The sequence below is a fragment of the Amycolatopsis sp. NPDC004079 genome (assembly GCF_040610415.1).
GTDB classification, from domain to species: domain Bacteria; phylum Actinomycetota; class Actinomycetes; order Mycobacteriales; family Pseudonocardiaceae; genus Amycolatopsis; species Amycolatopsis halotolerans.
The window spans coordinates 1-109,837 of the sequence record NZ_JBEXMH010000024.1 but is presented as its reverse complement, the minus strand read 5'-3'; the positions used below and the strand labels follow the sequence as shown (position 1 = coordinate 109,837).

Annotated in this window: 118 protein-coding genes and 2 pseudogenes (1 of these 120 cut by a window edge); 69 read left to right on the top strand and 51 right to left on the bottom strand. The window is 68.7% G+C overall.

All coding sequences use genetic code 11. The annotated features are described in order from the left end of the window. The 5 genes in view from ABZX37_RS24670 to ABZX37_RS24650 are tightly spaced (at most 59 nt apart) and all read left to right on the top strand, a layout consistent with a single transcriptional unit that may run on beyond the window. Positions 1–1,049 carry the 3' portion of an FAD-dependent oxidoreductase gene (locus ABZX37_RS24670; RefSeq protein WP_354743214.1) on the top strand. Its footprint begins 154 nt before the window's first position, so the window shows 1,049 of its 1,203 coding nt (coding positions 155–1,203); the start codon falls outside the window, past its left edge; its stop codon occupies positions 1,047–1,049. A 1-nt stretch (position 1,050) separates the two neighbouring features. After that, on the top strand, positions 1,051–1,671 hold the full coding sequence (locus ABZX37_RS24665; protein WP_354743212.1) for a TetR family transcriptional regulator: 621 nt from the start codon (positions 1,051–1,053) through the stop codon (positions 1,669–1,671). 42 nt (positions 1,672–1,713) lie between these two features. Then, entirely contained in the window at positions 1,714–2,442 is a 729-nt protein-coding gene (locus ABZX37_RS24660) for a class I SAM-dependent methyltransferase (RefSeq protein ID WP_354743210.1), read from the top strand. A 59-nt stretch (positions 2,443–2,501) separates the two neighbouring features. Continuing rightward, positions 2,502–2,897, top strand: coding sequence for a VOC family protein (locus tag ABZX37_RS24655; protein WP_354743208.1), 396 nt, complete (start codon positions 2,502–2,504; stop codon positions 2,895–2,897). 26 nt (positions 2,898–2,923) lie between these two features. Beyond that, positions 2,924–3,634, top strand: a complete 711-nt coding sequence (locus ABZX37_RS24650; protein ID WP_354743206.1) for a nucleotidyltransferase domain-containing protein — start codon at positions 2,924–2,926, stop codon at positions 3,632–3,634. A 386-nt stretch (positions 3,635–4,020) separates the two neighbouring features. On the opposite strand, the gene ABZX37_RS24645 is transcribed toward ABZX37_RS24650, so the two are convergent. Then, positions 4,021–4,737 (bottom strand): CDP-alcohol phosphatidyltransferase family protein, encoded by a 717-nt coding sequence (locus tag ABZX37_RS24645; RefSeq protein WP_354743204.1) that lies wholly within the window; start codon positions 4,735–4,737, stop codon positions 4,021–4,023. Between the two features lie 33 nt (positions 4,738–4,770). Between ABZX37_RS24645 and ABZX37_RS24640 the strand changes: the two genes are divergently transcribed. The 3 genes from ABZX37_RS24640 to ABZX37_RS24630 are packed head-to-tail and all read left to right on the top strand — an operon-like array spanning position 4,771 to position 6,889. Beyond that, positions 4,771–5,745 (top strand): zinc-binding alcohol dehydrogenase, encoded by a 975-nt coding sequence (locus tag ABZX37_RS24640; RefSeq protein WP_354743202.1) that lies wholly within the window; start codon positions 4,771–4,773, stop codon positions 5,743–5,745. An 11-nt stretch (positions 5,746–5,756) separates the two neighbouring features. Next, entirely contained in the window at positions 5,757–6,155 is a 399-nt protein-coding gene (locus ABZX37_RS24635; RefSeq protein WP_354743200.1) for a 6-carboxytetrahydropterin synthase, read from the top strand. Next, on the top strand, positions 6,152–6,889 hold the full coding sequence (locus ABZX37_RS24630) for a class I SAM-dependent methyltransferase (RefSeq protein ID WP_354743198.1): 738 nt from the start codon (positions 6,152–6,154) through the stop codon (positions 6,887–6,889). Before ABZX37_RS24635 ends, ABZX37_RS24630 begins: the two co-directional genes overlap by 4 nt. Here the strand turns inward: ABZX37_RS24630 and ABZX37_RS24625 are convergent. The 5 genes from ABZX37_RS24625 to ABZX37_RS24605 all read right to left on the bottom strand — a co-directional run bounded on the left by ABZX37_RS24625 (position 6,872) and on the right by ABZX37_RS24605 (position 11,015). Continuing rightward, on the bottom strand, positions 6,872–7,837 hold the full coding sequence (locus tag ABZX37_RS24625; protein ID WP_354743196.1) for an ATP-dependent DNA ligase: 966 nt from the start codon (positions 7,835–7,837) through the stop codon (positions 6,872–6,874). The two genes, ABZX37_RS24630 and ABZX37_RS24625, sit on opposite strands and share 18 nt — an antisense overlap. A 77-nt stretch (positions 7,838–7,914) precedes the next feature. Then, positions 7,915–8,694 (bottom strand): oxygenase MpaB family protein, encoded by a 780-nt coding sequence (locus tag ABZX37_RS24620; RefSeq protein WP_354743194.1) that lies wholly within the window; start codon positions 8,692–8,694, stop codon positions 7,915–7,917. Between the two features lie 42 nt (positions 8,695–8,736). Next, on the bottom strand, positions 8,737–9,780 hold the full coding sequence (locus ABZX37_RS24615) for a cytochrome P450 (RefSeq protein WP_354743192.1): 1,044 nt from the start codon (positions 9,778–9,780) through the stop codon (positions 8,737–8,739). 78 nt (positions 9,781–9,858) lie between these two features. Beyond that, positions 9,859–9,936, bottom strand: coding sequence for a tryptorubin family RiPP precursor (locus ABZX37_RS24610; RefSeq protein ID WP_350539724.1), 78 nt, complete (start codon positions 9,934–9,936; stop codon positions 9,859–9,861). A gap of 203 nt (positions 9,937–10,139) precedes the next feature. Next, positions 10,140–11,015 carry a LysR family transcriptional regulator gene (locus ABZX37_RS24605; protein ID WP_354743190.1) on the bottom strand — a complete coding sequence of 292 codons (876 nt, stop codon included), beginning with the start codon at positions 11,013–11,015 and terminating at the stop codon, positions 10,140–10,142. A gap of 70 nt (positions 11,016–11,085) precedes the next feature. On the opposite strand from ABZX37_RS24605, the gene ABZX37_RS24600 reads away from it, so the two are divergent. Beyond that, a complete protein-coding gene (locus ABZX37_RS24600; protein WP_354743188.1) occupies positions 11,086–12,228 on the top strand; it encodes an FAD-dependent oxidoreductase in 1,143 nt (380 codons plus the stop codon). Position 12,229: 1 nt separating this feature from the next. On the opposite strand, the gene ABZX37_RS24595 is transcribed toward ABZX37_RS24600, so the two are convergent. After that, on the bottom strand, positions 12,230–12,634 hold the full coding sequence (locus ABZX37_RS24595; protein ID WP_354743186.1) for a nitroreductase family deazaflavin-dependent oxidoreductase: 405 nt from the start codon (positions 12,632–12,634) through the stop codon (positions 12,230–12,232). 86 nt (positions 12,635–12,720) lie between these two features. On the opposite strand from ABZX37_RS24595, the gene ABZX37_RS24590 reads away from it, so the two are divergent. Continuing rightward, positions 12,721–13,170 (top strand): MarR family winged helix-turn-helix transcriptional regulator, encoded by a 450-nt coding sequence (locus tag ABZX37_RS24590; RefSeq protein WP_354743184.1) that lies wholly within the window; start codon positions 12,721–12,723, stop codon positions 13,168–13,170. Between the two features lie 26 nt (positions 13,171–13,196). On the opposite strand, the gene ABZX37_RS24585 is transcribed toward ABZX37_RS24590, so the two are convergent. Next, positions 13,197–13,868: a GNAT family N-acetyltransferase gene (locus tag ABZX37_RS24585; RefSeq protein ID WP_354743182.1), complete on the bottom strand. Its 672-nt coding sequence runs from the start codon at positions 13,866–13,868 to the stop codon at positions 13,197–13,199. Positions 13,869–13,983: 115 nt separating this feature from the next. Here ABZX37_RS24585 and ABZX37_RS24580 point away from each other — a divergent pair, with 115 nt between their 5' ends. Continuing rightward, complete coding sequence (locus ABZX37_RS24580; RefSeq protein ID WP_354743180.1) at positions 13,984–14,832, top strand: PaaX family transcriptional regulator C-terminal domain-containing protein; 849 nt, start codon at positions 13,984–13,986, stop codon at positions 14,830–14,832. On the opposite strand, the gene ABZX37_RS24575 is transcribed toward ABZX37_RS24580, so the two are convergent. Then, on the bottom strand, positions 14,811–15,203 hold the full coding sequence (locus ABZX37_RS24575; RefSeq protein WP_354743178.1) for a RidA family protein: 393 nt from the start codon (positions 15,201–15,203) through the stop codon (positions 14,811–14,813). The two genes, ABZX37_RS24580 and ABZX37_RS24575, sit on opposite strands and share 22 nt — an antisense overlap. A 67-nt stretch (positions 15,204–15,270) precedes the next feature. Here ABZX37_RS24575 and ABZX37_RS24570 point away from each other — a divergent pair, with 67 nt between their 5' ends. Next, a complete protein-coding gene (locus ABZX37_RS24570) occupies positions 15,271–17,622 on the top strand; it encodes a bifunctional salicylyl-CoA 5-hydroxylase/oxidoreductase (protein ID WP_354743177.1) in 2,352 nt (783 codons plus the stop codon). Further along, a complete protein-coding gene (locus ABZX37_RS24565) occupies positions 17,619–18,764 on the top strand; it encodes an acyl-CoA dehydrogenase family protein (protein WP_354743176.1) in 1,146 nt (381 codons plus the stop codon). The genes ABZX37_RS24570 and ABZX37_RS24565 overlap by 4 nt, the downstream gene beginning before the upstream one ends. Positions 18,765–18,861: 97 nt before the next feature. On the opposite strand, the gene ABZX37_RS24560 is transcribed toward ABZX37_RS24565, so the two are convergent. Then, positions 18,862–19,542: a DUF2306 domain-containing protein gene (locus tag ABZX37_RS24560; RefSeq protein ID WP_354743175.1), complete on the bottom strand. Its 681-nt coding sequence runs from the start codon at positions 19,540–19,542 to the stop codon at positions 18,862–18,864. Between the two features lie 335 nt (positions 19,543–19,877). Between ABZX37_RS24560 and ABZX37_RS24555 the strand changes: the two genes are divergently transcribed. Next, on the top strand, positions 19,878–21,095 hold the full coding sequence (locus ABZX37_RS24555) for a family 16 glycosylhydrolase (RefSeq protein ID WP_354743173.1): 1,218 nt from the start codon (positions 19,878–19,880) through the stop codon (positions 21,093–21,095). Positions 21,096–21,383: 288 nt separating this feature from the next. Here the strand turns inward: ABZX37_RS24555 and ABZX37_RS24550 are convergent, their stop codons facing one another. After that, positions 21,384–22,061, bottom strand: a complete 678-nt coding sequence (locus ABZX37_RS24550; protein WP_354743250.1) for a GntR family transcriptional regulator — start codon at positions 22,059–22,061, stop codon at positions 21,384–21,386. A 148-nt stretch (positions 22,062–22,209) separates the two neighbouring features. Here ABZX37_RS24550 and ABZX37_RS24545 point away from each other — a divergent pair, with 148 nt between their 5' ends. The 5 genes from ABZX37_RS24545 to ABZX37_RS24525 are packed head-to-tail and all read left to right on the top strand — an operon-like array spanning position 22,210 to position 26,485. Then, positions 22,210–23,469: an MFS transporter gene (locus ABZX37_RS24545; protein WP_354743171.1), complete on the top strand. Its 1,260-nt coding sequence runs from the start codon at positions 22,210–22,212 to the stop codon at positions 23,467–23,469. After that, the gene (locus ABZX37_RS24540; RefSeq protein WP_354743169.1) at positions 23,466–24,260 is read left to right on the top strand and encodes a putative hydro-lyase; all 795 of its coding nucleotides are present in this window, start codon (positions 23,466–23,468) and stop codon (positions 24,258–24,260) included. Before ABZX37_RS24545 ends, ABZX37_RS24540 begins: the two co-directional genes overlap by 4 nt. 1 nt (position 24,261) lies before the next feature. After that, positions 24,262–25,011 carry a 5-oxoprolinase subunit PxpA gene (locus ABZX37_RS24535; RefSeq protein ID WP_354743167.1) on the top strand — a complete coding sequence of 250 codons (750 nt, stop codon included), beginning with the start codon at positions 24,262–24,264 and terminating at the stop codon, positions 25,009–25,011. Continuing rightward, positions 25,008–25,613 (top strand): allophanate hydrolase subunit 1, encoded by a 606-nt coding sequence (locus tag ABZX37_RS24530; RefSeq protein ID WP_354743165.1) that lies wholly within the window; start codon positions 25,008–25,010, stop codon positions 25,611–25,613. The genes ABZX37_RS24535 and ABZX37_RS24530 overlap by 4 nt, the downstream gene beginning before the upstream one ends. Then, positions 25,610–26,485 (top strand): biotin-dependent carboxyltransferase family protein, encoded by an 876-nt coding sequence (locus ABZX37_RS24525; protein ID WP_354743163.1) that lies wholly within the window; start codon positions 25,610–25,612, stop codon positions 26,483–26,485. Before ABZX37_RS24530 ends, ABZX37_RS24525 begins: the two co-directional genes overlap by 4 nt. On the opposite strand, the gene ABZX37_RS24520 is transcribed toward ABZX37_RS24525, so the two are convergent. The 6 genes from ABZX37_RS24520 to ABZX37_RS24495 all read right to left on the bottom strand — a co-directional run bounded on the left by ABZX37_RS24520 (position 26,454) and on the right by ABZX37_RS24495 (position 31,144). Further along, positions 26,454–27,080, bottom strand: a complete 627-nt coding sequence (locus ABZX37_RS24520; protein WP_354743161.1) for an alpha-ketoglutarate-dependent dioxygenase AlkB — start codon at positions 27,078–27,080, stop codon at positions 26,454–26,456. The genes ABZX37_RS24525 and ABZX37_RS24520 overlap by 32 nt on opposite strands. A 173-nt stretch (positions 27,081–27,253) precedes the next feature. Further along, a complete protein-coding gene (locus tag ABZX37_RS24515; RefSeq protein WP_354743159.1) occupies positions 27,254–28,309 on the bottom strand; it encodes an alcohol dehydrogenase catalytic domain-containing protein in 1,056 nt (351 codons plus the stop codon). A 282-nt stretch (positions 28,310–28,591) separates the two neighbouring features. Beyond that, positions 28,592–28,942, bottom strand: coding sequence for a transcriptional regulator (locus tag ABZX37_RS24510; RefSeq protein WP_116201118.1), 351 nt, complete (start codon positions 28,940–28,942; stop codon positions 28,592–28,594). A gap of 72 nt (positions 28,943–29,014) precedes the next feature. Further along, entirely contained in the window at positions 29,015–29,833 is an 819-nt protein-coding gene (locus ABZX37_RS24505) for an LLM class flavin-dependent oxidoreductase (RefSeq protein WP_354743157.1), read from the bottom strand. Positions 29,834–29,916: 83 nt separating this feature from the next. Then, positions 29,917–30,600 (bottom strand): metal-dependent transcriptional regulator, encoded by a 684-nt coding sequence (locus ABZX37_RS24500; RefSeq protein ID WP_101437417.1) that lies wholly within the window; start codon positions 30,598–30,600, stop codon positions 29,917–29,919. Between the two features lie 103 nt (positions 30,601–30,703). Continuing rightward, positions 30,704–31,144 (bottom strand): GNAT family N-acetyltransferase, encoded by a 441-nt coding sequence (locus ABZX37_RS24495; RefSeq protein ID WP_354743155.1) that lies wholly within the window; start codon positions 31,142–31,144, stop codon positions 30,704–30,706. 57 nt (positions 31,145–31,201) lie between these two features. Here ABZX37_RS24495 and ABZX37_RS24490 point away from each other — a divergent pair, with 57 nt between their 5' ends. Then, positions 31,202–31,516: a hypothetical protein gene (locus ABZX37_RS24490; RefSeq protein WP_354743153.1), complete on the top strand. Its 315-nt coding sequence runs from the start codon at positions 31,202–31,204 to the stop codon at positions 31,514–31,516. A gap of 7 nt (positions 31,517–31,523) precedes the next feature. On the opposite strand, the gene ABZX37_RS24485 is transcribed toward ABZX37_RS24490, so the two are convergent. Continuing rightward, the gene (locus ABZX37_RS24485) at positions 31,524–33,101 is read right to left on the bottom strand and encodes an amidohydrolase (protein ID WP_354743151.1); all 1,578 of its coding nucleotides are present in this window, start codon (positions 33,099–33,101) and stop codon (positions 31,524–31,526) included. A gap of 47 nt (positions 33,102–33,148) precedes the next feature. On the opposite strand from ABZX37_RS24485, the gene ABZX37_RS24480 reads away from it, so the two are divergent. From ABZX37_RS24480 to ABZX37_RS24460, 5 genes are all read left to right on the top strand, one after another. Further along, a complete protein-coding gene (locus tag ABZX37_RS24480) occupies positions 33,149–33,892 on the top strand; it encodes an enoyl-CoA hydratase/isomerase family protein (protein WP_354743149.1) in 744 nt (247 codons plus the stop codon). Beyond that, positions 33,889–35,424, top strand: coding sequence for an ATP-dependent acyl-CoA ligase (locus tag ABZX37_RS24475; protein WP_354743147.1), 1,536 nt, complete (start codon positions 33,889–33,891; stop codon positions 35,422–35,424). The genes ABZX37_RS24480 and ABZX37_RS24475 overlap by 4 nt, the downstream gene beginning before the upstream one ends. Next, positions 35,421–36,068 carry a TetR/AcrR family transcriptional regulator gene (locus ABZX37_RS24470; RefSeq protein WP_354743145.1) on the top strand — a complete coding sequence of 216 codons (648 nt, stop codon included), beginning with the start codon at positions 35,421–35,423 and terminating at the stop codon, positions 36,066–36,068. The genes ABZX37_RS24475 and ABZX37_RS24470 overlap by 4 nt, the downstream gene beginning before the upstream one ends. A gap of 46 nt (positions 36,069–36,114) precedes the next feature. Next, entirely contained in the window at positions 36,115–36,441 is a 327-nt protein-coding gene (locus ABZX37_RS24465; RefSeq protein ID WP_037810987.1) for a hypothetical protein, read from the top strand. Positions 36,442–36,570: 129 nt separating this feature from the next. Further along, positions 36,571–37,260: a 4'-phosphopantetheinyl transferase superfamily protein gene (locus ABZX37_RS24460; RefSeq protein ID WP_354743142.1), complete on the top strand. Its 690-nt coding sequence runs from the start codon at positions 36,571–36,573 to the stop codon at positions 37,258–37,260. 40 nt (positions 37,261–37,300) lie between these two features. Here the strand turns inward: ABZX37_RS24460 and ABZX37_RS24455 are convergent, their stop codons facing one another. Both ABZX37_RS24455 and mihF read right to left on the bottom strand, forming a co-directional pair. Continuing rightward, positions 37,301–38,467 (bottom strand): isochorismate synthase, encoded by a 1,167-nt coding sequence (locus ABZX37_RS24455; RefSeq protein ID WP_354743140.1) that lies wholly within the window; start codon positions 38,465–38,467, stop codon positions 37,301–37,303. 94 nt (positions 38,468–38,561) lie between these two features. Beyond that, positions 38,562–38,873, bottom strand: a complete 312-nt coding sequence (gene mihF, locus ABZX37_RS24450) for an integration host factor, actinobacterial type (protein WP_020664542.1) — start codon at positions 38,871–38,873, stop codon at positions 38,562–38,564. 462 nt (positions 38,874–39,335) lie between these two features. On the opposite strand from mihF, the gene ABZX37_RS24445 reads away from it, so the two are divergent. The 5 genes from ABZX37_RS24445 (at position 39,336) to ABZX37_RS24425 (ending at position 44,653) form a co-directional block, all read left to right on the top strand. After that, positions 39,336–40,964 carry a long-chain fatty acid--CoA ligase gene (locus ABZX37_RS24445; RefSeq protein WP_354743138.1) on the top strand — a complete coding sequence of 543 codons (1,629 nt, stop codon included), beginning with the start codon at positions 39,336–39,338 and terminating at the stop codon, positions 40,962–40,964. Between the two features lie 99 nt (positions 40,965–41,063). Continuing rightward, on the top strand, positions 41,064–42,368 hold the full coding sequence (locus ABZX37_RS24440) for a sugar ABC transporter substrate-binding protein (RefSeq protein ID WP_354743136.1): 1,305 nt from the start codon (positions 41,064–41,066) through the stop codon (positions 42,366–42,368). Then, positions 42,365–43,276 (top strand): sugar ABC transporter permease, encoded by a 912-nt coding sequence (locus ABZX37_RS24435; RefSeq protein WP_354743134.1) that lies wholly within the window; start codon positions 42,365–42,367, stop codon positions 43,274–43,276. The genes ABZX37_RS24440 and ABZX37_RS24435 overlap by 4 nt, the downstream gene beginning before the upstream one ends. Further along, complete coding sequence (locus ABZX37_RS24430) at positions 43,273–44,091, top strand: carbohydrate ABC transporter permease (protein WP_354743132.1); 819 nt, start codon at positions 43,273–43,275, stop codon at positions 44,089–44,091. The genes ABZX37_RS24435 and ABZX37_RS24430 overlap by 4 nt, the downstream gene beginning before the upstream one ends. A 91-nt stretch (positions 44,092–44,182) precedes the next feature. Then, entirely contained in the window at positions 44,183–44,653 is a 471-nt protein-coding gene (locus ABZX37_RS24425) for a DUF4190 domain-containing protein (protein WP_354743130.1), read from the top strand. Here the strand turns inward: ABZX37_RS24425 and ABZX37_RS24420 are convergent. Further along, entirely contained in the window at positions 44,644–45,102 is a 459-nt protein-coding gene (locus ABZX37_RS24420) for a MarR family transcriptional regulator (RefSeq protein WP_354743128.1), read from the bottom strand. The two genes, ABZX37_RS24425 and ABZX37_RS24420, sit on opposite strands and share 10 nt — an antisense overlap. Before the next feature lie 51 nt (positions 45,103–45,153). Here ABZX37_RS24420 and ABZX37_RS24415 point away from each other — a divergent pair, with 51 nt between their 5' ends. The 7 genes from ABZX37_RS24415 (at position 45,154) to ABZX37_RS24385 (ending at position 51,533) form a co-directional block, all read left to right on the top strand. Continuing rightward, complete coding sequence (locus ABZX37_RS24415) at positions 45,154–45,447, top strand: DUF1330 domain-containing protein (RefSeq protein WP_354743248.1); 294 nt, start codon at positions 45,154–45,156, stop codon at positions 45,445–45,447. A gap of 233 nt (positions 45,448–45,680) precedes the next feature. Next, complete coding sequence (locus tag ABZX37_RS24410) at positions 45,681–47,396, top strand: TIGR03767 family metallophosphoesterase (RefSeq protein ID WP_354743126.1); 1,716 nt, start codon at positions 45,681–45,683, stop codon at positions 47,394–47,396. 52 nt (positions 47,397–47,448) lie between these two features. Next, on the top strand, positions 47,449–47,850 hold the full coding sequence (locus ABZX37_RS24405; RefSeq protein ID WP_354743124.1) for a PaaI family thioesterase: 402 nt from the start codon (positions 47,449–47,451) through the stop codon (positions 47,848–47,850). A gap of 74 nt (positions 47,851–47,924) precedes the next feature. Then, positions 47,925–49,184, top strand: a complete 1,260-nt coding sequence (locus ABZX37_RS24400; protein WP_354743122.1) for a peptidase C39 family protein — start codon at positions 47,925–47,927, stop codon at positions 49,182–49,184. 44 nt (positions 49,185–49,228) lie between these two features. Beyond that, entirely contained in the window at positions 49,229–49,735 is a 507-nt protein-coding gene (locus ABZX37_RS24395) for a DinB family protein (protein WP_354743120.1), read from the top strand. Positions 49,736–49,812: 77 nt separating this feature from the next. Then, entirely contained in the window at positions 49,813–50,910 is a 1,098-nt protein-coding gene (locus ABZX37_RS24390; protein ID WP_354743118.1) for an S-(hydroxymethyl)mycothiol dehydrogenase, read from the top strand. 65 nt (positions 50,911–50,975) lie between these two features. Then, positions 50,976–51,533, top strand: a complete 558-nt coding sequence (locus ABZX37_RS24385) for a gamma-glutamylcyclotransferase (protein WP_354743116.1) — start codon at positions 50,976–50,978, stop codon at positions 51,531–51,533. A gap of 27 nt (positions 51,534–51,560) precedes the next feature. Here ABZX37_RS24385 and ABZX37_RS24380 read toward each other — a convergent pair whose 3' ends face one another. Together ABZX37_RS24380 and ABZX37_RS24375 are read right to left on the bottom strand one after the other, a co-directional pair. Then, the gene (locus tag ABZX37_RS24380) at positions 51,561–52,292 is read right to left on the bottom strand and encodes a class I SAM-dependent methyltransferase (protein ID WP_354743114.1); all 732 of its coding nucleotides are present in this window, start codon (positions 52,290–52,292) and stop codon (positions 51,561–51,563) included. Between the two features lie 28 nt (positions 52,293–52,320). Continuing rightward, on the bottom strand, positions 52,321–53,931 hold the full coding sequence (locus ABZX37_RS24375; protein WP_354743112.1) for an FAD-binding oxidoreductase: 1,611 nt from the start codon (positions 53,929–53,931) through the stop codon (positions 52,321–52,323). 16 nt (positions 53,932–53,947) lie between these two features. Between ABZX37_RS24375 and ABZX37_RS24370 the strand changes: the two genes are divergently transcribed. From ABZX37_RS24370 to ABZX37_RS24350, 5 genes are all read left to right on the top strand, one after another. Then, on the top strand, positions 53,948–54,592 hold the full coding sequence (locus ABZX37_RS24370; RefSeq protein WP_354743110.1) for a TetR/AcrR family transcriptional regulator: 645 nt from the start codon (positions 53,948–53,950) through the stop codon (positions 54,590–54,592). Next, positions 54,589–56,124, top strand: a complete 1,536-nt coding sequence (locus tag ABZX37_RS24365; protein WP_354743108.1) for a glycerol-3-phosphate dehydrogenase/oxidase — start codon at positions 54,589–54,591, stop codon at positions 56,122–56,124. The genes ABZX37_RS24370 and ABZX37_RS24365 overlap by 4 nt, the downstream gene beginning before the upstream one ends. A 65-nt stretch (positions 56,125–56,189) precedes the next feature. Further along, complete coding sequence (locus ABZX37_RS24360) at positions 56,190–56,432, top strand: helix-turn-helix transcriptional regulator (RefSeq protein WP_344281179.1); 243 nt, start codon at positions 56,190–56,192, stop codon at positions 56,430–56,432. A gap of 2 nt (positions 56,433–56,434) precedes the next feature. Next, the gene (locus ABZX37_RS24355) at positions 56,435–57,334 is read left to right on the top strand and encodes an ATP-binding cassette domain-containing protein (RefSeq protein WP_354743246.1); all 900 of its coding nucleotides are present in this window, start codon (positions 56,435–56,437) and stop codon (positions 57,332–57,334) included. Continuing rightward, entirely contained in the window at positions 57,331–58,509 is a 1,179-nt protein-coding gene (locus tag ABZX37_RS24350) for an ABC transporter permease (protein WP_354743106.1), read from the top strand. The genes ABZX37_RS24355 and ABZX37_RS24350 overlap by 4 nt, the downstream gene beginning before the upstream one ends. On the opposite strand, the gene ABZX37_RS24345 is transcribed toward ABZX37_RS24350, so the two are convergent. Next, positions 58,506–58,700 (bottom strand): hypothetical protein, encoded by a 195-nt coding sequence (locus ABZX37_RS24345; protein ID WP_354743104.1) that lies wholly within the window; start codon positions 58,698–58,700, stop codon positions 58,506–58,508. The two genes, ABZX37_RS24350 and ABZX37_RS24345, sit on opposite strands and share 4 nt — an antisense overlap. 236 nt (positions 58,701–58,936) lie before the next feature. Here ABZX37_RS24345 and ABZX37_RS24340 point away from each other — a divergent pair. Beyond that, positions 58,937–59,210: pseudogene (locus tag ABZX37_RS24340) on the top strand (EthD domain-containing protein). A 6-nt stretch (positions 59,211–59,216) separates the two neighbouring features. Here the strand turns inward: ABZX37_RS24340 and ABZX37_RS24335 are convergent. Next, complete coding sequence (locus ABZX37_RS24335; protein WP_354743102.1) at positions 59,217–59,843, bottom strand: class I SAM-dependent methyltransferase; 627 nt, start codon at positions 59,841–59,843, stop codon at positions 59,217–59,219. Between the two features lie 37 nt (positions 59,844–59,880). Between ABZX37_RS24335 and ABZX37_RS24330 the strand changes: the two genes are divergently transcribed. After that, entirely contained in the window at positions 59,881–60,258 is a 378-nt protein-coding gene (locus ABZX37_RS24330; protein WP_354743100.1) for a MerR family transcriptional regulator, read from the top strand. Between the two features lie 46 nt (positions 60,259–60,304). Here the strand turns inward: ABZX37_RS24330 and ABZX37_RS24325 are convergent, their stop codons facing one another. From ABZX37_RS24325 to ABZX37_RS24310, 4 genes are all read right to left on the bottom strand, one after another. Next, a complete protein-coding gene (locus ABZX37_RS24325) occupies positions 60,305–61,663 on the bottom strand; it encodes a deoxyribodipyrimidine photo-lyase (RefSeq protein WP_354743098.1) in 1,359 nt (452 codons plus the stop codon). 63 nt (positions 61,664–61,726) lie between these two features. After that, positions 61,727–63,043 (bottom strand): citrate synthase, encoded by a 1,317-nt coding sequence (locus ABZX37_RS24320; protein ID WP_354743096.1) that lies wholly within the window; start codon positions 63,041–63,043, stop codon positions 61,727–61,729. A gap of 190 nt (positions 63,044–63,233) precedes the next feature. Further along, positions 63,234–64,175: a carbohydrate kinase gene (locus tag ABZX37_RS24315; protein WP_354743094.1), complete on the bottom strand. Its 942-nt coding sequence runs from the start codon at positions 64,173–64,175 to the stop codon at positions 63,234–63,236. Positions 64,176–64,441: 266 nt separating this feature from the next. Beyond that, positions 64,442–65,029: a TetR/AcrR family transcriptional regulator gene (locus ABZX37_RS24310; protein ID WP_354743092.1), complete on the bottom strand. Its 588-nt coding sequence runs from the start codon at positions 65,027–65,029 to the stop codon at positions 64,442–64,444. 104 nt (positions 65,030–65,133) lie between these two features. Here ABZX37_RS24310 and ABZX37_RS24305 point away from each other — a divergent pair, with 104 nt between their 5' ends. Next, positions 65,134–66,279: an acyl-CoA dehydrogenase family protein gene (locus ABZX37_RS24305; protein WP_354743090.1), complete on the top strand. Its 1,146-nt coding sequence runs from the start codon at positions 65,134–65,136 to the stop codon at positions 66,277–66,279. Here the strand turns inward: ABZX37_RS24305 and ABZX37_RS24300 are convergent. Next, the gene (locus ABZX37_RS24300; protein WP_354743088.1) at positions 66,276–66,638 is read right to left on the bottom strand and encodes a helix-turn-helix domain-containing protein; all 363 of its coding nucleotides are present in this window, start codon (positions 66,636–66,638) and stop codon (positions 66,276–66,278) included. The two genes, ABZX37_RS24305 and ABZX37_RS24300, sit on opposite strands and share 4 nt — an antisense overlap. Before the next feature lie 67 nt (positions 66,639–66,705). Between ABZX37_RS24300 and ABZX37_RS24295 the strand changes: the two genes are divergently transcribed. Next, positions 66,706–67,530 carry an NmrA family NAD(P)-binding protein gene (locus tag ABZX37_RS24295; protein WP_354743087.1) on the top strand — a complete coding sequence of 275 codons (825 nt, stop codon included), beginning with the start codon at positions 66,706–66,708 and terminating at the stop codon, positions 67,528–67,530. Between the two features lie 5 nt (positions 67,531–67,535). Then, entirely contained in the window at positions 67,536–68,111 is a 576-nt protein-coding gene (locus ABZX37_RS24290) for a Uma2 family endonuclease (RefSeq protein WP_354743085.1), read from the top strand. A 31-nt stretch (positions 68,112–68,142) separates the two neighbouring features. Here the strand turns inward: ABZX37_RS24290 and ABZX37_RS24285 are convergent, their stop codons facing one another. From ABZX37_RS24285 to ABZX37_RS24275, 3 genes are read right to left on the bottom strand one after another with little or no spacing between them, the layout of a single operon-like run. Then, the gene (locus tag ABZX37_RS24285; protein WP_354743083.1) at positions 68,143–69,363 is read right to left on the bottom strand and encodes an amidohydrolase; all 1,221 of its coding nucleotides are present in this window, start codon (positions 69,361–69,363) and stop codon (positions 68,143–68,145) included. A 20-nt stretch (positions 69,364–69,383) separates the two neighbouring features. Beyond that, positions 69,384–69,887 (bottom strand): GNAT family N-acetyltransferase, encoded by a 504-nt coding sequence (locus ABZX37_RS24280; RefSeq protein ID WP_354743081.1) that lies wholly within the window; start codon positions 69,885–69,887, stop codon positions 69,384–69,386. Next, positions 69,854–70,759, bottom strand: coding sequence for an aldose 1-epimerase family protein (locus ABZX37_RS24275; RefSeq protein WP_354743079.1), 906 nt, complete (start codon positions 70,757–70,759; stop codon positions 69,854–69,856). Before ABZX37_RS24275 ends, ABZX37_RS24280 begins: the two co-directional genes overlap by 34 nt. Before the next feature lie 104 nt (positions 70,760–70,863). Here ABZX37_RS24275 and ABZX37_RS24270 point away from each other — a divergent pair, with 104 nt between their 5' ends. From ABZX37_RS24270 to ABZX37_RS24255, 4 genes are read left to right on the top strand one after another with little or no spacing between them, the layout of a single operon-like run. Next, entirely contained in the window at positions 70,864–71,439 is a 576-nt protein-coding gene (locus ABZX37_RS24270) for a TetR/AcrR family transcriptional regulator (protein ID WP_354743077.1), read from the top strand. After that, positions 71,439–72,254: an MBL fold metallo-hydrolase gene (locus tag ABZX37_RS24265; protein ID WP_354743075.1), complete on the top strand. Its 816-nt coding sequence runs from the start codon at positions 71,439–71,441 to the stop codon at positions 72,252–72,254. Before ABZX37_RS24270 ends, ABZX37_RS24265 begins: the two co-directional genes overlap by 1 nt. After that, positions 72,251–73,099: an MBL fold metallo-hydrolase gene (locus ABZX37_RS24260; protein WP_354743074.1), complete on the top strand. Its 849-nt coding sequence runs from the start codon at positions 72,251–72,253 to the stop codon at positions 73,097–73,099. Before ABZX37_RS24265 ends, ABZX37_RS24260 begins: the two co-directional genes overlap by 4 nt. 8 nt (positions 73,100–73,107) lie before the next feature. Continuing rightward, the gene (locus ABZX37_RS24255) at positions 73,108–73,860 is read left to right on the top strand and encodes an MBL fold metallo-hydrolase (RefSeq protein WP_354743072.1); all 753 of its coding nucleotides are present in this window, start codon (positions 73,108–73,110) and stop codon (positions 73,858–73,860) included. On the opposite strand, the gene ABZX37_RS24250 is transcribed toward ABZX37_RS24255, so the two are convergent. Beyond that, positions 73,847–74,572 carry an SDR family oxidoreductase gene (locus ABZX37_RS24250; protein WP_354743070.1) on the bottom strand — a complete coding sequence of 242 codons (726 nt, stop codon included), beginning with the start codon at positions 74,570–74,572 and terminating at the stop codon, positions 73,847–73,849. The genes ABZX37_RS24255 and ABZX37_RS24250 overlap by 14 nt on opposite strands. Before the next feature lie 86 nt (positions 74,573–74,658). Here ABZX37_RS24250 and ABZX37_RS24245 point away from each other — a divergent pair, with 86 nt between their 5' ends. After that, complete coding sequence (locus ABZX37_RS24245; RefSeq protein WP_354743068.1) at positions 74,659–75,222, top strand: TetR family transcriptional regulator; 564 nt, start codon at positions 74,659–74,661, stop codon at positions 75,220–75,222. On the opposite strand, the gene ABZX37_RS24240 is transcribed toward ABZX37_RS24245, so the two are convergent. Continuing rightward, on the bottom strand, positions 75,223–76,659 hold the full coding sequence (locus tag ABZX37_RS24240) for an amino acid permease (protein WP_354743066.1): 1,437 nt from the start codon (positions 76,657–76,659) through the stop codon (positions 75,223–75,225). A 9-nt stretch (positions 76,660–76,668) separates the two neighbouring features. After that, positions 76,669–77,811, bottom strand: a complete 1,143-nt coding sequence (locus ABZX37_RS24235) for an aminotransferase class V-fold PLP-dependent enzyme (protein WP_354743064.1) — start codon at positions 77,809–77,811, stop codon at positions 76,669–76,671. Positions 77,812–78,068: 257 nt separating this feature from the next. Here ABZX37_RS24235 and ABZX37_RS24230 point away from each other — a divergent pair, with 257 nt between their 5' ends. Next, a complete protein-coding gene (locus ABZX37_RS24230; RefSeq protein ID WP_354743062.1) occupies positions 78,069–78,857 on the top strand; it encodes a cyclase family protein in 789 nt (262 codons plus the stop codon). Then, complete coding sequence (locus ABZX37_RS24225; protein WP_354743060.1) at positions 78,854–80,482, top strand: thiamine pyrophosphate-binding protein; 1,629 nt, start codon at positions 78,854–78,856, stop codon at positions 80,480–80,482. The genes ABZX37_RS24230 and ABZX37_RS24225 overlap by 4 nt, the downstream gene beginning before the upstream one ends. Here the strand turns inward: ABZX37_RS24225 and ABZX37_RS24220 are convergent. The 4 genes from ABZX37_RS24220 to pdxH form a co-directional block, all read right to left on the bottom strand. Next, complete coding sequence (locus ABZX37_RS24220) at positions 80,442–81,815, bottom strand: APC family permease (RefSeq protein WP_354743058.1); 1,374 nt, start codon at positions 81,813–81,815, stop codon at positions 80,442–80,444. The genes ABZX37_RS24225 and ABZX37_RS24220 overlap by 41 nt on opposite strands. Before the next feature lie 46 nt (positions 81,816–81,861). Next, complete coding sequence (locus ABZX37_RS24215; RefSeq protein ID WP_354743056.1) at positions 81,862–82,425, bottom strand: DUF3558 family protein; 564 nt, start codon at positions 82,423–82,425, stop codon at positions 81,862–81,864. Between the two features lie 92 nt (positions 82,426–82,517). Beyond that, the gene (locus ABZX37_RS24210; protein ID WP_354743054.1) at positions 82,518–83,813 is read right to left on the bottom strand and encodes an MFS transporter; all 1,296 of its coding nucleotides are present in this window, start codon (positions 83,811–83,813) and stop codon (positions 82,518–82,520) included. Positions 83,814–84,353: 540 nt separating this feature from the next. Then, positions 84,354–85,019 (bottom strand): pyridoxamine 5'-phosphate oxidase, encoded by a 666-nt coding sequence (gene pdxH / locus ABZX37_RS24205; protein ID WP_354743052.1) that lies wholly within the window; start codon positions 85,017–85,019, stop codon positions 84,354–84,356. A 247-nt stretch (positions 85,020–85,266) separates the two neighbouring features. On the opposite strand from pdxH, the gene ABZX37_RS24200 reads away from it, so the two are divergent. Further along, the gene (locus ABZX37_RS24200; RefSeq protein ID WP_354743050.1) at positions 85,267–86,943 is read left to right on the top strand and encodes a hypothetical protein; all 1,677 of its coding nucleotides are present in this window, start codon (positions 85,267–85,269) and stop codon (positions 86,941–86,943) included. Here ABZX37_RS24200 and ABZX37_RS24195 read toward each other — a convergent pair. The 6 genes from ABZX37_RS24195 to ABZX37_RS24170 are packed head-to-tail and all read right to left on the bottom strand — an operon-like array spanning position 86,908 to position 91,349. Continuing rightward, on the bottom strand, positions 86,908–87,636 hold the full coding sequence (locus ABZX37_RS24195) for an urease accessory protein UreD (protein ID WP_354743048.1): 729 nt from the start codon (positions 87,634–87,636) through the stop codon (positions 86,908–86,910). The genes ABZX37_RS24200 and ABZX37_RS24195 overlap by 36 nt on opposite strands. After that, positions 87,633–88,334 carry an urease accessory protein UreG gene (ureG, locus tag ABZX37_RS24190; RefSeq protein WP_354743046.1) on the bottom strand — a complete coding sequence of 234 codons (702 nt, stop codon included), beginning with the start codon at positions 88,332–88,334 and terminating at the stop codon, positions 87,633–87,635. Before ureG ends, ABZX37_RS24195 begins: the two co-directional genes overlap by 4 nt. Beyond that, on the bottom strand, positions 88,324–89,010 hold the full coding sequence (locus ABZX37_RS24185) for an urease accessory UreF family protein (protein ID WP_354743044.1): 687 nt from the start codon (positions 89,008–89,010) through the stop codon (positions 88,324–88,326). The genes ureG and ABZX37_RS24185 overlap by 11 nt, the downstream gene beginning before the upstream one ends. Beyond that, entirely contained in the window at positions 89,010–90,731 is a 1,722-nt protein-coding gene (locus tag ABZX37_RS24180; protein WP_354743042.1) for an urease subunit alpha, read from the bottom strand. Before ABZX37_RS24180 ends, ABZX37_RS24185 begins: the two co-directional genes overlap by 1 nt. After that, positions 90,731–91,036 carry an urease subunit beta gene (locus tag ABZX37_RS24175; protein WP_116203367.1) on the bottom strand — a complete coding sequence of 102 codons (306 nt, stop codon included), beginning with the start codon at positions 91,034–91,036 and terminating at the stop codon, positions 90,731–90,733. The genes ABZX37_RS24180 and ABZX37_RS24175 overlap by 1 nt, the downstream gene beginning before the upstream one ends. A 10-nt stretch (positions 91,037–91,046) precedes the next feature. After that, on the bottom strand, positions 91,047–91,349 hold the full coding sequence (locus ABZX37_RS24170; protein ID WP_354743041.1) for an urease subunit gamma: 303 nt from the start codon (positions 91,347–91,349) through the stop codon (positions 91,047–91,049). Between the two features lie 152 nt (positions 91,350–91,501). Here ABZX37_RS24170 and ABZX37_RS24165 point away from each other — a divergent pair, with 152 nt between their 5' ends. The 3 genes from ABZX37_RS24165 to ABZX37_RS24155 all read left to right on the top strand — a co-directional run bounded on the left by ABZX37_RS24165 (position 91,502) and on the right by ABZX37_RS24155 (position 94,310). After that, positions 91,502–91,996, top strand: coding sequence for a hypothetical protein (locus tag ABZX37_RS24165; protein ID WP_354743039.1), 495 nt, complete (start codon positions 91,502–91,504; stop codon positions 91,994–91,996). Next, positions 91,993–92,541, top strand: coding sequence for a DUF3558 family protein (locus ABZX37_RS24160; RefSeq protein WP_354743037.1), 549 nt, complete (start codon positions 91,993–91,995; stop codon positions 92,539–92,541). Before ABZX37_RS24165 ends, ABZX37_RS24160 begins: the two co-directional genes overlap by 4 nt. 629 nt (positions 92,542–93,170) lie before the next feature. After that, positions 93,171–94,310 (top strand): citrate synthase 2, encoded by a 1,140-nt coding sequence (locus ABZX37_RS24155; protein ID WP_354743035.1) that lies wholly within the window; start codon positions 93,171–93,173, stop codon positions 94,308–94,310. Positions 94,311–94,408: 98 nt separating this feature from the next. On the opposite strand, the gene ABZX37_RS24150 is transcribed toward ABZX37_RS24155, so the two are convergent. Together ABZX37_RS24150 and ABZX37_RS24145 are read right to left on the bottom strand one after the other, a co-directional pair. Further along, the gene (locus tag ABZX37_RS24150) at positions 94,409–94,981 is read right to left on the bottom strand and encodes a TetR/AcrR family transcriptional regulator (RefSeq protein ID WP_354743244.1); all 573 of its coding nucleotides are present in this window, start codon (positions 94,979–94,981) and stop codon (positions 94,409–94,411) included. A gap of 14 nt (positions 94,982–94,995) precedes the next feature. After that, positions 94,996–96,702 (bottom strand): SDR family oxidoreductase, encoded by a 1,707-nt coding sequence (locus ABZX37_RS24145; protein WP_354743242.1) that lies wholly within the window; start codon positions 96,700–96,702, stop codon positions 94,996–94,998. 152 nt (positions 96,703–96,854) lie between these two features. Between ABZX37_RS24145 and ABZX37_RS24140 the strand changes: the two genes are divergently transcribed. The 7 genes from ABZX37_RS24140 to sepH all read left to right on the top strand — a co-directional run bounded on the left by ABZX37_RS24140 (position 96,855) and on the right by sepH (position 104,377). After that, positions 96,855–97,694 (top strand): ABC transporter ATP-binding protein, encoded by an 840-nt coding sequence (locus ABZX37_RS24140; RefSeq protein ID WP_354743034.1) that lies wholly within the window; start codon positions 96,855–96,857, stop codon positions 97,692–97,694. Continuing rightward, complete coding sequence (locus ABZX37_RS24135) at positions 97,691–98,506, top strand: ABC transporter permease (RefSeq protein ID WP_354743033.1); 816 nt, start codon at positions 97,691–97,693, stop codon at positions 98,504–98,506. The genes ABZX37_RS24140 and ABZX37_RS24135 overlap by 4 nt, the downstream gene beginning before the upstream one ends. Before the next feature lie 44 nt (positions 98,507–98,550). Beyond that, the gene (locus ABZX37_RS24130; RefSeq protein ID WP_354743240.1) at positions 98,551–99,672 is read left to right on the top strand and encodes a sensor histidine kinase; all 1,122 of its coding nucleotides are present in this window, start codon (positions 98,551–98,553) and stop codon (positions 99,670–99,672) included. Further along, positions 99,669–100,292 carry a response regulator transcription factor gene (locus ABZX37_RS24125; protein WP_344288366.1) on the top strand — a complete coding sequence of 208 codons (624 nt, stop codon included), beginning with the start codon at positions 99,669–99,671 and terminating at the stop codon, positions 100,290–100,292. Before ABZX37_RS24130 ends, ABZX37_RS24125 begins: the two co-directional genes overlap by 4 nt. Before the next feature lie 23 nt (positions 100,293–100,315). Next, entirely contained in the window at positions 100,316–101,662 is a 1,347-nt protein-coding gene (locus ABZX37_RS24120) for a serine hydrolase domain-containing protein (RefSeq protein ID WP_354743031.1), read from the top strand. A 504-nt stretch (positions 101,663–102,166) separates the two neighbouring features. Further along, positions 102,167–103,291: a phosphoserine transaminase gene (gene serC / locus ABZX37_RS24115; RefSeq protein ID WP_354743029.1), complete on the top strand. Its 1,125-nt coding sequence runs from the start codon at positions 102,167–102,169 to the stop codon at positions 103,289–103,291. A gap of 249 nt (positions 103,292–103,540) precedes the next feature. Then, positions 103,541–104,377, top strand: a complete 837-nt coding sequence (sepH, locus tag ABZX37_RS24110) for a septation protein SepH (RefSeq protein ID WP_354743027.1) — start codon at positions 103,541–103,543, stop codon at positions 104,375–104,377. Between the two features lie 163 nt (positions 104,378–104,540). Here the strand turns inward: sepH and ABZX37_RS24105 are convergent, their stop codons facing one another. Genes ABZX37_RS24105 through ABZX37_RS24095 form a run of 3 tightly spaced genes read right to left on the bottom strand, consistent with a single transcriptional unit; the run spans position 104,541 to position 106,356 of the window. After that, positions 104,541–104,894, bottom strand: coding sequence for an MmcQ/YjbR family DNA-binding protein (locus ABZX37_RS24105; RefSeq protein WP_354743025.1), 354 nt, complete (start codon positions 104,892–104,894; stop codon positions 104,541–104,543). 18 nt (positions 104,895–104,912) lie between these two features. After that, on the bottom strand, positions 104,913–105,503 hold the full coding sequence (locus tag ABZX37_RS24100; RefSeq protein WP_354743023.1) for a DUF2537 domain-containing protein: 591 nt from the start codon (positions 105,501–105,503) through the stop codon (positions 104,913–104,915). 31 nt (positions 105,504–105,534) lie between these two features. Beyond that, positions 105,535–106,356, bottom strand: coding sequence for an RNA methyltransferase (locus ABZX37_RS24095; RefSeq protein ID WP_354743021.1), 822 nt, complete (start codon positions 106,354–106,356; stop codon positions 105,535–105,537). A 217-nt stretch (positions 106,357–106,573) separates the two neighbouring features. Here ABZX37_RS24095 and ABZX37_RS24090 point away from each other — a divergent pair, with 217 nt between their 5' ends. The 4 genes and pseudogenes from ABZX37_RS24090 to ABZX37_RS24075 form a co-directional block, all read left to right on the top strand. After that, positions 106,574–108,070 carry a glutamate-cysteine ligase family protein gene (locus tag ABZX37_RS24090; RefSeq protein WP_354743019.1) on the top strand — a complete coding sequence of 499 codons (1,497 nt, stop codon included), beginning with the start codon at positions 106,574–106,576 and terminating at the stop codon, positions 108,068–108,070. Between the two features lie 51 nt (positions 108,071–108,121). Further along, positions 108,122–108,724 (top strand): TetR/AcrR family transcriptional regulator, encoded by a 603-nt coding sequence (locus tag ABZX37_RS24085; protein ID WP_354743017.1) that lies wholly within the window; start codon positions 108,122–108,124, stop codon positions 108,722–108,724. Positions 108,725–108,802: 78 nt separating this feature from the next. Continuing rightward, on the top strand, positions 108,803–109,477 hold the full coding sequence (locus ABZX37_RS24080) for a biliverdin-producing heme oxygenase (protein ID WP_354743015.1): 675 nt from the start codon (positions 108,803–108,805) through the stop codon (positions 109,475–109,477). Positions 109,478–109,592: 115 nt separating this feature from the next. Continuing rightward, positions 109,593–109,837 (top strand): annotated as a pseudogene (locus ABZX37_RS24075) (superoxide dismutase); the annotation flags it as partial.

Below are 109,837 nucleotides of genomic sequence, written 5' to 3'. Positions count from 1 at the left end.
ACGGACCCGTTGCGGTGGAACCGTTTCTCAGCGCGGACGACCTGCGCGAGCTCGGCGTCGAACTCCAGTTGGGCACACCCGCGACCGGACTCGACCCGATCGCCCGGGAGATCCACACCGGCGACACGACAGTCCCCTACGACGCAGCCGTGATCGCTACCGGAGCCACTGCCCGGGTTCTTCCGGACACCGAGGAGATCTCCGGCATCTACTCGCTACGCACTGCGGACGACGCGGTTGCTATTCGATCCGCATTGGACAGTGGTGCTAGGACAGTCGTGATCGGTGCCGGTTTCATCGGTTCGGAAGTCGCTTCAGCCGCTCGCAAACGCGGCCTTCCCGTGTCCGTTGTGGAAGCTCTCGACACTCCTTTGGTGCGCGCGATCGGCCCCGAAGTCGGCGAGATCTGCGCGGACCTGCATCGCACGGCAGGCACCGACCTCCGGCTTGGCACCAGGGTGACCGGCTTTACTTCGCAAGATGGCGCGGTAACCGGCGTGCAGCTGTCCACCGGCGAAACTCTCCCGGCAGACCTCGTCGTCGCGGGAATCGGCGCGGCACCGGCCACCGGCTGGCTGCGCGACAGCGGACTCCTCCTGCACGACCGCGACGGCGGCGTCATCTGCGACGGCACCCTCGCCGCCGCGCACGGCGTCTACGCGGCCGGCGACGTCGCGCACGTGGCGAACGCGCTGTTCGACGGCGAGCTGATGCGCCTGGAGCACTGGACGAACGCGGCCGAGCAGGGTGCGGCCGCGGCTCGGCACGCGCTGGACCCCGCGAGCGCGCGGGTGTTCAGCGCCGTGCCGTACTTCTGGTCCGATTGGTACTCGCACCGCATCCAGTTCGTCGGGACGCCGCGGGCGGACGAGGTCGTCGTCGCCGTCCCGGCCGAGCACGGCTTCACCGCGCTGTACCGGCGCGGCGACCGGCTCGTCGGCGCGTTCACCGTCGACCGGCCGCGCGACATCATGAAGTACCGCAAGCGGATCGCCGCGCGGGCGCCGTGGTCCGAGGCAGTCGCCTTCGCGTTGGAAACGGCCGCCTAGAATGACGGCTATGAGCCTTCCGGTGCCCACTGGCGGCCAGTACCGGCAGCCCATCATCACCGCCGCCATCGAACTCACCGCGAAATCCGGCTGGTCAGCGGTCACCATGGCGCGGCTGGCCGACCTGGTCGGGGTGAGCAGGCAGACCGTCTACAACGAGATCGGCTCGAAAACCGCGCTCGCCGAGTCGATGATCTCGCACGAGCTCCGCCGGTTCCTCGCCGTCGTGAGCACCGCGTTCGACCGGCATCCGGACGACCTGGTCGAGGCGATCTACGACGCCGTCCGCGCGGTCCTCGAACTGGCCGACGACAACATCCTCCTGCGCGCCATCGCCTCCGCGACGCACGGCACCGACAACGAATTCCTGCCACTGCTGACCACCCGCGCCGGCACCCTGCTCACCGAAGCGAAAGCCGTCCTGCGCGGCCGGGTCCGCAGCTACGCGCCGCCGCTCGACGACGGCCAGCTCACCGTGGTCATGGACCTCGTCGTCCGCACCGTGCTGAGCCACGTGATGCAGCCGTCGGGCACACCCGCCGAGACCGCAGACGGCCTGGCCTGGGTCGCCACTCGCGTGCTCGGTACCGCCCCGTCAGCGTCGATGCGCACCCGCTCGTAAACGAGATGCGCGTTTCGGGGCGCGCGTGCCAGCGTGGCGCGCGTGAACCGCGAACGACTTTCCGCACTCGCCCACACCCGGCGCCCCATCGCGTCCCCGATCAGCGACGACGAGGTCCAACGCCTGCTAGACCGCAGCATCCCGCACGAGAACGCGGTTGTTTTGGACCTAGGCTGCGGCGGTGCCGAATGGCTCATCCGCGCCCTCGCCGCGTACCCGAAACTCCGCGCGGTCGGCGTCGACACCTCGGAATTCGCCCTCTCGCGCGCCCGCGCCACCGCAACCGAACGGGGCGTCGCCGACCGCCTGACCCTCCACCAGCAGTCAGCCGCCGAATTCCCCGCCGCGGCCGAATTCGACACCGTCCTCTGCATCGGCTCGACCCACGCCTTCGGCGGAGTGACGGACACCCTCGCCGCGCTGCGAGCCCACGTCCGCCCCAGCGGCCGCGCCCTGATCGGCGACGCCTACTGGGAATCCGAACCAACGCCCGCCGCCGTCGAAATCTTCGGCGACCTGCCCGACCTGCCGGAACTTCTCGACCAGGTGATTGCCGCGGGCTGGACGCCGACCCACGGCCACACCAGCACGCGCGGCGAACTGGACGCCTACGAATGGTCGTGGACCGGCAGCCTCACCGAATGGGCGCTGGACCACCCGGAAGACCCTGACCAGGCCGAAGCCCTCGCCGCCGCGGCGACACATCGAGACGAGTGGCTCCGGGATTACCGGCACTCGTTCGGCTTCGCCTGCGTCGTGCTGCGCGCTTGACAAAACTTCTTGTCAATGCCACGTTCGGACCTGACCCCAACCTGCGAAAGGGCAGTCCGATGACCGACCTGGTGCCGTTCCTGATGTTCCAGAAGCGCGACGCCGCCGAGGCGATGGCCTTCTACACCTCGCTGTTCCCCGGCGACTCCGTGCTGTCCGAGGAGCGCTACGCCGCCGGCGGCCCCGGCCCGGAGGGAACGATCGTGATGGCCGAGTTCACCGTCGCCGGGCAGCGCGTGCGGTGCAGCGACAGCTTCGTCCAGCACGCCTTCGACTTCACGCCGTCGACCTCGCTGTTCGTCACCGTCGACTCGGCCGACGAACTCAAGCGGATCTACGAGACCCTCGGCGAAGGCGGCGGAACGCTGATGCCGCTCGACGACTACGGCTTCGGCCCGTTCGCGTGGGTCAACGACCGGTGGGGCGTGTCGTGGCAGTTGAGCGCCAAAGGCTGAGGCGCTGACGGAAGGGGGACCGCGCGTTGGACCCGCGGAGAAGTGAGCCAGTCGCCGCCGCCAGCGAGCTTGCCAACCGGTTGTTCGCGGACGCACGGGTCGTGGTCGTCGGCGGCAGCGCGCTGACCGACCGGCGCACGCCGACGTCCGATCTCGACCTCGTGGTGATCACCGAGCCCCGCGACGCCCCGTACCGGCATTCGTTTCGCTGGGAAAACTGGCCGGTGGAAGCGCTGGTGCACGACGAACAGACCTTGCGGGCCTACTGCGCCGACAATCTGGCACGCCGCTGGCCCGGAATCCCCCGGCTCATCGCCGACGGAGTGCTCGTGGCCGATCGCGACGGCCTCGGCTCCCGGCTGCAGGCCGAGATGCGAAAACGGCTGACCGCCGGCCCCGCCGCCGCGACGTCGGGCGAGCTCGACGCTCAGCGGTACGAACTCACCGACCTGCTCGACGACCTGACCGGAGCCGACGACCCGGCCGAGATCGCCTTCATCGCCGCTCGAGTGCTGACAAAGACCGCGCAACTGGCCTTGCTGGCCGAACAGCACTGGCAGGGCAGCGGCAAATGGCTGTGGCGCGAACTCCACGACCACGACCCCCAGCTGGCCGAACAACTGGCCGCCGCCGCGCCCGATGCGCCACGGCTCGGCGCTGTCGCCCGCACGGTGCTCGACCGCGCGGGCGGACCGCTGTGGGACAGCTATCGCGTCACCGACCCCCGCCGCCCCTGACCGGAGGAGCCAGCAAGATCCCCGTACGGTTTCTTTTTGCGATCGCTAATCACCAGAGATCCGCAGCTCGAGCGCAATTCTCCACACTATTGACTCACCGACAAATACCCCGAAAAGGAATGCGCGCCGGTTAACCACGGACGGGTTAAGCGGAGGTATTCGGGCACCGCTAGAGTGGACTTTGGGAGGTTGGCGATCAGCCGGAGGGGGGCCGATACCGCATCCCGGGGCCAGTCGTTCTACCTGCGGTAGTCTGCTGAGACAGAGCTGCGCGGGGCGAACGGCTGGCCCTTTTCGCGGTGCTGCGGAAACAAGAGCCACGACAGTGCGAGAAGCACGGTTTCCGATACGTAAACCCCGGCCGTGGAGAATCGCGGCAGTGGAATTCAGACGACACGGTTCCGGTACAGCCACCACACATCGCGACCGAAAGACCAGCTCAACGTCGCCACCGCGATTCCCGCCAAAACCACCGGCGCGAGTCCGGCCGCGGCGGCGGTCAGGGCGATTCCTTGCAAGGCCGCGACTGCCTTTCGGGCCCGGCTCGGGCGCAGCGGCGCTCGGAGCCACGGCCACAGGCGGGCTGCCCCGACGAAGGCGTATCGCATCAGGCCGATTGCCAGGACCCACGGGCCGACCGTCGTGGCGGCCAGGACGCTCAGCACCAGGATCAGGAAAGCGTCCGCCTCCATGTCGAAGCGGGCGCCCAGCGCGGAGACGGTTCCGGTGCGGCGGGCGACGTAGCCGTCTAGTGCGTCCAGGGCCAGGGCGACCGCTGCGATGGGGACGATCAGGGCCAGCGGCGGGTGCCCGCCCAGGCGGTCGGCGACCAAGGCCGTCACGGTGCCGATCAGGGCCGCTCGGGCGAGGGTCACCTGGTCGGCGGGGCCCAGCCGGTAGACGCGGATCCGCCAGGCACCCTGGGTGAGCAGTACTAACAGGCCGAGGAGGTAGGCGACGCCGACTGCCCAGCCGGCCAGGCCCAGGCCGGTCGTGACGGTCAGCAACGTCAGCAGCGCGAGTTGCGCCAGCAGCGCGGGGGCCTGCTGGACGACAGTTGAACCCAGCTCGGCCGGGGTTCGTGTACAGGTGGAGACAGCCATTTCGCCTCGATCCGGCAGCAACGGAGGACAACCTTGACACGGGCGGTGCGGGCTTTCTGGTTCACTTCGGCCGCGGGCGGGGAGGTCCGATCAGCGGAGGTGGCTGCTCCACAAGCCGACGAAGTGCTGGTCCGAACGCGATTTTCGGCGTTGAGCCGCGGCACGGAAAGTCTCGTATTGCGCGGCGGCGTGCCCGCGAGCCAGCAGGACATCATGCGCGCGCCGTATCAGGAGGGCGACTTTCCGTGGCCGGTCAAGTACGGCTACCTGAACGTCGGCGAGGTCCTTTCCGGACCGCCTGAGCTCACCGGCCGCACGGTGTTCTGCCTCTACCCGCATCAGACCGAGTACGTCGTGCCCGCGGCGGCGGTCACGGTGGTGCCGGACGACGTCCCCGCGGCGCGGGCGGTGCTCGCCGGGACGGTCGAGACCGCGGTCAACGCGCTCTGGGACGCGGCCCCGCTGGTCGGCGACCGGATCGCGGTGGTCGGGGCGGGGATGGTCGGCTGCAGTGTCGCACGGCTGCTGTCCCGGTTTCCCGGCGTCGACGTCCAGCTCGTCGACCCCGACCCGGACCGCGCTGAGGTCGCGGACGCGTTCGGCATCCGTTACGCCACCCCGGAAACCGCGACCGGCGACCTCGACCTCGTGGTGCACGCCAGCGCGACCGACGCCGGACTCGCGCGTTCGCTGGAACTGCTCGGCCACGAGGGCACGGTGATCGAGCTGAGCTGGTACGGCGACCGTCAGGTGTCGGTGCCGCTCGGCGAGAACTTCCATTCGCGGCGGCTCACCGTGCGCGGCAGCCAGGTCGGCACCGTCTCCCCTGCTCGCGCGGCGCGGCGCGGGTACGGCGATCGGATGGCGCTGGCGTTGCGGCTGCTCGCGGACCCGGCATTCGACGTCCTCGTCACCGGCGAATCCGCCTTCGCCGAACTGCCGGACGTCGCGGCGCGACTGGCGGACGGAACTCTGCGCGGACTGGCTCACCGGATCACCTACCCCTGAAGGAGAACGCGTTGTTCAGTGTCACCGTGCGCGATCACATCATGGTCGCCCACAGTTTCCGCGGCGAGGTTTTCGGCCCGGCGCAACGTTTGCACGGCGCGACATTCGTGGTCGACGCGACGTTCCGGCGGTCCGAATTGGACTCGGACAACATCGTCGTCGACATCGGGCTCGCCACGCAGCGGCTGGGCGAGGTGCTCGCCGACCTGAACTACCGGAACCTCGACGACGAACCCGATTTCGCGGGCGTCAACACGTCGACGGAATACCTCGCCAAGGTGATCGCCGACCGGCTCGCGGACCGGATCCACGCCGGGGAACTCGGCGAGAACGCGCGCGGGCTGGCGCAGATTTCGGTGACGCTGCACGAATCCCACGCCGCTTCGGCCGGATACGAGCGTTCGTTGTGACCACAGTGGACTCTTCCGGTTACGCGCCGGAATGGCTGACGCTCAGAGAACCCGCCGACACCGCGGCCCGGGCGGCCGACCTGGTCGCGTTGCTCCCGCCCAGTCCGGCGGTCATCCGGGATCTCGGCTGCGGGACCGGAGCGATGGGACGCTGGTTGAGCGGTCGTCTTCCGAAGCCGCAGCGGTGGATCCTGCACGACCAGGACCCGCAGTTGCTGGAGATCGCTGCGCGCAGCCTTCCCCCGGGGATCAGCGTCGAGACGGAACGAGCTGACGTGACCCGACTGGACATCAGCGGCACTTCTTTAGTGACGGCTTCCGCGTTGCTGGATCTCCTTACCAAGGAGGAGATTCAGCGATTGGTGAAGTCCTGTGTAGACGCTCAATGTCCAGCATTGCTCACGTTGTCCGTGACAGGATCAGCTCACCTCGCGCCCTCGGGCGCGGCAGACGAAGCAGTCAACGAGGCCTTCAACAACCACCAACGCCGAGACGGAAAACTGGGCCCGGAAGCCGTCGCCTTCGCCGCGGCGGAGTTCCAGCGGAACGGTTGGACAGTCCACACCAGACCGTCACCGTGGCGGCTCGGGCCGGAACACCGCGAACTCATCGACACCTGGTATCGCGGATTCGTTGCCGCGGCACGAGAACAAGATGCGACGCTGGCAGTGCCCGAAGACCGGCAAATCACCGAGGTCACCGTGCACCACCAGGATCTACTCGCTCTCCCCTGACTCCCGTCGCGCCCGGGCCCGGCGTTTGCCCTCGTGCATCGCCGCGACCCGGGCGACCGGGATCGTATGCCCCTCGGCCACGAGATCCGCCGGAAGCTCCTGCGGCTCCGGCAATTCCTCCGCCCACGGGTCAGCGCTGCCCAGCAACCCCACCGCGGTCTTCACGGTGAAATCCGCCGGTTTGACGTTGTCCGCGTCCGCCCAGCGAACCGGGAACGACACCGGCGCGCCCGGCCGGATTCGCGGACTGTAAACGGCCGCCACGGTAGCCCCGCCCGCGCGGGTCGAATCGAGAAAAACCTTGCCGTGCCGGTCTTCCCGGATGAACGCGGTGGTCGCCAGCTGCGGATCGATCCGCTCCGCCCGCGCGCCGACCGCCCGGGTCGCGGCCGCGACGTCCTCAAAGGACAGACCGGGAACCAGCGGCACGAACACGTGCACGCCCTTGGACCCGCTGGTCTTCAACGCACCGGCGAGCCCGACGTCGGCCAAGGCCTGCCGCACCAGCCGGGCCGCCGCCACCGCGACGCTGAAGTCCGCGCCGTCGGGCGGGTCGAGGTCCATGATCAGATCGGTCTGGCCGACCGGCTCCACTCGCGTCAATGCGGGATGCAGCTCGACCGCGCGCTGATTGCCGAACCACAGCAGCGTCCGGCGGTCGTTGCACAGGCCGTAGGTGACTGTCCGTTGTGAACTCTCCGCCCACAGTTTCGCCCGCGGCACCCACTCCGGCGTGTACTTCGGCAGGTTCTTCTGCATGAACGCGTCCTGCCCGCGCAGCACCCGCATCACCGACAGCGGACGGTCGCGCAGCACCGGCAGCAACCGGCCCGAGACGGCGTCGAAGTAGTCGACGAGGTCGCGCTTCGTCACCCCGGCGTCGACGAACAGCTCCTGGTCGAGGTTGGTCAGGGAAACCCCTTCGCGCACCTCATCCGCTTTGCTCATGCTGCCTCCGCGGCAGGGATTACGTCGGCAGTGGCCATACGCCAACCCTTGCCGACCACCGCAATCCGGTCAACCACTTAGACGAGCGGTTTTCCTTTCCGCAGCCGCCGCCGGAAGTCGACGAGGCAAGCGTCGTACGGGAAACGCCGCACCCGCAACGGAAGCCGTTCGACCATTCGGCCGATCCCGCGCGTCAGCCGATCGAACCAGCGCTGATCCGCGGCCGACCACGGCAGCCGCATCTGCTCGCGGAACACCTCCGGCAGGAATCCGGTCGTCACGAAGCGGTGGAACCGTCCGAAGAGGAGAGACACCGGCCGCGGCAGGAATTCCAGATTCGCGATGGCCGTGAGGTACTCCCGCATCCGGTCGTCGATGTCCACTTGGGCCAGTCCGGCCGCCCAATACGCGGCGAAGTCGTCCGGCCAGTCCTCCGGACGCACCTGCAGCGTCGTGCCCAGCACCGCGGCCTCGGCGTACCACGATTCCGGCGCGGGCCGCCCGAGAAACGCACGATGCACGTCCTCCACGCCGTGACACAGGCAGGCGGCGACCCACAGCTGCAGCTCCCGGTCGAAAGCCCGGTACTGCACCGGACTCGCCTCGGTCGAGACCACCTGCGCGTGCACCGTGTTCACCGCGCGCCGGTACGCCGCCCGGTCAGCGTCCGTGCCCAGCACGGCGACCGCGAGGTAGGTGACCGTGGTGCGCGTGCGTTTCAGCGGATGCTTGAAGAGATTCCCCGAATCGACACGGCTTTCCAGCACGCCGTAGCCGACCTCCGGCCGGCCCAGCTGCATGATCACGTTCGCGCCGCCCGCGAGCAGGCTGACGCCGAGCATGCCGTCCTGGAGCATCCGTCCAGGGGAACGCCTCCGTTGACACGTTGTCAAGAGCTGTCAGGCACGCACGACCCGCACGTCCGACACCTCCAGCAAGCCGTCCAGGTGCACGCGGGCCCGCGTCTGCGCCGGATCGACGACGAGCCCGTCGCGCCGGACCAGGTCGAGCACGTGCGCCGCCAGCGGAAGCACCATGTGCCGTCCCCAGCAGCGTTCGTTGCTGTGCCCGAACGGGAGATAACCGGGGTGGTTCTCCGGGTCCAGCGCGGCCCAGCGGCTCGGCCGGAACTCGTCGGGCGCGTCCCACAGTTCAGGGTCGCGGTGGCTGAGCAGCGGCAGCAGCAGGACGTCGTCGCCCGGGCCGATCCGGGCGTCCACCTCGGCGAACTCCGGCGAACGCACCCGCAGGATGTTCCACGACGGCGGCAGGAGACGGAGCGCCTCGTTGAGCACGTATTCGGTCGGCACGTCGTCGTCGAGCGGCGAACTGAGCCACAAGGCGTTCGTGACCAGCGCGGCGACGGTGAAGCAGATCGGCCCGGCCACGCGCCGGTAGAGGTACATCGCGAAGCGGCGCTGCTCGAAGGTGTCCGCTTCCAGCACCATCCGCGCCAAAGCGGACAGCGCGACCTCGGGCGCGGGCCGTCCCCAGAGCGCGGCGCCGGTGGCGACCGCGGCCCAGGTGATCTTCGGCGTGAGCTCCAACCGGCGGTCGACGAGGACCCGGAACCGGCGCTGTTCGCGGCCGAAGACCAGGTCACGCAGGTAGTTGTGCGGCACGGTGGGCCAGGTTCCGGCGAGGCTGGCGGCACCGAGCGGCTTCTTGAGCGCGGCCCGCACGTCCGCGCCGACCGCCCGCATCAGCGCGGACGATTCCGGCCGCGTGACGACCCGGCCGCGCACCGGCTTGAACGTCGGCCGCTCCTCGGCGTTCGCCGGCCGGCTGCGCAGCAGCGCGTCCATCAACTCGGCCCCGGCGACGCCGACTGTGTCCGGTTCCAGCCGAAAGAAGGATTTCCCCCGATAACGGTCGAACAGTTCCTGAATCCGCGGCGCGAATACCACCTGCCGCACTTTGTTCCGTTCAGCGGGAATGGTCACCGAACAACTCCTCGTGAGCGGCGGTACCAACCGGTACCGGGAATTCCGGAACCGGCCGGTGCCGCCCTGATGAGACCGTCAGATCCAGCCGTACCAGGCGTAAGACTTCAGGCTCTTGCTCGGGAGGGCCTTGCGCACGAGACGAACAAGCTTCACGGAAATACCTCCGTCTTCTCGGAAAGTTCGACCGCACTCGCGGCCGCTGCCGACAGTACGGCGAATTCCCGGGAATGAGCGCCAAGACAACCTGAACGGCCCACTCCGGCGGATCTCTTCGGGAGTTCCGGCAGGTCGGTTCGGGAATTCCAGCCCGAATTTCTTGGCGAATACGCGGCGGCGTCGGTATCCTTCGCGACCCGCTAGAGCACCGACTGGGCGAACTCGATGAGCGCACGGGCCGCGGGCCCAGCCGGACCGTCGGACCGCCACGCCAACGCCAGTTGCCCCCGCAACTCCGGTCGCAGCCGCAGGGTGTGCAACTCCTCGGCGTAGTAGCGCGCCAGCGACAACGGGACCAGCGCCACCCCGAGACCGCGCATCCCGAGCTTGGCCAGCACGTTCGGGTCGCTCGCCTCGATCGTCACCCGCGAACGCAGCCCGGCCGCCGCGAAGCCGCGATCCAGCACACCGCGCATCCCGGTTCCCTTCGGCAGGCAAATCAACGACCGTTCGGCCAGTTCCGCCAAGGTGATCGAGGCACGGTCGGCGAACTCGTCCCGCAGCGAGGTGACAGCGACGAGTTCCTCGTCCAGCACGATCTGCGTGGTGAGCCCAGCGGGCACGACGTCGGCCAGGCCGATCACCGCGGCGTCCAGCCGTCCTTCGCGCAGCGCGTCGACCATCAGATCGGAATTCGCCTCACTGAGCGTGATTTCCACTCCGGGGTACCGCTCAGCGAACTCGGCCAGGAACTCCGGCAGCTCCACCGGCCCGAGGGAAGTCACCATCCCCATCGCCACCTGGCCGCGCACCAGACCCTCGTGCTCCGCGACCGTCTCGCGCACCGCCGCGACCGCCGCCAGCGCGGCCCGGGCGTGCGGCAAAGCGGCCTCGCCGACCCCGGTGAGCCGTACTGTGCGGCCGGACCGATCGAACAACGGCTGCCCCAGCTCGCGCTCCAGCCGCCGGATCTGCGCGCTGACCCCGGGCTGCGCGACGTGCATCCGCGCCGCCGCACGGGTGAAGTTCGCTTCCTCAGCGACCGCGACGAAGTACTCGAGCTGATGCAGTTCCATAACCAGTCATTCTAGCTGTCGGAACTAGTATCTCTTGGACTTATCGCCGAACTGTCAGCACGCTGAAGGCATGCAGACGTTCACCCCTGACCAGGCCGGTTACCGCGAAGAGATCGCCGGATTCCAGACCGGCATCACCTCCACCCCGCAACTGGTCGTCGCCGCCACCAGCGCGGACGACGTCGCCGCCGCGGTCCGGCTCGCGGCCGAACGCGACCTGCCGGTTTCCGTGCAGGCGACCGGACACGGCCTGCGCGCGCCGGCCGAGGGCGTGCTGATCTCGACGCGGCGGATGACCGGCGTGACCGTCGACCCGGACCGCGCCGTGGCGCGCGTCGAAGCCGGAACCACCTGGGGCAGCGTCATCACCGCCGCCGCGGAACACGGGCTCGCGCCGCTGAGCGGTTCGGCTCCGGGCGTCGGCGTGGTCGGCTACACCCTCGGCGGCGGCTTCGGTCTCCTCGGCCGGCACTTCGGCCTGGCCTCGGACCGCGTCCGCTCCGCCGAGATCGTCCGGCCCGACGGCACTCCCATGACCGGGCCGATCGACGCCGGGATCGTGACCGCGCTGGAGTTCGACCTCGTCCCGGTGACCACGCTGTACGGCGGCGGCCTGTACTTCGACACCGCCAAGATCCCGGACGTCCTGCGCACCTGGCGCGACTGGACCGCCGACCTGCCGGACACCGTCGGCACCTCGGTCGCGATGCTGCCGTACCCGGATCTGCCGATGGTGCCGGAACCGTTGCGGGGCAAGCACATCGCGCACATCCGCGTGGCCTATCTCGGTTCCGGCGGCGACGAACTCGTCGCGCCGCTGCGCGCGCTCGGGCCGCTGCGGGAAACGCTCACCACGATGCCGTTCACCGACTCCGGCAAGATCGCCGCGGAACCGCCGAACCCGCACTCGTACCTCGGTGACAACCGGGTGCTGCCGACGCTCCGGGACGACGTGCTGAGCACTGTGCTCGACCACGCCGGCCCGGGCGCACCCGTCCCGACCGTGCTGATCATCGACCTGCTCGGCGGCGCGTACCAGCGCTCGACAGCGCCGGACTTCACCGCCGATTCGCGCTATACCGTGCGCGCGCTGTCGGTGATCGAGCCGGACGCGGCGACCATTCAGGCCGCGCACGCCAAGCTGTTCGCTCCGCTGGACCCGATGTCGACCGGGCGGCTGCGGAGCTTCGTCTACGGACAGCCGCTGAGCTGAGTCAGCGTTCGAGAACGAAGACCGGGATCACGCGCTCGGTCTTCTTCTCGTAGTCCGCGAAGCCCTCGGCGTGCGCCACCATTCCGGCGTACAGCCGGTCGCGCTCGGCGCGGTCTTCCACGAGCTTCGCGGTCGCCGGGAACTTGTCGGTGCCGATCTCGACCGTGACGGACGGGTTGGCGACGAGGTTGTGGTACCAGTCCGGGTTGGTGTCCGCGCCGCCCTTGGACGCGACGACCACGATCCGGTCGCCGTCGGTGGTGTACACCAGCGGGCTGACCCGCTGTTTGCCGCTCTTCGCACCGGTGTGCGTGATCAGCACCATGTTCTTGCCCTCGAACATGCCGCCGACCTTGCCCGCGTTCGCGCGGAACTCGTCGATGATCTGTTGGTTCCAGTCCGACATCGGAGAACTCCCCTGTTGATGATGTAACAACAAACCTAGGATCGCGCGAATCGGGCTGTCAACACACGCGCAGGTACTGTCGCGACATGGTCACCGAGCCCGGCCCGACCCTGGACGACGGGGTCCGCGAACTGCTGCTTCTCATGCCCCGCATCGTCGGGCGCGCGAAGCGGACGCCGCCGCCTCCGGAACTCGACGACGTCGCGCTCGCGCCGCGGCATCTGTCGCTCCTGGCCTACCTGTTGTTCGACGGCCCGATGACGGTCAACGAACTCGCCGGGCGGCTCGAAATCGCGCCCACCACAGCGAGTCTGATGGTCGGCGACCTCTCGCGGCAAGGCGTCCTGGAGCGCACCGAGGACCCGGACGACCGGCGGCGCACCATCGTGAGCATCCACGAGGACAAGCGCCCGGCCGTCGACGCGTGGCTCGCGCGCGGCGCGAAGGCTTGGGAAGAGGCGTTGCGGCCGTTGAGTCCTGGCGAACGGGCCATGGTGATCAGGACGCTGAAGACGTTCGAGCAGTACGGCTCGTGAGTGGCTATCCCGGTTAGAACCGCCACTCACGAGGCGACTAGCCACCGCGCTTGCGGTCCCGCGCATTTCTTCGGCCACGCCGCGTCGTGCTGGTACCACCACGCCTCGCAGGCCCGCCCGTCCGGCAGCGTGTACCGCGGCGGCCCCGGCACCCGGCGCAATCCGGCGGCTTCCAGCGAACGGCCGCTCGCGACGTTGCCGACCTCCGCGCCCGCGCGCACCCGCGAAAGCCCGAGATGTTCGTGCGCCAGCACGAGACCGGCGGCGAACAGGTCGCGGCCGAACCCCTGCCCGCGATACTCCGGCGCGAGATAGCCGCCGGTTTCCGGGCCGCCGTCCTCGCCCGCGTGCACGCTCACGAGCCCGGCGCAGCGGCCGGCCGCGAGATCGATCGCGACGACGTCCACCGAATGCGGGTCCGGCGTGGTCCAGTCCGGTCCGGTGCCCGGGACGACGCGCAGCGCCTCGCCGCGCATCGGTTCGGCCACCACGGAGTCGGCCAGCCAGCCGAGCCAGCGCTGCGCGGCCGGATCGCTGCCGCCCGCGACCGCCGCCGCGTACTCCCACGCGGTGGGGGTGCGGAAAAGGAACCGGCCGAACGCGAAGGCGTGTCCCCGGCGGTCGCAGGTGCGTTTCGCCATCAGCCGTCCGCGGCGGGTCAGCCGGCTCACCAAAGGTGCATTGCTCACAAACGCCATCGCGCCGGAAATGCTACCCCTCGCCTCTTGAGCCGGTCCGCGGCCGATGCGCTCGAGAAACCTGTCTCCGCCGCTGTAGCCGGATTGGCGACCATCGGCACTGTATGGTGACCGGGTGACGGCCGTACCGGAAGCAGCCGATGCCGACGGCGGGCGCGCGGCCCAGCCCCGGCACCTCATTGTGTCGGTCTACGGCGTGCACCATCTGACCGGCGGCGAATGGCTTTCGGTCGCCTCGCTGATCGATCTGCTCGCCGCGGTCGGGGTCGACGAGCCCGCGGTGCGGTCGTCGATTTCCCGGCTCAAACGGCGCGGGGTACTCGAAGCCGTGCGCCGCGACGGATCCGCCGGGTACGAATTGTCCGGTACGGCACTGGATTTGCTCCGCGAGGGCGACGAACGGATCTTCCGCCGCGACCGCGCGAAGCTCGCCGACGGCTGGCTGCTCGCGGTGTTCTCGGTGCCGGAAGCCGAACGGCACAAGCGGCACGTGCTGCGCACTCAACTGTCCCGGCTGGGCTTCGGCACCGCTTCCTCAGGCGTCTGGATCGCGCCGGCGCACCTGTACGAGGCCACTGTCGGCACGCTGGAGCGCCTCGGGCTCGCCGAGTACGCCGACGTGTTCCGCGCCGAGCACCTCGCCTTCGGCGACCCGCGCGAGAAGGTGCGCGAGTGGTGGGACCTGGACCAACTGGACGAGCTGTACACAGCGTTCCTCGAAGAGCACGAACCCGCGCTGCGCCGGTGGCAGCGCCGCCGCAGCACGCCCGCGGACGAAGCGTTCGCCGATTACCTGCGCGTGCTCACCGGCTGGCGGCGGATGCCGTACCTAGACCCGTGCCTGCCCGCGGAATTGCTGCCCGAGGGCTGGTCCGGCATCCGCGCCGCGGAGGTGTTCTTCACGCTGCACGACCGGCTCGAGGAAGCCGCGCGCACGCACCTTCAGCGGTTGACCACCGCGTAGCCCTGCACTTCCACCAGCGCCTCGACGTCCCACAGCCGGTTCACGCCGATGCCCGCCATCGCCGGGTAATCCGCGCCCACCAGCCGCTTCCACACGCGGCCGATCTCGCGCGCGTTGGCCTTGTAGTCGTCCATGTCGACGATGTAGACGGTCAGGCTGCACAGGTCCGCGGGTTCGCCGCCGGCCGCGCGCAACGCGGTGAGCAGGTTGCCGAGTGCGCGCTCGAACTGCTCCACGACGCCTTCGCCGACGATCCGGTTGCCGGAGTCCAGCGCGGTCTGCCCGGCGAGGAACACCAGCCTGCCCTGCGCGGCCACCGCGTGCGAGAACCCCGACGGCTTGCCCAGCTCGGGGGGATTGATCCGCTCCATGCCGGGGAGCGTAACCCATCTATCGTCTTCTTGACGACCGTACTTCACACGACATACTCTGGGTCGCGTGCGGATTTCAGTAGTCGGCGGCGGGCCAGCGGGCCTCTACTTCGCCGTGCTCGCGAAACAACTCGGCCCGGATCACGAGATCACGGTCTGGGAGCGCAACGCGCCGGACGACACGTTCGGCTTCGGCGTCGTCTTCTCCGACGAGACGCTCGGCGGCATCGAGCACGCCGACTCGGCCGTGCACGAGGCGATGAGCCGGGAGTTCGCGCGCTGGGACGACATCGACGTGCACTACCGCGACACTGTGTCGACTTCGGGCGGGCACGGATTCGCCGCGATGAGCCGCAAACGGCTGCTCGCGATCCTGCAGCAGCGATGCCGGGAAATGGGCATTGATGTCCGATTCCGCAGTACCGCGCCGGATCCGGCCGAGCTGGCCGCTTCCTCCGATCTCGTGGTCGCCGCGGACGGCGTGAATTCCGCGGTGCGCACGGCGTTCGCCGATTCGTTCCGGCCGAGCGTCGAGACCCGGCAGTGCCGCTACATCTGGCTCGGCACCGACCTCGTCTTCGACGCGTTCAAGTTCTACGTGCTCGAAACTCCGCACGGCATCATGCAGGTCCACGGCTATCCGTACGGCCGCGACGGCAGCACGTTCATCCTGGAGATGCACGAAGACGTGTGGCAGCGGGCCTTCGGTCCGATCGCCGCCACCGGACTCGGACCGGGCGAGAGCGACGAGAAGTCGATCGAGCTGATCCGCGAACTGTGCGGCGACATTTTCGACGGGCATCAGTTGCTGGCCAACAACTCCAAGTGGGCCACCTTTGGCACGGTCCGCTGCGAAAGCTGGGTCCACGACAATGTCGTGCTGCTCGGCGATGCCGCGCACACCGCGCACTTCTCGATCGGTTCCGGCACGAAGCTCGCCATGGAGGACGCGCTCGCGCTCGCCGCGTGTCTGCATGAACAGCCAAGCGTTCCGGAAGCCCTTGCGGCATATGAAGAAGAGCGTCGGCCGGTCGTCAATTCTACGCAGCGGGCGGCGCAGGCGAGCCTGGAGTGGTTCGAGAATCTGGCGCAGTACACGCATCAGGAACCGGAGCAGTTCGCGTTCAACCTGCTTACCCGCAGCCGTCGCGTCACCTATGACAACCTGAAGCTGCGCGACAAGGAGTTCGCTGCCTCGCTGGATCAGTGGTTCGCCGATTCGCTCGGCGCTTCCGTCGCGCCGCCGATGTTCCAGCCGGTGCGGATCGGTTCGCTGGAATTGCCGAACCGGATCGTCGTGTCGCCGATGGACATGTACTCCTCGGTCGACGGCGTGCCCGGCGAATTCCACCTGGTGCACCTGGGAAGCAAGGCGCTCGGCGGGGCCGGGATGGTGATGACCGAGATGATCTGCGTGTCCGCCGAAGGCCGGATCACGCCGGGTTGTCCCGGGCTTTACACGTCCGAACAGGAAGCCGCGTGGAAGCGGATCGTCGAGTTCGTGCACCGCGAAACGCCGGCGAAGATCGGGTTGCAGCTGGGACATTCCGGTCGCAAGGGCTCCACGAAACTGATGTGGGACGGCATTGACGACCCGCTGCCGGAAGGCAACTGGGAAGTCTGCGCACCGTCCGCGCTGCCGTATTCGCTGAACAACCAGACGCCGCGCGAGCTGAGCGGCGCCGAACTGGGCGAGATCCGGGATCAATTCGTTGCTGCGGCCGAAGCCGCCGCGCGCGCCGGGTTCGACCTGTTGGAACTGCACTGCGCGCACGGCTATCTGCTCTCGTCCTTCCTGTCCCCGCTGACCAACCAGCGCACCGATTCCTACGGCGGCTCCCCGGAAAACCGGCTGCGCTTCCCACTGGAGGTCTTCGACGCCGTCCGCGCCGTGTGGCCGGCCGACCGTCCGCTGACCGTCCGGATCTCCGCCACCGACTGGTTCGAGGGCGGCAACGATTCCGACGAAGCCGTAGCCATCGCGCAGGCGTTCGCCGAACACGGCGCGGCCGCGATCGACGTGTCGACCGGTCAGGTGGTCAGCGAAGAGCAGCCGAAGTTCGGCCGCAGCTACCAAACGCCATACGCCGACCGAATCCGCAACGAGGTCGGCCGTCGCTACGGCACCGCGGTGATCGCCGTCGGCGCGATTTCCTCTTACGACGACGTGAACTCGCTCATCCTCGCGGGACGCGCCGACCTGTGCGCACTCGGCCGCACCCACCTGTTCAATCCACAATGGACCTTGCACGCGGCGGCCGCGCAGGAGTACCCGGTGGCGTGGCCGAAACAGTGGGCAGCGGGCAAACGCCCACCGCAAACCGGCCGCACCGACGGACCAGAGCCGCGGCTCGACCTGGTCCGCACCGGCGGCCGCCAAACCGCCCATGCCCGCTGGCGACCAGAGGACGTCCGATGAACGCCTTCGCTTTCACTCCGGAACAGACCGCCTACGCCGCTTCCGTCCGGAAGATCGCCGCCGAACAGCTAGTCGAGCTGGCCGCCGCCAGTGCCGAAGGCGCGGTGAACCGACCGTTGCTGAAGGCAATGGGATCGCACGGCCTGCTCGCCCGGCTGTTCCCCGGTGTCGAAAGTGGACAGCCGACCCGGCAAGCCGCTGCCACCGATCTGTGTCTGCTGCGGGAAGCCCTCGCCACGCAAAGCACCGAAGCCGAGACCGCCTTGGCGTTGCAGGGCTTGGGCAGCTACCCGGTACTCCAGTCCGGTTTGGACGAACAGGTCCAGCGCTGGCTCCCCGCTGTCGCCGCCGGTGACGCCGTCGCCGCCTTCGCGCTGACCGAACCGGACGCCGGATCCGACGCCGCCGCCCTGCAACTGGCCGCCGAACCAGACGGTGACGGCTGGCGGCTCACCGGCACGAAGATGTGGATCTCGAACGCGCCCGAAGCCGACTTCTACACGGTCTTCGCCCGCACCACTCCCGACGCCGGTTCACGCGGCGTCAGCGCTTTCGTCGTCCCCGGCGACCGCACCGGACTCAGTGGCGAGCACCTGGATTTGGTGAGCCCGCACCCGATCGGCACTGTGGTCTTCGACGGCGTCCGGGTAAATCGCGACGAACTGCTTGGCGAGGAAAACCGCGGATTCGCCGTAGCAATGCGCACTTTGGACCTGTTCCGCCCTAGCGTCGGTGCCTTCGCCGTCGGCATGGCCCAAGCCGCTCTCGACGCGACAGTGGAGTACACAGCTTCGCGGGAAGCATTCGGCGGCCCGTTGGTGAAGCAGCAAACTGTGGCGCACACGCTGGCCGAAATGGCGACACGAACGGAAGCTGGCCGTCTGCTGGTCTACGCCGCCGCAGCGGCTTACGACGCGGGCGAGCAGGACCTGGCCGGTCGCGCGGCAATGGCGAAGTTGTTCGCGACCGAGACCGCGCAATACGTCGTGGATCAAGCGGTGCAATTGCACGGCGCACGAGCGTTGCGGCGAGGGCATTTGCTGGAGCATTTGTATCGAGAGGTTCGAGCGCCGCGCATTTACGAAGGCGCGTCGGAGATCCAGCGGACGATCATCGCGCGGTCCCTGCAGCGGCGCGGATGAGCCGTCATTCGGTGTACCCCTCGCACCGAATGCATCCGCGCCGCCTGCTGGTGTTCTAACAAGCAGGCGGCGCGGAGATCAAACTATTCAGCCAGGGCTAAACACTCGCGCGGCGCTTCGGTTTCCGGTCGAGCCACAACTGCGCCGCGATCAGCGCGACGGTCCAGCTCACCCACGCCCCGAGCGCGGCGATCGACTGCCCGAACGCGATCTCGCTGCCGCCGAACGTCGTGGCGATCTGCGGTTCCAGGAAGATCGCCGCGATCGGGCCGATGAGCCGGTTGAGAATGATCGACATCGTCAGCGCGAAACTGCGGACCATCCAGCGCCGGTGATCGCCGAACCGGCGTTCGCGAGCGGCGCGGTAGCCCGCCCAGGTCGTACCGAGCCACAGCACCGCGAGCAGCACGTCACTGGCCCGCGTCACCGGCCCGAACGGGGTCGCCGCGCCGATCGTCAGCGCCAGCAGCCCGGACGGCAGCACTCCCGCGAACACGTACGCGCGGCCGGACCAGCGGTGCAGCACCGGGTACTTCCGCCGGATCAATGGCCAGACCTGCAGCAACGCGGTGACCATCGCGATCGACCCGAACACCACGTGCCCCACCAGGAACAAGTAGTGCGCGGGGAACGTCGACGGGACTCGCGACCGCGCCGGATCGAAGGCCAGATACGGCGGCAGTGAATAAGCCAGGAACGCGACCACCACAAGCCCCAGCGGCCCCAACGGTGTCGCCCATGATCTCTGCCACCAGTGCTTCTTCGGCTCGACCCGCACCGTTCGCTCCGCTGCGGACGTGGTCCGCGGTGGTCGAAGATCCGTCCCCGCCGTCATGTCGGCCTCTCTCCGTCGTCCGTTCTCGGCTGGCACTTCCGAACGTAGGACGGGTACCCCGGACGAACCATGGTGCCGACTGGCGTCAGTGCGGTGGGGGCAGCCTTACCCTCGGTCAGGTGACCCTCGAACTGTCCGCGAGGGCACCCTTCGCGCACTCCGATTCACCGGCCATTGCCGCAGAGGTCCAGACCAGGCATACTCTTCCTACTTTGTTGCCCGCCACAACAAAGCACTCCCTCGTTCAAGGTTCCTCCCCGAAACCGAGGTGACCACGCATGCCCAGATTCCTCAGACGCGTCCCCGCCGCTTTCGCCGCGGCCGCGCTCCTGGCGCTCGGCCTCCAAACCGCCCCAGCAGTCCTCGCCCCTCCCACCGCGGCAGCCGCCGAAAGCTTCACCGACGATTTCAACGGCCCGGCCGGAGCCGCCGCCGACGCGTCGAAATGGACCTACGAAACCGGCGACAACAACGGAAACAACCACGAACGCCAGTGGTACACCGCCGGTGCCGCCAACGGCGCCCTCGACGGCCAAGGCCACCTGGTCATCACCGCCAAACGCGAAAACTCCGGCCACACCTGCTGGTACGGCACCTGCCAGTACACCTCGGCCCGCCTCAACACCGCCGGCAAATTCAGCCAGGCGTACGGGCACGTCGAAACCCGGATGAAGATCCCGCGCGGCCAAGGCATGTGGCCCGCCTTCTGGATGCTGGGCGGCGGAAACTGGCCGGGCGACGGCGAAATCGACGTCATGGAGAACATCGGCCGCGAACCGAACACCGTGCACGGCACCATCCACGGCCCCGGCTACTCCGGCGCGGGCGGCATCGGCGCGGCCTACAACGGCCCTGTCTTCGCCGACGATTTCCACACCTACGCGGTCGATTGGTCGCCGAACAAGATCGTCTGGTCGGTCGACGGCAACGCCTACCAGACCCGCACCCCGGCCGATCTGAACGGCAACCGCTGGGTCTTCGACCATCCCTTCTACCTGATCCTGAACCTCGCCGTCGGCGGCGACTGGCCAGGAGATCCGGACGGGAACACGCAATTCCCGCAGCAGCTGGTCGTCGACTACGTACACGTGAACACGAGCAGCGACGGCGGGTCCAGCGGCCGGATCATCGGCATCGGCGGCAAGTGCGTCGACGTCCCCTGGGCCAATCCGGCGAACTTCACCCAGCTGCAGATCACCGACTGCAACGGAAACGCCGCGCAGAACTGGACCATCGGCGGCGACGGGACCATTCGCGCGCTCGGCAAGTGCATGGACGTCAAGTACTCCGGCACCGACGACGGCACGCCGGTCCAGATGTACGACTGCAACACCAGCAACGCGCAGCAGTGGGTCGTGACCGCGGCGCACGACATCGTCAACCCGCACGCGAACAAATGCCTCGACGCGGCGGGGGTCAGCTCGGCCAACGGCACGAAACTGCAGCTGTGGACGTGCACCGGGAACGTCAACCAGAAATGGTCGGTGAACCAGTAGCCGTCCACTGTGGACGAAGAGGGACGGCGGGCCGTGACCTCCCCCCGGTGGCCACGGTCCGCCGCGGAAACCGCGCGGGCCGGGCGGGAACCAAGGTCAACCGCCCGGCCGTGGGCCGTCCTCCGCGCGTCGGCTGGGGGTCCCGACGCCCGGGGCGGCGCTCTCACGCGGCCCACTGCCGACCGTAGCCAGACCGCGCACGCCGTGGCGCCTTCCGCCTGACAGGAGGGGCCGAACGGCCATCCTCGCTGCCTTCCCGGGCAAACCGGCCGGTTTCGGCCGAACGTCTCAGCGGGTGCCGGCGAGCTCCGCGTAGGCCTCGACCAACTGCGCTTCCGCGTCGTCGAGGTAGCCGGCGAGCATCTCCGCCGTACGGATCCCGTCGCCGGTCGCGAGCACGTCCAGGATTTCGTGGTTCCGCGGCAGATACCGCTCGTGAAAGCGGCGCGGATCGGCCATCACGTGGAACACCAGCCGCAGCTCCGCGGCGAGCGCCTGCATCAGCTCGACGATGCGTTCGCTGCCGGTGAGCGCCGCCAGTTCCGCGTGGAAACGGATGTTCGCGGTGCCCAGGTCTTGCCACTGGGCCTGCTTCGCCGCACGATCGCCGTCCGCGACGGTGCTGGCGATCTTCGCGTACGCCGCCGGCTTCTCGGTCACGTCGCGGACCGCCGCGCATTCGATGATCTTGCGGACCCGGTAGATGTCGCGCACGTCCTCGACGCTCGGCACCCGCACGAACACCCCGCGGTTCAGCTCGTGCACCAGCAGCCGTTCGTGGGTCAGCAACCGGAAGGCCTCACGCAGCGTGTTGCGCGAGACCCCGAGCGCGCTGCCGATGTCCTGCTCCGAAAGCCGTACCCCGGGCAGGAAGTACCCCTCGGAAACACGCGTGCGCAGCACGCCGGCGACCCGCTCCGCGGTGCTCGTCCGGCCGAGCAGGCCGCGATCCGCTTCCAGGCCCATGGGCTCTCCGTCGGTGACCACGTCGCCCAGCGTAGCCAGCGGGCGGTGAACAATAAAATGAGGGACTTGTGGAATTGTTGAACGATCCGTACGGTAGCGGCCATGTGACTCGTGCCACCATGAGTTCGTCCCCCTTGTGAGGTGCCCCATGAACGTCAACGTCGCCGACGGCACCGCGAACGCGGCCCGCCCGTTCGGCTGGTATCGCTCGCTCGGCCACAAGGGCCGCCGCGCCTTCCTCGGCGCCTTCGGCGGCTACGGCCTCGATTCGTTCGACTACCAGACCCTGCCCTTCGGCCTGGCCGCAATCACCGCTTACTTCGGCATCACGTCCGGCGAAGCGGGCCTGCTCAGCACCGTCACGCTGGTCGTGTCGGCGATCGGCGGCGTCGGGGCCGGCGTGCTCGCCGACCGCATCGGCCGCGTCCGCACCCTGCAGCTGACCATCGCGATGTACACGATCTTCACGGTGCTGTGCGGATTCGCGCCCAACTTCGAAACGCTGCTGATCTTCCGCGGCCTGCAGGGACTCGGGTTCGGCGGCGAGTGGGCGGTCGGCGCCGCGCTGGTCGCCGAGTACTGCTCGGCCCAGTACCGCGGCCGCACGGTGGCGTTCGTGCAGAGCGCGTGGGCGGTGGGCTGGGGCCTGCTGGTGATCGTCTACACGGTGCTGTTCAGCGTGCTCGACCAGGACATCGCGTGGCGCGTGCTGTTCTGGGTCGGCGTCATTCCGGCGCTGCTCATGCTGTGGGTTCGGCGCAGTGTGGAGGACGCGCCGGAGGCAGCCGCACGGCGGGTTTCGGCCAAGGTCAAAGGCTCGCTAGCCGGGATTTTCCGGCCGAACCTCTTGCGTACCACGGTGTTCGCCGCGCTCCTCGCGACCGGCGTCCAGGGCGGCTACTACACGCTGTTCACCTGGATGCCGAAGTATCTGCAGAGCAGCCGCGGCCTGTCCGTGGTCAACACCGGCGGCTACTTCGCGCTGCTGATCCCGGGCGCGTTCATCGGCTACATCTGCGGCGGCTACCTCACCGACCTGCTCGGCCGGAAGAAGACGTTCCTGCTGTTCTCCGTCGTTTCCGCGCTGCTGATCGTGCTGTTCGTGCAGCTGCCCTACGGCGCGAACGGCCTGATGCTGCTGATCAGTTTCCCGCTCGGCTTCTCGACTTCAGCGATCTTCAGCGGCTTCGGCGCGTACCTCGCCGAGCTATACCCGACCGAGCTGCGCGCCACCGGACAGGGCTTCACCTACAACTTCGGCCGCGCGGTCGGTGCCGCTTTCCCAGCGGTGGTGGGCTTTCTCGGCGCGGGCGGCGCGATCGTGCTCGGCGCGGTCGGCTACGCGATCGCGGCGGTAGCGCTGCTCGGGCTGCCGGAAACGCGAGGCAAGGAATTGGTGGAGGTATGACCACTTCCTACGATCCGTCGACGCTCACTCCGGCCGAGGCCCGCGCGCTCTTTCGCACCGGCACCGAACGCCCGACCACCGGCTGGGCCGACGGTTTCGCACAAACCAACCTGATCGCGGTACCGGCGGACTGGGCCGACGACGTCCGCGAGTTCTGTGCCCGCAACCCGCGGCCGTGCCCGGTGCTCGACGTCAGCGAGCCTGGCGACCCGACCACGCGGCTCGCGCCCGGCGCGGACCTGCGCACCGACCTGCCGCGCTACCGCGTCTGGCACAACGGCGTGCTGACCAGCGAAATAACCGACGCCACCGGGGTGTGGCGCAGTGACCTGGTCGCGTTCTCCATCGGCTGCAGCTTCAGTTTCGAGACGTTGCTGCGCGCCGCGGGCATCCCGCTGCGGCACGCTGAGCAGGGCCGCAACGTCGCGATGTACGTGACGAACCGGCAGTGCGAACCGGCCGGACGGCTAAGCGGCCCAATGGTGGTGTCGATGCGGCAGATTCCGGAAACCCAGGTCGAAGACGCCGTGCGCATCACCGCCGCGATGCCCGCGGTGCACGGCGCTCCAGTGCACGTCGGCGACCCGGCCGAGCTGGGCATCGCCGATCCCGCCCGGCCGGATTTCGGCGATCCGGTCGACGCCGCACCCGGTGACGTGCCGGTGTTCTGGGCCTGCGGCGTCACCCCGCAGGCGGCGCTGATGGCGTCCCGGCCGCCGTTCGCCGTCACGCACGCCCCCGGGTACATGTTCTTGACCGACCGGCCCGATCGCGACTACCAGGTGGGATGACATGGACCTCAACAGCGACCTCGGCGAAGGCTTCGGCGCCTGGACCATGGGCGACGACGAAGCCATGCTCGACATCGTGACCAGCGCGAACATCGCGTGCGGCTTCCACGCGGGCGACGCGAGCGTGATGCGCCGGGTGTGCGAACGCGCGGCCGAACGCGGCGTCGCCATCGGCGCGCACGTCGGCTACCGCGATTTGGCCGGCTTCGGCCGTCGCGCGCTCGACATCGCGCCGGAAGACCTCGCAGACGAAGTGCTGTACCAAATCGGCGCTCTCGACGCCTTCGCGCGCGCGGCGCACAGCTGCGTGCGTTACGTGAAGGCGCACGGCGCGCTGTACAACACGGCAGCTGTCGATCCGGAGCAGGCAGCTGCGCTTGTCGAAGGCGTACGGCGGTATCACTCCGATCTAGCGCTGCTGTGTCCTCCGGACTCCGAAATGCTGCGCGCGGCTCAGGCTGCGGGCGTGCCTGCGTACGCAGAAGCGTTCGCTGACCGTGCGTACACGCCTGAAGGACGGCTGGTGTCGCGCAAGCTTCCAGGCGCGGTACTGCACGACGCCGACGAAGTCGCCGCGCGGGCGCTCACCATGGCGACCACCGGCGAAGTCGTCGACGTTGACGGCGGCAAGCTCACTTTGCGGGCAGATTCCCTTTGCGTGCACGGAGATACGCCCGGCGCGGTTTCGCTGGCTCGCCGGATTCGCGAGCTGCTCACCGAATCCGGCGTGGTGCTGAGGTCGTTCGTGTGAGCACTGTTTTGCGCTACGGCCGTTCCGCGCTGCTGGTGGAGGTCGACGACGTACTCGGGTTCCAGGCGGCCTGCGAAGCCGCTGAACCCGAGGGCGTCGTCGAGCTTGTTCCCGCCGCACGCACCCTGCTGGTCCGTTTCGACCCTGCCCGCACCGATTCCGCCGCGTTGACTCGTTCGCTCGCTTCGCTGTCCACAGTGGACGTCTCTTCGCGCTCGGCGGCCACCGTCACCCTGCCCGTGCGCTACGACGGCGCTGACCTGGCGGATGTCGCCGAAGCCACCGGCATGTCCGTTTCCGAAGTCGTGCAACGGCATTCGGCAGGCACCTACGTCGCGGCTTTCTGCGGCTTCGCTCCCGGTTTCGCCTACCTGACCGGCCTCGACCCGGCGTTGCACCTGCCGCGCCGGAGCACGCCGCGCACGCGCGTGCCCGCGGGTGCGGTGGCAATCGCTGGCGAGTACAGCGCGATCTACCCGCACCCGTCGCCGGGCGGCTGGCACCTGCTCGGCCACAGCGACGCGCAGGTGTGGAACGTCGACCGCGAGCAGCCGAACCTGCTGGTCCCAGGCACCCAAGTGCGGTTCGAGGCGATTCGGTGACCGGGAAAATCGAAATCCTCGCGCCCGGCCCGTTCGCGACCGTGCAAGACCTCGGACGGCCCGGGTACGCGGCAGTCGGCGTCGGCCGCTCCGGCGCGGCTGACCGGGGCTCGCTGAAACTGGCGAACCGGCTGGTCGGAAACCCCGAAACCCATGCGGCACTTGAGGTCACCCTCGGCGGCCTGCGGCTGCGGGTTTCCGAACACACGACCGTCGCGGTCACCGGCGCTCAGGTACCGATCCGCGCCGGTGGACGGGCCGCTGCCGTCGGCGCGCCGATCGTGCTGCGCCCCGGAGACGAACTCGAACTCGGCGTCCCTTCGCTGGGCCTGCGCAGCTACCTCGCGGTACGCGGCGGCCTGGACGTCCCGCCGGTGCTCGGCGCGCGAGCCACCGACACCCTGGGCAAACTCGGCCCGCCCGTCCTCGCGGCCGGAATGTCGCTGCCGGTCGGCTCCGTCGTGCATCACGCCCCGTACGTCGATCTCGCGCCGCTCCGCCAACTTGCCGCAGAACCCGTACTGCGCCTGGAACCCGGCCCGCGCCTGGACTGGTTCACCGCGTCCGCACTGTCCACTTTGCTCACTGGCACCTACACCGTGACCAGCGACCTCGACCGCGTCGGCGTCCGTTTGGACGGCCCCGCGCTCACCCGCGCCCGAGTCGGCGAACTGGCCCCGGAAGCCGCCGTCCCCGGCGCACTCCAGGTACCGCCTTCCGGAGTGCCGATCCTGTTCCTCGCCGACCACCCGGTGACCGGCGGCTACCCTGTCGCCGCCGTCGTCGACGAGGACGACCTGGACCTCGCCGCCCAGCTCCGACCGGGTCAACGGGTCCGGTTCACATCCCCGACACCCGCAGCGTCAGATTGAGCCGCCCGGTCAGGCCAAGATCGGGATCCGCCGTGCCGGGCAACGTTTTCGGCACCCCGTGGAACGCCAACCGAGCCGGGCCGCCGAATACGAACAGGTCGCCCGAACGCAGTTCGACATCGGTGTACGGCCGGTTTCGGTTCTCGGTGTTGCCGAAGCGGAACACGCACATGTCACCGAGGCTCAGCGAGACCACCGGCTCCGTCGAGCGCTCGTCCTTGTCCTGGTGCATGCCCATTTTCGCGGTGGCGTCGTAGTAGTTCACGAGCGCGACGTCGGGCTGGTAATCGTCCGCTGGCCGGTCGTAGGCGTCGGCGAGCGCGCGGCGGCCGAGGTCGGCCAGCCAGTCCGGGAACGGCTCCACCGGCGAACCGTCCTCGCGCAGCCGGTCGTAGCGGTACGGCAGCCACTGCCAGCCGAGACAGACCGTGCGCACCGACATCACCCCGCCGCTGGGCAGCCGGGTCGACCGGTAACCGCGCCAGCCGCGGCAGGTCGTGACGAGGTCGCGTTGTTCTTGCGCGGAAAGCCAATCCGGGACGTGCACCGCTCCCGGTGCGATTTCCCGGCGGGGACGCGGCAGCAGCTCCATCACGCCGCTCCGGGGCCGGTAGCCGCAGGAGTCACCCGGACGGGCGCTCCTGCGGCGGGTTCCCCTCGCCACTTGCCGCCAAGCTTCGGAGAATCGCACACCACCGCGGGACCCGCCAGGTTTTCGTCAGCTACAACTCGGACTCGCCACCCAGGGTGTTCGCCGGTCACCATTCGTCACCCGAACCCGACGACAGTCACCCCGGCCCGGGCAGGCACCGGATCACTCATCGCAGCGAGCGCGCCCGGCACTCCGTCCAGCCCGATCCGCGTGCCGATCAACCCGTCCAGGTCAATCCCGGACCGCTCCACCACTCCGAGCAGCTCCGGGTACTCGTAGGCCTGCAGCCCGTGGATCCCGACGATCTCCAGCTCTCCGCCGACCACCCGATGCATCGGAATCGGCGGTACCCCCTGGCTGGGCGGCATCAACCCGGCCTGGACGTGCCGTCCGCGCTTGCGCAAGCTGCCCACCGAAGCCGCACAGGTGACCGGGGAGCCGAGACAGTCCAGCGACACGTGCGTACCGCCTTCGGTGCGCTCGCGGACGTACGCAGCCAGCGCTTCTGGCCCGTCGAACGCACTGGCATCGACACTCAGCACGGCACCAGAACGCTCCGCCAACGCGCGCGCCTGCGGCGAGACGTCCACCGCCACCACCTTCGCGCCCGCAGCGGCCGCCAGGAGGACCGCGGAGATGCCTACGCCGCCACAGCCGTACACAGACACCCACTGCCCCGCGCGTACGCCGCCCTGGCGCAACACCGCACGGAAAGCCGTCCCGAAGCGGCAACCGAGCGCCGCAGCTGCCGCCGACGACATCGAGTCCGGCAACGCGACCAGGTTCGTCTGCGCGTGCTCGATGGCGACCAGTTCGGCGAACGAACCCCAGTGGGTCGCGCCGGGCTGGAACTCGTCGTCGCAGATCTGCTGGTCGCCCTTGGCACACTGCGCGCAAACGCCGCACGCGCACACGAACGGGACCGTCACCCGATCGCCCTTCGCCCAGCCCGTGACGCCCTTTCCCACCTCAACGATCCGCCCGGCGAGTTCGTGCCCGGCCACGTGCGGCAACCGGACGGCCTCGTCGTGGCCCTGCCAGGTGTGCCAGTCGCTGCGGCACACCCCGGTCGCTTCGACGGCGATGACGACCCCGCCGTCCGGGGTCACCGGATCCGGTACTTCCCGCACTTCCGGAAGCACGCCGAACTCTTCGATCACGACCGCACGCATGGTCCTGATCGTAGAAGCCGCCCGACGAGCCGCTGGCTTCAGCTCACCGGGCTTGCGTGCCCCCAATGTGGCATTGGGGGCATCTCACGCACCGAACGCCACATTGGGTGCATCTCACGCACCCAACGCCACATTGGGGCGCTCCCGGCCGGCAGGCACGGTCCGGCACCGTGGAGGTCCGTGAGGCGCAGCGCAGGACAGTCCGGGCGAACGCGGCGGGCGAGGAGTGCGCAAACGTCGGGATACGCCGGCGCGCTCGTCGTCCGCCGCGGCCGGGCGCGCTCAGGAGAGCTGCTGGCCCGGCTGATGGAACTGGCCGCGCGGACGCGGCGGGCCGAGCAGCCTGCGCAGCGACCCGTCCGGGACGCCGAGGATCTGCTCGAGATTTCGCAATGCCCGCAAGGATTCCGGGCGTTCCGGGCGGCAGCGTCCGGATTGCCAATGGCTCAATGTCGCGAGACTGACCGTGGTTCCCCTTCCCCGCAGCCGGTATCTGATGCGTTCGAGTCCGAGCCCGCGGGCCCGGATGGCCGCGCGCAGCGCTTCGGCGAACGGGCCGGTTTCGAGCAATTGCCCGAGATCTCGCCCTGTTGTACTCCCCCGGTCGATCGTCGGTGTTCGCTGACCGGTCATCGCACACGCTCCGAACCACGTCGCTGGGAAACCTCGGAGCGTAGGCCGGATAACGCATGATCGGAAGAGCTGTCACCCTTGTGCGGAGAGTGCCTGGGCAATCGCGGCGAACGGTTCCGCATAGCCGGAATTGACCGTGACACAGGAAATCCCCCACCGCTCTCGCCAGCGGAGAAGCATTTCCCCAGCGGCGTCGGGGTTTTCCGGCAGCACGGTGACAGCTTTCTCCTCGACCAGTTGCGGCACGTCAACCCCGGTGTAGCGGGCGAGCCGGGGCGAAGGCTTGTCCCCGATCGCGCTCAGGTTCACCGCCAATTCGACATCCCGGTCTCCCGCGAACGAGCGAAAAGTGTCCACAATGGAGTCAGCCTGTTCCTCGGTCGTGCGCGGTCCCCAGGAAAACGTCACGACGTCAGCGGTGCGCGCGGCGAGCGCGAGCATTTTGGGCCCGGAACCCGCGAGCAATAGCGGCGGCCGGTCGGGGCGCTGCGAAAGCACCTCAATGGTGTCCGCCAACCGGGCGATGCGTTCCCCCGGCGAAACGAACTCGCGCCCGAGCGTTTCCGCGTGCTTGCCCGCGCCGGGATGACCGATCCCCAGCCCCAGCAGGAAGCGGCCGCCAGTCGCCTGATGCAGTGAATCGGCCTGCCACGCGAGGTTCCGCGCGGCGCGGAACGGATCGGCGAGCACGAAGGTGCCGAGGGTGAGCTTGCCGGTGACCGCGGCGGCGGCCGGAACGAGCGTCAACGGGTCGAGCCCGCCGACCGGATCGGTCGCGAACATGACGTCGAACCCGAGGTCCTCGATCCGGCGAGCCTGCGCGGTCCAGGACGCCAGATCCGGCGCGTATCCGGTGACGATCCCGAAGCGGAAGGGCTTAGTAGTGGTCATGCCGCTTATCGTCGGCTCGGGGCGTTCGCGGCACATCCGTTCGGCGGCGACACTCGCGCGTACGCTCCCGAGCGCACGGTGCGTCAGCGCAGGGTCACCGACAACGCCTGCGCGATCTCCTTGCCGATGGCGTGCGTGGCGGCGTCCGGCGGCTGCCCGACCTTCACCACCATCGGCCCGCCGAACGGCTGCCGCTCGACCACCTCGATCCGCTCGCCGAGGCCGATCGCGTGCTCGGTGAGGTAGCGCAGCAGGTCCGGATCGGTGTCCCACACCCGGACGATCTCGCCGACCGCGCCGGGCGGCAGGTCGTCCAGAATGCGCATCGGAAGCTCCTCGACGCTGCCGTCCGGGGCCGGGATCGGATCGCCGTGCGGATCGCGCACGGGGTTGCCGAGCTTGGCCGCGATGCGCTCGACGAGCCGATCGGAGACAGCGTGCTCCAGCGCGTCGGCCTCGGCGTGGACCTCGTCCCAGGTGTAGCCGAGTTCGGAGACCAGGTACGTCTCGATCAGCCGGTGCCTGCGCAGCACCGACCGGGCGAGCTGGCGCCCCTCGGAGGTCAGCTCGATGCCGCGGTAGGGCACGTGTGCGACCAGGCCGAGCTGCGAAAGCTTCGTGACCATGCCCGACGCCGACGACGGGCTCACCTCAAGCCGCCCGGCCAGCGACGCGTTGGTGACCGCCTCGCCCCGTTCGACCAGCCCGTAGATCACCCGCACGTAGTCCTCGACCGACGACGACCTCCGGACGGAACCATCTCCCATGCCGCATACGATACGGGGCCCGGTCTCCCGAGGTCGGCCGGTCAGGGCCGTCAACGGGTGTCCGGCACGGCCGCCCGGCCGGTGGCGCCCGCCGCCAGCGGAGTCACGGCCGCCAGCGGTAGCGAACCCACCCCGGCACCGGCTCCGCGCCGAGCTGCGCGTAGAACGCCTCCGCCTTGGCGTTGCCCGCCTGCATGTCCCACTCGACCCGCCCCGTCGTGCGGGCGCGCAACGCGTCGAGCAGCTCTCGGCCGAGTCCGTGCCGACGGTGCTCCGGACGGATGAACAGGTCGTCGAGCCAGATCCCCGGGCGGCCCTCCCACGTGGAGAAATTCCAGCTGCAGAAGGCGAACCCGGCAACGAGGTCCGGGCGGCCCGGCGGCGTGCAGATCAGCACCCACGCCTTCGGCTCCGGCCCGAACAGGTGACCGCTCATCTCGGCGCGGTCGAGTTTGAGGTCGTGTTTGTCCTCGTAGACCGCGTGTTCCTCGATGAGGCCGCAGATCTCCTCGACGTCCTCGAAGACAGCGTCGCGAACGGGCATCGGGCGCCCCTTTCTGGTTCTGGCGGTTTTGTCGGTGGTCTCGGTTACCGTGCGGGAATGACAGCAGAGCGGTTCGAAGACCTGGTCGACGAGCTGCAACACTGCCCGGGGGTCGCGCCGCCCCGGATCGGCCGCGGCTTCGGCTCGCACGCGCTCAAGGTGCACGGACGGATTTTCGCGATGTTCGTCCGCGGCCGCCTCGTGGTGAAGCTGCCGAAGCCCCGGGTGGACGAGCTGGTGGACCGCGGCCACGGCGTGCGGTTCGACGCGAACAAAGGCATCCCGATGAAGGAGTGGTTTTCGATGGATCCGGAGGCTCCGCTGGAGTGGAGCACGATAGCCCGGGAGGCGATGGCGTTCGCAGCCAAGTGAAACAGCATCACGAGGCCTCGTAAAGAAGCTCGCCGCCCACCGCGGTGCCGAGCACCTTCGCGTCGTCCACAGTGGACAGTGGATCCGCGGACAGCACCACGAAATCCGCGAGCTTCCCCGGTTCCAGTGTGCCGAGGTAGCTCTCCGCGAAGGTGGCATAGGCAGAGCCGTACGTGTAGGCGCGCAGGGCCTCCGCCGGGGTCAGCGCCTCCTCGACCGAGAACGGTGCGCCGGTGGACGTCCGGCGGTGGACCATGTCGGCGAGGCCCAGCAGCGGGGCGCCGTCGACGACGGGGCGGTCTGAGCTGGCGGGCAGCACGCATCCGGCGTCCAGGACGCTGCGGAGGCGGTAGCACCACGGCACTCGCGATTCGCCGAGGGCCGCGCGCATGCCGTCGCCCAGTTCGTTCACGAACCGGCCCTGCGGGGACGCGATCAGGCCCAGCGAGGCCAGGCGGGTCAGCTCCGCGGGCGGGAGCACGGCGCAGTGTTCGATGCGGTGCCGGTGGTCGGCGCGCGGGGTGGCGGCGAGGGCGGCTTCGTAGGCGTCGAGGACCACGGTGACGGCCCGGTCGCCGATGGCGTGGGTCGCGATTTGCCAGCCGGCGTCGTGGGCTAGGCGGATGGTGCGCGTCAGCTCGTCCTCGGGCACCTGGAAGTAGCCGCGGTTGTCCGGTTCGCCGTCGAACGGCTCGTGCATCGCACAGGTGCGGCCGATCAGCGAGCCGTCGGCGAAGAGCTTCATCGGGCCGACGCGCAGCCACTCGTCGCCCAGTCCGGTGCGCAGGCCAAGGTCCAGGCCGAAGCCGACGCCGTCGGGCAGGTCGTGCAGGACGCTCGCGGCGACCATCACCGTGCTCCGCACTCGCAGAACGCCGCGTTCGCGCGCGAGCTGGTACGCGGCCAGCTCGGCCGGTGTCTCGCCGACCAGGCCGCCGCCGATTCCGGCTTCCTGGACGCTCGTGATGCCCTCGGACAGGTACTGCCGGCTCGCCCGGTCGAGGCCGCGGACCACCGATTCGAGCGGCTTCGGGTACGTCAGCGGACGCAGCAGCAACTGCGCCTGCTCGCGCAGCAGACCAGTCGGGAAGCCGTCTGCGGAGCGGACCACGTCGCCGCCGACGGGCACGTTCGCGAGGTCCAGCAGGTCCAGTACCGCGGAGTTCACCAGCGTCATGTGGCCGGACGTGTGCTTGAGCCGCACCAGCTTGCCGGGCGCGGCGCGATCCAGGCCGTGCCGATCGGGGTGTTCGCCGCCGGCGAGTTTGTTCTGGTCGTAGCCGCTGCCGATGACCCAGCTCCCGGCGGGCAACTCGGCCGCGCGCCGCGCCACGGCCGCGTACACCTCGTCGACGCTGCGGCAGTCGCTGAGCGGCACGTCGTCCAGGCCCATGCCGAACCAGGCCATGTGGTTGTGCGCGTCGTGGAACCCGGGCGCGACGAAACCCCCGCCGAGATCCACCCGGCGGCGGGCGGTCAGCTCGCGCGCGTCGTCGCCGAGCGCAACGATCCGGCCGTGCAGCACCGCCAGCGCGGTGTCGCCGGTGACCAGCCTGGCGTTCTCGTACACCGCGTCAACCTGCATGCCTTCGACACTATCGATCGATCGATCGAACGTCTAGGCTCCCTCCCATGAGCACCGTTGACCTGGCCGTCGAGGGCGGCATCGCGCAGATCCGGCTGAACCGGCCCGAGCGGCTGAACGCCGTCGCGCCCGTGCTGGTGGACGACTTCCTGACCGCGCTGGAGGAAGTCGCGCAGAGCGACGCCCGCGTCGTCCTGCTCTCCGGCAACGGCCGCGCCTTCTGCGCCGGGCACGACCTGAAGGAACCCACCCCCGCGGGTGACTCCCGGACGAGGCTGGAGCGGCTCCAGGACGTGACGCGACGGCTGCGTGCGCTGCGTCAGCCGGTGATCGCCGCCGTGCACGGGTACGCGATCGGCGCGGGCGCGGAGTTCGCGCTGGGCTGCGACCTGATCCTGGCCGCCGAGGACGCGGTGTTCGCGTTCCCGGAGGTGTCGCTGGGGCTGAGCGTCACCGGTGCCGCGTCGAGGCTGCTCCCGCTGCTGGTCGGGCCGGTCAAGGCCAAGGAACTGCTGCTGCTCGGCGACCGGTTCGACGGCCGTCGCGCGCACGACCTCGGCCTCGTCAACGCCGCTGTACCGGCGGACGAGCTGATGCCGCTGGCGCTCGGCTGGGCGGAGAAGGTCGCGCATCACCCGCCGGAGGCCGCCACGATGGCGAAGCGCGCGCTGGACGCCGGGATCGACCACGCCTTCGACTCCGCGCTGGAACTCGAGGTCACCCACGCCCTGATCACCGAGCACTCGGCCGCCGTCCGCGAGTCGACCGAAGCGTTCCGGAGCCGGGCGTGACGCCGCTGCAGAACGTCGACACCCTGGTCGCGCTGGTCACGCGCGCCGCGCAGCTCTGGCCGGAGCGCACCGCGTGGATCTTCGACAGCACCGGTACCCGGTTCACCTTCGCCGAGGTCGACGACCGCAGCGGACGCCTCGCGAAAGCACTCCAAGACCAAGGCGTCAAGGCAGGCGATCGCGTCGCGGTGATGCTCCGCAATGAGCCGGAATTCCCGCTCCTCTGGCTCGCGCTCGCCAAACTCGGCGCAGTTCTGGTCCCGGTGAACATCAACTACCGCGAATTCGACGGCGCGCACGTCCTGCGCCACTCCGGCGCGCGGCTCGCGGTAGCCGCTGAAGAGTTCGTGGAACTGCTGGAGAAAATCGCGCCGGAAACGGCCGTGGAACGCGTCCTCACGCCGGACGCGCTGCAGTCGGAAACGCGGTGCGAACCTGAATCGGTGGTAGCCGAACAGCCGGTGAACATCCAGTACACGTCCGGCACCACCGGTGCGCCGAAGGGCTGCGTGCTGCCGCACCGGTACTGGACCACGCTCGCGATCGGCCTCGCCACCGACTTCCCCGCCGTCGGCGAAGACGACGTTCTGCTTACCGCACAACCGTTCCACTACATTGATCCACAGTGGAACGTCGCACTCGCGCTCGCCGCCGGAGCGACGCTCGTCGTGCTGGACCGCTTCCATCCCTCCACGTTCTGGGCGAAGGTCCGCGAGCACGAGGTCACCTGGTTCTACTGCCTCGGCCTGATGCCGACGCTGCTGCTGCGCCAGCCGCCGCACCCGGACGACCGGAACCACCGCGTCCGCGCGATCAGCGCGTCGGCGATCCCGCCGGACCTGCACGCTCAGCTGGAAGAGCGCTGGGGCGTGCCGTGGTACGAGGCGTTCGGGATGACCGAGACCGGCGGCGACATCCGGGTCTCCGAGGCCGATCACGACGCCGCGGTCGGCACCGGCTGCATCGGGCGGCCGACCCGCGACCGCGAGGCGATGATCGCCGACGAGAATGGGAAACCGTTGCCACGCGGGGAAACCGGCGAGCTCCTGATCCGCGGCATCGGGCTGATGCACGGCTACCACGAGGACCCCGAAGCGACCGCGCGGGCCTTCGCCGGCGGCTGGTTCCACACCGGCGACCTGGCGCGGATGGACGCCGAGGGCCGCGTCTACTACCTCGGCCGCACCAAGGACATGATCCGCCGCAGCGGCGAGAACATCTCCGCCGACGAGGTCGAGCGCGCGCTGCTGCAGCATCCGAAAGTGCAGCTCGCGGCCGTGCTCGCGGTGCCGGACGAGCTCCGCGGCGAGGAGGTGAAGGCGTACGTCGTGTGCGGCGAGAACCGCCCGTCGCCCGAGGAGCTGGCGGAGTTCTGCGCGCGGCAGCTGGCGTACTTCAAGGTGCCGCGGTTCTGGACGTTCGCCAACGACCTGCCGCGCACGCCGTCGGAGCGCGTCGCGAAGGGCGAGCTGCGCAAGGTCGCCGACCTCCGTGCCGGGTCCTGGGACCGCAGCACCGGGGAGTGGCAGTGAGCAGCGCCGAGCGCGTACGGGCAGCGGCCGTGAAACTGTTCGCCACCAAGGGTTTCCACGGCACAGGCATTCGGGATCTGGCCCAGGAGGCCGAACTTTCTTCGGCGACGCTCTATCACTACATGGGCACCAAGGAAGATCTTCTTGTCGAGATCATGACGACCTCGCTGCGCCGCCTGATCGACGCGGTCGCGAAAGCCACCGCGGGCAGCGACGACCCGGTGGTCCGGATGCGCACGCTGGTCGCGCTGCACGTCCTCGCGCACGCCGCCCAGCCCGGCGAAACCCGGGTGGTGGACAACGAAGTCGACGCGCTGTCGGCTCCGGCGCGTGCCCGGGTCGTCGCACTGCGGGACGAATACGAGCAGTACTGGGCGAACGCGATCGAAGACGGCGCCGCGGCAAACGTGTTCCACACCGCACAACCGGCCGTGACCCGGCTCGCATTGCTGGAAATGTGCAGCGGCGTGGCCCGGTGGTATTCGCCGAAAGGCCCGCTCAAGCTCGAAGACCTGGCCGCGCACTACGCGGAACTGGGATTGCGGGTGCTCGGGCATCCGGTCGCGGTGCGTGCCCGCGACCTCCGACAATGCCTCGAAGTGGTCGCCCAGGTGTGGGACTTGCCTGTCCAAGAGGGCTTTTAGCGCCATACGCCTTGCTCAGACGGCGAACGTGGGGGACGCTCGAAGGGTGACTGAGCAAACGATCCAACTCGAACTGGACGACTCGGGTCTCTCGCCTGGCCTGCCCGCACCCTCAAACCCGCGCGATCAGGTCCAGGACGTCCCGTATCGGCCAGTCGAGTTTCGTGACGACGACCTGCCCAGCGCGCTCGAGCGCTGTGCAGTATGGCTGCGCCAAGCGCAGGAGTGGCTGGGAGAACCGCTCGACGTCCTCGCGATCCACCTAGACTACGACGAGCGACAGGGTTCGCCCTACTACGACGTGAAATTGCTGTGCAACGAGGAGGACCTAGCCGGGGTCCCGATCGCGATGCGCGACAAGAACAAGTCTTAGCACTCGTCATCTCCGCCGCGAAGGCCCTCTCGGACTCCGAGGGGGCCTTCGCCGCGTTCACGGGTAGGGGCATGACAAACCTCGGCGCACCCGGGCAAGATCGGAGGCGGACGAGGGAGGGTATTGCCGGTGACCGAAATCGTGGTGCGCTGGTCCGAACCGCTGCCCGCGGAGGACCGCTACCTGAAGCTGCTGGACGAACTGGAGCGCGGCCGCTACGACGCGTACCGGCTCGAAATCGACCAGCGCCGCTTCCTGACCGGCCGGGTGCTCGCGAAGACGCTCGTCGCGGAACGGCTCGGCGGCGCGACGGAGTCCGTGCGCTTCGACGCGACCTGCGACGACTGCGGCAAACCGCACGGCCGTCCGCGCGTGCCGGGTTCGGACCTCGTGCTGTCGATCTCGCATTCGGGCAATCTGATCGGTCTCGCGGTCGCTGACGGGGTGCCAGTCGGCCTCGACGTCGAAACCGCCAGCCGCAAGGCGGACGCCTCGCTCGTGGAGTACGCGCTGAGCCCGGCCGAGCGGGAAGCCGTCGCGGGCCTGTCGGACGAGGCGCGTTCGGCGGCGTTCTTCATCTACTGGACGCGCAAGGAAGCGGTGATGAAGGCCACCGGCAAGGGGCTGAAGATCCCGCTGCAGAGCATCACGTTCTCCCGCTACGACGCTCCCGCCGAGTTGGTGGCGTCCGGCGACGAAGCGCTCGACCCGGCGCGGACCCGGCTCGCCGACCTCAAGGCGGCCGACGGGCATCGGGCGGCGGTGGCGGCGTTGACCGCGGACAGCCTGAGCGTCACCGAGGAGCACTGGGTCCCGTGAGGGTCGTGGTGGCAATCCCGGTTCTCACCGGCATTGCCACTCACGAGGCGCTGTCGTCCAGCCCCATCGCGCCGAGCAGCGTGCGGAACTTCGCGATCGTCTCCCGGTACTCGGTGTCCGGATCCGACGCGGGCACGATGCCGCCGCCCGCGTAGAGCCGCATCGACTTCTCGGCCACCTCGGCGCACCGGATCGCGACGGCCCACTCCCCGTCGCCCGCCGCGTCCACCCAGCCGACCGCGCCCGCGTAGTACCCGCGGTCGAACGGCTCCAGCTCCTGCACCAGGTCGCGCGCGGCGACGGTCGGGGTGCCGCAGACCGCCGGCGTCGGATGCATCGCGGCGGCGAGGTCGAGGGCGGTCACCGAGCGGTCCGCCAGCTCGCCGGTGATGGACGTCCGCAGGTGCCAGATCGCGGGCGTGGAGACCAGCTCCGGACCGGCCGGGACGTCGAGTTTCCGGCAGAACGGCCGCAGCGACTCGACGACGTAGTCGATCACCAGGTCGTGCTCCTCGCGGTCCTTCGCGGACGCGAGGAGGGCTTCGCCGTTGGCCCGGTCGGTCTCCGGGTCCGCCGAACGCGGCATCGACCCGGCGTGCGGGTTCGTGAACACGGAGTCGCCGGTCCGGGAAAGCAGCAGCTCCGGGGTGGCCCCGACGAGAGTGCGGCCACCAGGCAGTTCGGCGGCGTAGGTGAAGTGGCGCGGGTTGCCGCGCGCGAGGTTGCGCACGATTCCCTCGACCGGGATCGGTGCGTCGAATTCCAGCTCGAGCGCGCGGGCGAGCACGGCTTTGCGCAGGTCACGGTCGCGCAGTGCGGCGACAGCTGCGCGCACGTTCTCGCGGTGGCCGTCCGCGGACGGAAGCCGCCGGGTGGCCGCGGGAGCGGGCAGGTCGGCGGCGGGCGGAGCGGGCGGGGTCTCGGCGTCGGACTGGGCGCGATGCACCGTCCGGGGCAGCACCAAGTGCCCCGGCGAGGAAGCGCCGGGTCCGGTGTCGAACGGCAGCACCCCGACGGCGAGCGGCACGCCGGAACGCTCCAGCTCAGCGGCTGCCGAGCGGGCGAGGCGGCGCGGGTCGGCGTCGGTGACGGTCCCGAGCGCACCGCGGGCGAGCAGGGCACGCCGGGCGGTCGCGAACAAGAAGTCGCCGCGCTGGTAGCGGACGGTGGTCTCGGCCGGGGTCGCCGGCGCGGTACTGGTCGTCACTCCACCAGCGTCTCAGGATCCGGGAGCGCCGCGGGGAAAGTGTCGCCGGTGCAACACCTTCGCGCACACCTTCCCCGCGGCCGCCGGATCAGCGTTACTTGAGCGCGTCGATCAGCGCTTCGCGCTGCCGTTCGCCCAGGCCAGCGGCCCGGCGGTCGGGGTCGATCCCCGCCTGCTCGAGCAGCGCGGCGACCTTGACCGCGCCCAGTCCGGGCACCGCCTTGAGAAGCTGCGTGACCTTCGTCTTGCCGACGGTCTTGTTCTCCTTGGCCCGCTTGAGCACCGACTCGATGCTCTCCTTGCCGGACTTGATCGAAGCGAGCAGCTCCGAACGCGCCTTACGAGCCTCTGCCGCCTTGGCGAGGGCCTCGGCGCGCTGCTCCGGAGTCAACGTGGGCAGAGCCAACGTAATGTCCTTTCCTCTCAGGTCTCCGCTTTCGCGGCCGACGGTCTCAGCCGATGCTTGCAGCTGCAAGCGCTGGCCAGCCGTCACTTACCACGGCCCCAGTAAACGCCACGTGCCCGCAGTACGCGCAACCGACACGCACTTATCACCCGTCGACGGGCACGGCGGACCTGCGCGAGGGGACCCCTCGCGACCTGTGAAAACGGCCTCGAAGGGCTCATTTCCACCCCCATTACCCCACCCGAACGGGAGTGTATTTCCACACAGTTAACACAACGCATTTTCTTGTCCCGCAACAGAAAGCGCGACAGAAGTGGATCATGAACGGCCGGGGCCGCCACCCGATGGCGGGAGAGGCCCGGCAAGCCGTTACCGAACTTGTTCGTGCCTGATCCGGCGGATGCGCATTAGAGTCGGGCGCACCCCCAGTTCACCGGCGAACCAGCACCACGGGAGTCACCCATGTTGAGCACGATGCAGGACGGACAGCTGTCGCTCGCGAAGCTGCTGCGCCACGGCACGAAGGTGCACGCGAAGAGCGAAGTCGTCACCTGGACCGGTTCAGAAGCCCGCCGGGAGACGTACGCGGAGCTCGGCAAGCACGCCGCCCGGCTGGCGAACGCGCTGCGCGGCCTCGGCGTCACCGGCGACCAGCGGGTCGGCACGTTCATGTGGAACAACGCCGAGCACCTCGCCGCCTACCTGGCAGTGCCCGCCATGGGCGCGGTGCTGCACACGCTGAACATCCGGCTGTTCCCCGAACAGCTGGTTTTCGTCGCGAACCACGCCGAGGACCACGTCGTCATCGTCGACGGCACGCTCGTTCCGCTGCTGGCGAGCAACCTGCCCGGGATGAAGACGGTCAAGCACGTGATCGTGGCCAACGGCGACGCGTCCGCGCTGACCGCGCCCGAGGGCGTCACCGTGCACTCCTACGACGAGCTCCTGGCCGGGCAGTCCGACGAGTTCGACTGGCCGGAGATCGACGAGCGGGCCGCGGCCGCGATGTGTTACACGTCCGGCACCACGGGTGACCCGAAGGGCGTCGTCTACTCGCACCGGTCGATCTGGCTGCACTCGATGCAGGTCTGCATGACCGACAGCATGCGGCTCGCCCAGGAAGACCTGGCGCTGGCGATCGTGCCGATGTTCCACGCGATGTCGTGGGGCCTGCCGTACGCGGCGATGATGGTCGGCGCCTCGCTGCTGATGCCGGACCGGTTCCTGCAGCCGGCCCCGATCGCGGCGCTGCTGGCCGCGGAGAAACCGACGTTCGCGGCCGCGGTGCCGACGATCTGGCAGGGCCTGCTCGCGCACCTGGACGCGAACCCGCAGGACATCAGCCACGTGCGCGAGGTGGTCGTCGGCGGATCGGCCGCGCCGCCGTCGCTGATGCACGCCTTCGAGGAGCGCTACGACGTGCCGATCCTGCACGCGTGGGGCATGACCGAGACGTCGCCGCTGGGCAGCGTCGCGCGTCCGCCCGCCAGCGCGACCGGCGAGGAGCGCTGGGCCTACCGCTACACCCAGGGCCGGTTCCCGGCGTCCGTGGCGGCCCGGCTGATCGGCGACGACGGCGAGGAACTGCCGTGGGACAACGAGGCGGTCGGCGAGCTGGAGGTCTCCGGTCCGTGGATCGCCGGCGCCTACCACGGCGGATCGGACATCGACCCGGAGAAGTTCCACGACGGCTGGCTGCGCACCGGCGACGTCGGCAAGATCAGCCCGGACGGCTTCCTGACCCTGACCGACCGCGCGAAGGACGTGATCAAGTCCGGCGGCGAGTGGATTTCGTCGGTGGATCTGGAGAACGCGGTGATGGGCCATCCGGCGGTAGCCGAGGCGGCGGTCGTCGGCATCCCGGACGAGAAGTGGGACGAACGCCCGCTGGTCGCCGTCGTGGTCAAGGAAGGCCAGCAGACCACCGCCGAAGAACTGCGCGAATACCTGTCGGACAAGGTCGCTAAGTGGCAGCTGCCGGAGAACTGGACGTTCGTGGCGGAGGTGCCCAAGACGAGCGTCGGCAAGTTCGACAAGAAGCGGCTGCGCGCGTCCTACTCCGAGGGAAAGCTCGACATCTCACACCTCTGAGCGGTAAATCTCCGGCGAGTTGTCGGCCTGGGAAGGACTTCGTGCGGGAATCTGTTGCACGCAAGGAGTCCTTCCCAGCACGTCGGAGGAGAACTGGGGATGCAGCAGCGAAGCAGGAGGGCGTTCCTGTCGTTGGCGGGAACGGCGGCGGTGGGAGCGGTCGCGGCGGCGTGCGGGTCGAATACCGGGCGGCCGGGGGATCCGCCGCCGTCCACGGCGATGTCGGCGGGTGCGTCGACCACGTCGCAGGCCCCGAAGGTCACGCTGCAGCAGTGGTACCACGCCTACGGCGAGGACGGCGTGCAGGAAGCCGTCAAGAACTACGCGGCCAGCTACTCGGGCGCGAAGGTCAACGTGGTGTGGAACCCCGGCGACTACGACTCGAAGATCGTCACCGCGCTGCAGAACAGCCCGGTGCCGGACGTCTTCGAGGCGCAGGTGAAGATCGACTGGGTCCGGCAGAACCAGGTGGTGTCGCTGGACGACATCATCGGACCGGTCAAGAACGACTTCAGCCCCGCCGTGCTCGCCGCGCAGACGGTGGAGGGCAAGGTCTACGGCATTCCGCAGGCCACCGACACGCAGGTGCTCTTCTACCGCAAGAGCATGCTGCAGGCCGCCGGCGTGCAGCCGCCGCAGTCCGTGGACGAGCTGATCGACGCCGCGAGCAAGCTGTCGAAGGACGGCGTGAAGGGCCTGTTCGCGGGCAATGACGGCGGCGTCGGCACGCTCACCGGGCCGCTGCTGTGGTCGGCCGGGCTCGACTATCTGAAGAACAACAACCGCGAGGTCGGCTTCGACGATCCGCGTTCGGCCGCCGCGTTCAGCAAGCTGCACACGCTGAACACCAACGGTTCCCTGCTGCTCGGCGCTCCCGCCGACTGGTCGGACCCGGGCGCGTTCGTCGACGGGCTCTGCGCGATGCAGTGGACCGGGCTGTGGAACGTCCCGAAGGTCCGCGACGCGCTCAACGACGACTTCGGCGTCCTGCCGTTCCCGAAGCTGGACGACAGCGGCAAGCCCTCAGTTCCGGTCGGCGCGTACGGCGCGATGGTCAACGCGAAGAGCGCGCACGTCAACGAGGCCAAGGCGTTCGTGAAGTGGCTGTGGATCGACCAGACCGACAGCCAGCTCGAATTCGCCACCCGCTACGGCTTCCACGTGCCCGCCCGGCAGAGCCTGATCGACAAAGCGCAGACGCTGCAAACCGGCCCGGCCGCGGACGTGGTGAAGTTCGTCAAGGAGAACAGCCACCTCATCGGCGGTCCAGTGTGGACACAGACCGCGAACACCGCGCTGTCGGACGCGGTCGCGAAGATCGCCAAGGAGGGCGCGGACCCGGTGGCGCAGACCAAGGCCGCGGTCACCGTCGCGCAGTCCGAGCTGAAACGCCTTTTCGGATGAAGCTGTCCCGGAAAGCCCGGGATACGCTGGCGTTCTGGGGGTTCGTGGGCCCGTTCCTGCTCGGACTGGCGATCTTCGCCTACGTGCCGATCGGGTGGAGCCTGTACCTGTCGTTCTTCGACGCGCGCAACACCGTCACCCCGAGCGTCTTCGTCGGCCTGGACAACTACGCGCACATGCTTTCCGACGGGCCGTTCGTCTCGAGCCTCGGCACGTTCAGCGTGTTCGCCGTCTTCATCGTTCCGCTGACGTTCGTGCTGTCGCTGGCGCTGGCGGTCGGCGTGAACCAGCTGAGGTTCGCGAAGGCGTTCTTCCGTTCGGTGTTCTTCCTGCCGTTCGCGTGTTCGTACGTGGTGGCGTCGCTGATCTGGAAGACGTCGCTGTTCTCCGGCGTCCGCTACGGCCTCGCGAACACCGTGCTCGGCGTCTTCGGCGTCGACCCGGTGGCGTGGACCGGCACCGTGCACCCGCCGCTGTACTGGATCGTGCTGGTGACCGCCCGGCTGTGGCTGCAGCTCGGCTTCTACATGATCCTGTTCCTCGCCGCGCTGCAACGGATTCCGCAGCATCTGTACGAGGCGGCGTGGCTCGACGGCGCGAAACCGGGCTGGCAGGTTTTCCGGCACATCACGCTGCCGCAGCTGCGCGCGACGTCGGTGGCCGTGCTGCTGCTGAACCTGATCAACGCCTATCAGGCGTTCGACGAGTTCTACAACATCATGGGCGATTCCCGGGGTTACCCGCCGTTCGCGCGGCCGCCGCTGGTGTACCTCTACTACACCTCCCTCGGCTCCGGCGGCCAGGATCTGGGCCGCGGCAGCGCGGGCGCGATCATCCTGGCGCTGCTGATCGCCGCCGTGACGCTCCTGCAGGGCAAGCTTTTCCGGTTCGATCGGAGCGCGTCATGATCCGCGCGGTGCTTCGCTGGACGGCGCTCGGCGTGTCCGCGATCCTGTTCCTGCTGCCGTTCTATCTGTTGCTGCGCAACGGTCTCGCGTCGCGCGCGGAGATCACCGCGCCGGACTGGACACTGTGGCCGAAGCAGATCCACTGGGAGAATTTCACGAAGCTGTTCGACCAGCAGGACGTGCCGTTCGCGCGCAGCATCCTGAACTCGGTCGTCGTCGCGGTCCTGCAAACCGTCGGCCTGCTGGCGGTCTGCTCGCTCGCCGGTTACGGACTGGCGCGGGTGCCGTACCGCTATTCGAAGCCGGTGTTCTACGCGGTGCTGGCGACACTGATGATCCCGACGTCGGTGACGTTCGTGCCGAGTTTCGTGGTCGTGTCGACGCTCGGCTGGCTCTCGGACTTCCGCGGCCTGGTGATCCCGGGCCTGTTCAGCGCGTTCAGCGTTTTCCTGTTCCGGCAGTACTTCCTGGACTTCCCGAAGGAACTGGAAGACGCCGGCCGCGTCGACGGCCTGTCCCGATGGGGCGTCTTCCGCAAGATCGTGGTGCCCAATTCGCGCGGCTTCTTCGCCGCGATCGCGGTGATCACCGTGATCGGCAGCTGGAACGCGTTCCTGTGGCCGCTGATCATCGCGCAGTCGCCGGACTCGTGGACGGTGCAGGTCGCGCTGTCCGGGCTGCTGACCGCGCAGAACCCGCAGCTGAACCTGCTGTTCCTGGCCGCGGTGCTGTCGATCGTGCCGATCGTGGCGCTCTTCGCGTTTCTCCAGCGCTATCTGGTACGCGGGGTCACCGAATCCGGGTTGAAAGGCTGAAAACCGTCACATCGACCGGCGACCGCGCGTAACGTTTCGCCGTTAGCCGCCGACGACTCACCGTCGCCACAGTCGTAGCAGGAGTGCACCCATGACGGACCCTTATCAGCAGCAGCCCTATCCCGGCCCAGACCCGGCGCAGGGGCATCCGTCCGCGCCCGTCCCGGCTCCCGGGTATCCGTCCGGGCCCACGCCCGCGCCGGGATACGGTCAGCCGCCGGTGCCTTATGGGGCGCCGATGTACGGGTCGCCTTATGCCGCTCCTTATCCGGGCGTTGTCCCGCTCAAGACCAGCGGGCTCGCGGTGGCCGGGATGGTCGTCGGGATCGTCGCGTTGATCTTCTTCTGGGTTCCGTTCTTCGACGTGGTCGCGGCGATCACGGCGATCGGCCTCTCCTGGGCGGGCATGGTGCAGGGCGGCAAGCCAGGGTGGACCGGACAGGGCATGGGCATCGCCGGACTGGTGTGCGGGATCCTGGCCGCGATCCCGGCGGTGATTTTCTTGATCTGGTTCTTCGTGTCGTTGTCCGCGGTGGGGGCCAGCTGCGCGTTCTACTGCTGAGGCCCTTCCCGGTCCTGGCGTTCGAGCTCGGCCAGGCGCGTCAACGCTGGAAGCGCCGCCACGAGAGTCTCCACCTCGTCGGCGGCGAGTTCGCCGATCAGCCGCGCGTACGCGTCGATGCCCGCCTGGTGCCGCGCCCGCACGTACGACGCGCCGGCCTCGGTCAGCCGCACCAGCGTGACCCGCTTGTCGGCCGCGTCGCCTTTCCGCTCGACCAGACCGGATTCCGCCATCGCCCGGACCAGGGCGGTCATCGCGGGCTGGGTGACGCCCTCGATCGCGGCCAGTTCGGTGATGCGCCGCGGGCCGCACCGGTGCAGGGTGGCCAGGGTCGCGGCGGACGTGATGCTGATCCCGCGCGGAAGGCGTCTCGCGGCCCTGGTGGCCAGCCCGTAGAGGACCGACCCGATCGCCGCGGAAGCGCCCTGAGTGTCGTCTTGACGGCTCATCCGTGAAGCATAGAGTATTTATATAAATGATCTATGCATCCGGAGGTTTCCATGGCCAAGGGTTACTGGGCCAGCATCTACCGCGTCATTTCCGACCCCGAGAAGCTGGCCGCCTACAACAAGCTGGCCGGTCCGGCCGTTCGAGCCGGAGGCGGGCGGCTCCTGTCCCGTGACGGCCGGGTCGCCACCCGCGAGGCCGGAATCGCGGAACGCGCCGTTCTGATCGAGTTCGACAGCTTCGAACAGGCCGTCGCGGCCTACGAGAGCGAGGCTTACCAGGAGGCACTGGCGGTCCTCGCCGACGGCGTCGAGCGCGACTTCCGCATCGTCGAAGGCATCGACTGACCGACAACGCCGCAACGGTCTCGGCACCGGATTCCGGGAGTCCGCAGGGGTGTCCGGTGCCGTGACCACCCCCTCCGTTCGGCGGTAGCACCCCCCTCCCCCGTGTGACAGAGTCACCCGCATTGTCACGGCAAATGTGAGAGACCTTCGCGTTCTGCTCTGGTCTCGTTCACCGGCCGGTCATGGACATCCGGGAGCGTGCTGGGGCACGGGCGAGAGGCGGGGAGCGGAACATGGCGGAACTGACCAGGCGGGCGTTCACCACGGCGGGCGTGGCCGGGGTGGGGTTGCTGCTGTGCACCCCGACGGCCAACGCACTGGACCGGGCCTTGAAGCGGACCAGCCAGCGGGCCGTCCGGACCGGCGGGACGACGCTGGACCAGGCCGCTTCCGGCGCGCCGACTGGATACTCGCGGCTTTCCGCCGGGCCCGGCTGGCCGGTCGCCGTGCGGGCGGATCTCGTCGAGGCCAAGGCCGGGCGCGACGATCGGCGGACCGCGCTCGGCGCGTTCGTGCAGTTCACTGACCTGCACATCACCGACACCGAATCGCCTGCCCGGTTCGAGTACCTGCATCCGTTCATCGGGTCCGCGCATCGGCCGCAGGAAACGCTCGGCACGGTCGCGACCAGTGCGCTCGTCAAGCGGGTCAACAGCTTGCGCGCGGGGCCGTTCACGGGGCGGCAGTTCGACTTCGTCATGACCACCGGCGACAACACCGACAACCACGAGCTGCTCGAGCTCGACTGGTTCCTCACGACGCTCAACGGCGGCGCGATCACACCCAATTCCGGCGACCCGAATCGCTACGAGGGTGTTCAGGCGTCGGGTAACCCGGAGTTCTGGAACCCGGGCACGAGGCTCGCCGACGACTACACCAAGAAGGGCTTTCCGCAGATCCCCGGGCTGCTCGAAGCCGGGATCTCGTCGTTCACCGCGCCTGGGTTGAACCTGCCGTGGTACTGCACGTTCGGCAATCACGACGACAGCGTCGTCGGCACGCTGCCGGAGGGCATTCCGGGCATCGAGGCCTGGTACACCGGCAAATACAAGGTCATCGGCAAGGACGAGAGCAGCGCGCGCAAGCTCGGCACCGCCATCCAGCAGGGCCAGAGTGTGCCGCTTGGCGAACTGTTCGGCGGCGGCACCGTTCGCGAGGTCACGCCGGATCCGCGGCGGCGGCCGTTCAGCACTTCGGAGTTCGTCAAGGCGCATCTCGCCGCGAAGAACACCGGGCCGGGGCCGGTCGGGCACGGCTTCACCGATGCCAACTCCGACGGGCGCAACGTCTACTACACGTTCCGGATCGCGCCTGGGGTCACCGGCATCAGCCTCGACACCACTACTCAGGGCGGGTTCGCCGACGGGTCGATCGGGCTCGCGCAATTCAACTGGGTCGAGTCGACGCTCAAGCGGAACAGCTCGACGTACTACGACTTCTTCGGCCGCAAGGTCACGCACTCCGTCACCGACGAGCTGTTCGTCCTCTTCAGCCACCACACCAGCGGCACCATGGGCAACCTCCTGCCCGACGCGCGCCACCTGCTGGACCCGCGGCTCAACGGCGACACGTTCGTCGCGATGCTGCAGCGCTTCCCGAACGTCGTGGCCTGGGTCAACGGGCACACGCACCTCAACAAGATCACCCCGCACGTCGGCAAAACCCCGGCGCAGAGCTTCTGGGAGATCAACACCGCCAGCCACATCGACTTCCCGCAGCACGCGCGGGTGATCGAGCTGGCCGACAACCACGACGGCACGCTCTCGGTGTTCACCACGCTCATCGAGGCCGACGCCCCGTACGCCGTGGACTACTCCGCCCGCACGCCCGACGCGCTCGCCTCGATGTACCGCGAGTTCTCCTACAACGACATCCACGCCAACCTCAGCCACGTCGGCGAGGCGGGCGACCGCAACACCGAACTGCTGCTGACCAACCCGCTCAGCTGATTACCCGCGAGGTAATCGACGCCACGCATCCGGCTGCGGTTGACTGCTCGGCATGACCGACGTCGAAGGCACGGAGCTGTTCCACAAGACGATGCCGTTCAGCGAACGGCTCGGCATCGAGGTGCTGGAGCACGGCCCGGACCTGGTCCGCAGCCGGATCGCGTGGGACGAATCGCTGTGCACGCTCGGCGGCGTGCTGCACGGCGGCGCCCTGATGGCGCTGGCCGATTCGACCGGGGCCGTCTGCGCGTTCCTCAATCTTCCCGAGGGCGCGCAGGGCACGACGACGCTGGAGTCGAAGACGAACTTCCTGCGCGGCGTCCGTTCGGGGTACGCCACCGCGTCGTCCAGACCACTGCACGCCGGGCGCCGGGTCGTGGTCGTCGAGACCGAAATCCATGACGACGACGGCAAGCTGGCCGCGAAAATCACCCAGACGCAAGCAGTGTTGTAGCGGCGGCTCTTTACTTACCCGCTCCGGAAGGCGAAAATCTTTGGCTACCACTGGGGTCTGGGGACGGAGCCGGAATGCGGGTTCGCGGATTGTGCACGTTACTGTCCATCGTCATGCTCACGGCTGGTGCGACCCAGGTCGCCGCCGCGGAACCGCGGCAGGCGCGTAACGACGAGGCCATCGACTACCACGAATGGTCGTCCGGCTCGTTCTTCGCGGGCCGGCTCGACGGGCTCGGCTTCGGCTACGGCGGCCTGCGGATCACGCATCCGGCGGGCAGCGTCGCACACACCGAACCCGGGCTCGGCACCACGCGCACCTACGACTACGGCACCTGGACGTCGCCGAAGTACCGGCAGGGCTTCGACGCGACGCAGCTGATCGCGTCGTGGAACGCGCGCACCCCGGCGAAGACGTGGCTGGAGGTGCAGGCGCGCGGCCGGACTTCGGCTGGAGCCGAAACCACCTGGTACACCATGGGCCGCTGGGCCAGCGGGGACGCCGACATCCACCGCACCAGCGTCGACGGGCAGAGCGACGCCAACGCCTCGGTCGACGTCGACACGCTCGCCACGAAGGCGGGCGTCACGCTGCGCTCGTACCAGCTGCGCGTGACGCTGTACCGCGAGCAGGGTTCGCCCACTACGCCGACGCTGTCCTCGCTCGGCGCGATGACCTCGAACGTTCCGGACCGGTTCGACGTGCAGACCACCAAACCCGGCCGGGCGCGCGGGATCGAGCTGAAGGTGCCGCCGTTCGCCCAGAACATCCACAAAGGACAGTTCCCGCAGTACGGCGGTGGCGGCGAGGCCTGGTGCAGCCCGACGTCGACCGAGATGGTCGCCGAGTACTGGGGCCGCAAGCCGTCCGCGCGGCAGATGGACTGGATCCCGGCGGACTACCAGGACCGTTCGGTCGTCTACGCCGCTCGCAACACCTTCGACTACGCGTACGACGGCACCGGCAACTGGCCGTTCAACACCGCGTACGCCGCTTCGCTCGGGTTGCGCGGGCACATCACGCGGCTGCACGACCTCAACGAACTCGAGGGCTACATCGCGCGCGGCATCCCGGTGATCACCTCGCAGTCGTTCCTGGCCAGCGAACTCGACGGCGCGGGCTACGGCACGGCCGGGCACCTGATGGTCGTCGTCGGCTTCACCCAGGCGGGCGATGTGATCGCGAACGACCCGGCGTCCAGCTCCGACGGCCGCGTGCGCACGGTGTACAAGCGCGACCAGTTCGAGAAGATCTGGCAGCGCACGAAACGGCACACCGACAGCGGCGCGGTGGCCGGCGGGCCGGGCGGCGTGGTTTACCTGATCACGCCGTAAAACGCGCTGGTCCGCCTTGCCGCTTCGGGGCTACATTCCCGTCCGTGAGCGAACCCTCGGACACTTTGACCGACCCGCGCGAGCTGCTGCTCGCCTACCTCGACTACTACCGGGCGACGCTGCTGCGCAAGCTCGACGGCCTGTCCGACGGCGAGCTGCGCACCAGCAGGCTCCCGTCGGGCTGGACCCCGCTCGAGATGCTCAAGCACCTCGCGTTCGTGGAGCGACGGTGGCTGCGCTGGGGATTCCTGGGCGAGGACGTGGATCCGGTCTGGGGCGACGAGGACCCCGAGACCAGAAAGTGGGCGGTCGGCGCGGACGAATCGGCGGAGTCGGTTCGGGCGCTCTTCCGGGAAGAGTGCGAGTCCTCTCGTGCGATCGTGTCCGGCGCGCGGCTCGAGGACATCGCCCGCGGCACCGGCCGCTTCACGCCTCCGGCGCAGCCGCCCGCGTTGAGCTGGATTCTGTTTCACCTGCTTCAGGAGTACGCGCGGCATGTGGGGCAGCTGGACGTGGTGCGCGAGCTGGCGGACGGGGCGACCGGCGAGTAGCGACCGATCCGGGCTATGGCGACATGCGCATGATCCGTGATTAGCTGCCCCTGAAACGCCGTCGAAGGGTTGTGCATATGCCGTACGAGGTCCAGGGAGTCGTGTCGCGGGCCAAGGGTGAGCCGGTCACGCTCGAGACGGTGGTGGTGCCGGATCCGGGACCGGGCGAGGCCGTCGTGTCGGTGCAGGCCTGCGGGGTGTGCCACACCGACCTGCACTATCGCGAGGGCGGGATCAACGACGAGTTCCCGTTCCTCCTCGGGCACGAGGCCGCGGGGCGGGTGGACAAGGTCGGCGCGGGCGTCACCGATCTCGCGCCCGGCGACTACGTGATCCTCAACTGGCGCGCGGTCTGCGGCACCTGCCGGGCGTGCAAGCGCGGCAAGCCCTGGTACTGCTTCTCGACCTTCAACGCCGAGCAGCCGATGACCCTCACCGACGGCACGAAGCTGTCCCCCGCGCTGGGCGTCGGAGCGTTCCTCGAGAAGACGCTGGTCCATAGTGGACAGTGCACCAAGGTCGACGAGCGCGCTGAACCCGCCGTCGCCGGGTTGCTGGGCTGCGGCGTGATGGCCGGGCTCGGCGCGGCGATCAACACCGGTGCGGTCGGGCGTGGCGATTCGGTCGCGGTGATCGGCTGCGGCGGCGTCGGCGACGCGGCCATCGCGGGTGCGCGGCTGGCCGGGGCCACCACGATCGTCGCGATCGACACCGACGACCGGAAACTGCAGTGGGCCAAGGACTTCGGGGCCACGCACGCGGTCAACAGCCGCGGCTTGAGCGAGGACGACGTGGTCGCCGCGATGCAGGACGCGACGAACTCGTTCGGCCCGGACGTCGTGATCGACGCGGTCGGCCGTCCGGAGACCTGGCGCCAGGCGTTCTACGGACGCGACCTCGCCGGCACCGTCGTGCTGGTCGGCGTGCCCACGCCGGACATGAAGCTCAACGACCTGCCGCTGATCGACTTCTTCTCGCGCGGCGGTTCGCTGAAGTCGTCGTGGTACGGCGATTGCCTGCCGTCGCGGGACTTCCCGATGCTCGTCGACCTGTACCTGCAGGGCCGGTTGCCGCTGGACAAGTTCGTCACGGAGCGGATCGGCGTCGACGGCGTGGAGCAGGCTTTCGAGCGAATGCACCACGGCGACGTGCTGCGCAGCGTGGTGGAGTTCTGATTCTTTTCGCCGACGCGGACTATCCGGCCGACCCGTACCCGGGCACGCGGCCGGACTGCTCATACGTGCACCTCGACGGCGCTGGCCATGCCCTGGACACCGCGCCGCCGGGGTGGCGTTCGCGCACGCCGGTGCTCGCGTACGGGTCGAACGCGTGCCCGTCGAAGATCACCTGGCTGCGCACCGAACTCGGCCTGACCGGACCGGTCGTCGCGGCTCGCGTCCGGTGCACCGGGCTCGCCGCGGTGTGGGCCGCCGGGCTGCGCGAGCGCGACGGCCAGCGCCCGGCAACGCTCACCGCGCTGCCGGGCGTGACGGAGGACCACTTCGTCTGGTTCGCGACGCCGGAACAGATGGCCGTGCTGGATGTCTGCGAGGGTCGCGGGAATCGGTACGACCTGGCGACGCTGGACAACGCGGACATCCGGCTGGACGGCGTGCTGCTTTCTGGCGTGCACGCTTACGTCGGGGCCGCGCCGGTCCGGTTTCCGTTGCTGGTCAACGATTCCCCGGTCCGGATGTGCGAGGTGGCTCAGGCCGAAGCCGCGGCACTCGTGGGCGAACCGGCGGCAGGACACGGCCTCGCCTGCACCGTCCTGCCGCCGGAGCAAGCCTTCAGCTGACTGTCCGTGAAGGACTCCTTGAGGGAATCAGATTCCCTCAAGGAGTCCTTCACGGCGCGGGTCCGGGATCGCGCGCACGGTCAGGAAGCCCAGCGGTTCCTGCGCAAGCCGGGCGTGGCGTTCGGGATCAACCGCGGCGGCGGCCTCGGGCGGGCGTCCCTCGCGCAGTTGCTCGATCAGGAACCCGGCCTCGCGCAATTCCTCGCAGGTGCGTTCCAGCGGAGCCAGCCAGTACCGCACCTTCCAGCCGCGGCTCCAGACCTCCTCGATCACCCGGACGTCGAAGTAGTTGCCGCCGTGCCGGAGCCAGTCGCCGGTCGGATGCTGCCTCGACAACACCAGCGCACCGCCTGGCCGCAGCACCCGGCGGAACTCGCGCAGCGCGCTAACCCGGTCGTCCACGTACTCCAGCGCGAGGGCGAACAGCACCTGATCCACCGACGCGTCCGGCAGCCAGGCCAGCGGTTCGGCCAGGTCCTGGACGCGGAACTCGCCTGTCGGCACTCGCTCGCGGCTCAGTTCGACCATGCGCGGGCTGAGGTCGAACCCGGTCACCCGCGCGCCGCGTGCGGTCAGTTCCTCGGCGTAGAGGCCGGGACCGCACGCGGCGTCGAGGACGTGCTGCCCGGCGACGTCGCCCAGTAATTCCAGGCAGGCCGGGCGGTCGTAGTGCGCGTTGTAGAACCCGTTTTGCGCGTGGTCGAGGAATTCGTCGGCGAACACTTCGTATTGCGGAAAGGAACCCACTGCATCGCTCACCCGCGCCAGTCTGCCCGCGCGGGCGCGTTCAGCCGAGCAGTTTTCCGGGGTTCAGGATCCCGGTCGGGTCCACTGCGGACTTGGCCGCGCGCAGCACGTCCAGCCCGATCCGGCCGATCTCCGCCTCCAGGTACGGCGCGTGGTCGACGCCGACCGCGTGGTGGTGGCTGATCGTCCCGATGCCGGTGATCGCCTCGCACGCCGCCGCTTTCGCGCGCTGCCACTGTCCGACCGGATCGGTGTCGTCCCGCGACGTCAGCACCGTGAAGTACAGCGACGCACCCGTTTCGTAGGCGTGCGAGACGTGGCACATCACGATCGCGCGGCCCAGCGAGGCCACCAAAGCCGCGCGCACCGCGTCGTGCAGTTCGTCCAAATTGGACCAATAGGCCGCGGTCTCCAGGGTTTCCACGCAGACGCCGAGATCCAGCAACGCGTCGCGCTGCCGCGGTCCGTTGAACCGGCCGTGCCGCCACGATTCGCCGAGCACCTTGCCGATCCGCAAGGCACCGGAACAGCGCAGCATCGCCGACGTCCGCCGCCGGCGCCGTGCGACGTCGCCTTCCCAGCCGACAATCAGCAAACAAGGGTTCTTGACCCCGCGCGCTTTGAGATATGCCTTCAGCGCAGTGGTCTTCAGCCCGGCGTTGAGCGAGAACGACACATTCGTCTCGTCCACATCGGACAGTCGGGTGACATCGGCCAAACCGTGGTCCTGCGCGAGCTTCCGCACCGCCGCCGCGCCGGCCTCCCAGCCGTCGACGATCCAGCCCTCGTAATGCCGCTGCTCCGGCAACGGCCGCACCCGCAGCGCGACCTCGGTGATCACGCCGAGCGTGCCCTCGCTGCCGACCGCGAGCTGCCGCAGGTCCGGACCCGCCGCGGACGCCGGCGCGACACCCAGCCGCCACTCACCCTTGGGCGTGGCCAGCCGGACCCCGGCGACCATGTCCTCGAACCGGCCGTAACCGGACGACGCCTGCCCAGCCGACCGCGTAGCCGCGAACCCGCCGATGGTGGCGCGCTCGAACGACTGCGGCACGTGACCGAGCGTGTACCCGTGCGCCGCGAGCAGCCGTTCCGCCTCCGGACCGCGCACGCCGGCCTGCAGCACCGCGATCCGCGACATCGGGTCCACCGACACCAGTTCGTCGAGCCGCACCAGATCCAGCACGACCACCGCGGTCTTGTCGCCGCGCAGCGCCGCGACCCCGCCGACCACCGACGTGCCGCCGCCGAACGGGACCACGCCGATGTCGTGCCGCACGCAGATGTCCAGCACGGCCTGCACCTGGTCCGGGTTCGCGGGCAGCAGCACCGCGTCCGGCACCGGCACCTCGTCGCCCGCCCTGGCGTGCAGGAGGTCCAGATAGGACAGACCACCAGCGCGGCCGAGGCGCTCCCGCGGCTCGAGAAGCACGTGGTCCGCGCCGAGAAGTTCCTCGAATTCGGTACGGACGGGCACAGTCAGCGCGGACTCGGAGACCGGGCTGACCGCGCCGGTTTTCCCGCCTCGATCCGGGCCGACCTGGCCGATACGCTGGCCAAGCCACCGGACCGCGCGATCGGGCAGACCGGCCGAGGCCGAGCCCTCTTCGGTCCACGAACGCCGGATGCGGTGGTTGATGAGATCGCTCACGACTACAGTGTGACACATGGACGTCAAACGTCACTCCCGACCGGGAGCGACCCCCTCCGCACTCGCGGACGCTCGCAGCCGCCCGACCTCGGCCCGAGTAGCCGACGACGAGCTCCTCGACGCCGCGCGCCAGTGCGTGCTCGCAGTCGGCGTCCGGCGCACGACGCTCGCCGAGATCGCCCGAACCGCGCAGGTCAGCCGCATGACGGTGTATCGGCGGTTCCCCGATGTGCGCAGTGTCCTCGCCGCGCTGATGACGCGCGAGTTCAGCGGTCTGCTGCAGCGGGTGAACGAGTCCGGCGACCACACGGCGCACGCGCGCGACCGCATCGTGCACCTGGCGGCGGCCAGTGTCGGCGCGCTGTCGGCCGATCCGCTGTTCCGGACGCTGCTGGACGTCGACGCCGAACTGGTGCTGCCGTACATCGTGGAACGGCTCGGCGCGACGCAGCACTTCGCCGAGCACGTGCTCCGAAGCCTGCTCGAGGAGGGGCACCGAGACGGATCGGTGCGTAACGCCGAGGTGGCCGCGCAGGCGCGCTCGGTGCTGCTGGTCGTGCAGTCGTTCGCGTTCTCGCTGCGCCCGGCCACCGCCGACGTGGGCGAGGACGCGCTGCTCGCCGAATTCCGGCACCTGGTCGAAGCGGGGTTGAAACCATGAGCACCGGATCCCTCAACGCGCGCCGCCGCGAACGCGAACTGTCCCGCTTGGTCGACGGCGAACAGGTCGACGTGCTCGTGGTCGGCGGCGGCGTCACCGGCGCGGGCATCGCGCTCGACGCGGCCGCGCGGGGGCTTTCGGTCGCGTTGGTGGAGGCGCACGATCTCGCGTTCGGCACTTCGCGCTGGTCGAGCAAGCTCGTGCACGGCGGATTGCGGTACCTGGCCAAGGGCGAACTCGGGCTCGCGCATGAGAGTGCGGTGGAGCGCGGGATTCTCATGACCCGCACCGCGCCGCACCTCACGCGCGCGATGCCGCAGCTTTTTCCGCTCTATCCCGGTACTTCCGCCGCCCAGCAGGCGTTGATCGCCACTGGCCTGCGGGCGGGTGACGGGTTGCGACGGGCCGCGCGTACGCCGTCGTCGGTGCTTCCTGGACCGCGCCGGATTCCCGCTGCTGAGGCGCTGGCATTGTCCCCTGGGCTCGCTGTTAACGGGCTGCGTGGTGCACTGCTGGCGTACGACGGTGCATTGGTTGACGATGCGCGTTTGGTGGTCAGCATCGCCCGTACCGCGGCCTTGCTCGGGGCTCGGATTCTCACGCGGTTGTCGGCGGTTTCCTTGTCCGGCAACGAAGCTCGGGTAAGTGATGGGACCTCTTCGTACACGCTTCGCGCGCGGCAGGTCGTCAACGCGACCGGCGTCTGGGCGGATACGCTGACTGATTCCGTGCAGCTACGCCCTTCGCGCGGGTCCCATCTGGTGCTCGCGCCGGACACCGTGCGGGTCGGGGCCACGTCGGTCAACATTCCGGTTCCCGGCGAGACCAACCGGTTCGTCTTCCTGCTTCCGCAGCTCGACGGCCGGGTCTACTTAGGACTCACCGATGAGCCGGTGTCCGGCGGCGTGCCCGATGTCCCTTCCGTGCCCGAGTCCGATGTGGACTTCCTGCTTTCGACGGCTTCTTCCGTCCTGAACCGCCCATTGACCGCCGCCGACGTGATCGGCTCGTACGCCGGGTTACGCCCGCTCGTCTCCGGTTCCGCTGGGCGCAGTGCCGATCTGTCCCGGAAACACGCGGTGATCACCGGTTCTGATGGCGTGCTCACCGTGGTCGGCGGGAAGCTGACGACGTATCGACGCATGGCCGAGGACGCCGTCGATGCCGCCTTGACGCACGCTGGATTGCCCGCTGGCCCTTCCCGTACGTCGAAGCTACCGCTGATCGGTGCCGCGCCACGCTCCCGACTGTCGCTTGTGGACGCACCGGCGCGCTTGGTGGCCAAGTACGGCACCGAAGCACCCCGCGTGGCGGCGCTCGGCGAACTGGAGCCGGAATTCGCGGAACCGCTGTGCGCGTCGACGGAAATCACCGCAGCCGAGGTGGTGTGGGCAGTCCGGCACGAGGGCGCGACGACCGCCGAAGACGTCCTCGAACGCCGCACCCGGCTGTCCCTGGTACCCGCCGACGCCGAAGCCGCCCGGGATCGGGTAGCCGAACTGGTGGCGAAAACGCTGGCCGGACTGTCCTGAAATCCCTGGCCAACTCCCGGCAAGGCAGCTTGACGCTTCGTTGGGTTTTTGCAACAGTGCGGTCCATGAGCCCGGTGCGGCGTGGCAAGGAGCTGCCGATCCACAACCGGCTGCCGGTGCTGCGTGCGGAGCGCGGGATGAGCCGGGCGGAGCTCGCCGAGGCGGTCGAGGTCAATCCGCAGACCATCGGGGCACTGGAACGCGGGGATCATTACCCGAGCCTCGACCTGGCGTTGCGCATTTGCGCGGTGTTCGGGCTTCCGGTGGAGGCCGTGTTCAGCCGTGCGCCGCTGGAGGGGGACGCGTGACACTGGAGATCGACCGGGTCAGCAAACGGTTCGGCACGAAGACCGCGCTCGACGGCGTGAGTTTCACCGCGGCGCCGGGCGAGCTGTTCGGGTTCGTCGGCAGCAACGGGGCAGGCAAGACCACCACGATGCGGATCGCGCTCGGCGTACTGGAAGCCGACTCCGGCGAGGTACGGTTCGCCGGGCAGCCGGTCACGCACGACACCCGCGCGCAGATCGGGTACCTGCCGGAGGAACGCGGGCTGTACCCGAAAATGAAGGTCATCGACCAGCTCGTCTACCTCGCCGAACTGCACGGTCTCAGCACCAACGACGCACATCGCGCTGCCGAACTGTGGATCGCACGGCTCGGTCTCGGGCCGAGGCGCAAGGACAACATCCAGAAACTCAGCCTCGGCAACCAGCAACGCGTGCAACTAGCCGCCGCACTCGTGCACGACCCGGCGTTGCTGGTGCTCGACGAACCGTTCTCCGGCCTCGACCCGCTCGCGGTGGACGTGCTGAGCGGCGTGTTACGGGAGAAGGCGGCGACGGGCGTGCCGGTGGTGTTTTCCAGCCACCAGCTCGACCTCGTGGAACGACTGTGCGACCGAGTCGGCATCATCCGCGATGGCCGGATGGTCGCGGTCGGCACCGTGGACGAGCTGACCCGCGACGCCGGACGCCGACTGGTCGTCACCGCACCGAGCGCGAACCCCGGTTGGGCGGCAACGGTTCCCGGCGCGCGCGTGCTCGAAAACCACGGCCCCACGACCGTTCTGGAGCTGTCGCCAAGCGCCGACGACCAAGCTGTCCTCGCCGCGGCTTTAGCCACCGGCCCGGTGACGGAGTTCAGCCACCGCCGCCGCACGCTCGCCGACCTGTTCCGCGATTCGGTCGCCACACCGGGAGCACCTCGATGAGTCGGATCCGCCCCACGCGCGCCGTGCGATTGGTGGCCAAACGGGAGATCAACGCACGGCTGCGCACCCGGTCCTTTGTGGTCAGTACCGCGGTGATGCTGTTGCTGCTGCTGGGTTACGTCGCCCTGCAGGCTTTCCTCGCCGGAGACCGGGAGACGACGCGCGTCGCACTGGCCGGGCAAGCGCAGGGCATCGCGACGCAACTGGAGAACAACGACCGGCACCTCAAGATCGTCCTGGTACAGTCCGAATCGGACGGATTGACCCAGGTCCGCGACGGCGATGTCGACGCGCTCGTGTCCGGCAGCGCTTCCCGGCCGCGGGTGATCGTCAAGTCCACTTTAGACACGAAGCTGCGGACTGTGTTAGATAACATTGCACAGCAACAGGTCTTAGACGCTCAGCTGTACTCCGCGAACCTCGACCCCGCCGCTGTCCACCAGGCAGTATCCGCTACCCACGCCGACGTGCAGGCTCTCGAACCGGTGGATCCGCAAGCCGGGACGAAGCTGGTGACCGGGATCGTGGTCGCGATCCTGTTGTATATCAGCATCATGACGTACGGGATGTTCGTCGCGCAGGGTGTGGTCGAGGAGAAATCCAGCCGCGTGGTGGAAATCCTGCTCGCGACCGTCCGGCCGGTGCAGCTGCTGCTGGGCAAGGTCATCGGGCTCGGCTTGGTCGGATTGGCGCAGCTCGCGATCCTAGCCGCGGCGGGCCTGATCGCCGGTAGCGTGTCCGGCGTGTTCTCGATCTCCAGCGTCGCTTTGGGGACGCTGGGCTGGGGTCTGGTCTGGTACCTGCTGGGTTTCCTCCTCTACGCGATGCTGTACGGCGCGGCTGGCGCGCTGGTGTCGCGACAGGAGGACACGCAGGCGGTCGTCGGACCGGTGAATATCGCGCTGGTGATCGGGTTTGTCGCGGGGATCAGCCTGCTGACGCAAGCGCCGCACGGGACGGCTACGCGGGTTGTTTCGCTGATCCCGTTGCTGTCGCCGATCCTGATGCCCGCACGGATCGCGCTCGGGGCCGTGGAACCTTGGGAAGTGGCTTTGTCGCTGGTACTGACGATCGCGCTGATCGCAGTGACCACCTGGGCGGGTGCTCGGGTGTACCGGAATGGAGTGCTGCGAGTCGGCAGCCGGGTGCGACTGGTGGACGCGTTGCGCCGTTAGGGCACGCGGCTCGGCGTGGGATCCACGGGGTGGTCGGCGAGGTAGCTCTGGTTGACCTCGATCAGCCCGTCGAGCGCGGACCGCGCCTCGGCGAGGCGATCGATCGCCTCGCCGAGGACAGCCGATCGTGCTCTCGCCGCATCGTCGTCAGGGCACGGTGCGCCTTGCTCGCACTGGGTTCGGCCATGCACGGCACCATCTCGGCGCTGACCCGAGTGGACAGTCCCGCGCCCAAGAACGCCCGGATGAGTTCGACCCGGCGGACGTGCTCGTCGTCGTAATGCCGCTGATCGCTGCCGGCCCGCTCGCAGCTTGCCTCTCACATGGATGTGAGCTTTTAACGTAGCTGACGGCACCCGCGCCGAGACCGCACGAGCAGGAGAAACCCGTGATCAAGTTCGTCTATCTGATCAACCGCGTGAACGGCATGTCCTACGAGGAGTTCGTCGAGTACCACCGCGACCGGCACGCACCGCTGTTCACGTCTATCCCCGAGGCGCACCGGTATGTACGCAACCGCCTCGGTGTACCCCGCTCCCGCCTACGACGGGATCACTGAGATCTGGTTCGACGACTGGGCCGGCCACGACGCGTTCTTCGCGTCGGAGAACTACCGGACGCTGGTGAACCCGGACGAGGCGAAGTTCATCGATCTGGCTTCTGTCGGGACCATAGTCACCAGTGAGAAAACCATGCTCTGAAGGCAGTCAGTCCTCGCCGGAAAACGCCAGGACGCACACGACTGGCGGATCCAAGTCCAGCATTTCGGTGCGGGGCCGGGAAAAGCCAGCCTCCGCGAGCAATTCGGTCAACTCCTCGACCACCGCAGCCGAGGTGACACCAGGCTGCCGTGGTTGAGATACCACTGCAACACGCCCGCCAGGCCGCAATAATCGAGCCAGTTCCCGCAGCCGGGCAACCGGTTCCGGCCACATGCCCACCGTATTGACTGCCAGCGCGGCGTCGAACGGCCCGTCGAGCGACAGATTCTCGACCGACGAGCACACCAACCGCACTCGCCCGGCTCGGATAGCCGCCCGATTCCGTTGTCGCGCATGACGAATCACCACCGCTGAGTGGTCGACGCCGACCACGAGCGCCGCCCGGTCAGCCAGTGCCGCGACGGCCACACCCGGACCGCAGCCGAGTTCGAGGACCCGTTCGGACGGCTGGATATCGAGCAATCGCACCGCCCACCGATTGCGCGTCACGTTCGACGAGCGCCACCCCATGATCAACCCGGCGACGTGTCCCGGAATCCCGGTCGGCCGGTGAAACTGCGCGATCCCGCCACGCGGGCCCCACCATCGCAGCGCCCGTTCCATCACGCTCATGGGGCGAGCAAACCACTTCGAGTACGCTTGAAGTCAAATGACTGCCACCCTGTCCATTGGCGAACTCGCCGAGCGCACCGGCGTGCCGGCGAGCGCGCTGCGCTACTACGACGAACTCGGTCTCGTCCGCCCGGCGGAACGGGAAGCGGGCCGACGGCGCTACGCCGAGTCAGCGGTCAAAGACGTCGGCGTACTCCTCTTCTTCCAGGAGATCGGCTTCACGCTGTCCGAAATCGGCCGTTTCCTGGCCGGCGAACAACCCGGCCGACAGGAAATGATCGATGCCAAACTCGCCGAACTGACCGAGCAACAGCGACGCATCGAGGTGGCCCGCGCAGCACTCGAACACGGGCGGCAGTGCCCGGCCAGCGATCCCCTGAAGTGCCCGCGGTTCTGGTCGATCATCGAGGAATAACAACGCGGCCTATCACTGGCCGAAAGCCACGAACGGGCGCACCACCCTAAGACTTCGTAATCGCCCCATACCGCTGCAGCGCGACCTGCCGTTCCTCCGCATGGTCGACGATCGGCTCCGGATATCCCGCCGGACGCTCCTTCAGCACATGCACCGCTTTCCCTTCCACCCCACGCAATTCCGGCACATACCGGCGCACGTAATCGCCCTGCGGGTCGAATTTCTGACCCTGTGTGGTCGGGTTGAAAATCCGGAAGTACGGCGCGGCGTCCGTCCCGGAACCGGCGACCCATTGCCAGTTCAGCTGGTTCGAGGCCAGATCGCCGTCCACCAGGTGCCGCATGAAGTGCCGTGCGCCCCACCACCACGGTAAATGCAGGTCTTTCACCAGGAAACTCGCCACGATCATCCGGACTCGGTTGTGCATCCAGCCCTCGGCCAGCAACTGCCGCATGCCGGCGTCGACAATCGGGTAACCAGTCCGTCCCTCGCGCCACTGCGTGAACATCTCTTGCGCGGTTTTGCCGGTGTCGTAACGCATCCCGTCGAAACGTCGATCGTAGTTCTTCCGCGCGGTTTCCGGCCGGTTCCACAGGACGTCGGCGTGAAACTCGCGCCAGCACAGCTCGGAACGCAACACCTGCGCACCCTCGGACCGTTTGGCGGCCAGGTCGGCCAGCATCGTCCGCGGATGGATCGCGCCCCACCGCAGATAGGGAGAAAGCTTTGTGGTGCCAGCATGATCCGGCCGATCGCGTTCGGAAGCATAATCCGCGAGACCGTCGGAGAGAAAATCATGCCACACCGACAGAGCAGCTTCCTCTCCGGCTGGCGGCAGCTCGCAGTCCACCTCAGGAGTTTCCGGCAACGCCGACGAGGAAGAAGGCTTAACCCAGTCCACAATAGACACATCGGTGCCCGCCGGACGGGGCCAGCCGTGCTGCGACCAAGCGCGATAGAACGGAGTGAAGACCCGATAGGGGGTACCGTCCGGCTTCGTAACCCGCCCTGGCGTCACGGCGTACGAAGAACCCGTCTCGACCCACTGAATTCGATGCTCCGCCAACGCGGAAGCCACAGCTTCGTCGCGCTCACGCCCATATGGTGCGGTATCCGCTGAAACATGCACCGCGGCCGCGCGGATCTCCCGTGCGGCGGCGACCACCTCCCGCGCCGGATCGCCGTACCGGATCATCAATCGCCCGGACAACGCTTTGTCCAGCTCTCGCAAGGAATTCAGCAGAAACGCGACCCGCGGCGAACCGGCGGGCTTGAGCAGCCGGTCGTCCAGCACGTACAGCGCCAGAATGTGTTTGCTGTGCTTGGCCGCTTCAAAGAGCGCGGCATGGTCCCGCAACCGCAGGTCCCGGCGGAACCACAGCACGACCGGCGCTTCCATCGTCATGCCGCACAACGATAAACGCCCCGCCGCGCGAAGGCACGGCGGGGCGTTTCACCAAGCGGTGACTCAGCGCTCCGACATCGGGATGTAGTCCCGGGACGCGTGGCCGGTGTAGATCTGGCGCGGGCGGCCGATCTTCGTCTGCGGGTCGTTGATCATCTCGCGCCAGTGCGCGATCCAGCCGGGGAGCCGGCCGAGCGCGAACAGCACGGTGAAGTACTTCGTCGGGAACCCGAGCGCGCGGTAGATCAGACCGGTGTAGAAGTCCACGTTCGGGTACAGCTTGCGCTCGACGAAGTAGTCGTCGGAAAGCGCGGTTTCCTCGAGCTTCTTGGCGATCTCCAGCAGCTGGTCGCCGCCCTTGAGCTTGCCGAGAATCTCGTCCGCGGTGTTCTTGATGATCTTCGCGCGCGGGTCGTAGTTCTTGTAGACCCGGTGCCCGAAGCCCATGAGCTTGACACCTTTTTCCTTGTTCTTCACGCGGTTGACGAACGTCGCGACATCGCCGCCGTCGTCGCGGATGCCCTCGAGCATCTCCAGCACCGCCGCGTTCGCGCCGCCGTGCAGCGGGCCGAACAGCGCGTTGATGCCCGCCGAGATGCTGGCGAACAGGTTCGCCTCGGACGAGCCGACGAGCCGCACCGTGGAGGTCGAGCAGTTCTGCTCGTGGTCGGCGTGCAGGATGAACAGCAGGTCGAGCGCCTTCGCGACGTCCGGGTCGACCTCGTACGGCTCGGCCGGGAAGCCGAACGTCATCCGCAGGAAGTTCTCGACCAGGCCCAGCGAGTTGTCCGGGTACAGCAGCGGCTGGCCGACGGACTTCTTGTACGCGTACGCCGCGAGCGTCGGCACCTTCGCCAGCAGGCGGATGGTGGACAGCTCGACGTTGGGCTCGTCGAACGGGTTCAGCGAGTCCTGGTAGAAGGTCGACAGCGCGGAAACGGCGCTGGACAGCACCGGCATCGGGTGCGCGTCGCGCGGGAAGCCGGAGAAGAACGCCTTCAGGTCCTCGTGCAGCAGGGTGTGCCGCTGGATCCGCTCGGTGAAGTCGGCCAGCTGGGCCTCGGTCGGCAGCTCGCCGTAGATGAGCAGGTAGGACACCTCGATGAAGGTGGACTTCCCCGCCAGCTGCTCGATCGGGTAGCCGCGGTAGCGCAGGATGCCCGCATCACCGTCGATGTAGGTGATGGCCGACGACGCGGCTCCGGTGTTGACGAACCCGGGGTCGTAGGTGATGTACCCGGTCTGCGCCAGCAGCTTTCCCAGCTCGATCCCCGGCGCGCCCTCGACCGGGTTGACGACCTTGAACTCGTGCTCGCCACTCGGCAGGCGCAGCGTCGCGGTTTCGCCGCCGGACTGCCCCGCATTCGTCGCGTCGGACATGCAGGTCCCTCTCACGTTGGGCACGGGACGGCGGCGTCTGCGGGTTCCGCAGTAGCCACGTGTTCACGCGAGGAAACACGCGCCTCGCTGCACACCGACCCGCTGGGTATGAATTCACCACTACGCTAGTCGAAGGGTGGGTCAATCCGCACTCGCTGCGTTGCCCCAAAAGGCCCCATTGGGACCAGGTTCACACGGTGGCCGCCATATCCGCCGCGGTCGGCGGCTCCGCTCCGCTCCGGGAAACCGTGATCGAGGCCGCTTTCGCCGCATAAGCAAGCGCTTCGGTCCACGCGCCGGCGTCGAGTGCGGCCAGGTCGCGCACGGTGCGCTCGTGCAGCCAGGCCAGCAACGCGCCCTGCACGGTGTCGCCGGCGCCGATCGTGTCGGCCACCGCGACCTTGCGGGACGCGACGTGGGCCAGCTCACCAGCCGAAGTGATCACAGACAAGCCGTCCGCGCCCCGGGTGAGCACGACGGCGTCCACACCGGACTCCACCCACGATTTCGCCGCGGCCACCGGATCGGCTCCTTCGGCGAGCCACGCGGCGTCGTCGTCGGAGATTTTCAGCAGCCGGACGTCGGGCAGCCACGACGCGAAGCGCGCGCGATAAGCCGCCGGGTCGGCGATGAGCGCCTCCCGGATGTTCGGGTCGAGCGCTGTCAGCGTCCCACGGGCGGATTCACGGCGCAGAATTCGCTCGTACGCGCTCGCGCCGGGCTCCAGCACCATGCCGAGCGTTCCGAGCGACAGCGCGGTGGTTTCTTCCGGCAGCGCACCAGGATCGGAGACCAGCCGATCGGCGGTTCCCTCGACGTAGAACGTGTATTGCGCGGCGCCGCGTTCGTCGAGCGCGACGACAGCGAGCGTCGTCGGCTCGTTGCCGCGCTGCAGCAACGAAGTGTCGACGTGCGAAGCGGAAAGGCGATCCGCCAACGCGACGCCGAACCGGTCAGTGGAAACCCGGGACAGGAAGGACGCGGGCACGCCGAGCCGGGCCGCGGCCAGCGCGACGTTGTACGGCCCGCCGCCGAGTCTCGGCAGCAGCGCGCGCAACCCACCGTCCACAGTGGAATCCAGCGGTTCACCCGGAACGAGGTCGACCAGCGCCTCTCCACCCACCACGATCACAAGCGGCGAGTGTAGAGGAACCGGCGCTGACAATTCCTGTCCACGACCGGCGGTGCCGCCGAAGTCCGTGAAGGGTCCGCTGATTCCCAGTGCCAGGAACTTGGACCGCGAATTCAGCGCGGTCCGCGAGGGACTCTGATTCCCGCACGGACGCCTGGCCGCGCCCAAGCCCTTCGACCTGGGCAGACGCGCCTCAACCGCGCCCGTCGCGCCGCCTTGGCCCTTGGCATGGGGACTGATTCCCGGAAGGGGCCCTTCACGGACGGTCAGTTCTTGTCGAGACCGCCGAGCAGAAGTTCGCCGAGCGCGGTGAACGCTTCCGCGTCGGACACGTCGGTGCGGCGGCCGAGCACGCCGGTCTGAATGCCCTCGATGATCAGTCCGGTCATTTCGGCCACAAGCCGCGCGTGCACGTCGCGGAACACTCCGTCGGCGACGCCCTTGTCGATGAACGCGCGGATCCGGCGCGCGGCGGCGCGGCTGTTGAGCTGATAGGTGTCGCGTGCGGGCGCGAACGCGGCGATATCGGCCATGAACTCCGGCGACGCCCGGTTCAGGTGCTCGGAGACGCCGGAGAGGTACGCGCCGATCAGCTCGCGCGCGTCGGCGATGCCCGCGATCCGCTTCTCCAGGCGTTCAGCGGCGTCGCGGAAGAAGTGCGCGACGACCTTGACCGCGAGCTGCTCCTTGCTCGGCGCGAGCGCGTACAGCGTCGACTTCGAGCAGCGAAGCCGGGCGGCCAGGTCGTCGAGCGTGAAGCCGGCGAAGCCCTCCGCCAGGAACAACGCCTCAAGCTCGCGCAGCAGGGCTTGCTGCCGCGCGGTGGGACGGCGACGGGCTTCAGGGGTGGACATCACGTCACTATCTCCTACCGATCAGGGACAGCCCCGCTCCGCATACGGTACTCTCAATCAGCCGTTAGTACTGTTTTCAGTACCACCGCGTTCTGGGAGGAACCATGCCGGTCGACCGTCTGCTGCCGACGCCGGAGTCCGAAGACCTGCTCTCGCTCGTCACGGAAATCGCCCGTGACGAGCTGAAACCGCGTGCTTCGGCCGACGAGGAGGCCGAGAAGTTCCCGCGCGACCTGTTCGCCCTGATGGGCAAGTCCGGCCTGCTGGGTCTGCCGTACTCGGAGCGCTGGGGCGGGGCCGAGCAGCCGTACGAGGTCTACCTGCAGGCGCTGGAGGAGATCGCCGGCGCGTGGATGAGCGTCGGCGTCGGGCTGTCGGTGCACACGATGTCCTGTTACGCGCTCGCGCATTACGGCACGGAAGAACAGCAGGACCGCTGGCTGCCGGACATGCTGGGCGGCTCGCTGCTCGGCGCGTATGCCCTGTCTGAAACGCAGGCCGGCTCGGACGCGGCCGCGCTGTCCACCCGCGCGCGGCTTTCCGAGGACGAGTACGTCGTCAATGGCACGAAAGCGTGGATCACCCACGCCGGCGTCGCGGACTTCTACACGACGATGGTCCGCACGAGCGAGGACGGCGGCCACGGCATCTCGTGTCTCCTGGTCGACTCGTCGACCCCCGGCCTCTCGGCGGCCCCGCGCGAACGGAAGATGGGCCTCACCGGCTCCCCCACCGCGCAGATGCTGTTCGAGGACGCCCGCGTCCCGGCCGACCGTCTTATCGGCGGCGAGGGCGCTGGCCTGAAGATCGCTTTGTCGTCGCTCAGTTCCGGTCGGCTCGGGATCGCCGCCTGCGCCGTGGGCCTGGCGCAGGCCGCGCTGGACGAGGCCGTGGAGTACGCGAAGGGGCGCACGCAGTTCGGGCGTCCGATCGCGGACTTCCAGGGCTTGGAGTTCCTGCTGGCCGACATGGCGGCGACGGTCGAATCGGCCCGTGCGACCTACCTGGACGCCGCTCGCCGTCGCGACCGCGGCCTGGACTTCCAGCGCCAGTCGTCGATCGCGAAGCTGGTGGCGACGGACGGCGCGATGAAGGTGACGACGGACGCGGTCCAGGTGCTCGGCGGTGCGGGGTACACGAAGGACTTCCCGGTGGAGAGGTACATGCGGGAGGCGAAGGTGCCGCAGATCTTCGAGGGGACGAACCAGATTCAGCGGATGGTGATCGCGCGTTCGCTGAAGAACGCCTAGTCTTTTCTGTCGTCATAAGCCGCGCGGGCTGCTTGGACGCGGCCCGCGTTGGCTTTCGACCAGTCGGCGATCGCGCCGGTCAACGCGCCGACGTCCCTGCCGAGATCGGTCAGCGCGTACTCCACGCGGGGCGGAATCGTCGGGTAGATCGTGCGGCTGACCAGCCCGTCGCGTTCGAGGTTGCGCAGCACCTGGGTGAGCGATTTCTGCGTCACTCCCTCGACGCCACGACGCAGTTCAGTGAACCGCAACGGGCGCTCGTACTGACGGAGCAGGCCGAGGACGTAGAGCGTCCATTTGTTGGCCAGCACGTCCATCACGGTGCGCGACGGGCACGCTTTCGCATACTTGGTATCCATTGGGTACCTATAGATCGTCGAGGTGCCTTCTTCACAAACGATACCGGTGGCGAGCAGTATTTCTCGCATGATCTTGGTTACCGGAGCCACCGGCAAAATCGGCCGCGAAGCTGTCCGACTGCTCGGACCGGTCCGCACGCTCGTCCGCACCCCGTCGGGCGGCACCGACGAAGTGATCGGCGATTTCGACCGGCCGGACACCCTGGACGCGGCCCTGCGCGACGTCGACACGCTCCTGCTGATCGGCCCCGCCGTGGCGTCGCAGATCGCGGTCCTCGATCGCGCGGTCGCGCACGGGGTGCGGCACGTCGTGCGGGTCACCAACCACAAGGCTGTCGACGATTCGCCAGTCGCCCGGCGTCGGGAGCACGCGCGGATCGACGCGCACCTCAAGGCGTCGGGAATGGCGTACACGCTGCTCGCGCCGAACTTCTTCATGCAGAATCTGCTGGCCCTCGCACCGGAGATCGCCGGAACCGGCGGCTTTTCGAGCTCCGCGGGCGACGGCCGGATCGGGATGATCGACGCCCGCGACGTCGCCGCGGCGGCCGCGACGATCGCGACTGATCCGGCGGCGCATGCCGGGCGGACGTATCTGCTGACCGGACCGGAGTTGGTCACGTTCGCCGAGGTGGCGCAGGAATGGGCTTCGGTGACCGGCCGCCCGGTGGAGTATCGACGGATCTCGGCCGAGGAGCATCGCGCGGTGATGGAGTCGAACGGAGTGCCCGAGGCGGGGTCGAACGCGCAGGTTTTCGAACTGCTCGCGCAAGGGGACGGGGCTTGGCTCTCAGGGGATTTCGCCGCGGTCACCGGTGGTGCGCCGCGGGGGTTGCGGGCGTTCCTGGCGGACTGTGTTGGCGGAAAGTGTCGTACCCCTCGCTTACCGTGAGCGGCATGGACACCACGACACTGCCGCGGCAACTGCTCTCGATCAAGGACTACCTCGCGCTCGGCGAGGTCGAGCCGGGTTTTACCGAACTCGTCGAAGGCCGTCTGGTCTTCTCGCCGTCACCGGGCGCGTGGCACAACCGCGCGACGTACGAGCTCGCTTTCCAGCTGCACGATCAGCTTTCGGACGAGTTTTGCTTGGTGCCGCGCGTCGATATCGATCTCGGTCTCGCGCCGGACGGGGCACCGGGATTCTCCCGGTGCCCCGATCTCCTGGTCACCACGTCCGAAGTGATCGCCCGGACTCCCCAAGAAGACATCCTGCGCGCAGAAGATCTCGTCCTGGTGGTCGAAGTCGCGACACCGGATTCGAAGCGCACCGACTACGTCACGAAGCACAAGGAGTACGCCGACGCCGGAATCCCGTTCTACTGGATCCTCGACCTCGACGACCCGATCTCCCTCGTCGCCTGCCACCAGGCCGGAGACCTCGGCTACCAGGACGCCCCCGCCGTCACCGGCAAATTCCGCACCACAGAGCCATTCCCCGCGGAAGTCGACCTCGCCGCGCTGCTTGATTGAGGCGGCTGCCCGGGCCGCCTCAACCAAGGCATCAGCGAGTTTCCCGGTACCGCCGATCCGCCGACACGCCCTCGCCGGTCGTCTCGTCGAAGTGGTAGACCTCCTGGCCCCGCACGAACACCCGCATCGCGCGGTTCATCACGTCCAGCGGGTCGCCCGACCACACGACCACGTCCGCGTCCAAACCGGGTGCCAGGGTGCCGATCCGGTCGTCCAGGCCGAGCATCTGCGCCGGGTGCAGCGTCAGTGCCTTCAGCGCGGTCTCCGGGTCCAGGCCGTCCTTCACCGCCAAAGCGGCTTGGTACACCAGGAAGTTGATGGGAACGACCGGGTGGTCAGTGGTGATGGAAATACGAACCCCGGCCCGCGCCAGGATCCCCGCCGAGCGCAGGCTTCGGTTGCGCAGTTCCACCTTGGACTTCGTGGTGAACAGCGGGCCGAGGATCACCGGGACGTCGCGTTCGGCCAGGAGGTCCGCGATCAGGTGGCCTTCGGTGCCGTGGTTGATCACCAGTTTGTAGCCGAATTCGTCGGCGAGCCGGATCGCGGTCACCATGTCGTCGGCGCGGTGCACGTGCTGGTCCCAGTACAGCTCGCCGTCCAGGACCTTCGCCAGCGTTTCGTTGGTCAGGTCCGTTTCGAACGGCTTGCCCTCTGCCAGCGCGTGGTCGCGCTTCGCCTGGTAATTGCGGGCCTTCGTGAACGCCTCGCGCAGGATCGCGGCCACGCCGAGCCTCGTGGACGGCGTGACCTTTTTCTCGCCGTAAACCCGTTTCGGGTTCTCGCCCAGCGCGCTTTTCACGCTCACGTGCTCGGCGAAGATCATGTCCAGAATGGACCGGCCCCACGTCTTCACGCCGATGGTCTGCCCGCCGATCGGGTTGCCCGACCCCGGCTTGATCACCACGCTCGTGACGCCGCCGGACAGCGCGTCGTCGAAACCCGGTTCGTACGGGTCGATCCCGTCGACCGCGCGGAAGCGCGCGCCGTTCGGGTCGGTCATTTCGTTGGTGTCGTTGCCCGCCCAGCCCTCGCCGTCCTCGTGGACGCCGAGGTGCGCGTGCGCGTCGATGAATCCCGGCAGGACCCAGCTGCCGGACGCGTCCACCAGCTCCGCGTCCTCCGGCACCTCGACGTCGGCCTCAGCCCCGACTTGGGTGATCCGGCCGTCTTCGATGAGCACAGTGCCGCCCTCGATCGGAGCGGCGCCGACGGGGACCACATAGCCCCCGACAATCGCCTTGTAAGCCATAGTTTGACACGCTAACGAACTCACCCGGGTTCGCGCATCCGGGGTTTTTCGAGGTGCACCAACTGATAGTCCGCTTCCGGCGAGCGATGCGTCTCGCGGTAACCGAGCTTTCGGTACAAATAGAGCGGCCCGGCCGAACGCTCGCCGGTGAACAGCCGGAACACCGTCACCTCCGCCGGGGTCGCCTCCTCCGCGGCCGCCAGCAGCGCGGTACCGAGTCCCTCGCCTTGCCGATCCGGTGCCACCACGAGCCTGCCGATCTCGCCGACGCGACCCTCCACTCGCATCCGCACGCTCGCCACCAGCCGGCCGCCGTCGCGGAAACCCCAGACCGTGATCGACGGGTCGGCGATGGCCGCGCGCACGTGGTCGAGGGTGTCCAGCAACGGCGGCAGGTCGAAGTTCTGGTGTGCCCGCGCCTCGGTGATGTACGCGGCCTGCTGCAGGGTCAGCAACTCACCCGCGTCGGCGTCGGTCAGCAGCTCGGGTTTCACGGGACCCGGATTCCCCAGCTGCCCGTCCACGACGTGGCCGGTTCCAGTTCGATCAGGTCGGTGCGGGTGTTGAGCGCGTCCGCCGGGCAGGTCATCGGCTCGATCGCCACCGCGCGGCCGCGGCCGGTCAGGTCGTCCGGCGTGAACACCTGCACCCAGCGGAAGTCCGGGCCGGTCCAGACCACCAGCTGGCGATCCCCGTGGGACAGCACGTGGTGGTGGGTGCCGTCGGCGGCCAGCTCCAGCCCGCCGAACGCGGTGTCCAGGTCAACGCCTTCCAGCACACGCCCCTGGCGGAAGTCGTACCCGGTGTCCTCGACGTCCTGCTCGTCCGCGTACGGCATCTGCTGGTCGCCCTCGTACGGCCGGACTCGCGTGGCGGGCAGCGTGAGGGTCAGCTCGTCGGTGGGCGCGTCGCCGATCCGGAAGTACGGGTGGGTCCCGACGCCGACGCCGATCGGCTTCTCCCCCTCGTTGCGGATCTCGTGCGTGATGACGAGCTCGCGCGGCTGCAGGTCGTACGTGATCGTCGCGCGCAGCGGGACCGGCCAGCCGGGCTGCGCCTCGACGTCGATGGCAAGCGTGATCGACGTTTCGGCGTGCTCCAGCAGCTCCCATTCGAGGTGCCGGGTCAGGCCGTGGATGGCGTTGCCGCGCGCTTCCTCGGTGATTTCCAGCTGCTGCTCTTCGCCTTCGAACTCCCACTTGCCGCCCTTGGTCCGGTTCGGCCACGGCAGCAGCACCTGGCCGAGCCCCTTCGGCGGCTTCTCGTCCTCAGCGAACGTCTCGACGTAGGGCACCCCGCTGATCTCGAACGCGCGCAGCCCGGCACCGATCTCGGTGATGACGGCGCGCGCGTTGCCGCGGGTGATCTCGAACTGCTCTCCGGTGGGGTTCGCCATGGCGCTGAGGTTACCGATCGGCCGCGCCGCGCGGGCAGCGCTCGAAACTAACAGCGCTCGAAACTAACTAGACCGGTCGTCATAGTTTGAGCTACGGTGGGCCCATGGTCAACCGCACCGACACGCGCCGCCGGATGCTCGAATCGGCGGCTGAGCTGTTTCGCACCCAGGGCTATCACGCCACCGGGATGACGCAGCTCGTGTCCGAAAGCCGGGCCCCGAAGGGGTCGCTGTACTTCCATTTCCCCGGCGGCAAGGAACAACTCGCCGCCGAGGCGGTACAGCTTTCCGGGGAGCGGCTGGCCGGGCAGTTCCGCGAAATCACCGCTGCCGCACCGGATCCGGCCACCGCCATCGACCTCATCGTTGCCGCGCTGGCCGCCGCGCTGGCCGAATCGGACTTCCGCTGCGGCTGTCCAATCGCGACAGTCGCATTGGAAGCCGCCGACAGCGAGCCGATCCGCGCCGCCTGCGACCAGGGTTACGAAGGCTGGCTGCGCGGCATTTCCGCTTACTTCATCGAGCGCGGTCTTCCCGAAAAACGCGCTGCTTCGCTGGCGACCATCGTGCTTTCCGCGATCGAAGGCGCGTTGCTGCTCGCACGCACCCGGCGGGACACCTCGCCGCTGCAAGCCGTCGCCGCCCATCTGCACACCACTGTCGAACGGGAGTTCGCCTAATGCGTGTACACCACTTCAACTGCGGCACCATGCGCCCGATCGGCGGCAAGCTCGTCGACGGAAAGCCCGGGCTGCTGCGCCGAGCCACCCTTGTGTGCCACTGCATGCTGGTCGAAACCGGCACCGGATTGACCCTCATCGAGACCGGAATGGGTTCGCCCACCGTCACCGACGCCGCGCGCTGGCTCGGCCCGCGCTTCCTGCGCACGTCGAACCCGCTGATGGACGAAAGCGAAACCGCGCTGAGCCGCATCCGCGCGCTGGGCTTCGACCCGGCCGACGTCCGCGACATCGTCCTCACCCACCTCGATCTCGACCACGCCGGCGGGCTCGTCGACTTCCCGCAGGCCCGCGTGCACGTCTACGGCAAGGAACTCGACGCCTACCGCACCGGAAACCCGCGGTACCGCGACGTCCAGTTCCGCCACGGTCCACAGTGGAAGTCCTATTCGGACACTGGGGACAGCTGGTTCGGCCTCGACGCGGTCCGCGCGCTGGACGGGGTCGAGGGCGTCGCGCTCGTGCCGCTCGCCGGGCACACTGTCGGCCACGCCGGGGTGGCTGTCGACACCGGGTCCGGCTGGGTGCTCAACGCGGGCGACGCGTATTTCTTCCACCAGGAGATCGACACCGATTCCTATTGCCCGCCCGGATTGGCTATGTTCGAACGGCGGGTCCAGACGCTGCCCGGGCCGCGGCGCGAGAACCAGCGCCGGTTGCGCGAGCTGCGCCGGGACCACGCCGACGAGGTGACCGTGTTCGCCTCGCACGACCTGACCGATTTCGTCCGGCTCAGCGAGAGGAGCACGGTATGAAGGTGCACCACCTCAACTGCGGCACGATGCGCCCGCTCGGCGGCAAGGCGCTCGACGGCCGCCCCGGGATGCTGCGGCGCAGCACGATCGTGGCGCACTGCCTGCTGGTCGAGACCGCCGACTCGCTCGTCCTGGTCGACACCGGTTTCGGCACCCGCGGCGTCACCGAATCGCGGCGCTGGCTCGGCGGTCCGTTCATGGCGATGGTCGGCGCGAAGCCGACCATGGAAGAGACCGCCGTGGCGCAAATCCGCGCGCTGGGCCACGACCCCGCCGACGTCCGGCACATCGTGATGACTCACCTCGACGTCGACCACGCCGGTGGTCTCGCCGATTTCCCTGACGCCACAGTGCATGTCCGCACCACCGAACGCCGCGCCGCGGACAATCCGAAGAGCTTCCCGGAGAAAACGCGGTACCGCGCCGAGCAATTCGCGCACAGTCCACTGTGGAGCACCTACGACGAGGCCGGCGAGAAGTGGTTCGGCTTCGACGCCGTGCAACCGTTGCGTGGCCTGCCACCGGAAATCCTGCTCGTCCCGTTGCCCGGCCACACGCACGGCCACTCCGGCGTCGCGGTCGACACCGGCGACGGCTGGCTCCTGCACGCCGGCGACGCGTACTTCTTCCACGGCGAAGTCGCCCCGGTGAGCCCGCACTGCCCGCCGGGCATGCGCGTGTTCGAGGCGATCAACCAGATGGACGGGGCCACCCGCCGCGCCAACCTCGCCCGGTTGCAGACTCTCGCCCGAGAGAAGCAGGACGAGGTCTCGGTGTTCAGCGCGCACAGCCCGGTCGAATTCCAGGCGCTGCGCCGGAATACCGCGCAGCCCTCCGCGAGTTGAGTACCCGCATGACGCGTATCCGGTACGTCGGCGGCCCGACCGCCCTCATCGAGTACGGCGAGATCCGCCTGCTCACCGACCCGACGTTCGACGCCCCCGGCGACTACCCGATCGGCACCCGCAAGCTGGCGAAAACCGCTGGTCCCGCGGTCGCCGCGGCGGAGGTCGGCGAGGTGGACGCGGTGCTGCTCTCCCACGACCAGCACCCCGACAACCTGGACGCGGCGGGGCGAAACTACGCCCTCGACGCCCCGCTCGTCCTGTCCACCGCCTCGGCGAGGGAACGGATCGGCGAGCCCGTCCGGGCGCTGGCCAACTGGGAGTCCTACGACCTCGGCGGCGTCCGCGTCACCGGAGTGCCCGCGCAGCACGGGCCCGACGGCAGCGAGCATCTCGTCGGCGAGGTCACCGGTTTCGTGCTCGAAAGCGAAGGCCAGCCGACCGTTTACGTCAGCGGTGACAACGCTTCGCTCGACGTCGTGCGGCAGATCGCCGAGCGTTTCGAGCGGATCGACATCGCTGTTCTCTTCGCGGGCGGGGCGCAGACACCGCTGGTCGGCGACGCGTACCTCACCCTGCCCAGCGACGGCGCGGCCGAGGCGGCCCGGATCCTGAACGCGCGCCAGGTCGTCCCCCTGCACTTCGAGCATTGGGCGCATTTCACCCAGGGCCCGGGTACTCTCCGTCCGGCTTTCGCCCAGGCTGGCCTCGAGGACCGGCTGCATTTGCTCAAGCCCGGCGAGCAGGTCAGCTTCCAGTAAGCACAAAGCCTCCGTCGACGGTGATCACCGCGCCGGTGACGAAACTGTTCTCCATCAAGTACACATTGGTCGCCGCGACCTGGTCCGCCTCGCCGACCGATTTCGTCAGCGTCCGTTCGGTGAACGCGGCAACCATCGCGTCCAACTGTGGTTGCGGCAGCCCGTCCCACATCGGCGTATGGACCGGCCCCGGGCGCACTGTGTTGACCCGTACCGGGGCCAGGTCGACGGCCAGTCCGCGCGCCAATCCCTCGATAGCGCTGACGGAACCAGCCGCGAGCGCCGCGCCGGGCATCGGGCGGACGCCGACGATCCCGGACGTCAGCACGATCGAACCGCCCGGCCGAATCCGCGGCGCGGCGTGCTTCACCGCGCTCACGACGCCCCAGTAACGGACGTAGAACCCGCTCTGCGCGTCATCGAGCGGCAGGTCGGCGAGCGACTGCTGATGCGGCGCGTCACCTGCGGTGTACACGAGGTGGTCTAACTGGCCGACGTGCTCGAACAGGGCCGCGACGTTCGCTTCGTCGCGTACGTCGGCGACGAATCCTTCGCAGCTGTCCGGCAATTCGGCGAGCGCCGCGTCCAGCCGTTCCTTGCCACTCGACGCGATCGTGACGGACGCGCCCGCCTCCGCCGCGGCCCGCGCGGTCGCCAATCCCATGCCCGAACTGCCGCCGATGACGACAACTCGCTGGTCAAGCAAAGACATGATCTACCCCTCCGAGGTTGATGACTCAGTGAGACATCAACAGTAGCAGTGATGACCCACTGTGTCATCACTGCTAAGATCGCCGCATGCCGCGTTGGGATCCGGAAGCCAAGGAGCGGCTCCGCGCGGCCGCGCTGGAGCTGTTCACCGAGCACGGCTACGAGAACGCCACGGTCACGCAGATCACCGAGCGCGCCGGGCTCACCCGGCGCACCTTCTCGCGCTACTTCGCGGACAAGCGCGACGTGTTGTTCGCCGGGTCGGAGCAGCTCCCGGACGCGATGGCCGACGCTGTCCGGCACGCCGACCCCTCGCTGCCGCCCTTTCAAGCACTGCTGGCCGCGTTGGTCGCCGCTGGCGATTTGTTCGCTGGCCTGGTTTCGCAGGCCGCCCAACGGCGCGCGGTCATCGCTTCCAGCCCGGAACTGCAGGAACGTGAGCGGACGAAGCTGGCGGCGGTCACGGAAGCAGTCGTCGAAGCATTGCGGGAACGAGGCGCGACCGAATCGAGTGCGAAGATGCTCGCGCAGGTCGGCACCGCGGTGTTCCAAACCGCGTTCGAGCGATGGTCCGATCAGCCTGCGGACACGGATTTCGCTACGCAGGTACAGGAGGCGGCAGCCGAACTCGCCGCCCACCTGACCCCGTGACTACGCCTTTTCGCGCACCTCGACCAACGTAGAGTCTTCCAATTCCACTTCCGCGGCCTGCTTCGTGCGCCCGGTTGCCTTCAGCACCAGATAAGCCACCACCAGCACGACGAAGAACGGAATCCCGAACTTCCACGCCGGGTCGAGGCCTTCGATCCAGAACGTCGAAATCAGTACGGTGACAAGGAAAGCGATCACCACGACGTTCACCACCGGTGCGCCCCACAGCCGCACTGGCGACGGCGGCAGCCCGGCCCGGCGACGGCGGATCCGGAACGCCAAGTGCGTCACCAGGATGATCATCCACACCACGAGCGCGGCGAAGATCGAAATGCCGAACAGCACGAGATACGCGTTGGAGTCGGAATTCTTGGACAGGATGGTCGCGATCACCAGGCCCGCGGTGGACAGCACGAGCGCGTTGCGCGGCACTCCGGACTTGGTCAGCCGTCCTGCCCAGGACGGGGCGAATCGGTGCTCGGCAAGGGAATGCAGCATCCGCGTGGTGAGATAGAGGTTGGTGTTCGCGCTCGACAACGCGGCGGTCAGGACCACGAAGTTCATGATCGTCGCCGCTGCCGGAACGCCCGCGGCTTGGAAGACGCGGACGAACGGACTGGCGGTGATCGAACCGCCCTCGCCGGTGACCGTCCACGGCACTACCAAGACGACGATGAGCATTGCGGCGACATAGAAGATCGCCAGCCGCACCACCATCGCCCTGGCCGCGCGCGGGATGTCGCGAGTCGGGTTCTCGGATTCGGCCGCGGTCACCGAAACCACCTCGGTGCCGATGTAGCTGAACAGCACGAACACCATGGCCAGCAACAGCCCGGACACGCCGTTCGGCAGGAATCCGCCGCCCGCGCTGAGATTCGTCAAGCCGGGCGCGGGTGCCTTCGGCAGGCCGAAGAACACGAGAATCACACCGAGCGCGACGAATACCAGGATCGCGCACACCTTGATCATCGCGAACCAGTACTCGAACTCGCCGAAAATGTGCACCGCCGCGCCGTTGACGACAATCACCAGCAGCGAGAACACCGCGACCGGCACCCACAACGGGATCTGCGGCCACCAGAACTGGACGTACACGCCGGCCGCGATCGTCTCGCCGCCGATCGCGATCACTTGCATCGCCCAATACGCCCAGCGCACCACGAACCCGCTGCCCGCGCCGAGGTACTTCTGCGCGATGCTGCCGAACGCGCCCGCGGCCGGGTGCACCACCACCATTTCGGCCAGTGCCCAGGAAATCGCCAGCGCGACGAGTCCACAAAGGACGTAGGCGAGCACGACGCCCGGTCCCGCGTGCGAGATCGCCAGGCTCGAGCCGAGGAAAAGGCCGGTGCCGATGGCCCCGCCGATTCCGATCATCGTCAACTGCCTGCCGCGCAGCCTCCGCTGCAACCGGTTCGGGGACGGGGACTCGGCCATGTCTGCTCCCTACTGGCTCGCCCGGTACTCGGCGATCGCCGCGACGACGGCGTCGAGATCGGACTCGACGTTGTAGTAGTGCAAGGACATCCGCAGCACGTCGCCGCGGGCACTGCACACGATCCGCCGCCCGGCGAGGTACGCAGCCAGCGCGTCGGGATCCCGGTCGGCCAGTGCGACGAGCGGACCGCGCCGCGCGTCGTCCAGCGGGGACCGGAGCCGCTCCCCAGCGTCGAGCAACCGCTGCTGCAGCTGCCCGGTCAACCCTCCAATGTGGTCACGCACGCGGTGCGCGTCCAGCTGGTGCAACAACTTCAGGCCAGCGACCGCGCCGTACGCGGACGGGATCGACGGCGTCCCGGTCTCGAACCGGCGGGCGTGCTCGGGATAGTCGAGGTGCCGCGGGTCGAATTCGAACGGGTTCGTGCGGCCGAACCAGCCGGTCAGCGGCGGGGAAACCTCGTCGCGCACGCCTGGCCGCACGTAGAGGAAGGCGATCCCGGAGATGCCGAGCAGGTACTTCAGGCTTCCGCTGACGAGATAGTCGCAGCCGAGTTCGGCGACGTCGACCGGCTCGACGCCGAGACCCTGATAGGCGTCGACAAAGGTTCGCGCACCCTTTTCCCGGGCCAGCGCGGCAACTTCGCGCACCGGGAACCGCAAACCGTTGGCGTAGCTGACCAACGGGACGGACGCCAGTTGCGTCTGCTCGGTGATGAGCGCGGCGTAATCCTCGGTGTCGACGAGGCCGTCGTGCTGAGCGACGAACTGAACGTCCGCGCCGCGTCCCTGCTGCGCCAGCCAAACATGGCCCAGCGAAGGGAATTCCAGGTCAGTCGTGACGATTCCCGCGCGCGGCGACCATGCCTGCGTGGACGCGACCTGATACGCCCCTTCGGACGCGGACGGCACGACGGCGATGTCGTCGGCGTCCGCACCGATCAGCTGAGCGAACAGTTCCCGTGCTTCGGCGACCTTCACCATCCACTTGTCCCACGGCGCCCCGTATTCGCGGATCGTGTGCTGGAACTCGAAAAGCTCCGCGGTCAGCGCGTCCGAGAGCGCGCCCTGGCTGCAGCTCGCGAGGTGCACCGAGTCGGCGAGGGCAGGGAAACGCGCCCGGAAAGCGGCTGGGCTGGGCTGGTCGGTCACGACACTCCGTTCCGTAACTGGCGGGCGAGACCGGTCCGTTCGCCACCGTAATGACGCGAGCACCGTGCGTCGATGCTCCGTCCCGGCGGCCTTGCGGCTCCGGAAGCCCTGGTCGAGGCTCCGTGTTCACTCTGACTGATCTTCGGCAGCTATTCCGTCAGTGCCGCTGAAACCGGTACTGTAGATATGGCCTTCCGCGCTGTCAACGACCGTCAAGGATTCGCAATAGCGCGCCCCGCGACCGAGAGGACGCACCGATGAGCATCCCCGCCGAGACCGCGGTCGACCAGCTCCTGACCCAGCTGGCCGAGGGCCGGCTGCGGGTCGTCGACCTCACCAACAAGCTCAGCGCCGCCACCCCGACGCTTCAGCTGCCCGAGCCGTTCGCGAACCTGATCGACTTCAGCCTCGAATCGGTCAGCGAGTTCGACGACTCCGGACCCCTGTGGCGGCACAACAACATCCACACCGGCGAGCACATCGGCACCCACCTCGACGCGCCGCGGCACTGGATCTCCAACCGCGACGGCGCCGACGTTTCGGAGCTGCCGGTCGGCAGGCTGATCGGGCCCGCGCACGTCCTCGACATCTCCGCGCGCGTCGCCGACAATCCGGACTTCCTGCTGGAGATCGCCGACATCCAGGCCTGGGAAGCCGAGCACGGTCCGTTGCGCGCGGGCGGCTGGTTGCTCGTGCATTCCGGCTGGGACCAGTACGCGCAAGACCGCGACGCGTTCCTCAACTTCTCCGACGGCGCCAGCCACACCCCCGGCATCTCGGCGGCAGCGGCGAAGTGGCTCGCCGAGGAAACGCCGATCGCCGGCTACGGCGTGGAAACCGTCGGCATCGACGCCGGGAACGGCTTCGCGCTGGACCCGCCGATGCCCGCGCACCACCACCTGCTCGGCGCGGACAAGTACGGCATCACCTCGTTGCAGAATCTCGGCTCGCTGCCGCCGACCGGTGCGCTCGTCGTGGTCTGCCCGCTGCCGATCGTCGGCGGGACCGGCAGCCCGGCGCGGGTGCTCGCGGTGGTACAGGCGTGAACGTCGCACAAGCCGTCGGGATCGCGTTGGCCCGATTCGGCGTCCGCAAAGCGTTCGGTGTGGTGGGCAGCGGGAATTTCCACTTCACCAACGGCCTGATCCAGGGCGGGGCCGAGTTCGTCGCGGCCCGGCACGAGGGCGGCGCTACCACGATGGCGGACGCCTACGCCCGGTGCAGCGGCGAGGTCGCGGCGGTGTCGGTGCATCAGGGCTGCGGGCTCGGCAACGCGACCACCGGGATCGGCGAAGCGGCGAAGAGCCGGACGCCGCTGGTCATCGTCACCGGGGAGGCGACGGATCCGCTGTCGAACTTTCACATCGACCAGGACGCACTTGCCCGGTCGGTGGGAGCGGACAGCATCCTGGTTCGGTCCGCGCAAACTGCGTTGGCCGACGTGCGGCGCGCGTTCACTCAAGCGCGACGGGATCGACGGACTGTCCTTTTGCGACTCCCGCTGGATGTGCAGGCTGAACCGTTCGACGAAGGCCTTCTCGATGATCTGGCCCCCATCTCGCCGTTGCCTCAGCCGCGTGCTGCCGAGGCGGAGGTGAAGGCTCTCGCTTCAATTCTGCAGAAGGCCGAGCGTCCGGTATTCCTTTGTGGACGCGGTTCCCGTGCTGCTCGGACAGAACTCGTCGCGCTGGCTGACCGCTGCGGCGCGCTGCTCGCTGAGGGCGCGGTCGCGAAAGGACTGTTCACTGGCGAGCCGTGGGCGATCGGGGTGTCCGGCGGGTTCTCTTCTCCGCTGACGACCGAGTTGATCCAGGACGCGGACGTCGTCGTCGGCTGGGGTTCCGCGCTCAACGACTGGACCACCGCGCATGGCCAGTTGCTCTCACCGGAAACGACACTTGTGCAAGTAGACCTCGAGTCCGCCGCACTGGGCCGGAACCGGCCGGTCAACCTCGGCATCGTCGGTGACGTCGCCGGTACCGCCGCAGCGGCAACCTCGCTGATCGAAGTCCATAATGGATACCGCAGCGAAGAGTTAAAAACCCGAATCGGCCGGGAGATCCGCTGGCGCGACAACCAACACGACGACGCCGGGACCGCCGACGTCATCGACCCGCGAACGTTGTCCGCCGCGCTGGACGACCTCATTCCAGCCAACCGCGTCGTCGGCGTCGATTCGGGGAACTTCATGGGCTACCCCACGATGTACCTCGACGTCCCCGACGAGAACGGTTTCTGCTTCACCCAGGCCTTCCAGTCGATCGGCCTCGGACTGGCGACCGCGATCGGCGCGGCACTCGCCCAGCCGGACCGCTTCCCCGTCGCGGCGTGCGGCGACGGCGGGTTCCTGATGAGCATCGCCGAACTGGAAACCGTCGTACGCCTGAAGCTCCCGATGCTGATCGTCGTTTACAACGACCACGCCTACGGCGCCGAGGTGTACTTCTTCGAACCCGGCGGACATCCCGCCGACACAGTCACTTTCCCCGACACCGATATCGCCGCCATCGCCCGCGGCTACGGCTGCGACGCGGTCACCGTCCGCGCCAAGGAAGACCTCGACGAGGTAGCGACCCGGGTCGCCGCCGGGCTCGACCGCCCGCTGGTGGTCGACGCGAAAATCGCCGGGTTCAGCGCTTGGTGGCTCCAGGCCGCGATGACGCACCACTGAGCGCCCGCTTCACCAGGAGGTTCACCACCCACAACAGGACGCCCGCGGCCAGCAGGATGCCAGCCACCTGGTAATCCTGCGCCGGGCGGCCGGACAGCGGGCTGACCAGGTACAGGCAGAACACCGCGGCCAGCACCGGCAGCACCGTCGGCGCGCGGAAGTGCTTGTGCGGCACTTTGTCCTTGCGCAGCACCAGAAGCGCGATGTTGACGATGGCGAACACCACGAGCAGCAGCAACGCGGTCGTGCCGCCGAGCGCGCTGATGTCCACAAAGGACACCAGGCCGACGGCGATGACGCTGGTGAAAATGATCGACACCCACGGCGTCCGGCGAGTCGGGTGCACGCGGCCGAAAACCGGCGGCAGGACGCGTTCGTTCGCGAGGCCGTACAGCAACCGGCTGGCCATCAGCATGTTGATCAAGGCGGAATTGATCACCGCGAACAGGCCGATGGCAGAGAAGATTTCTCGCGGGAATCCCGGCGCGCCAACGTCGAGCACCTTCAGCAGCGCGTCGCTCTTCGCGCCAGCGAGTTCGGCAGCCGGGACCAGCAGCGACGACGTCACCGAGACCAGCACGTAGATCGTCGCGGCGATGACCATGCCCCACAGCATCGCGCGCGGGAAAATCCGTACTGGGTCATGGCATTCCTCCGCCATGTTCACAGAGTCCTCGAAGCCCACCATCGCGAAGAACGCCAGCGACGTCGCCGAGGAGATGGCGACGAGCCACGTCTTGTCCGCGGTGTCGATCTCGACCAGCCGGGACGGCTCGCCGTCGCCGTTCAGCACGGCCCACACGCCGACGCCGATGATGATCAGCAAGCCGGACAGCTCGATGCAGGTGAGGACGACGTTGGCCTTCACCGATTCGCCGATGCCGCGGAAATTGATCAGCGCCAGCAGCACCACGAAGGCGATGCCGACCAGCACCGTCGGCAGCTTCACGAATGCCGCGAGATAGGTCGCACCGAACGCGACAGCCGCCGACGAAGCCGAGGTGATCCCGGAGCACATCACCGCGAACGCGACCATGAAGGTCAGGAACGGCACCCCGAACGCCTTGTTCGTGTACAGCGCCGCGCCGGCCGCGCGCGGGTATTTGCCGACCAGTTCGAGGTAGCTGAACGCGGTCATGAACGCGACCACAAACGCCAGCAGGAACGGCAGCCACAACGCGCCGCCGACGCGTCCGGCGACCTGCCCGGTCAGCGCGTACACGCCGGTGCCGATGATGTCGCCGACCACGAAGAACAGCAGCAGTTTCGGGCCCATGACCCGCAGCAGCGCCGGCTCGGCGACCTTGGCTGTGCCCTCGCTCACGTCCGTCATGGGCGGTTAGTGTGCCTTGTCCGGACAGCTGCGGAAAGTCGGCCGATCAGGCCTTGGCGACCGCCGTGTGCACGAGCGGGGTCATCATTTCCTTGGTCATCTTGACCGGTCCGGTGTAGTTGACCAGCACCGGAACCCCGTTGGACACCTTGGCCGCGGCGAGCGTGGCGGTCTTCTGCTCGTCGGTGTAGAAGACGGCGCCGTCCGGGAATCCCGGCACGTCGACCGCGCCCGGCTTGGCCTTCTTGATCGCGGCGATCATGTCCGCGGCCTTGGCCTTGCGACCCTCGTAGCGGGTCACCGCGAGCGCGCCGGCGGTCTTGCCCTCGACGACGTATTCGCAGCTCGTGGCCTTGCCGCCGTTGCTCGGATTGTCGTGGGCGGGGCCGGCCTTCGACGAGATGCCGGGGATCTTGATCGCCTTGCTGACGTCGTCGGCCGGCAGCAGAGCGCAGGTGTCCGACGCCTTGGTGGCAGGCGCGGACGAGGAGGGCTGCGAGGACGGGGCCTTGGTTGCGGGCGGCGGCGCGGCAGCTTTCTGCTCGCCAGAAGAGCAGGCGGTGAGGACAGCGGCGGCGGAGATCAACAAAGCGATCGGGTATGCACGCATATCGGGCATGCTATCTCCACCTTCCTCCCCACCACCGCCCTCATCGGAGTAGCTGCGCTACGCAGAGTTGTTTTGATGGAGTAACACCCCTGTCAGTGGTCCTCTTCGACCGGTGCCCGGTACCGCCAAAACCCAGGCAGAACCGCCAGCGAGGCCACCGTCAGCACGATCACCAGGAGGCCGCCGCCCGTCGCGGCGACCTTGGTCCCCCACGCCGCGGCGGACCAGCCGTGCGTGAGGTCGGCGATCCGCGGCCCGCCCGCGACGACCACGGTGAACACCCCCTGGAGCCGCCCGCGCATCTCGTCGGTGGTGGCGGTCTGCAGGATCGCCTGCCGGTACACCGAGCTGACCATGTCCGCCGCGCCGCCGAGCGCCATGAACACCAGCGCCAGCCACAGCGAATGCGCGAGCCCGAACGCCGCCATCGCCGCGCCCCAGCAGCAGATCGCGATGACGACCGCGGCCCCCTGCCGCTGCACCCGGTGCAGCCAGCCGGAGAACAACCCGATCAGCATCGCGCCCGCGGGCAGCGCGGCGTAGAGCATGCCGAGCGCCGGACCGCCGCCGGGCGGGTCGCCGAACGTCCGCTCGGCCATCTCCGGGATCAACGCCCTCGGCATGCCGGCGACCATCGCGATAATGTCGACGACGAACGACGCCAGCAGCACTTTTTGGTTGGCCAGATAACGGAATCCGTCGATGACCGAACCGATTCCCGCCTTGCGCGCCCCCTCGCCGAGCGGCGGGATCGAGGGCAGCCGCCACACCGCGATCAACGTGATCGCCAGTGCGCAGACGTCCACCAAGTACAAAGTGGACAGTCCGATCACCGGGATCAGCGCCCCGCCGAACAGCGGCCCGAACACCGCGCCGAACGTGGCCATCGTGGTGTTGAGCGCGTTCGCCGACGGCAGCAGCGAGGCAGGCACCAGCCGCGCGACGACCGCGCCGCGAGTGGGCATGTTGATCGCGAAGAACGCCTGGTTCGCGGCGAGCAGCCCGAGCACGAGCCACACCGAATGCATCCCGGTGAACGCCTGGAGCCAGAGAAGCGCGGAGGTGACCGCGACACCGACGTTGGTGACGAGCAGCAACTTCCGCCGGTCGACGGCGTCGGCGATCGCCCCGCCCCACAGCCCGAACACGAGCAACGGCACGAGCGCGACCGCGCCGGTGAGCCCGACGTAACCGGACGATCCGGTGATATCGAAAACCTGCTTCGGCACCGCGACCGCGGTGAGCTGCGAACCGACCGCGGTGACCGCGGTGGACATCCACAGCCGCCTGAACGCCGGAATCCTGAGTGGACGAGTGTCGACGACGATCCGGCCGAGGAGCTTGCGGGCCCCGTTACGGGGCGGGCGTATCCCCGGTTCTGCAGTCACGAGCTATCAGCTTAGTTGCGCTAACGAAGCGGGCGCAGGTGATTTTCCCCGCAGGCTGGTCAGGACGGGATTGCCGACCGGCTGGGACCTCACCGCAGGACGAGCGGGCGACTGGGCCGAAGCTTTCTCAGCAGTGCGGCGGGTTCGTTGGAAGGTCCGCGAGGGGACCTCCGAGGGACTCTGATTCCCGAGGCCAGGAACTTAAGCCGCGTGACCTCGGCCCACTGACCATCCACAAAGGACGCAATCAGTGCCGAAATACCCGATTTGTCACCCCGTGACCGGGTCTTGAAGTCCGTGAGGGACTCCTTGAGGGAATCAGATTCCCTCAAGGAGTCCCTCACGGACCACAACCCGGCTTCCGCTCAAAATCGCGTCCGCATCGCAGCCTCAAGTTCCTGGCATTGACTCCGATTCCCTCAGGGCTCCCCTCACGGACCTCGGCATCGAGGGCATCGCGCGCCAGGCCCGAGAGCCCAGCGAAACGAAACGCCGCCCCCAGGCCGAAGCCCGGAGACGGCGTCCGAAACCACCCGAAGATCAGGGAGCCAGCCGCTCCACGTGCCACCCGTCGTGGGTGCGGTGGAAGCGGAGGCGGTCGTGGAGGCGGTCCTCGCGGCCCTGCCAGAACTCGACGAAGTCCGGGCGGATGCGCCAGCCTCCCCAGTGCGGCGGAGCCGGGATGTGCTCGACGTCGGCGAAGCGGCGTTCGATGTTGCGCAGGGCGTTGTCCAGCGCGCGCCGTCCCTCGACCACTCGCGACTGCGGCGACGCCCATGCTCCGAGCTGCGAACCGCGCGGGCGCTGGGCCCAGTAGGCGGCCGTCTCGTCCGCGCTGACCTTCTCTACCTCGCCGCGGACCGTCACCTGGCGGTGCAGCGGGTACCAGGGGAAGGTGGCCGACGCGTAGCGCGTGGCCGTGAGGTCGTGGCTCTTCGACGACGTGTAGTTCGTGTAGAAAACCACTCCGCGCTCGTCGAAGCCCTTGCACAGCACCGTGCGCGAAGAGGGCCTGCCTTCGGCGTCGGCGGTCGCGAGCACCATCGCGTTGGGTTCCGCGAGCGCCTCGGAAACGGCTTGGCTGAGCCAGCTTTCCAGCTGGTCATGCCACGTGGCCGCGAGCGCCGACTCGTCAAACGGCGCGCTGTCGTAAGCCACCCGCATGCCAGGCAGCCGCACGACCGCCTCGTCGATCTCCGGTGTCATCCGGCCCAACCTCCGTTACCCCTGGTGAGGGTGTCGAATCACGGCTATCCAGCGACGGTATTGGGTCGCCGGTCCCGGCGAAACCCACCGAACGGTGACTCCTGCCACGCCCCGGCCCGCCACCGGGCCGTAACCGCAGGACGCCGAGTTGTAACGCGCCGTTCACGGGCTGGTCCCTGATCGATACAGGCCGCACCTACCTTTCGACCTGCTCCGGCACCCGTCCCCAGCTACGGAGGCAGGCCAGATGACCGAAACTCTGTCCGAACGCGACGACACGCAAAAGCCGCAACGCACCTACGCCGCGCTCGCCGCCGACGAAAACCGCGAGGACTACTCGCTGCGCTTCGCCGCGCAATCGTTCCGGCGCTGGTCGCCGTTCGTCGTCGCGACGACCGCGCTCGGCGGGATCGCCTACCTCGCCGACTTCGCCATCGGCGCCAGCATCGTGCTGTCCTACGGCTTCACCTCAGGAGTCCTCGCCATCCTGGCCGCCGCGGTGGTGATCTTCGTGACCGGCGTACCGATCGCGCGCGCTTGCGCGACCTACGGCGTGGACATGGACCTGCTCACCCGCGGCGCCGGATTCGGCTACTTCGGGTCCACCCTCACCTCGCTCGTCTATGCCAGTTTCACCGTGATCTTCTTCTCCCTCGAAGGCTCGATCATGGGTCAGGCGTTCCAGCTGGCGCTCGGCATTCCGCTGCCGATCGGCTACTTGCTGGCGACGCTGATCGTGCTGCCGTTCGCGCTCTACGGGATGGGCGCGGTCGCGAAGATGCAGACCTGGACGCAGCCGATCTGGATCGCCGGGCTGGTACTGCCGTTCGTCGTCGTACTCGTGCGGGAACCCGGACGATTCGCCGAGTTCGCGACGTTCGGCGGCATCGAGGGCGCGGGTTCCGGATTCTCCGCGGTCGGCTTCGGTTTCGGGATGGGCATCGCGCTGTCGCTGATCGGGCAGATCGGCGAGCAGGCCGACTACCTGCGCTTCATGCCGGCGAAGACAGCGGAGAACAAGCGCTCCTGGTGGGCCGCGGTGCTCGCCGCCGGGCCGGGCTGGGTGGTGCTCGGCGCGGCCAAGCAGATCGGCGGCGCCCTGCTGGCCTTCCTCGCGCTCGGGGCGGTCGGCAAGACCGCGGCGCTGGAGCCGATCGCACCCTATCTCGAGGCGGTGCGGCCCGCGCTCGGACCGGCCGCGCTCACCTTCGCCGCGTTGTTCGTGGTGGTTTCGCAAATCAAGATCAACACGACGAACGCGTACTCCGGCTCGCTGTCCTTCGCGAACTTCTTCTCCCGCGTGCTGCACCGCCACCCGGGCCGCGCCTGGTACGTACTGGTCAACTGCGGGATCGCGCTCGCGCTGATGGAGTTCGGCGCGTTCGGCTTCCTGAACAAGATCCTCGGCTTCTACTCGAACGTCGCGATCGCCTGGATCGGCGCGGTGTGCGCGGACCTCGTGATCGCGAAGCCGCTCGGCCTTTCCCCGCGCTACATCGAGTTCAAACGGGCTTACCTGCACAAGGTCAACCCGGTCGGGTTCGGCGCCATGCTGATCGCTTCCGCGGTGTCGATCGCGGCGTACTTCGGCGCGTTCGGCGAATATCTGGCGGCCTTCAGCCCGCTGCTGGCGCTGGTGATCGCCGTTGCGCTAGTGCCGGTCCTCGCGGTGGCCACCCGCGGCCGGTACTACCTGGTGCGGCCGAACCTCGTTTCCGGTCCCGAGGTCGACCAGGACCTCACCGCCACGCACAAGTGCTCGGTCTGCGGCGTCGCCTACGAACTGCCGGACATCGCCGACTGCGCCAACCAGGGCGGCGCGATCTGCTCGCTGTGCTGCACGCTCGACAGCAGCTGCCACGACATGTGCCGCACCGCCGGCCCGGTCTCACTGCCCGAGCCGACTTTCCGCACAGCCGGATAAACCGAGTCTCGACGCGGTCACCACGTCCGGACCGACCGCGGTCGTCAGCGTGCCGCCCGCGGCGAGCGGGGTCCGCGACCACCACGGTCCGGACTCCGCTCGCCGCGGCGGGCCGCCGAACTCCAGCTCGGTCACCAGCACCCGGTGCCCGGCAAGGACAGCGAGGCTGGCGTCCAGCGCGGCGTCGCCCACGATCTGCGTCTGCCGGAGCGCCGGGACCGCGCCGCAGGTCACCTGCACTGTGGAGGACAGCCTTCCGGGGCGTTCCCCTTCCCGGCCGAGGACAAGCACCTCGCGGGCGCGAAACCGCGCGTCTTCCGCCAGTTCGGCGCGGAGCACCGCGTGATGATTCGCCCGCGCGGTGACCACGGTCGGCTCCGGCCGGTACTCGAACGAACCGCCGTCCTCGACGACGACCTCCACAGTGGACAAACTCGGCACCTCGCGCAGACCGGGCAGCGCGAGGGTCGCCGCGACGCCGGAAAGCGTCAGCTCCGCACCAGGTCCGACCTGGATCTCGAGCCGTAGCTCGTCACCGCCGAGGGGCGCGGTGGCCGAGTTGACCAGGTGCACCACGGCACCAGAGCCGCGCCGCCGACGCGGGACGAGCGTCAGCGGCGCCATCGACTTCAGCTCTCGCAGCACCGTCCGTCTGTCTTCGAGGGCGGCGACCAGGCGTGCGTGCGCCTTCACCCCTGCCGGACCGGCACCAGCGAGCGCACCCAGTCCGCGACGGCGGGAGCGTCCGGAGTGTCCACTAGGGACTGGGTGAACACCGGCAGCTCGCCGCGCATGTGGTGGGCGTCCGAGGTCATCACGGTCAGATCGGCGCCGACCAACGGAGCCAGGTCCGTTTTGTTGATCACCAGCAAATCGGCCGTCGTGACGCCGGGGCCGCCCTTGCGCGGCACCTTGTCCCCGCCCGCGACGTCGACCACGAAGACCTGGCTGTCGGCGAGCCCCCGGCTGAAGACCGCGGTCAGGTTGTCGCCGCCGCTTTCCACGATGACCAATTCCAGGCCGGGGAACTTCTCCTCCAGCTTTTCCACGGCGTCGAGGTTCGCGGTGATGTCGTCGCGGATGGCGGTGTGCGGGCAGGCTCCGGTCTGCACGGCTTCGATCCGCTCCGGGTCCAGGACGCCTGCTCGGCGCAGGAAGTCCGCGTCCTCGGTCGTGTAGATGTCGTTGGTGACCACGGCCAGGTTGTATTCGCCGCCCAGCGCGCGGCACAACGCGGCGGTGAGCGCGGTCTTGCCGCTGCCGACCGGGCCGCCGATGCCGATCCGGTACGCCCGCCCGGCGGTCGGCGCCGCGTCGTAGTGGTCCGGTTCGGCGGCGGTCGGGTCGAAATTGACGGCGTGGAAGTGCCCGTGACCGTGTTCAGCTGGCAAAGAGACGCACCTCTTCCTGGTGATGCCGAGCGTGTTCCTCGGCGAACAAATCCAGCGCCGGCGACGCTGGCGCTGGCAACTCGGCCGGATCCGCACCGGCGGTCTCGGCGGCCTGCTCGCTTGCTTCGCGCAACGGTCCGGCAAGCCGCGCGACCACCGCGTTCACGGCGAACGGGTCCAGCCCGAGCAGGCGTACGGCCGCGCTCGCCGGGCCGCTCACGGCGAGGTAGGCGACCGCCATGGCGGCGTCGAACGGACTGCCGCCGCCGATGCCGACGAGCGCGCCGCTGATGATCGGATGATGCGGACGCGGGGTTTCGGCAAGCAGCTGTGACAGCACTGGCGACGGCCACGCGACACGTCCGGATCGCGCGGTGCCCCGGCCTTGGGCTCGCGACGCTTCCCGCTGCGCGAGCGAGGGCGTGCGGGCGTCGAGTTCCTGATCGAGCCGTCGCCAATGGCCACTCTCGACGGTTCGGGCGGCGGCATGCGCTGAGGCAGCGGCGAATGCGGCGGCGAGCAGTCCCGCGGTACGCAACCGTCCAAAGAGGAATCCCGGCAGGTCGCGTTCGGACCGGACGAGTCCCCGCGCCGCCACTTCTTCGAGGCCGCCGGAATGCACGTGCCCGCCGCCCGGGAACCGGGAGTCGGCGAGAATAAGTGCGACTGGGTCCATCAGAACAGAAAATACCGTTGCGCCATGGGCAATTCAGCCACCGGATGCGGTTCGATCAGCTCGCCGTCCACGCGCACCGCGAAGCTGTCCGGATCCACTCGCACCGCTGGGGTCGCGTCGTTCAGCACCATGTCCGCTTTCGTCCGGCGGCGAGTATTCGCGACCGGCACCAATGGCCGAGCGATGCGGAATCGTTCCGACAAACCGGATTCCAGCGCTTCTGGGGCCACGAAATGCAGGCTGGAGGCGGCCGCTACGGCCGGCGCGGCACCGAACATCGGCCGCGCGAGCACCGGTTGCGGCGTGGGGATCGAAGCGTTCGCGTCCCCCATCGCCGCCCACGCCGGGAACCCGCCTTTCAGCACTGCATGCGGGCGCACGCCGAAGAATTTCGGTTCCCACAGCACGAGATCGGCGAGTTTGCCGACCTCCACCGAGCCGATCTCCGCGTCCATTCCGTGTGCGATCGCCGGGTTGATCGTGTACTTCGCGACGTAACGACGGGCACGCAGATTGTCCGCGGCACCGTCGCCGGGAAGCGCACCACGGCGGCCTTTCATCACGTGCGCGGTCTGCCAGGTCCGGATGATCACCTCGCCGATCCGCCCCATCGCCTGCGAATCGGAACTCATCATCGAGATCGCGCCCAGGTCGTGCAGGACGTCCTCGGCGGCGATCGTGCTCGGCCGGATCCGGCTTTCCGCGAACGCGAGGTCCTCGGGCACCGACGGGTTCAAATGGTGGCAGACCATCAGCATGTCGAGGTGTTCGTCGAGGGTGTTGACGGTGTGCGGCCGGGTCGGATTCGTCGAGGACGGAAGGAAGTTCGCCATTCCGGAGACCTCGATGATGTCCGGCGCGTGTCCGCCGCCCGCACCCTCGGTGTGGTAGGCGTTGATCGACCGGCCGCCGATCGCCTCCACAGTGGACTCCAGAAACCCAGCCTCGTTGAGAGTGTCGGTGTGGATCGCGACCTGCACGCCGGATTCGTCCGCGACAGTGAGACAAGCGTCGATCGCGGCGGGCGTCGATCCCCAGTCCTCGTGCAGCTTGAACCCACCCGCTCCGGCAGCCAGTTGCTCTCGCAACGCCTCATGCCGGACCGTGTTTCCCTTGCCCAAAAGCAACACATTCACCGGCAGACCGTCCATTGCGGACAGCATCCGGCCAAGATTCCAGGCACCGGGCGTCACCGTGGTCGCCTTGGTGCCCTCGTTCGGGCCGGTGCCGCCACCGACCAAAGTGGTCAGTCCGGCCGCGAGCGCGGTGTCCACCAGCTGCGGGCAAACGAAGTGCACGTGACAGTCGATGCCGCCCGCGGTGAGGATCTTCCCGTTGCCTGCCAGCACTTCCGTGGACGGCCCGATCACGAGCGCCGGATCGACACCGTCCATGGTGTCCGGGTTGCCCGCCTTCCCGATGCCGACGATCCGGCCGTCGCGAACGCCGACGTCAGCCTTGACGACACCCCAGTGGTCGAGAATCACCGCGCCGGTGATCACCAGATCCGGCGCTCCCTCGGCGCGGGTGGCCATCCCCTGGCCCATCGACTCGCGGATCACCTTGCCACCGCCGAAAAGCACCTCGTCGCCGCTGCCGCCAGGCCCCATCGACCGGTCCTCGGTGACCTCGATCAGCAGGTCGGTGTCCGCGAGCCGAATCCGGTCGCCCGCGGTCGGGCCGAACAACTCGGCATAACGGGCACGGTCGATCTCCGGCATCAGAACTCCCCGGCGTATTCGGCGCGCAGCCCCGGCACCCGCCGGTTTCCGCTGAGCGGCACCAGGTCGACCTCGCGGTCGATCCCCGGCTCGAAGCGCACCGACGTCCCGGCCGGCACGTCGAGCCGGTGCCCGCGAGCCGCTTCGCGGTCGAACTCCAGGCCGGGATTGACCGCGGCGAAGTGATAATGCGAACCGACCTGCACCGGCCGGTCGCCGAGGTTGCGCACGCGCAGCCGGACCCGGGCGCGGCCCGGATTCAGCGGCACCGGCTCGTCGCCGGGAATGATCTCGCCTGGCCGCAAGAATTCCTCCTCAACCGATCGGTTCGTGCACCGTGACGAGCTTCGTGCCGTCCGGAAAAGTCGCTTCCACCTGGACGGAATCCACCATTTCCGGCACCCCGTCGAGCACTTGCGCCCGCGTGAGCACGGTGCGCCCGCCCGCGGCCAATTCGCTGACCGTGCGACCGTCGCGGGCGCCTTCCAGGACGTAATCGGTGATGAGCGCGACGGCTTCGGGGTAATTGAGCCGGACACCGCGTTCGAGCCGTTTGCGAGCAACGTCCGCCGCGACGTGGACCAGCAGTTTGTCGCGTTCCTGCGGGCTCAGGTGCATGGCAAAGGTCTACCACCGGAGCACGGGCTCCGCCTGATTCGGCAACACAGTGTTTACCCGCCGGGTTGCTGTTTCGATCGACTGACAGCAAGCGCAGACAACCGATACGCTCCGTATCAGAGGGCTCACGATCGGAAGAGGCGGAGGGGAACATGACAGGCGCACACTTCGGAGAACCCGGGGTCGGCACCGGCGGAGCCGCAGGCGACGCCGGTGCCGACTTCTTCTCCAACCTCGGACTGGGGCTGACTGACCACAAGGCCGCCGAGCAGGTGAACGAGGACGGTGCGCGCCTCAAGACACTGGCGCAGAACGGCTCGTTCGCGGTCAACGAAGCCGGGTTCGAGGCGTATCTGAAGGCCTGCAACTTCTTCATTGACGGCTATGACCGGATGTACCGGGACGTGCGGCGGCTCGCCCAGGCCGCCGACATGGGCTCGTCCGAGTACGCTCAAGCCGTCGCCGGCTTCAACGTCAAAGTCGCAGACGGGGACGCCAGCTCTATCTTGCCTAACCTCGAACTCATGCACCGAGGCATCCTGCAAGCAATGGAAGCCCTGACCATCGCACGCAAGAATTACCGCGGAACAGAAGACGCGCACGCTATCTCATTTGCTGAACTCGACAAGAAATCGAACGGTCAGTGAAAACTTCACGAGCGAAGATTACCCTCATAGCGCTCGGTGCCCTCGGCATCGTTGCGGCAGGATGCTCCAGCCCGGTTTCCGGGACGCCGCAGCCGGACAAACCCGCGTCCTCCGCTGCCACGCCGAAATCGGGCAACCCGTTCGCGGCGCGGAACCAATGCGCGCTGTTGGACCAGATCCTCACTGGCCAGGGCTTTCCGAAAGCTACCCCGACCGTCGCCCAACCCGAGCGTGCGTGCGCCTCCCAGAAGCCATCTGTCGGCACGGAGAGGGGCATGGACGTGTCGCTGTTCCTTCAAGAAGACAGGTTATATACAGACACCGTTCCTCACCCGGAAACCGCCAGGCGTGGGGACATCAACGGACGCCCCTCCATCGAGGAGCCTGAACCGCAGAATTCACCTGGGCAATGTGACATCACGATGGCTGTCGAGCCTCATTCCAGGGCATCGTTGCTTGTCACGACCAGCCTCGACACCAAAACGGCCTGCGCGGCGGCGGAGAAGTACGCCACAGCTGTCGAGCCGCTCCTGCCTAAGAACTGACCCGGCACGGGGATCGCGGGCAACCCGCGCTTGTTGTTCGCGCGGCGAGTCTCCTCCGTCGTCCCAGCCCGGGTACACCGAGTTCCCGCAGGATCCCCGGGAACCGGCTGATGCCGGATTCAGAGCGCCCGCGGAGACCACGCGCCGACTGGTCGAGCCGGAGCGCGCCGATCGCCGCCATCGCGGCTGCCAACGGGCGACGGTCCCCACCCGGCCACTCGTCGCGACCCGCACAGGAAACCTACGGAACCGCGACCAGGAGATCATCCGACTTTCGGAACCACCCACCCCGGCCTTACCCGGACAAGCCCGGCGGTTCACCCAATCGGACGCGCCACCCCAGCCGCCCTGCCCCGGCTCTCCTCCGCAAGCCGGGATTCACCTCCCGTCCACCGGGGTACCAGTCTGCGGTCACCTCACTGGACGGGAGAAAGTCTCGTCCCGGGCTCACCTGGACTGAATCGTTCTCGTAATCGTGACCGAAACCACGACTTCTTCCGTTGCCCCGGCCGGGCAAAGGGAGCATGGTTTGTCCCACCGTGCGATGAGGCGCGCAAGGAGCCAGCGTGTATCCCGTCCGCGCGTGCACAACACAGCCGGGGAATGCGCATCGAAAGGGTTCGCGAAGAGTGACTACCTCCACGATCAGCACAACCAACGAAGCCGACGACGGGTTCCGGCCCGGGCTCGAGGGCATCGTCGCGTTTCGGACCGAAATCGCCGAACCCGACCGGGACGGCGGTGCACTGCGCTACCGCGGCGTCGACATCGAGGACCTTGCCGGGAAGGTGACCTTCGGCGACGTATGGGGCCTCCTGGTCGACGGCCGGTTCGGGCACGGGCTTCCGCCCGCCGAGCCGTTCCCGCTTCCGGTGCACACCGGCGACGTGCGGGTCGACGTCCAGGCCGCACTCGCCATGCTCGCCCCGATCTGGGGCTACCGTCCGCTGCTCGACATCACCGACGCCGACGCGCGCGACCAGCTCGCCCGCGCTTCGGTGATGGCGCTGTCCTACGTCGCGCAGTCCGCGCGCGGCATCGGCCAGCCCGCGGTGCCGCAGTCGCGGGTCGACGAGGCGAAGTCGATCACCGAGCGGTTCATGATCCGCTGGCGCGGCGAGCCGGACCCGGCGCACGTCAAGGCGGTCGACGCGTACTGGGTTTCCGCCGCCGAGCACGGCCTCAACGCCTCCACCTTCACCGCGCGCGTCATCGCCTCCACCGGGGCGGACGTCGCGGCGGCCATGTCCGGCGCGATCGGCGCGATGTCCGGCCCGCTGCACGGCGGGGCCCCGGCGCGCGTGCTGCCGATGATCGAGGAGGTCGAGCGCTCGGGTGACGCCCGCGCGCTGGTCAAGGGCATCCTCGACCGCAAGGAGCGGCTGATGGGCTTCGGCCACCGCGTGTACCGCGCGGAGGACCCGCGGGCCCGCGTGCTGCGCCGCACTTGCAAGGAATTGGGCGCCGAGCGCTACGAGGTCGCCGCTGCGCTGGAGCAGGCCGCGCTGGCCGAGCTGCGCGAACGCCGTCCGGACCACCCGATCGAAACGAACGTCGAGTTCTGGGCCGCGGTGATCCTGGACTTCGCGAAGGTGCCGCCGCACATGATGCCGGCGATGTTCTCCTCCGCGCGCACTGCCGGCTGGGCGGCGCACATCCTGGAGCAGAAGCAGACCGGCCGCCTGGTCCGCCCGTCGGCGAAGTACGTCGGCCCCGGCCCGCGCACGCCTTCCGAGGTCGAGGGCTGGAACCTCATCTCCCAGTCCTGAGTCTGGTCCAAAGCGCCCCAATGTGGCATTGGGTGCGTCTGACGCACCGAACGCCACATTGGGTGCGTCCCATGCACCCAATGTGGCGTTGGGGCGCTTCAGGCCAGGTGCGCGTCGGTGGCGGCGAGCATCGCGGTGAGCTGATCGACGAGCCAGCCGTCCAGCGTTTCGCGCGGGACAGTGCCTTCTTGCAGCCATGACAGCAAAGCGCCCTCGACCACGGCGGTCCAGCAGCGCAGGGTCAGCAGCACCAACGGCGACGGTTCGGGAATCGGCAGCGCTTCCAGGATCAGCTCGACGGCACGGTTGCGGACCTCGTCGATCGCCGCGTCCGTCTCCGAAGTAGCGATGACTGAACCGCTGCGCAGCAACGCAACGTAGCCCTCCCGGTAATGCGCCGCGACATCGACGAGGCCGCGTACGGCCGCGCGCAGCCGTTCTTCCGGCAGGCCTTCCTCAAGCGTCGCGAGCCGGTCGACGAGGCCGTCAGTGACCGTGCGCAACGCCTGCATTTGCAATTCCCGCAGGCTCGGGAAATACCGGTAGAACAACGGCCGCGACACCTCGGCGCGGGCCACGATGTCGTCCACCGTGACCAATTCCGGTGCTCGGGTGCCGAATAGATCCAGCGCCGCCGCGATGAGGTCGTCCCGCCGGGCCTGCGCGGTCATCCGGCGCGGACGGCTCACGGCGTGACGTCCAGTTTCGCCGCCGCACGCAGCAAACCCGGCGTCAGTCGCGAAAGGACCAGCGCGACCTTCGCCTCCGGAGTGGACGGTTGGATCGCGACGTTCTTCTCCACCGCACGCAGAATGTCGCGCGCCACTCGTTCCGGACCGAAATTGCGCCGAGCGTAGAGCTTCGACGATTCTTTCTGCCGCCGTTTCTCCTCGACCTCGTCCACGCCGACGAACTTGGTGGTGCTGGTGATGTTGGTATTCACCAGTCCCGGGCACACCGCCGTGACACCGATTCCCTCGGCCGCCAGCTCCGCGCGCAGGCCATTGCTCAAAGCGAGCACCGCGGCCTTCGTGGTGCCGTAGGCGGTGAGAATCTTTGACGGCAGATAAGCCGCGGCCGACGCGAGGTTCACGATCTGCCCGCCCTCGGCGCGCTCCTTCATCATCGGCGCGAACGCGCGGCAGCCGTGGATCACGCCCCACAGGTTGACGTCCACGACCTTCTCCCAGTCCTCGATCGTCGTGTCGAGGAACGGACCGGACATGCCGATCCCGGCGTTGTTGACCACGATGTCCGGCACGCCGAACTCGTCGCGCACCTGCGCGGCGAACCGGGCGACCGCCTCGCCGTCCGAAGAGTCCACTGTGTACTCACCGGCGTCGACTCCGCGCTCCCGCACCAGTTTCGCGGTTTCCGCGGCCGAATCGCCGTTGATGTCGCTGACGACCACGTCGGCGCCTTCGGCCGCGAACGCCAGCGCGGTCTCCCGGCCGATCCCGCTGCCCGCACCGGTCACGACCACGAGACGATGCGCGAAGCGACCGCTGGAGCCGCCGACCCGAGCCCGCCGCAGCGCCCGGGTTTCCTCGCCGGTTTCCACCGACGCGATCAGTTCCACGGCCGCGGAAGCGACCACCGCGGGCTTGGTCCGGGTGATCCAGTGCGACCCGATCACACGCCGGACGTGCAGATCCGGCACCCAGCGTTCGACCTCGGTCTGCAGCGGCGCGGTGACGTACGAATCGCCGGTCGGCGCGAGCACCTGGACCGGGATTTCCGCCGGACGCGGCTGCGGCCGGGACAGCCGCGGCCCCATGTTCGCCCGGTACAGCTTGAGGCCGTGCACCCCGTCGGCCGTCTTCGGCGACGTCTCGGCAGGCTCCAGCTTCCGGATCATCGTGCGCATGATTCCGGTGCGCCACAACAGTTCCGGGATCAACGGCACCTGGAACGCGACGATGTAATACGAGTGCAGGAACTGCCGCAGCGCGTGCCCGAGGCGACGCGGGGTCGGCCGGGTCAGCTGGTCGCGGAACCACGCCCCCGCGTGATCGAGACTGGGCCCGGAAAGCGAGGTGTACGAGGCGATCCGGCCGCGCAACTGGTCGCCGGTGACCGCGTGCCAGGCCTGGATCGAACCCCAGTCGTGCGCCACGAGGTGGACCTTGCCGACCGGCTGCACCTCGTCGACCACCGCGGCGAGGTCGTCGGCGAGCTGGTCCAGCCGATACGCCCGGCGCGCTCGCGGTTTGTCGGATTCGCCCGCGCCGCGCACGTCGTAGACGACCACGCGGTGCTCGCGACGCAGCTCCTCGGCGACGCCGTCCCACATCGAGCTGTTGTCCGGGTATCCGTGCACGAGCACGACCGTGGGCCCGTCCGGGTTGCCGCTCACCCGGACCGAAAGGCGGACTCCGTCGCTGGCAGTCACCTGCTTGTGAGACATCTTGTCATGTTAGACAACTTGTCAACAGCGGACTGCGTGGTTCCACGGGAAACCAGCGTGTCCACCGTTCGGTGGACAGCCGGATTCCACTGCCCGGACGTCCCGCTCACCGGCCTTCGCGGCGCACTCTTGACGACATGAGCACAGCAGTGCGAGTGCGCGGACTGCGCAAGGAGTACCCGGGCCACCTCGCCGTGGCCGGGATCGATCTCGACATCCACGACGGCGAGGTGTTCGCCCTGCTCGGGCCCAACGGCGCGGGCAAAACGACCACCGTCGAGATCCTGGAGGGGCACCGGCAGCGGACGGCGGGGGAAGCCACTGTCCTCGGCGAGGACCCGGGTACCGCGGGACGCGCGTGGCGCGCCCGCCTCGGCATCGTGTTGCAGACGGCCACCGACGCGGCGGAACTGACCGTCGCGGAGACCGTGCGGCACTTCGCGAAGTACTACCCGAACCCGCGGGACCCGGAAGAGGTGATCGACAAGGTCGGCCTCACCGCGAAGGCGGGCGCGCGGGTGAAGTCGCTGTCCGGCGGGCAACGCCGCCGCGTGGACGTCGCGCTCGGCATCGTCGGCCGTCCGGAACTGCTGTTCCTCGACGAGCCCACCACTGGATTCGACCCGGAGGCACGGCGGCAGTTCTGGGCGCTCATCGACGGACTCGCCCACGAGGGCACCACGATCCTGCTGACGACGCATTACTTGGACGAGGTCGAAGCACTGGCTGACCGGCTCGCAGTGCTTGCCCGAGGTTCGGTCGTCGCGGAGGGGACGCCGGCGACCCTCGGCGGCCGCGAACGCGCCGAAGCCGTCGTGCGGTGGCAAGACGAACGCGGCAGTCACGAGGAACGCACGCAGTTCCCGACAAAGCTCGTCTCGCAACTCGCTGGCGAGCAAGGGGAACTCGCCGGACTCACCGTGACGCGCCCCAGCTTGGAAGACGTCTATCTCGACCTGATCGGGGAAAAACCATGACCACGACCATGGCCGTGCCGGGCACGTTCAGCCTCGGCCTCGCCCGCGGCGCGCTCGAACTGCGGCAGTTCTTCCGCAACCGCGAGCAGGTGGTGTTCACCTTCTCGCTGCCCGCGGTGCTGATGATCCTGCTCGGCTCCATCCTCGACGGACCGACCGCGCAGACCGGGGTGTCGTCCGGGCAGCTGCTCGCCGCCGGGATGATCGGCGCGGGCATCGTGTCGACGTCGTTCAACAGCGTCGGCATCGGCATCGCCGCGGACCGGGAAATCGGTGCGCTGAAACGATTGCGCGGCACGCCGATGCCCGCGGCGGCCTATTTCGTCGGCAAGATGGTCATGGTCGCGGTGACCAGCGTGGCGCAGACCGTCCTGATGGGCGCGGTGGCGATGCTGATGTTCCATCTCGAACTGCCGTCCGACCCGGCGAAGTGGCTGACCCTGGTCTGGGTGCTGCTGCTCGGGATCGTCTCCTCGACGCTGCTGGGCATCTCGATCAGCTCGGTCGCCCGCTCGGCGACCGGAACCGTGGCGCTGGTGCAGCTGGTGTACTTGGTGCTGCAGTTCATCTCCGGGGTGTTCGTCACGCCGATCACGCACCTGCCGAGGATCATGGTCGACGTCGCGTCGTTCTTCCCGCTGAAATGGATCTGCCAGGGCTTCCGCTCGGTGTTCCTGCCGCCGGAGGCCGCGACCCAGGAGATGGCGGGGACATGGGAGCTTCCGAAGGTGGCGCTGGTGCTGGCGGTGTGGTGCGTGGTGGGCCTGGTGCTCGCGAGGGTGACGTTCCGGTGGACGAACGAAGCGAAGTGACCCAGGACGACGCGTGGCAGCGGTCGTTCTGGTCCTGGGAGGTGATGTTCGCGGTCGCCTACGCGGCGACCGCGGTCCTGGTGCTCGTCAATGACGGTTCGGCAGCCGCGAAGATCGTGGCCGAAGCCGCGCTGGGCGCGATCGCCGTCGGGTATCTGGCTGTGGGACGGCGCGTCGTGCACGGCGAGGACAACGAGACCACCCGGGTCGTCGCGGCGGTGGCGCTGATCGCGTTGAGCGCCACCGCCATTCTCGCGACCACCGCGGCGAGCTTCGTGCTGTTCCTCGCTTGCCCGCTGGTGTTCATGCTGCTGGAGCTGCGCCCCGGGATCGTCGCGACGACACTGCTAATCCTGCTCGAACCCGTCTCCGCAGTGGTGAACGGCGGCTGGGACAACCAGCTGCTGTCGGTCCTGCTGCCGATGACCGCGATCCTCATCGTCTTCAGCGTGCTGGCCGGGAAGTTCACCAGCGACGTCCTGCGGCAGAGCCGCGCCCGCGCCGAACTGATCCGCGAGCTGGAATCGAGTCAGGCCGAGGTCGCCCGGCTGTCGCGGGAAGCGGGCACCGCCGCCGAACGCGAACGGCTGGCGCGCGAAATCCACGACACCCTCGCCCAGGGGTTCACCAGCATCATCACGCTGACCCAGGCGATCGAGTCCGAACTGGACACTGATCTGTCCACAGTGCGCAGACATCTCGCGCTCGCGGGCCGTACCGCCCGCGAAAATCTCGCCGAAGCCCGTGCGATGGTCGCCGCGCTCGCACCGTCCGATTTGGCCACTGGCTCGCTGCCGGAAGCCGTGCAGCGTCAGGCGGATCGGCTCGCCGAGGAGCTCGGTATTCCGGTTGAGTGCGAAGTGGACGATGCCCTGCCGCCACTGTCCACTGCGGTCGAAGTGGTGCTGCTGCGCGCGGCGCAAGAGGCGCTGTCGAACGTGCGCAAGCACTCAGGCGCGACGCTCGTCCGCGTGCGGCTGTCCGCTGTGGACGGAGCGATACGGTTGCGGGTAGCCGACAACGGGTGCGGCTTCGCCCCGGACGCCGACGGAACCGGATTCGGGTTGCGCGGCATGCGTTCGCGGGCCGAGCAGGTGGGCGGCACGCTGGAAGTGCGGACCGGCGCGAACGGCGGCACCGAACTGGAACTGGAGGTGCCCGCGTGATCACGATCATGCTCGTCGACGACCATCCCGTGGTGCGCGAAGGACTGCGCGGCATGCTCGAAGCCGAGGACGACCTGACGGTGGTCGGCGAAGCCGGTTCCGGCGACGAAGCGGTGGCGCTCGACCGCGTGAAACAGCCCGACGTCATCCTGATGGACCTGCGCATGCCGGGCCTCGACGGTGTCGGCGCGATCCACGCGATCCTCAAAGAGACACCTGCCCGCCGGATCGTCGTTCTCACCACTTACGAGACCGACGCGGACATCCTGCGCGCGGTCGAGGCCGGCGCGTCGGGATATTTGCTGAAGGACGCGTCGCGCACCGAATTGGCCGGTGCGATCCGGGCCGCGCATCGCGGTGAGACCGTGCTGGCGCCGTCGGTCGCGGGCAAGCTCGTGCACCGGATGCGGAACCCGACGCCGGCCTCGCCGCTGTCCGCGCGCGAGGTGGAAGTGCTGCGGCTGGTCGCGAAGGGCCGCACCAACGCCGAAATCGGCCGTGAGCTGCACATCGGCGAGGCGACGGTGAAAACGCACCTGCTGCGGGTGTTCTCGAAGCTCGGCGTCTCCGACCGCACGGCGGCGGTGACGACGGCGCTGGACCGGCAACTGCTCGGCTGAGCCGCCCGGGCAGAATGACGCCCATGCTCGACTCCACCGAACTCGCCCTGTACCGACGGCTCGCGCAGGAGCAGTCCGTCAGCCGCGCCCCGTCCCTGCTCGCCGCTGTCGTGCGGGGCGGCGAGGTCGTCTGGTCCGGAGCCCGCGGCCGCGTCGGCGACCAGCGCCCGGACGACGACACGCAGTACCGGCTGGGGTCGATCACCAAGACGATGATCGCGACCGCGGTCATGCGGCTGCGCGACGAGGGCAAGCTCGACCTCACCGATCCGCTGGAACGGCACCTGCCGGGCACCGCGTTCGGCTCGGTCACCATCGCGCAACTGCTGTCGCACGCCTCCGGCCTCACCTCGGAATCGCCCGGCCAGTGGTGGGAGCGCGCGCCCGGCGCGGACTGGGCGGCGCTCGTCGCGAGCCTGGAAAAGGGCGCGACGAAGCTGCGTCCCGGCGCCAAGTTCCACTACTCGAACGTCGGCTACGGCGTCCTCGGCGAGCTGGTCGCCCGGCACCGCGAGCGGCCCTGGTACGACGTCGTGCGCGACGAAATCCTTACCCCGCTGGGCATGAACCGCACGACCCCGCACCCCGACGGCGCGCACGCCGAGGGATTCGCCGTGCACCCGTTCGCCGACGTGCTGATGCCCGAGAAGTGGCCGGACGCGGGCGCGATGGCCCCGGCGGGCCAGCTCTGGTCCACGATCACCGACCTCGGCCGCTGGACGTCGTTCCTCGGCGGCCACACCGGCGACGTGCTGTCCGCCGACACGGTCGACGAAATGCGGACGATGAACACCGTCGACGACACCGAGGTGTGGTCGACCGGGTTCGGCCTCGGCCTGATGGTCGTGCGCTACCAGGGCAGGCACCTGGCCGGGCACACCGGCTCGATGCCCGGCTTCCTCGCCGCGACCCTGGTCGACCCGCGCAGCGGCACCGGCGCGCTGTGCCTCGCGAACTCCACCGGCGGCGTCGGCATCACGCAGCTCTGCCTGGACCTGCTCACCACCGCCGACGACCTCGAACCCGCACTGCCCGACGAGTGGCTTCCGTCCACTGTGGACCCGGAGCTGCTCGCACTGACCGGCCTGTGGCACTGGGGTCCGTCGCCGTACTTCCTGCGCGTGCAGGGCGACGGCCTGATCTCGCTGAACCCGGCCGCCGGAGCCGGACGGGCGTCGCGCTTCCGCCCCGAGGGCCCGGACACCTGGATCGGCCTGGACGGCTACTACGCGGGCGAAACGCTCACCGTCGGCCGCACCGCGGACGGGACGGCGAACCACCTGAACCTCGCGACGTTCATCTTCAGCCGCACACCGTACGACCCAGCCGCGCCGATCCCGGGCGGTCTGGACGAGGGCGGGTGGCGCTAAGTCACCCCGCTTCGGCCCTGGACGCCGGTCTCCTCGGCGTCCAGGGCCGAAGTCCCACTGAGCGGTATCCCCGTCCAGCTTCGCGCGGACCCCGCGCATTGGTCCCTTCGGCCGCACCCTGCCCCGTGGCCACCACCACAACGGCGCGGCGAGAAGCGCGGCGGCGGGCACGACCGCGAAAACGGCTGAGCCGAACTCGCTCGCGTCCGGCGGTTCGATGAAAAACCCGGCGACGACGAACCCTGCGAAGGTGGCGGAAAGAGCGAACAGCGGCCACCCGCCGGGCGAACCGCTCCCGTCGCCACGGCACGAGACCCAGCGGCCAGCCCGACTGGGAGGCCGATCAGCGCAGTCGAGTCCCACGGGTGCGCCAACGCCGTCAAGGCGAACAGCGCAACCCATCCCCAGCGCGGCCGGTAACCGTGCGTTTCCGTCACGATTCCACATGTCGGACACCCGCCAACCGCCGTTACCTGCGTTGTCCCGACCTGAGAGACTAAGCACATGACCGACGCTGAGTTGACGATCCCAGCAGACCTCAAGCCGGCCGACGGCCGCTTCGGCTGCGGACCCTCGAAGGTCCGCGAAGAGCAGCTCGCCGCCCTCGCCCGGTCCGGTTCCACCTACCTCGGCACCTCGCACCGGCAGAAGCCGGTCAAGTCGCTCGTCGGCCGGGTGCGCGCCGGGCTGTCCGACCTGTTCTCGCTCCCGGACGGCTACGAGGTCATCCTCGGCAACGGCGGGACGACCGCGTTCTGGGACGCCGCCGCGTTCGGCCTCGTGCGCGAGCGCGCCCAGCACTTCACCTACGGCGAGTTCTCCTCGAAGTTCGCGACCGTCACGAACAAGGCCCCGTTCCTCGGCGAGTCGATCGTGGTGAAGGCCGACCCGGGCAGCGCGCCGGAAATCGCCTACCAGCAGGGCGCGGACCTCGTCGGCTGGGCGCACAACGAAACCTCCACCGGTGTCGCGGTGCCGGTGCGGCGTCCCGAGGGCAGCGACGGCGCCCTGGTCGCGATCGACGCGACGTCCGGCGCCGGCGGTCTTCCGGTCAAGGCCGAGGACTTCGACGTCTACTACTTCGCGCCGCAGAAGTCGTTCGCGTCCGACGGCGGGCTGTGGATCGCGCTCGCCTCGCCCGCCGCGATCGAGCGGATCGGCGAGATCGGCGGCGGCGACCGCTGGATCCCCGAATTCCTGTCGCTCACCACGGCGCTCGACAACTCGCGCAAGGACCAGACCTACAACACCCCCGCCGTCTCCACCCTTTTCCTGCTCGCCGAGCAGATCGAGTGGATGAACGGCCAGGGCGGCCTCGACTGGACCACCTCGCGCACCAAGGAATCCTCGACCCGGCTGTACGAATGGGCCGAGAAAACCTCGTACACCACGCCGTTCGTGACGAACCCGGACCTGCGCTCGCAGGTCGTCGGCACGGTCGACTTCGCCGACGAGGTGGACGCCGCCGCGGTCGCGAAGGCGTTGCGCGCCAACGGGATCGTCGACACCGAGCCGTACCGGAAGCTGGGCCGCAACCAGCTGCGCGTCGGCCTGTTCCCGGCGATCGACCCGGACGACGTCACGAAGCTCACCCAGAGCATCGAATACGTCGTGGAACGCCTGGGCTGAACGAAAAACGCCCAAACCGCCCCGCCTGCCGTCCGGCTCGCGGGGCGGTTCGCGTTGACGACCACTCGTTCGTGACACACCGTGGTCGGCGTGTCACGGCTCTGCCGGATAACCGCGGCCGCGAAAATGGCCAGGAAAGTGTCGTCGGATTGAGTTCGGATGGGTGAGGCGTCGGCGCGCCTCGCACGTCAAGCCGACGCGCCGTTCTAACGTGGGCACCCACAAAGGTGAACACCGGGGAGGCGAGAAATGCGGGCGTTGCGGGTGGTCGGGCTGCACGAGGACGGGAAGTCCCTCGTGCTGGAGGACCCGGCGAGCCGTACCCGCTTCCTGCTCCCGGCCGACGAGAGACTGCGTGCGGCGGCGAGGGGGGACATAGCCCGGCTGGGCCAGATCGAGATCGAGTTGGAGAGCCAGATGCGGCCACGCGAGATCCAGGCGCGAATCCGCGCGGGCGAGTCCGTCGAGCAGGTCGCGAGCAGCGCGGGCGTCTCGACGCAGCGGGTGGAGCGATTCGCTTATCCGGTGCTGCTCGAGCGGTCCCGCACGGCGGAGCTCGCACAGTCGGCGCACCCGGTCCGCGAGGACGGGCCCGACGTCCAGACGCTCGGCGAGGTCATCGCCTACGCCTTCGGCGTCCGCGGTCACGACTACAACCAGGCAACCTGGGACGCCTGGCGCGGCGACGACGGCAAGTGGGTCGTCGTGCTGCGCTGGAAAGCCGGCCGCTCCGACAACCGCGCGCACTGGTCGTTCTCGCCCGGCGCGCACGGCGGAACGGTGCACGCGCTCGACGAGAACGCCGAAGTCCTGCTGAACCCGAACTCGTACGTGGCCCCGCGCACCGTGCGCGCGCTGGCTCCCGCTCGCGATTCGGTGGTGCAGCCGACGCTCGACGCCGTCGAGGAGCCGCGCGCCATCGAAGGTCCGGACGAGGGCGACGACGAGACCCGCGAGATCCCGCGCGTCCCGGGCGAGTCCGACGGCGACGAAGCCGAGCAGCCGCGCACGAAGGCGAAGAAGAACCATCCGATCGTGCCGTCCTGGGAGGACGTGCTGCTCGGAGTCCGCACCCAGCGCGGCTGACCGCCTGGACCGCTTCAAGCGCCCCAATGTGGCATTGGTTGCGTCCCACGCACCCAATGTGGCATTGGTTGCATCTGACGCACCCAATGCCACATTGGGGCTTTCTCAGCAGCGAAGGTGCGGTCCCGGCGGATGTGGCGCTGCTCAGAAGCGCTCGGTCCGGTCAGCCGTCCAGCAGGGCGGCCAGTTTCTTCGGGGCCACGTGCCGATAAGCCTCACGCACGATCTGATCCACCTCGACCCAGTCGACGTCCACGTCGAGCCGTACGCCGAGCCACCCGCGCACTCCGACGTAGGGCGGCCGGAAAAACCGCTCGGGCTCGGTACGCACCAATTCCTCCTGCACCCCGGGCGGCGCCGGGCACCAGAACGCGAGCCGGTCGTCGTGGTGCTGGTCGGCGAACATCACGAACGTCTTGCGCCCGCGAACGAACCACGTCGGTTCGCCGTGGCTGAGCCGTTCGGTAGCTTCGGGCAGGGCGAGGCAGAGGGCGCGCAGCTTGTCGAGCGGAGCCATCGGCTCAGTATCCGCGAGTCAGAACACCGTGGCCAGCACGCCGATCCACGCCAGCACCAGCCCGCCGCCCGCGCCGTACACCGCCCAGCGCAGGATCGGCACCTTCCGACCCAGCCACAACGACGGTGCGACCCCGCCGGTAACCACCAGCGACGCGATCAACGCGAGCCACGTGCTCGTCTCCCGCGCGAGCGTCCCCGCCAACGCGAGCATCGCCACGATCACCACAGCAGCCGCGAACGCCGACACCGTAAGCCCGGTGAACCAAGGCGTCGGCTCTTCCGGCGTCGCGGCCCGCGCGGGCTGATCCGGGCGCGGCGGCGGCTCGACCACCGTCTCCACCCCGGTCACCGGGTCGACAAAACGCACCTCGGTGCCCATCACCGCGGCCAAGCGCGCGGCAAGCTGACGGCCGCGCTGTGACACGACCGCACCGGCGACATCGGCGTCCGTCTCGGAACGCGTCACCGCCGACGCGACGCGCGCCCACTCGTGCAGGTCCTGCGCCAGGTCGGCGCCGATCGCGAGCCGGCGCGGGTCGACCTCGCGCGCGTGTTCGCCGCCCGGCCCGGCCAGCACCGCCTGCTCGCCGCGGATCCGCAGCTCCATGTGCCCCTCCCCGCAAGAAACGTGCCGGGGGTCACTCTAGTGGGGCGGCCCCCGCCGAGACTTCGTGGAACGCGATCGCCGCGGCCGTGGCGACATTCAGCGAGTCGACGCCGGACACCATCTCCACGCGAACCGCGACGTCCGCGGCCTCGATCGCCTCGTCGGTCAGCCCCGGCCCCTCCGCGCCGAGCAGCAGCGCGACCGGGCCCGGCACCTTCTCCCGCAATCCGCGCAACGGCACGGAATCCGCGCGCGGCGTGAGCGCGGCCACCGTGAAACCCCGTGCCCGCAGCACATCCAGCCCGCCGGGCCAACTGTCGAAAGTCGCGAACGGGACGCGCAGCACGTGGCCCATCGAAACGCGCACGCTGCGCCGGTAAAGAGGATCCGAACAACCTGGACCCAGCAATATCCCGCCGACGCCGAGCGCGGCCGCGTTGCGGAACAGCGCGCCGAGGTTTTCGTGGTCGCCGACGCCTTCGAGCACCGCCAAAACCTGTGCGCTGTCCACGATTTGGGAGACCGTCGGCGGTTCCGGGCGGTCCGCGACCGCGAGCACGCCGCGATTGAGATGGAACCCGACCACGTCGGCCATCGTCTCCGCCGACGTCACATACGCGGGCACGTCGACGGCCGCGAGTTCGTTCTCCAGTTCCCGCAGCCGTCTCTCCACGCCGAGCAGCGCTCGCACCGGATAGCGCGAAGCAAGCAGCCGCCCGACCACGACGGTTCCTTCGGCGATCACCAGCCCGCGCCCGCCGGGGCGGTCCGGGCGACGGTCCGCTGTGGACAGGTCGCGGAAGTCGTCGAGGCCCGGATGCGCGCGGTCCTCGGTGAAGATCAGTTGAGCCACATCGGACAGTCTCGCACTCGCCCGAACCCGCGCCGACTGGTCCGAACGCGTGGCGCCATTTACTGCAAACGGTCTATTTTCGCGCAGGGTCAACTTCCGGTGACGGAGAGCACCAGTTTGGCCGCTAGCCCATCGCCACCCGCTGTGCGACGGTGGTCTGCCTGGCGTACTAGCCGCCCAGACCACTGCGGACAGCAGCCAAGGAGCGCGTCGAACAATGGGTACGGATCTCTCGGCACACCCCGGCCGGCTCGACCGCGGACGGTACCGCCGGAAGGTCCAGCGCTGCCTGGACACCCTGGCGCGGATGCTCACCGACGGCAGCTTTTCCTTTCCCCGCAAGAACATCGGCCTCGAAGTCGAGCTGAACCTGGTGGACGGGCAGCTGCGTCCGTCGATGACCAACTCGGTCGTGCTGGAGGCGCTCGGCGACGACGCGTTCACCACTGAGCTCGGCCAGCACAACCTGGAACTCAACGTGCCGCCGCGCCCGCTCGCCGGGGATTCCGCGCTGCGACTGGAAGAAGACCTGCACGCCTACCTCGCGAAAGCCGGGGAAAGCGCGGCGCACACCGGCTCGACGGTGGCCATGATCGGCGTTCTTCCGACGCTGCGTCCGGAACACTTCGACCAAAAGTGGCTTTCCCACAAAACGCGCTATTCGTCGCTGAATGACGAGATCTTCGCCGCGCGCGGCGAGCGGATCGCGCTCGCGATGGACGGCCCGGCGCTGCCCGGAGCCCAGCCGGAACGGCTGCGGCACTTCGCGGAGTCCATTCTCCCGGAGGCCGCTTGTACTTCGGTCCAATTACATCTGCAGGTGGCCCCGGAGGAATTCGCGGCGCACTGGAACGCCGCGCAATGCCTGGCCGGCGTGCAGATCGCGGTCGCCGCGAACTCGCCCTTCCTGCTGGGCAAGGCGCTGTGGCACGAAACCCGGATCCCGTTGTTCCAGCAGGCCACCGACACCCGGCCGGAGGAGCTGAAAAATCAGGGCGTCCGGCCGCGGGTGTGGTTCGGCGAACGGTGGATCACGTCGATCTTCGACCTGTTCGAGGAAAACGTCCGCTATTTTCCAGGTCTACTGCCGGAGACTGATCTCGAGGACCCGATCGAGGCGCTGGAATCCGGGCAGGCGCCGAAACTTTCCGAACTCCGGCTGCACAACGGAACAATTTGGCGATGGAACCGGCCGGTGTACGACGTCGTCGACGGCCTGCCTCATCTGCGCATCGAAAACCGCGTGCTGCCCGCCGGCCCGACCGTCGCCGACATCGTGGCCAACGCGGCGTTTTTCTACGGCGCGCAACGCGCATTGGCCGAGCAAGAACGGCCGGTCTGGTCGCAGATGTCGTTCCAGGCAGCGGAAGAAAACCTGTACGAAGGCGCGCGAAAGGGCTTCGACGCGCAGCTGTACTGGCCCGGCATCGGCTGGATCCCGCCGGACGAGCTGGCGTTGCGCGTGCTCCTGCCGCTGGCGCACGAAGGACTGCGCCGTTCGGACGTGTCCGACGAGGCCCGGGTGCGCTACCTCGGCATCATCGAACGCCGCTGCCTCGCCCGCCGCAGCGGCGCGACCTGGCAGCGGGACTACGTGCTGCGCGCGCACGAGCGCGGGGCCGACCGCGAAACCGCGCTCAACTGGATGCTGCGGCGGTACCTCGAACTCTCCGCGGAAGGCGAGCCGGTGCACACCTGGACGCTCGACGACTGAACCGTTTTGCGCCGTCCCTTAAAGTGTTTCGCACGGGAAGGGGTGGCGCGAGTGCCGAAGGTGCTGGGCGGTTCGCTCGAAGCGCACCGCCGCGAAGTGCGGTCACGGGTGTTCGACGTCGTCCGCGCGCAGCTGTACGAGCGCGGCTTCGACGCGATCACGCTCGCCGGTGTCGCCGCGGAGGCCGGGCTCGGCCGCACCGCGATGTACAACCACTTCCCGGACAAGGAAAGCCTGCTCGTCGCCTTCGTGGAGGACGAGGCCGCGCGGTACGTCGAGCGGCTGCGCGCGGCGGTGGACGCCGAAGCCGACCCGGTCGCCCAGCTGGCCACGTTCGTCCGGCTGCAGCTGCGCGTGCTGGCCGAACACCATCTCCCGCCGGGCACCGCGCTGGAGTCCGCGCTCGCACCCGCGGCGTATCAGCGGATCAGCGCGCACGCCGATCCGATCATCGAACAGCTGCGCTCGGTGCTGCTCGCGGGAGTCGACGCGGGCAGCTGGCCCGCGCAGGACCTCGCGGTGGTGGTCCCGATGATCACCGCCGCACTCGGCAGCCGCCAGGTCATCGATGTGCCCGCTGACCAGCTGGAAGACGCCATTGAAGCCGCCGTGCGCTTCGTCCGGCGGGCGGTCGGTTCGAGTGAAAACGGTTGATTTTAGGGTAGCCTAAGTGCGGATCGTGGCCTACAGTTCTTTCTGACAGCTTGTCATAAAGAACGTCGGAGGCCTTTGATGACGGTGACCGCGGACCTCGAAGCCAGCCCGTTCTCCGGACAGCTGCGCGCGTCCACGAGGACAGTGCACGACAAGGCCAACCACTCCACGTACATGAACGCGCTGCTCGGCGGCGAGCTGACACTGGCGGGCTACGCGGCACTCGCCACCCAGTACTACTTCATCTACCAGGCCATCGAGCGCGCCGGCGATGCGATGGCCGGCGACCCGGTCGGCGGCGAGTTCGTGTTCGAGGAGCTGCGGCGGCTCCCCGCGCTGGAACGCGACCTCGCCCATCTGATCGGCCCCGGCTGGCGCGCCGAGATCGCCCCGCTCGCCGCCACCGAGGCCTACATCGCACGGATCGCCGAGGCGTCGCGCTGGTCCGGCGGCTTCGTAGCGCACCACTACACGCGCTACCTCGGCGACATCGCGGGCGGCCAGATCATCCGGCGGCTGCTGGAGAAGAAGTTCGACCTCGCCGAGGCGGGCACGCTCTTCTACCGCTTCGACGAGATCGGCAGCGCCCCCGCGTTCCGCGACCGCTACCGCGCGAAGCTCGACGAGGCACCGTGGAGCGAGGACGACCGCGCCCGGGTGATCGACGAATCCGTGGTCGCGTTCGAGCACAACGTGGCGGTGTTCGACGAACTGGCCGCCGACCTCGCGCAGTACCGCGACCCCTCGGCATGACCCGGGTCACAGCCGGTTGACCTCCACCTAGCTTGAAGTACGAGGCTCGGTTTCAGAAGGCTCCCGCGAGGGAAGCCGCCAAGCAAAACCGCGCGTCGACCAGAAGGAGGGCCCCATGGCCCGGTACGAGCTGCCCGAACTCGATTACGACTACGGCGCTCTCGCGCCCTACATTTCGGGCGAGATCAACGAGCTGCACCACAGCAAGCACCACGCGACCTACGTGAAGGGCGCGAACGACACGCTGGACAAGCTCGCCGCCGCGCGCGAGGCGGGCGATTTCGGGTCGATCGTGGGCCTGGAGACGACGCTGGCGTTCAACCTGGCCGGGCACGCCAACCACGTGGTGTGGTGGAAGAT

What these genes read in the sequence shown, in the direction of transcription:
- ABZX37_RS24665 (WP_354743212.1), top strand. Translation starts at nt 1,051, where the DNA reads ATGACGGCTATGAGCCTTCCGGTGCCCACTGGCGGCCAGTACCGGCAG.
- ABZX37_RS24655 (WP_354743208.1), top strand. Translation starts at nt 2,502, where the DNA reads ATGACCGACCTGGTGCCGTTCCTGATGTTCCAGAAGCGCGACGCCGCC.
- ABZX37_RS24645 (WP_354743204.1), bottom strand. Translation starts at nt 4,737, where the DNA reads ATGGCTGTCTCCACCTGTACACGAACCCCGGCCGAGCTGGGTTCAACT.
- ABZX37_RS24625 (WP_354743196.1), bottom strand. Translation starts at nt 7,837, where the DNA reads ATGAGCAAAGCGGATGAGGTGCGCGAAGGGGTTTCCCTGACCAACCTC.
- ABZX37_RS24620 (WP_354743194.1), bottom strand. Translation starts at nt 8,694, where the DNA reads ATGCTCCAGGACGGCATGCTCGGCGTCAGCCTGCTCGCGGGCGGCGCG.
- ABZX37_RS24605 (WP_354743190.1), bottom strand. Translation starts at nt 11,015, where the DNA reads ATGGAACTGCATCAGCTCGAGTACTTCGTCGCGGTCGCTGAGGAAGCG.
- ABZX37_RS24600 (WP_354743188.1), top strand. Translation starts at nt 11,086, where the DNA reads ATGCAGACGTTCACCCCTGACCAGGCCGGTTACCGCGAAGAGATCGCC.
- ABZX37_RS24595 (WP_354743186.1), bottom strand. Translation starts at nt 12,634, where the DNA reads ATGTCGGACTGGAACCAACAGATCATCGACGAGTTCCGCGCGAACGCG.
- ABZX37_RS24590 (WP_354743184.1), top strand. Translation starts at nt 12,721, where the DNA reads ATGGTCACCGAGCCCGGCCCGACCCTGGACGACGGGGTCCGCGAACTG.
- ABZX37_RS24585 (WP_354743182.1), bottom strand. Translation starts at nt 13,868, where the DNA reads ATGGCGTTTGTGAGCAATGCACCTTTGGTGAGCCGGCTGACCCGCCGC.
- ABZX37_RS24575 (WP_354743178.1), bottom strand. Translation starts at nt 15,203, where the DNA reads ATGGAGCGGATCAATCCCCCCGAGCTGGGCAAGCCGTCGGGGTTCTCG.
- ABZX37_RS24565 (WP_354743176.1), top strand. Translation starts at nt 17,619, where the DNA reads ATGAACGCCTTCGCTTTCACTCCGGAACAGACCGCCTACGCCGCTTCC.
- ABZX37_RS24555 (WP_354743173.1), top strand. Translation starts at nt 19,878, where the DNA reads ATGCCCAGATTCCTCAGACGCGTCCCCGCCGCTTTCGCCGCGGCCGCG.
- ABZX37_RS24550 (WP_354743250.1), bottom strand. Translation starts at nt 22,061, where the DNA reads ATGGGCCTGGAAGCGGATCGCGGCCTGCTCGGCCGGACGAGCACCGCG.
- ABZX37_RS24545 (WP_354743171.1), top strand. Translation starts at nt 22,210, where the DNA reads ATGAACGTCAACGTCGCCGACGGCACCGCGAACGCGGCCCGCCCGTTC.
- ABZX37_RS24540 (WP_354743169.1), top strand. Translation starts at nt 23,466, where the DNA reads ATGACCACTTCCTACGATCCGTCGACGCTCACTCCGGCCGAGGCCCGC.
- ABZX37_RS24535 (WP_354743167.1), top strand. Translation starts at nt 24,262, where the DNA reads ATGGACCTCAACAGCGACCTCGGCGAAGGCTTCGGCGCCTGGACCATG.
- ABZX37_RS24515 (WP_354743159.1), bottom strand. Translation starts at nt 28,309, where the DNA reads ATGCGTGCGGTCGTGATCGAAGAGTTCGGCGTGCTTCCGGAAGTGCGG.
- ABZX37_RS24510 (WP_116201118.1), bottom strand. Translation starts at nt 28,942, where the DNA reads ATGACCGGTCAGCGAACACCGACGATCGACCGGGGGAGTACAACAGGG.
- ABZX37_RS24505 (WP_354743157.1), bottom strand. Translation starts at nt 29,833, where the DNA reads ATGACCACTACTAAGCCCTTCCGCTTCGGGATCGTCACCGGATACGCG.
- ABZX37_RS24500 (WP_101437417.1), bottom strand. Translation starts at nt 30,600, where the DNA reads ATGGGAGATGGTTCCGTCCGGAGGTCGTCGTCGGTCGAGGACTACGTG.
- ABZX37_RS24495 (WP_354743155.1), bottom strand. Translation starts at nt 31,144, where the DNA reads ATGCCCGTTCGCGACGCTGTCTTCGAGGACGTCGAGGAGATCTGCGGC.
- ABZX37_RS24490 (WP_354743153.1), top strand. Translation starts at nt 31,202, where the DNA reads ATGACAGCAGAGCGGTTCGAAGACCTGGTCGACGAGCTGCAACACTGC.
- ABZX37_RS24485 (WP_354743151.1), bottom strand. Translation starts at nt 33,101, where the DNA reads ATGCAGGTTGACGCGGTGTACGAGAACGCCAGGCTGGTCACCGGCGAC.
- ABZX37_RS24480 (WP_354743149.1), top strand. Translation starts at nt 33,149, where the DNA reads ATGAGCACCGTTGACCTGGCCGTCGAGGGCGGCATCGCGCAGATCCGG.
- ABZX37_RS24445 (WP_354743138.1), top strand. Translation starts at nt 39,336, where the DNA reads ATGTTGAGCACGATGCAGGACGGACAGCTGTCGCTCGCGAAGCTGCTG.
- ABZX37_RS24440 (WP_354743136.1), top strand. Translation starts at nt 41,064, where the DNA reads ATGCAGCAGCGAAGCAGGAGGGCGTTCCTGTCGTTGGCGGGAACGGCG.
- ABZX37_RS24435 (WP_354743134.1), top strand. Translation starts at nt 42,365, where the DNA reads ATGAAGCTGTCCCGGAAAGCCCGGGATACGCTGGCGTTCTGGGGGTTC.
- ABZX37_RS24430 (WP_354743132.1), top strand. Translation starts at nt 43,273, where the DNA reads ATGATCCGCGCGGTGCTTCGCTGGACGGCGCTCGGCGTGTCCGCGATC.
- ABZX37_RS24425 (WP_354743130.1), top strand. Translation starts at nt 44,183, where the DNA reads ATGACGGACCCTTATCAGCAGCAGCCCTATCCCGGCCCAGACCCGGCG.
- ABZX37_RS24420 (WP_354743128.1), bottom strand. Translation starts at nt 45,102, where the DNA reads ATGAGCCGTCAAGACGACACTCAGGGCGCTTCCGCGGCGATCGGGTCG.
- ABZX37_RS24415 (WP_354743248.1), top strand. Translation starts at nt 45,154, where the DNA reads ATGGCCAAGGGTTACTGGGCCAGCATCTACCGCGTCATTTCCGACCCC.
- ABZX37_RS24410 (WP_354743126.1), top strand. Translation starts at nt 45,681, where the DNA reads ATGGCGGAACTGACCAGGCGGGCGTTCACCACGGCGGGCGTGGCCGGG.
- ABZX37_RS24405 (WP_354743124.1), top strand. Translation starts at nt 47,449, where the DNA reads ATGACCGACGTCGAAGGCACGGAGCTGTTCCACAAGACGATGCCGTTC.
- ABZX37_RS24400 (WP_354743122.1), top strand. Translation starts at nt 47,925, where the DNA reads ATGCGGGTTCGCGGATTGTGCACGTTACTGTCCATCGTCATGCTCACG.
- ABZX37_RS24390 (WP_354743118.1), top strand. Translation starts at nt 49,813, where the DNA reads ATGCCGTACGAGGTCCAGGGAGTCGTGTCGCGGGCCAAGGGTGAGCCG.
- ABZX37_RS24370 (WP_354743110.1), top strand. Translation starts at nt 53,948, where the DNA reads ATGGACGTCAAACGTCACTCCCGACCGGGAGCGACCCCCTCCGCACTC.
- ABZX37_RS24365 (WP_354743108.1), top strand. Translation starts at nt 54,589, where the DNA reads ATGAGCACCGGATCCCTCAACGCGCGCCGCCGCGAACGCGAACTGTCC.
- ABZX37_RS24360 (WP_344281179.1), top strand. Translation starts at nt 56,190, where the DNA reads ATGAGCCCGGTGCGGCGTGGCAAGGAGCTGCCGATCCACAACCGGCTG.
- ABZX37_RS24350 (WP_354743106.1), top strand. Translation starts at nt 57,331, where the DNA reads ATGAGTCGGATCCGCCCCACGCGCGCCGTGCGATTGGTGGCCAAACGG.
- ABZX37_RS24335 (WP_354743102.1), bottom strand. Translation starts at nt 59,843, where the DNA reads ATGAGCGTGATGGAACGGGCGCTGCGATGGTGGGGCCCGCGTGGCGGG.
- ABZX37_RS24330 (WP_354743100.1), top strand. Translation starts at nt 59,881, where the DNA reads ATGACTGCCACCCTGTCCATTGGCGAACTCGCCGAGCGCACCGGCGTG.
- ABZX37_RS24325 (WP_354743098.1), bottom strand. Translation starts at nt 61,663, where the DNA reads ATGACGATGGAAGCGCCGGTCGTGCTGTGGTTCCGCCGGGACCTGCGG.
- ABZX37_RS24320 (WP_354743096.1), bottom strand. Translation starts at nt 63,043, where the DNA reads ATGTCCGACGCGACGAATGCGGGGCAGTCCGGCGGCGAAACCGCGACG.
- ABZX37_RS24310 (WP_354743092.1), bottom strand. Translation starts at nt 65,029, where the DNA reads ATGTCCACCCCTGAAGCCCGTCGCCGTCCCACCGCGCGGCAGCAAGCC.
- ABZX37_RS24305 (WP_354743090.1), top strand. Translation starts at nt 65,134, where the DNA reads ATGCCGGTCGACCGTCTGCTGCCGACGCCGGAGTCCGAAGACCTGCTC.
- ABZX37_RS24300 (WP_354743088.1), bottom strand. Translation starts at nt 66,638, where the DNA reads ATGGATACCAAGTATGCGAAAGCGTGCCCGTCGCGCACCGTGATGGAC.
- ABZX37_RS24295 (WP_354743087.1), top strand. Translation starts at nt 66,706, where the DNA reads ATGATCTTGGTTACCGGAGCCACCGGCAAAATCGGCCGCGAAGCTGTC.
- ABZX37_RS24290 (WP_354743085.1), top strand. Translation starts at nt 67,536, where the DNA reads ATGGACACCACGACACTGCCGCGGCAACTGCTCTCGATCAAGGACTAC.
- ABZX37_RS24285 (WP_354743083.1), bottom strand. Translation starts at nt 69,363, where the DNA reads ATGGCTTACAAGGCGATTGTCGGGGGCTATGTGGTCCCCGTCGGCGCC.
- ABZX37_RS24275 (WP_354743079.1), bottom strand. Translation starts at nt 70,759, where the DNA reads ATGGCGAACCCCACCGGAGAGCAGTTCGAGATCACCCGCGGCAACGCG.
- ABZX37_RS24270 (WP_354743077.1), top strand. Translation starts at nt 70,864, where the DNA reads ATGGTCAACCGCACCGACACGCGCCGCCGGATGCTCGAATCGGCGGCT.
- ABZX37_RS24265 (WP_354743075.1), top strand. Translation starts at nt 71,439, where the DNA reads ATGCGTGTACACCACTTCAACTGCGGCACCATGCGCCCGATCGGCGGC.
- ABZX37_RS24260 (WP_354743074.1), top strand. Translation starts at nt 72,251, where the DNA reads ATGAAGGTGCACCACCTCAACTGCGGCACGATGCGCCCGCTCGGCGGC.
- ABZX37_RS24255 (WP_354743072.1), top strand. Translation starts at nt 73,108, where the DNA reads ATGACGCGTATCCGGTACGTCGGCGGCCCGACCGCCCTCATCGAGTAC.
- ABZX37_RS24250 (WP_354743070.1), bottom strand. Translation starts at nt 74,572, where the DNA reads ATGTCTTTGCTTGACCAGCGAGTTGTCGTCATCGGCGGCAGTTCGGGC.
- ABZX37_RS24245 (WP_354743068.1), top strand. Translation starts at nt 74,659, where the DNA reads ATGCCGCGTTGGGATCCGGAAGCCAAGGAGCGGCTCCGCGCGGCCGCG.
- ABZX37_RS24240 (WP_354743066.1), bottom strand. Translation starts at nt 76,659, where the DNA reads ATGGCCGAGTCCCCGTCCCCGAACCGGTTGCAGCGGAGGCTGCGCGGC.
- ABZX37_RS24230 (WP_354743062.1), top strand. Translation starts at nt 78,069, where the DNA reads ATGAGCATCCCCGCCGAGACCGCGGTCGACCAGCTCCTGACCCAGCTG.
- ABZX37_RS24220 (WP_354743058.1), bottom strand. Translation starts at nt 81,815, where the DNA reads ATGACGGACGTGAGCGAGGGCACAGCCAAGGTCGCCGAGCCGGCGCTG.
- ABZX37_RS24215 (WP_354743056.1), bottom strand. Translation starts at nt 82,425, where the DNA reads ATGCGTGCATACCCGATCGCTTTGTTGATCTCCGCCGCCGCTGTCCTC.
- pdxH (WP_354743052.1), bottom strand. Translation starts at nt 85,019, where the DNA reads ATGACACCGGAGATCGACGAGGCGGTCGTGCGGCTGCCTGGCATGCGG.
- ABZX37_RS24200 (WP_354743050.1), top strand. Translation starts at nt 85,267, where the DNA reads ATGACCGAAACTCTGTCCGAACGCGACGACACGCAAAAGCCGCAACGC.
- ABZX37_RS24185 (WP_354743044.1), bottom strand. Translation starts at nt 89,010, where the DNA reads ATGGACCCAGTCGCACTTATTCTCGCCGACTCCCGGTTCCCGGGCGGC.
- ABZX37_RS24180 (WP_354743042.1), bottom strand. Translation starts at nt 90,731, where the DNA reads ATGCCGGAGATCGACCGTGCCCGTTATGCCGAGTTGTTCGGCCCGACC.
- ABZX37_RS24170 (WP_354743041.1), bottom strand. Translation starts at nt 91,349, where the DNA reads ATGCACCTGAGCCCGCAGGAACGCGACAAACTGCTGGTCCACGTCGCG.
- ABZX37_RS24165 (WP_354743039.1), top strand. Translation starts at nt 91,502, where the DNA reads ATGACAGGCGCACACTTCGGAGAACCCGGGGTCGGCACCGGCGGAGCC.
- ABZX37_RS24150 (WP_354743244.1), bottom strand. Translation starts at nt 94,981, where the DNA reads ATGACCGCGCAGGCCCGGCGGGACGACCTCATCGCGGCGGCGCTGGAT.
- ABZX37_RS24140 (WP_354743034.1), top strand. Translation starts at nt 96,855, where the DNA reads ATGAGCACAGCAGTGCGAGTGCGCGGACTGCGCAAGGAGTACCCGGGC.
- ABZX37_RS24135 (WP_354743033.1), top strand. Translation starts at nt 97,691, where the DNA reads ATGACCACGACCATGGCCGTGCCGGGCACGTTCAGCCTCGGCCTCGCC.
- ABZX37_RS24130 (WP_354743240.1), top strand. Translation starts at nt 98,551, where the DNA reads ATGTTCGCGGTCGCCTACGCGGCGACCGCGGTCCTGGTGCTCGTCAAT.
- ABZX37_RS24120 (WP_354743031.1), top strand. Translation starts at nt 100,316, where the DNA reads ATGCTCGACTCCACCGAACTCGCCCTGTACCGACGGCTCGCGCAGGAG.
- serC (WP_354743029.1), top strand. Translation starts at nt 102,167, where the DNA reads ATGACCGACGCTGAGTTGACGATCCCAGCAGACCTCAAGCCGGCCGAC.
- sepH (WP_354743027.1), top strand. Translation starts at nt 103,541, where the DNA reads ATGCGGGCGTTGCGGGTGGTCGGGCTGCACGAGGACGGGAAGTCCCTC.
- ABZX37_RS24105 (WP_354743025.1), bottom strand. Translation starts at nt 104,894, where the DNA reads ATGGCTCCGCTCGACAAGCTGCGCGCCCTCTGCCTCGCCCTGCCCGAA.
- ABZX37_RS24100 (WP_354743023.1), bottom strand. Translation starts at nt 105,503, where the DNA reads ATGGAGCTGCGGATCCGCGGCGAGCAGGCGGTGCTGGCCGGGCCGGGC.
- ABZX37_RS24090 (WP_354743019.1), top strand. Translation starts at nt 106,574, where the DNA reads ATGGGTACGGATCTCTCGGCACACCCCGGCCGGCTCGACCGCGGACGG.
- ABZX37_RS24080 (WP_354743015.1), top strand. Translation starts at nt 108,803, where the DNA reads ATGACGGTGACCGCGGACCTCGAAGCCAGCCCGTTCTCCGGACAGCTG.